General features: G+C 71.5%; 99 protein-coding genes, 1 tRNA gene and 3 pseudogenes (1 of these 103 only partly in view). 64 read left to right on the top strand and 39 right to left on the bottom strand.

What is annotated here, in order from left to right; all coding sequences use genetic code 11:
* Nucleotides 1-416 precede the first annotated feature (416 nt).
* The 3 genes and pseudogenes from AB0H52_RS12555 (at nt 417) to AB0H52_RS12545 (ending at nt 1,719) form a co-directional block, all read left to right on the top strand.
* Nucleotides 417-488: transfer RNA gene (locus AB0H52_RS12555), tRNA-Lys, on the top strand.
* A gap of 91 nt (nt 489-579) precedes the next feature.
* Nucleotides 580-812, top strand: a pseudogene (locus tag AB0H52_RS12550) (ABC transporter ATP-binding protein); the annotation flags it as partial.
* A 274-nt stretch (nt 813-1,086) separates the two neighbouring features.
* Nucleotides 1,087-1,719 carry a hypothetical protein gene (locus tag AB0H52_RS12545; protein WP_225854802.1) on the top strand — a complete coding sequence of 211 codons (633 nt, stop codon included), beginning with the start codon at nt 1,087-1,089 and terminating at the stop codon, nt 1,717-1,719.
* Here the strand turns inward: AB0H52_RS12545 and AB0H52_RS12540 are convergent.
* The 8 genes from AB0H52_RS12540 to AB0H52_RS12505 all read right to left on the bottom strand — a co-directional run bounded on the left by AB0H52_RS12540 (nt 1,713) and on the right by AB0H52_RS12505 (nt 8,136).
* Entirely contained in the window at nt 1,713-2,897 is a 1,185-nt protein-coding gene (locus AB0H52_RS12540; RefSeq protein ID WP_151492770.1) for a hypothetical protein, read from the bottom strand. The two genes, AB0H52_RS12545 and AB0H52_RS12540, sit on opposite strands and share 7 nt — an antisense overlap.
* A gap of 87 nt (nt 2,898-2,984) precedes the next feature.
* Nucleotides 2,985-3,545 carry a ZIP family zinc transporter gene (locus AB0H52_RS12535; protein WP_357946988.1) on the bottom strand — a complete coding sequence of 187 codons (561 nt, stop codon included), beginning with the start codon at nt 3,543-3,545 and terminating at the stop codon, nt 2,985-2,987.
* Nucleotides 3,460-4,737 (bottom strand): GNAT family N-acetyltransferase, encoded by a 1,278-nt coding sequence (locus AB0H52_RS12530; protein ID WP_225854801.1) that lies wholly within the window; start codon nt 4,735-4,737, stop codon nt 3,460-3,462. The genes AB0H52_RS12535 and AB0H52_RS12530 overlap by 86 nt, the downstream gene beginning before the upstream one ends.
* Nucleotides 4,738-4,786: 49 nt before the next feature.
* A complete protein-coding gene (locus AB0H52_RS12525) occupies nt 4,787-5,479 on the bottom strand; it encodes a hypothetical protein (protein WP_151492767.1) in 693 nt (230 codons plus the stop codon).
* Complete coding sequence (locus tag AB0H52_RS12520; RefSeq protein ID WP_151492766.1) at nt 5,476-6,318, bottom strand: ATP-binding cassette domain-containing protein; 843 nt, start codon at nt 6,316-6,318, stop codon at nt 5,476-5,478. The genes AB0H52_RS12525 and AB0H52_RS12520 overlap by 4 nt, the downstream gene beginning before the upstream one ends.
* Nucleotides 6,315-6,653: a PadR family transcriptional regulator gene (locus tag AB0H52_RS12515; protein WP_151492765.1), complete on the bottom strand. Its 339-nt coding sequence runs from the start codon at nt 6,651-6,653 to the stop codon at nt 6,315-6,317. The genes AB0H52_RS12520 and AB0H52_RS12515 overlap by 4 nt, the downstream gene beginning before the upstream one ends.
* Nucleotides 6,654-6,745: 92 nt before the next feature.
* The gene (locus AB0H52_RS12510) at nt 6,746-7,465 is read right to left on the bottom strand and encodes a PP2C family serine/threonine-protein phosphatase (RefSeq protein WP_151492764.1); all 720 of its coding nucleotides are present in this window, start codon (nt 7,463-7,465) and stop codon (nt 6,746-6,748) included.
* Nucleotides 7,466-7,575: 110 nt separating this feature from the next.
* Complete coding sequence (locus AB0H52_RS12505; protein ID WP_225854800.1) at nt 7,576-8,136, bottom strand: XRE family transcriptional regulator; 561 nt, start codon at nt 8,134-8,136, stop codon at nt 7,576-7,578.
* Between the two features lie 57 nt (nt 8,137-8,193).
* Here AB0H52_RS12505 and AB0H52_RS12500 point away from each other — a divergent pair, with 57 nt between their 5' ends.
* A complete protein-coding gene (locus AB0H52_RS12500; protein ID WP_225854799.1) occupies nt 8,194-9,462 on the top strand; it encodes a benzoate/H(+) symporter BenE family transporter in 1,269 nt (422 codons plus the stop codon).
* A gap of 42 nt (nt 9,463-9,504) precedes the next feature.
* Here the strand turns inward: AB0H52_RS12500 and AB0H52_RS12495 are convergent, their stop codons facing one another.
* The 4 genes from AB0H52_RS12495 to AB0H52_RS12480 all read right to left on the bottom strand — a co-directional run bounded on the left by AB0H52_RS12495 (nt 9,505) and on the right by AB0H52_RS12480 (nt 11,447).
* Nucleotides 9,505-9,876, bottom strand: coding sequence for a hypothetical protein (locus tag AB0H52_RS12495; RefSeq protein WP_278125205.1), 372 nt, complete (start codon nt 9,874-9,876; stop codon nt 9,505-9,507).
* A gap of 59 nt (nt 9,877-9,935) precedes the next feature.
* Nucleotides 9,936-10,187 (bottom strand): hypothetical protein, encoded by a 252-nt coding sequence (locus tag AB0H52_RS12490; protein ID WP_139587082.1) that lies wholly within the window; start codon nt 10,185-10,187, stop codon nt 9,936-9,938.
* Nucleotides 10,188-10,268: 81 nt separating this feature from the next.
* On the bottom strand, nt 10,269-10,727 hold the full coding sequence (mscL, locus tag AB0H52_RS12485; RefSeq protein WP_357946966.1) for a large conductance mechanosensitive channel protein MscL: 459 nt from the start codon (nt 10,725-10,727) through the stop codon (nt 10,269-10,271).
* 39 nt (nt 10,728-10,766) lie between these two features.
* A complete protein-coding gene (locus AB0H52_RS12480; protein ID WP_151492623.1) occupies nt 10,767-11,447 on the bottom strand; it encodes a FadR/GntR family transcriptional regulator in 681 nt (226 codons plus the stop codon).
* Between the two features lie 86 nt (nt 11,448-11,533).
* On the opposite strand from AB0H52_RS12480, the gene AB0H52_RS12475 reads away from it, so the two are divergent.
* Nucleotides 11,534-12,808: an MFS transporter gene (locus AB0H52_RS12475; protein ID WP_151492619.1), complete on the top strand. Its 1,275-nt coding sequence runs from the start codon at nt 11,534-11,536 to the stop codon at nt 12,806-12,808.
* Between the two features lie 12 nt (nt 12,809-12,820).
* On the opposite strand, the gene AB0H52_RS12470 is transcribed toward AB0H52_RS12475, so the two are convergent.
* On the bottom strand, nt 12,821-13,177 hold the full coding sequence (locus AB0H52_RS12470) for an STAS domain-containing protein (protein ID WP_210916436.1): 357 nt from the start codon (nt 13,175-13,177) through the stop codon (nt 12,821-12,823).
* A 165-nt stretch (nt 13,178-13,342) separates the two neighbouring features.
* On the opposite strand from AB0H52_RS12470, the gene AB0H52_RS12465 reads away from it, so the two are divergent.
* The 6 genes from AB0H52_RS12465 to AB0H52_RS12440 are packed head-to-tail and all read left to right on the top strand — an operon-like array spanning nt 13,343 to nt 18,938.
* The gene (locus tag AB0H52_RS12465; RefSeq protein ID WP_151492617.1) at nt 13,343-14,203 is read left to right on the top strand and encodes an STAS domain-containing protein; all 861 of its coding nucleotides are present in this window, start codon (nt 13,343-13,345) and stop codon (nt 14,201-14,203) included.
* Nucleotides 14,203-14,613 (top strand): STAS domain-containing protein, encoded by a 411-nt coding sequence (locus AB0H52_RS12460; RefSeq protein WP_151492616.1) that lies wholly within the window; start codon nt 14,203-14,205, stop codon nt 14,611-14,613. The genes AB0H52_RS12465 and AB0H52_RS12460 overlap by 1 nt, the downstream gene beginning before the upstream one ends.
* Nucleotides 14,610-15,029: an ATP-binding protein gene (locus AB0H52_RS12455; protein ID WP_151492614.1), complete on the top strand. Its 420-nt coding sequence runs from the start codon at nt 14,610-14,612 to the stop codon at nt 15,027-15,029. The genes AB0H52_RS12460 and AB0H52_RS12455 overlap by 4 nt, the downstream gene beginning before the upstream one ends.
* Entirely contained in the window at nt 15,017-16,039 is a 1,023-nt protein-coding gene (locus AB0H52_RS12450; RefSeq protein ID WP_225854780.1) for a SpoIIE family protein phosphatase, read from the top strand. Before AB0H52_RS12455 ends, AB0H52_RS12450 begins: the two co-directional genes overlap by 13 nt.
* Entirely contained in the window at nt 16,036-17,397 is a 1,362-nt protein-coding gene (locus AB0H52_RS12445) for an ATP-binding protein (protein WP_357946960.1), read from the top strand. Before AB0H52_RS12450 ends, AB0H52_RS12445 begins: the two co-directional genes overlap by 4 nt.
* 11 nt (nt 17,398-17,408) lie before the next feature.
* Entirely contained in the window at nt 17,409-18,938 is a 1,530-nt protein-coding gene (locus tag AB0H52_RS12440; RefSeq protein ID WP_192580468.1) for a SpoIIE family protein phosphatase, read from the top strand.
* Nucleotides 18,939-18,995: 57 nt separating this feature from the next.
* On the opposite strand, the gene AB0H52_RS12435 is transcribed toward AB0H52_RS12440, so the two are convergent.
* Nucleotides 18,996-19,793 (bottom strand): AraC family transcriptional regulator, encoded by a 798-nt coding sequence (locus AB0H52_RS12435; protein WP_151492608.1) that lies wholly within the window; start codon nt 19,791-19,793, stop codon nt 18,996-18,998.
* Nucleotides 19,794-19,824: 31 nt separating this feature from the next.
* Here AB0H52_RS12435 and AB0H52_RS12430 point away from each other — a divergent pair, with 31 nt between their 5' ends.
* The 4 genes from AB0H52_RS12430 (at nt 19,825) to AB0H52_RS12415 (ending at nt 23,349) form a co-directional block, all read left to right on the top strand.
* Nucleotides 19,825-20,403, top strand: coding sequence for a TIGR03086 family metal-binding protein (locus AB0H52_RS12430; RefSeq protein WP_278125190.1), 579 nt, complete (start codon nt 19,825-19,827; stop codon nt 20,401-20,403).
* A 191-nt stretch (nt 20,404-20,594) separates the two neighbouring features.
* Nucleotides 20,595-21,131, top strand: a complete 537-nt coding sequence (locus AB0H52_RS12425) for a PadR family transcriptional regulator (protein WP_357946956.1) — start codon at nt 20,595-20,597, stop codon at nt 21,129-21,131.
* On the top strand, nt 21,128-21,829 hold the full coding sequence (locus tag AB0H52_RS12420; RefSeq protein WP_357946953.1) for an ABC transporter ATP-binding protein: 702 nt from the start codon (nt 21,128-21,130) through the stop codon (nt 21,827-21,829). The genes AB0H52_RS12425 and AB0H52_RS12420 overlap by 4 nt, the downstream gene beginning before the upstream one ends.
* Nucleotides 21,826-23,349, top strand: coding sequence for an FtsX-like permease family protein (locus tag AB0H52_RS12415; protein WP_357946950.1), 1,524 nt, complete (start codon nt 21,826-21,828; stop codon nt 23,347-23,349). Before AB0H52_RS12420 ends, AB0H52_RS12415 begins: the two co-directional genes overlap by 4 nt.
* Nucleotides 23,350-23,372: 23 nt before the next feature.
* Here AB0H52_RS12415 and AB0H52_RS12410 read toward each other — a convergent pair whose 3' ends face one another.
* Both AB0H52_RS12410 and AB0H52_RS12405 read right to left on the bottom strand, forming a co-directional pair.
* Nucleotides 23,373-23,543 (bottom strand): hypothetical protein, encoded by a 171-nt coding sequence (locus AB0H52_RS12410; RefSeq protein ID WP_192580207.1) that lies wholly within the window; start codon nt 23,541-23,543, stop codon nt 23,373-23,375.
* 130 nt (nt 23,544-23,673) lie between these two features.
* A complete protein-coding gene (locus AB0H52_RS12405; RefSeq protein ID WP_151489276.1) occupies nt 23,674-25,770 on the bottom strand; it encodes a S9 family peptidase in 2,097 nt (698 codons plus the stop codon).
* 96 nt (nt 25,771-25,866) lie between these two features.
* Between AB0H52_RS12405 and AB0H52_RS12400 the strand changes: the two genes are divergently transcribed.
* Nucleotides 25,867-27,225, top strand: coding sequence for an FAD-binding oxidoreductase (locus tag AB0H52_RS12400; protein ID WP_151489277.1), 1,359 nt, complete (start codon nt 25,867-25,869; stop codon nt 27,223-27,225).
* 22 nt (nt 27,226-27,247) lie between these two features.
* Here the strand turns inward: AB0H52_RS12400 and AB0H52_RS12395 are convergent, their stop codons facing one another.
* On the bottom strand, nt 27,248-29,311 hold the full coding sequence (locus tag AB0H52_RS12395; RefSeq protein WP_357946946.1) for a SpoIIE family protein phosphatase: 2,064 nt from the start codon (nt 29,309-29,311) through the stop codon (nt 27,248-27,250).
* Between the two features lie 300 nt (nt 29,312-29,611).
* Here AB0H52_RS12395 and AB0H52_RS12390 point away from each other — a divergent pair, with 300 nt between their 5' ends.
* Both AB0H52_RS12390 and AB0H52_RS12385 read left to right on the top strand, forming a co-directional pair.
* Complete coding sequence (locus AB0H52_RS12390; RefSeq protein ID WP_151489279.1) at nt 29,612-33,979, top strand: HAMP domain-containing protein; 4,368 nt, start codon at nt 29,612-29,614, stop codon at nt 33,977-33,979.
* Nucleotides 33,976-34,530 (top strand): response regulator, encoded by a 555-nt coding sequence (locus tag AB0H52_RS12385; RefSeq protein ID WP_151489280.1) that lies wholly within the window; start codon nt 33,976-33,978, stop codon nt 34,528-34,530. The genes AB0H52_RS12390 and AB0H52_RS12385 overlap by 4 nt, the downstream gene beginning before the upstream one ends.
* Before the next feature lie 9 nt (nt 34,531-34,539).
* On the opposite strand, the gene AB0H52_RS12380 is transcribed toward AB0H52_RS12385, so the two are convergent.
* On the bottom strand, nt 34,540-35,037 hold the full coding sequence (locus tag AB0H52_RS12380) for a helix-turn-helix domain-containing protein (RefSeq protein WP_151489281.1): 498 nt from the start codon (nt 35,035-35,037) through the stop codon (nt 34,540-34,542).
* Between the two features lie 91 nt (nt 35,038-35,128).
* Between AB0H52_RS12380 and AB0H52_RS12375 the strand changes: the two genes are divergently transcribed.
* Together AB0H52_RS12375 and AB0H52_RS12370 are read left to right on the top strand one after the other, a co-directional pair.
* The gene (locus AB0H52_RS12375; RefSeq protein ID WP_151489282.1) at nt 35,129-36,025 is read left to right on the top strand and encodes an ABC transporter ATP-binding protein; all 897 of its coding nucleotides are present in this window, start codon (nt 35,129-35,131) and stop codon (nt 36,023-36,025) included.
* Nucleotides 36,022-37,635, top strand: a complete 1,614-nt coding sequence (locus AB0H52_RS12370; RefSeq protein WP_357946941.1) for an ABC transporter permease — start codon at nt 36,022-36,024, stop codon at nt 37,633-37,635. Before AB0H52_RS12375 ends, AB0H52_RS12370 begins: the two co-directional genes overlap by 4 nt.
* A gap of 100 nt (nt 37,636-37,735) precedes the next feature.
* On the opposite strand, the gene AB0H52_RS12365 is transcribed toward AB0H52_RS12370, so the two are convergent.
* Nucleotides 37,736-38,071 carry an STAS domain-containing protein gene (locus AB0H52_RS12365; protein ID WP_007454492.1) on the bottom strand — a complete coding sequence of 112 codons (336 nt, stop codon included), beginning with the start codon at nt 38,069-38,071 and terminating at the stop codon, nt 37,736-37,738.
* Nucleotides 38,072-38,237: 166 nt separating this feature from the next.
* On the opposite strand from AB0H52_RS12365, the gene hemL reads away from it, so the two are divergent.
* From hemL to AB0H52_RS12330, 7 genes are all read left to right on the top strand, one after another.
* On the top strand, nt 38,238-39,578 hold the full coding sequence (gene hemL, locus AB0H52_RS12360) for a glutamate-1-semialdehyde 2,1-aminomutase (protein WP_151489284.1): 1,341 nt from the start codon (nt 38,238-38,240) through the stop codon (nt 39,576-39,578).
* 6 nt (nt 39,579-39,584) lie between these two features.
* Complete coding sequence (locus AB0H52_RS12355; RefSeq protein ID WP_151489285.1) at nt 39,585-40,232, top strand: histidine phosphatase family protein; 648 nt, start codon at nt 39,585-39,587, stop codon at nt 40,230-40,232.
* The gene (locus AB0H52_RS12350; RefSeq protein ID WP_357946936.1) at nt 40,232-40,801 is read left to right on the top strand and encodes a TlpA disulfide reductase family protein; all 570 of its coding nucleotides are present in this window, start codon (nt 40,232-40,234) and stop codon (nt 40,799-40,801) included. Before AB0H52_RS12355 ends, AB0H52_RS12350 begins: the two co-directional genes overlap by 1 nt.
* A complete protein-coding gene (locus AB0H52_RS12345; RefSeq protein ID WP_357946933.1) occupies nt 40,801-41,622 on the top strand; it encodes a cytochrome c biogenesis protein CcdA in 822 nt (273 codons plus the stop codon). The genes AB0H52_RS12350 and AB0H52_RS12345 overlap by 1 nt, the downstream gene beginning before the upstream one ends.
* Complete coding sequence (locus AB0H52_RS12340; RefSeq protein WP_151489288.1) at nt 41,622-43,277, top strand: cytochrome c biogenesis protein ResB; 1,656 nt, start codon at nt 41,622-41,624, stop codon at nt 43,275-43,277. Before AB0H52_RS12345 ends, AB0H52_RS12340 begins: the two co-directional genes overlap by 1 nt.
* Nucleotides 43,277-44,254, top strand: coding sequence for a c-type cytochrome biogenesis protein CcsB (gene ccsB, locus AB0H52_RS12335; protein WP_151489289.1), 978 nt, complete (start codon nt 43,277-43,279; stop codon nt 44,252-44,254). The genes AB0H52_RS12340 and ccsB overlap by 1 nt, the downstream gene beginning before the upstream one ends.
* A 63-nt stretch (nt 44,255-44,317) precedes the next feature.
* Nucleotides 44,318-45,799 (top strand): ATP-binding protein, encoded by a 1,482-nt coding sequence (locus AB0H52_RS12330; protein ID WP_151489290.1) that lies wholly within the window; start codon nt 44,318-44,320, stop codon nt 45,797-45,799.
* Here AB0H52_RS12330 and AB0H52_RS12325 read toward each other — a convergent pair.
* Nucleotides 45,784-45,987 carry a hypothetical protein gene (locus AB0H52_RS12325; RefSeq protein WP_225854307.1) on the bottom strand — a complete coding sequence of 68 codons (204 nt, stop codon included), beginning with the start codon at nt 45,985-45,987 and terminating at the stop codon, nt 45,784-45,786. The genes AB0H52_RS12330 and AB0H52_RS12325 overlap by 16 nt on opposite strands.
* A gap of 120 nt (nt 45,988-46,107) precedes the next feature.
* Here AB0H52_RS12325 and AB0H52_RS12320 point away from each other — a divergent pair, with 120 nt between their 5' ends.
* Together AB0H52_RS12320 and mqnP are read left to right on the top strand one after the other, a co-directional pair.
* On the top strand, nt 46,108-47,568 hold the full coding sequence (locus tag AB0H52_RS12320) for a menaquinone biosynthesis decarboxylase (protein WP_151489292.1): 1,461 nt from the start codon (nt 46,108-46,110) through the stop codon (nt 47,566-47,568).
* The gene (gene mqnP / locus AB0H52_RS12315; RefSeq protein ID WP_151489293.1) at nt 47,568-48,542 is read left to right on the top strand and encodes a menaquinone biosynthesis prenyltransferase MqnP; all 975 of its coding nucleotides are present in this window, start codon (nt 47,568-47,570) and stop codon (nt 48,540-48,542) included. Before AB0H52_RS12320 ends, mqnP begins: the two co-directional genes overlap by 1 nt.
* Here mqnP and AB0H52_RS12310 read toward each other — a convergent pair.
* Nucleotides 48,531-49,514, bottom strand: a complete 984-nt coding sequence (locus AB0H52_RS12310) for a terpene synthase (RefSeq protein ID WP_151489294.1) — start codon at nt 49,512-49,514, stop codon at nt 48,531-48,533. The genes mqnP and AB0H52_RS12310 overlap by 12 nt on opposite strands.
* A 149-nt stretch (nt 49,515-49,663) precedes the next feature.
* Between AB0H52_RS12310 and AB0H52_RS12305 the strand changes: the two genes are divergently transcribed.
* Complete coding sequence (locus AB0H52_RS12305; RefSeq protein WP_151489295.1) at nt 49,664-50,293, top strand: UbiX family flavin prenyltransferase; 630 nt, start codon at nt 49,664-49,666, stop codon at nt 50,291-50,293.
* A 100-nt stretch (nt 50,294-50,393) separates the two neighbouring features.
* Here AB0H52_RS12305 and AB0H52_RS12300 read toward each other — a convergent pair whose 3' ends face one another.
* On the bottom strand, nt 50,394-50,660 hold the full coding sequence (locus tag AB0H52_RS12300; RefSeq protein ID WP_007454516.1) for a BldC family transcriptional regulator: 267 nt from the start codon (nt 50,658-50,660) through the stop codon (nt 50,394-50,396).
* Nucleotides 50,661-50,929: 269 nt separating this feature from the next.
* On the opposite strand from AB0H52_RS12300, the gene AB0H52_RS12295 reads away from it, so the two are divergent.
* The 3 genes from AB0H52_RS12295 to AB0H52_RS12285 are packed head-to-tail and all read left to right on the top strand — an operon-like array spanning nt 50,930 to nt 53,397.
* A complete protein-coding gene (locus AB0H52_RS12295; protein ID WP_151489296.1) occupies nt 50,930-51,388 on the top strand; it encodes an Lrp/AsnC family transcriptional regulator in 459 nt (152 codons plus the stop codon).
* Nucleotides 51,389-51,443: 55 nt separating this feature from the next.
* On the top strand, nt 51,444-52,274 hold the full coding sequence (locus AB0H52_RS12290) for an SDR family oxidoreductase (protein ID WP_151489297.1): 831 nt from the start codon (nt 51,444-51,446) through the stop codon (nt 52,272-52,274).
* Between the two features lie 31 nt (nt 52,275-52,305).
* Nucleotides 52,306-53,397, top strand: a complete 1,092-nt coding sequence (locus tag AB0H52_RS12285; RefSeq protein WP_151489298.1) for a PLP-dependent cysteine synthase family protein — start codon at nt 52,306-52,308, stop codon at nt 53,395-53,397.
* A 16-nt stretch (nt 53,398-53,413) separates the two neighbouring features.
* On the opposite strand, the gene AB0H52_RS12280 is transcribed toward AB0H52_RS12285, so the two are convergent.
* The 4 genes from AB0H52_RS12280 to AB0H52_RS12265 all read right to left on the bottom strand — a co-directional run bounded on the left by AB0H52_RS12280 (nt 53,414) and on the right by AB0H52_RS12265 (nt 59,264).
* Entirely contained in the window at nt 53,414-54,034 is a 621-nt protein-coding gene (locus tag AB0H52_RS12280; protein ID WP_151489299.1) for a putative glycolipid-binding domain-containing protein, read from the bottom strand.
* Between the two features lie 109 nt (nt 54,035-54,143).
* Nucleotides 54,144-55,979 (bottom strand): DEAD/DEAH box helicase, encoded by a 1,836-nt coding sequence (locus AB0H52_RS12275; RefSeq protein WP_357946984.1) that lies wholly within the window; start codon nt 55,977-55,979, stop codon nt 54,144-54,146.
* Nucleotides 55,980-56,243: 264 nt separating this feature from the next.
* On the bottom strand, nt 56,244-57,617 hold the full coding sequence (locus AB0H52_RS12270) for a hypothetical protein (protein ID WP_357946925.1): 1,374 nt from the start codon (nt 57,615-57,617) through the stop codon (nt 56,244-56,246).
* Between the two features lie 114 nt (nt 57,618-57,731).
* Nucleotides 57,732-59,264, bottom strand: coding sequence for a C40 family peptidase (locus AB0H52_RS12265; protein ID WP_357946922.1), 1,533 nt, complete (start codon nt 59,262-59,264; stop codon nt 57,732-57,734).
* Nucleotides 59,265-59,502: 238 nt separating this feature from the next.
* On the opposite strand from AB0H52_RS12265, the gene mqnE reads away from it, so the two are divergent.
* From mqnE to AB0H52_RS12250, 3 genes are read left to right on the top strand one after another with little or no spacing between them, the layout of a single operon-like run.
* Complete coding sequence (mqnE, locus tag AB0H52_RS12260) at nt 59,503-60,672, top strand: aminofutalosine synthase MqnE (protein WP_151492711.1); 1,170 nt, start codon at nt 59,503-59,505, stop codon at nt 60,670-60,672.
* Nucleotides 60,673-60,695: 23 nt separating this feature from the next.
* Nucleotides 60,696-61,133, top strand: a complete 438-nt coding sequence (locus AB0H52_RS12255; protein ID WP_151492710.1) for a hypothetical protein — start codon at nt 60,696-60,698, stop codon at nt 61,131-61,133.
* A gap of 60 nt (nt 61,134-61,193) precedes the next feature.
* Nucleotides 61,194-61,475: a DUF4229 domain-containing protein gene (locus tag AB0H52_RS12250; RefSeq protein ID WP_151492709.1), complete on the top strand. Its 282-nt coding sequence runs from the start codon at nt 61,194-61,196 to the stop codon at nt 61,473-61,475.
* 80 nt (nt 61,476-61,555) lie between these two features.
* On the opposite strand, the gene AB0H52_RS12245 is transcribed toward AB0H52_RS12250, so the two are convergent.
* Nucleotides 61,556-62,893, bottom strand: coding sequence for a C39 family peptidase (locus AB0H52_RS12245; protein WP_278125143.1), 1,338 nt, complete (start codon nt 62,891-62,893; stop codon nt 61,556-61,558).
* Between the two features lie 211 nt (nt 62,894-63,104).
* On the opposite strand from AB0H52_RS12245, the gene AB0H52_RS12240 reads away from it, so the two are divergent.
* From AB0H52_RS12240 to AB0H52_RS12225, 4 genes are all read left to right on the top strand, one after another.
* Nucleotides 63,105-64,982 (top strand): M14 family zinc carboxypeptidase, encoded by a 1,878-nt coding sequence (locus AB0H52_RS12240; protein WP_357946917.1) that lies wholly within the window; start codon nt 63,105-63,107, stop codon nt 64,980-64,982.
* Between the two features lie 351 nt (nt 64,983-65,333).
* Entirely contained in the window at nt 65,334-66,263 is a 930-nt protein-coding gene (locus AB0H52_RS12235) for an ABC transporter substrate-binding protein (protein ID WP_357946914.1), read from the top strand.
* Nucleotides 66,264-66,339: 76 nt separating this feature from the next.
* Nucleotides 66,340-67,428 carry an iron ABC transporter permease gene (locus tag AB0H52_RS12230; RefSeq protein WP_278127121.1) on the top strand — a complete coding sequence of 363 codons (1,089 nt, stop codon included), beginning with the start codon at nt 66,340-66,342 and terminating at the stop codon, nt 67,426-67,428.
* Nucleotides 67,429-67,463: 35 nt separating this feature from the next.
* The gene (locus AB0H52_RS12225; RefSeq protein WP_357946981.1) at nt 67,464-68,231 is read left to right on the top strand and encodes an ABC transporter ATP-binding protein; all 768 of its coding nucleotides are present in this window, start codon (nt 67,464-67,466) and stop codon (nt 68,229-68,231) included.
* A 310-nt stretch (nt 68,232-68,541) separates the two neighbouring features.
* Here AB0H52_RS12225 and AB0H52_RS12220 read toward each other — a convergent pair whose 3' ends face one another.
* From AB0H52_RS12220 to AB0H52_RS12200, 5 genes are all read right to left on the bottom strand, one after another.
* On the bottom strand, nt 68,542-69,306 hold the full coding sequence (locus AB0H52_RS12220) for a VOC family protein (protein ID WP_357946911.1): 765 nt from the start codon (nt 69,304-69,306) through the stop codon (nt 68,542-68,544).
* A gap of 95 nt (nt 69,307-69,401) precedes the next feature.
* On the bottom strand, nt 69,402-70,139 hold the full coding sequence (locus AB0H52_RS12215; RefSeq protein ID WP_151492860.1) for an ABC transporter permease: 738 nt from the start codon (nt 70,137-70,139) through the stop codon (nt 69,402-69,404).
* Between the two features lie 13 nt (nt 70,140-70,152).
* Nucleotides 70,153-71,079, bottom strand: a complete 927-nt coding sequence (locus AB0H52_RS12210; RefSeq protein WP_357946908.1) for an ABC transporter ATP-binding protein — start codon at nt 71,077-71,079, stop codon at nt 70,153-70,155.
* The gene (locus AB0H52_RS12205; protein ID WP_357946905.1) at nt 71,076-71,387 is read right to left on the bottom strand and encodes a transcriptional regulator; all 312 of its coding nucleotides are present in this window, start codon (nt 71,385-71,387) and stop codon (nt 71,076-71,078) included. The genes AB0H52_RS12210 and AB0H52_RS12205 overlap by 4 nt, the downstream gene beginning before the upstream one ends.
* Nucleotides 71,384-72,022: a transporter gene (locus AB0H52_RS12200; RefSeq protein WP_151492863.1), complete on the bottom strand. Its 639-nt coding sequence runs from the start codon at nt 72,020-72,022 to the stop codon at nt 71,384-71,386. Before AB0H52_RS12200 ends, AB0H52_RS12205 begins: the two co-directional genes overlap by 4 nt.
* 133 nt (nt 72,023-72,155) lie before the next feature.
* Here AB0H52_RS12200 and AB0H52_RS12195 point away from each other — a divergent pair, with 133 nt between their 5' ends.
* Genes AB0H52_RS12195 through AB0H52_RS12180 form a run of 4 tightly spaced genes read left to right on the top strand, consistent with a single transcriptional unit; the run spans nt 72,156 to nt 74,442 of the window.
* Nucleotides 72,156-72,551 carry a type VII secretion target gene (locus tag AB0H52_RS12195; RefSeq protein WP_151492864.1) on the top strand — a complete coding sequence of 132 codons (396 nt, stop codon included), beginning with the start codon at nt 72,156-72,158 and terminating at the stop codon, nt 72,549-72,551.
* On the top strand, nt 72,548-73,474 hold the full coding sequence (locus AB0H52_RS12190; protein WP_151492865.1) for a WXG100 family type VII secretion target: 927 nt from the start codon (nt 72,548-72,550) through the stop codon (nt 73,472-73,474). Before AB0H52_RS12195 ends, AB0H52_RS12190 begins: the two co-directional genes overlap by 4 nt.
* Before the next feature lie 10 nt (nt 73,475-73,484).
* Complete coding sequence (locus AB0H52_RS12185) at nt 73,485-73,823, top strand: YbaB/EbfC family nucleoid-associated protein (RefSeq protein WP_151492866.1); 339 nt, start codon at nt 73,485-73,487, stop codon at nt 73,821-73,823.
* 4 nt (nt 73,824-73,827) lie between these two features.
* Complete coding sequence (locus AB0H52_RS12180) at nt 73,828-74,442, top strand: hypothetical protein (RefSeq protein ID WP_151492867.1); 615 nt, start codon at nt 73,828-73,830, stop codon at nt 74,440-74,442.
* Nucleotides 74,443-74,448: 6 nt separating this feature from the next.
* On the opposite strand, the gene AB0H52_RS12175 is transcribed toward AB0H52_RS12180, so the two are convergent.
* Together AB0H52_RS12175 and AB0H52_RS12170 are read right to left on the bottom strand one after the other, a co-directional pair.
* Nucleotides 74,449-76,713 carry an AAA family ATPase gene (locus AB0H52_RS12175; RefSeq protein ID WP_357946900.1) on the bottom strand — a complete coding sequence of 755 codons (2,265 nt, stop codon included), beginning with the start codon at nt 76,711-76,713 and terminating at the stop codon, nt 74,449-74,451.
* Nucleotides 76,714-77,028: 315 nt separating this feature from the next.
* The gene (locus AB0H52_RS12170; protein ID WP_357946978.1) at nt 77,029-77,982 is read right to left on the bottom strand and encodes a transposase family protein; all 954 of its coding nucleotides are present in this window, start codon (nt 77,980-77,982) and stop codon (nt 77,029-77,031) included.
* 1,282 nt (nt 77,983-79,264) lie between these two features.
* Between AB0H52_RS12170 and AB0H52_RS12165 the strand changes: the two are divergent.
* Nucleotides 79,265-79,405: pseudogene (locus AB0H52_RS12165) on the top strand (MFS transporter); the annotation flags it as partial.
* 478 nt (nt 79,406-79,883) lie between these two features.
* Here the strand turns inward: AB0H52_RS12165 and AB0H52_RS12160 are convergent.
* Nucleotides 79,884-80,417: a hypothetical protein gene (locus AB0H52_RS12160; protein ID WP_357946898.1), complete on the bottom strand. Its 534-nt coding sequence runs from the start codon at nt 80,415-80,417 to the stop codon at nt 79,884-79,886.
* A gap of 301 nt (nt 80,418-80,718) precedes the next feature.
* Nucleotides 80,719-81,291: a transposase gene (locus AB0H52_RS12155; RefSeq protein ID WP_357946895.1), complete on the bottom strand. Its 573-nt coding sequence runs from the start codon at nt 81,289-81,291 to the stop codon at nt 80,719-80,721.
* Nucleotides 81,292-81,313: 22 nt separating this feature from the next.
* Here AB0H52_RS12155 and AB0H52_RS12150 point away from each other — a divergent pair, with 22 nt between their 5' ends.
* A complete protein-coding gene (locus tag AB0H52_RS12150; protein WP_192580198.1) occupies nt 81,314-81,532 on the top strand; it encodes a hypothetical protein in 219 nt (72 codons plus the stop codon).
* 56 nt (nt 81,533-81,588) lie between these two features.
* Complete coding sequence (locus AB0H52_RS12145) at nt 81,589-82,440, top strand: menaquinone biosynthesis protein (protein WP_151489171.1); 852 nt, start codon at nt 81,589-81,591, stop codon at nt 82,438-82,440.
* Between the two features lie 63 nt (nt 82,441-82,503).
* On the opposite strand, the gene AB0H52_RS12140 is transcribed toward AB0H52_RS12145, so the two are convergent.
* A complete protein-coding gene (locus tag AB0H52_RS12140) occupies nt 82,504-83,472 on the bottom strand; it encodes a serine hydrolase (RefSeq protein ID WP_151489172.1) in 969 nt (322 codons plus the stop codon).
* Nucleotides 83,472-84,449: a hypothetical protein gene (locus AB0H52_RS12135; protein WP_151489173.1), complete on the bottom strand. Its 978-nt coding sequence runs from the start codon at nt 84,447-84,449 to the stop codon at nt 83,472-83,474. Before AB0H52_RS12135 ends, AB0H52_RS12140 begins: the two co-directional genes overlap by 1 nt.
* Before the next feature lie 372 nt (nt 84,450-84,821).
* On the opposite strand from AB0H52_RS12135, the gene paaA reads away from it, so the two are divergent.
* The 5 genes from paaA to paaE are packed head-to-tail and all read left to right on the top strand — an operon-like array spanning nt 84,822 to nt 88,539.
* Nucleotides 84,822-85,901: a 1,2-phenylacetyl-CoA epoxidase subunit PaaA gene (paaA, locus tag AB0H52_RS12130; RefSeq protein WP_151489174.1), complete on the top strand. Its 1,080-nt coding sequence runs from the start codon at nt 84,822-84,824 to the stop codon at nt 85,899-85,901.
* On the top strand, nt 85,898-86,182 hold the full coding sequence (gene paaB, locus AB0H52_RS12125) for a 1,2-phenylacetyl-CoA epoxidase subunit PaaB (RefSeq protein WP_151489175.1): 285 nt from the start codon (nt 85,898-85,900) through the stop codon (nt 86,180-86,182). Before paaA ends, paaB begins: the two co-directional genes overlap by 4 nt.
* Nucleotides 86,183-86,237: 55 nt before the next feature.
* Nucleotides 86,238-86,963: a 1,2-phenylacetyl-CoA epoxidase subunit PaaC gene (gene paaC / locus AB0H52_RS12120; protein WP_357946889.1), complete on the top strand. Its 726-nt coding sequence runs from the start codon at nt 86,238-86,240 to the stop codon at nt 86,961-86,963.
* Nucleotides 86,957-87,433 (top strand): 1,2-phenylacetyl-CoA epoxidase subunit PaaD, encoded by a 477-nt coding sequence (paaD, locus tag AB0H52_RS12115; protein ID WP_151489177.1) that lies wholly within the window; start codon nt 86,957-86,959, stop codon nt 87,431-87,433. The genes paaC and paaD overlap by 7 nt, the downstream gene beginning before the upstream one ends.
* Nucleotides 87,430-88,539, top strand: a complete 1,110-nt coding sequence (paaE, locus tag AB0H52_RS12110; protein WP_357946886.1) for a 1,2-phenylacetyl-CoA epoxidase subunit PaaE — start codon at nt 87,430-87,432, stop codon at nt 88,537-88,539. The genes paaD and paaE overlap by 4 nt, the downstream gene beginning before the upstream one ends.
* Nucleotides 88,540-88,582: 43 nt before the next feature.
* Here the strand turns inward: paaE and AB0H52_RS12105 are convergent, their stop codons facing one another.
* Nucleotides 88,583-88,954 (bottom strand): hypothetical protein, encoded by a 372-nt coding sequence (locus AB0H52_RS12105; protein WP_151489179.1) that lies wholly within the window; start codon nt 88,952-88,954, stop codon nt 88,583-88,585.
* Between the two features lie 143 nt (nt 88,955-89,097).
* On the opposite strand from AB0H52_RS12105, the gene AB0H52_RS12100 reads away from it, so the two are divergent.
* The 12 genes and pseudogenes from AB0H52_RS12100 to nuoE all read left to right on the top strand — a co-directional run.
* Entirely contained in the window at nt 89,098-89,946 is an 849-nt protein-coding gene (locus tag AB0H52_RS12100; RefSeq protein WP_357946883.1) for a helix-turn-helix transcriptional regulator, read from the top strand.
* A gap of 7 nt (nt 89,947-89,953) precedes the next feature.
* Nucleotides 89,954-90,157, top strand: coding sequence for a DUF397 domain-containing protein (locus AB0H52_RS12095; protein WP_357946880.1), 204 nt, complete (start codon nt 89,954-89,956; stop codon nt 90,155-90,157).
* 200 nt (nt 90,158-90,357) lie between these two features.
* A complete protein-coding gene (mqnC, locus tag AB0H52_RS12090) occupies nt 90,358-91,548 on the top strand; it encodes a cyclic dehypoxanthinyl futalosine synthase (protein WP_151489182.1) in 1,191 nt (396 codons plus the stop codon).
* A gap of 412 nt (nt 91,549-91,960) precedes the next feature.
* Nucleotides 91,961-93,184, top strand: a complete 1,224-nt coding sequence (locus AB0H52_RS12085) for an LPXTG cell wall anchor domain-containing protein (RefSeq protein WP_357946877.1) — start codon at nt 91,961-91,963, stop codon at nt 93,182-93,184.
* A gap of 139 nt (nt 93,185-93,323) precedes the next feature.
* On the top strand, nt 93,324-94,034 hold the full coding sequence (locus tag AB0H52_RS12080; RefSeq protein WP_151489184.1) for a demethylmenaquinone methyltransferase: 711 nt from the start codon (nt 93,324-93,326) through the stop codon (nt 94,032-94,034).
* 71 nt (nt 94,035-94,105) lie between these two features.
* A complete protein-coding gene (locus AB0H52_RS12075) occupies nt 94,106-94,330 on the top strand; it encodes a hypothetical protein (RefSeq protein ID WP_151489185.1) in 225 nt (74 codons plus the stop codon).
* A 139-nt stretch (nt 94,331-94,469) separates the two neighbouring features.
* Nucleotides 94,470-95,747 (top strand): geranylgeranyl reductase family protein, encoded by a 1,278-nt coding sequence (locus tag AB0H52_RS12070; protein WP_151489186.1) that lies wholly within the window; start codon nt 94,470-94,472, stop codon nt 95,745-95,747.
* Between the two features lie 133 nt (nt 95,748-95,880).
* Nucleotides 95,881-96,246, top strand: coding sequence for an NADH-quinone oxidoreductase subunit A (locus AB0H52_RS12065; protein WP_007454588.1), 366 nt, complete (start codon nt 95,881-95,883; stop codon nt 96,244-96,246).
* Nucleotides 96,247-96,260: 14 nt separating this feature from the next.
* Complete coding sequence (locus tag AB0H52_RS12060) at nt 96,261-96,938, top strand: NADH-quinone oxidoreductase subunit B (protein ID WP_151489187.1); 678 nt, start codon at nt 96,261-96,263, stop codon at nt 96,936-96,938.
* Nucleotides 96,935-97,663 carry an NADH-quinone oxidoreductase subunit C gene (locus tag AB0H52_RS12055; protein WP_151489188.1) on the top strand — a complete coding sequence of 243 codons (729 nt, stop codon included), beginning with the start codon at nt 96,935-96,937 and terminating at the stop codon, nt 97,661-97,663. The genes AB0H52_RS12060 and AB0H52_RS12055 overlap by 4 nt, the downstream gene beginning before the upstream one ends.
* Nucleotides 97,660-98,985, top strand: a complete 1,326-nt coding sequence (locus tag AB0H52_RS12050) for an NADH-quinone oxidoreductase subunit D (protein ID WP_151489189.1) — start codon at nt 97,660-97,662, stop codon at nt 98,983-98,985. The genes AB0H52_RS12055 and AB0H52_RS12050 overlap by 4 nt, the downstream gene beginning before the upstream one ends.
* Nucleotides 98,982-99,680 (top strand): annotated as a pseudogene (nuoE, locus tag AB0H52_RS12045) (NADH-quinone oxidoreductase subunit NuoE) (its annotated part continues 66 nt past the right edge of the window); the annotation flags it as partial. The gene AB0H52_RS12050 and the pseudogene nuoE, both read left to right, overlap by 4 nt.

The following is a 99,680-nucleotide window of genomic DNA, read 5'->3' as shown; positions in this document are numbered from 1 at the left end:
TGATGTCATCGGCGGGTGGAGTTCCTCGGTGGTCGTGCAGCGTCAAGAACTCCATGATCACCTTGAGGGCTTCACCCGCTTCATCCGCCTCCACAGAGGCCACTCACCCCACGAAATCCCTGTTCAGCGCCCCGCGCCGCGAGAACGCAACAGCCCTGTGGCGTCGCGGTAGTTATCACCGCGACGCCCTCTCTCCACAGCCTGTGGAGAACCCTGTGGAACGTATGTTCGACCGACGTGGCGCGACACCGGATGGACAGGGGTTGGCATACAGCTTCACCTCCGGACGCGAAGGTCGCCTCAAGCGTCCACCTGCACGTGGGCGCCCACCAGTCACAACGGGCAATACCAGCACGACGGACGGGCAGGCGATCCGGTAGCCTCAAAACGCGCGTGCGCCTAACAAGGCGCACTCGGGGCTGCTAGCTCAATGGCAGAGCTGCGGACTTTTAATCCGTAGGTTCAGGGTTCGAGTCCCTGGCGGCCCACTCTGAGCAGGCAATATAGACGGACGTTGAATTATGTTCGCCTATATGTTCAGACCAGGGCGACCAGGGTTGCGGCCTCGCCACCCGCAGCTTCCTGCACGACGCTGACGTGCTCATCATGGATGTTCCCTCGTCCGCCCTCGACCCTCGCGCCGAGGACGCCCTTCCAAGGCCATCCGCGACCGGCGGGGACGCGGCATCACCATCCTGATCACCCACCGACTGGCCAATGTCCGCCACGCCGACCCCCGCATGTACATCCCGCACCACGGCCGCCTCATCGAAGCCGGCACCCACGACCAGCTCATGGCTATCGGCGGCCGGCCGGCAGCATGCTCACCGAGCTGCGCGACATGCACCGCGCGGACGCTGTTGGCTGGGCTCGGCGGGACGACCGCAGTGTGGAGTGCGGGGGCGAGGGTGAGCAGTCGGGCGGTGAGCAACGGACCGTGGAGCAGGACGGCAAGGGCGGCGACGGCAGCGATCTCGGCTCCGGGGCGGACGGCCGCGACGGCCTGGGCACCAGACTCGCGGTCCGTGCCGCCTGTTCCGGTGCTCGTGTTCGCTGGGGCTGGTCGGCTACGGTCACAAGGCCGAGGTGGAGGCGCTGCTCGACGGGCTGGAGGGGGAGCATCCCGCGGTGCGGGTGGTGCGGCTGCGGCCGGGGCTGATCTTCCAGCGGGCCGCCGGTGTGGAGATCACCCGCTATTTTCTGGGTCCTCTCGCGCCGGTACGGCTGCTGCGCTTCGGCCGGATTCCGCTGGTGCCGACGAACCGCCGGCTGCGGATGCAGGCGGTGCACGCCGACGATGTGGCTGACGCGTACGCCAGGGCGGTTTTGGGTGATGCGCGCGGTGCCTTCAATCTCGCCGCGGACCCGGTGCTGACCCCGGAGCTGGTGGCCCGGCAATTCCACGGTTGGACGGTGCCGGTCGCGGCGCCGGTGCTGCGGGTCGCGGCGGCCCTGACCTGGCGGGCGCGGCTGCAACCGGTCGACGCGGGCTGGGTGGAGCTGGGCCTGAACGCGCCGCTGATGTCCAGTGAGCGGGCGGAGAGCGAGCTGGGTTGGGTGCCCCGGATCGACGCGCTCACCGCGCTCAAGGAACTCATCGTCGGCATGGCCGGCGGCGACCACACCGCGAGCCCGCCCTTGTCCGGCGCGCCCACCCTGCCGGGTCGCCCGGAGGGCCTCCTCGAAGCACGCCCCCCGGGCCAGGGAAATCCCTACTGAGGCTTGGTGCCGATGACTGTGGGGTTCTGGGCGCCCAGGAAGAAGATGCCGGGGTAGCCGCGGGTCTCGAACTTTCCGCTCGGGTTGCGGCGCAGGGTCGAGTTCTCGATCCGCATCGTGCCGGTGCGGTTGTTGCTCACGAAGAAGATCGCGCCGCCACCCTCGTTGGCCTTGTTGTTCTCGATGACGGTGCCGGCGATCCGTACGGTGAACTCGTTGCCGTCGCAGTAGATCGCGCCGCCGCTGCCGCCGCCGGGCGTGCCCGACTTGGCCGGGTTGGCGCCGCTGCCGATCGCCTCGTTGTTCTTCAGCACGCTGTTCAGTACCACCCACGACACGCCGATGCTGCTCAGCGCCCCGCCGTTGGAGCAAGAGCCGCCGTCGAAGGTGCTGCTGACCACGTACACCGGCTTGTTGTCGTACTGGCTGAGCACCCGGACGGCCGCGCCGCCCAGGTCGGGGCCGGTGCGGTCGCAGCGGTTGCGGACGAAGCGCGAGTTGACCACCTTCAACCGCCCGCCGCGTACGAAGATCGCGCCACCGCCGCCACCCTCGGCCTTGTCGCCGGTGGAGTTGCCGTCGGCGAAGGTCAGGTTCTGCACGGTGAGCTGCGGGTGGTCCTGGTTCTGGCAGTGCGAGGTGGTCCAGCCCTGGGCCTCGTCGCAGGTGTTCATGTAGAGGATGCGGCGCTGCCCCTGACCGCTGAGCGTGACCGTGCCGCCGCCGTCGAGGACGACCTTCGGCCCGTTGGCGTTGCGGACCTTCGCGGTGGCCGCCATCGTGATCGTCACCGGTGCCGGTCCACAGTTGAACGTGATGATGCCGCCGGCCGCGACGGCCTTCACGACCGCCGCGGAGGTGCAGCTCGCCGGCGTGCCGGTGCCGACGGTCCGGGTCGGCTTCGAGGTGTCCACCGCGCGTGCCTCGGCGGGCACGGTGGCCTTGCCGTTCGGATTGCCGGCCGCGAGCGCCTTCGCGGCGAGCTTCGGGCTCGCGCTGGCCCCGGGGCCGCCGAGGCCGTCGCGGCCCGCCGGTACGACGCCCTGGTCGCCGGTCGCCAGGGCCTGCGGCGAGGCGGGCGAGCCGGCCTCGAAGGCGGGCGCCGGATCGTCGGACGCGCAGGCGGGCAGGGTCGCGGTAGCGACACCGAGGACGAGCAGAGCGGCAAGCGACGTCATGCGCACCCCGTGATGCTAGGAGCCGTGACGGCGTCGCGACGAATCCGCCGTGCCGGTTTAATGCCTCGCTAAGGCTGGTCGGGTCACTCAGGCGTGGGAGAGTGCGAAGGCGGTCAGGAAACCGGCGACCGTGATGAGACCGACCAGCAGGTGGGCGTCCTCGAACGCCTCTGGGACCATGGTGTCGGTGATCATGGCGAGGATCGCCCCGGCGGCCAACGCCGTGATGCTGGCCAGCACCTCCGGCGGTGCGCCACCCAGCAGGGTGTTGCCGACCAGCGCCGCGACGCCGCTGATCAGCGCGATCCCCGTCCAGAGCAGGAACACGTACCGTCGGGTCCGGCCGGCCTGGCGCATGCCGGCCGCGCTGGACAGCCCCTCCGGGATGTTGCTGAGGAACACCGCCACCACCGTGACCAGGCTGACCGCGCCGCCGCTGAGCAGGCTGGCGCCGATCACCACCGATTCCGGTACGCCGTCGAGCAGCGCACCCACCGCGATCGCCGTGCCGGAGCCGGGCTTCTCACCCTCGGAGGGCTGGCGGGCGCCGGAGCGTTTCCGGTTACGGGCGCCGCGCCGGGCCAGAGCCACGTTGGCGAGGGTGTACGCGCTCGCGCCGCCGGCCGCACCGAGCACGGTGGGCAGCATCCCGCCCTGGTCGTGCGCGACCTCGATCAGCTCGTACGGCACCGCGGAGAGCAGCACCCCCGCGCCGAACGCCATGACCGACGCGATGAGCGTCTGCGGCACGCGCGCGAACCAGCCGACCGCCGCCCCGACCAACAGGGCCGACCCGGCCAGCAATCCCCATCCGCCCGCCTGCAACCACTCCGGCATTCCGGGGACCGTACCCGGTGGGGCACGGGCGGCAAACCGTGCTCAGAAGTCGGCGAACAGGTACGGCACTTCGCGCGGGAAGATGCTGCGCAGTTCGGCGGCCGCGTCCGGCGTCCAGCGACAGCAGCCGGGCCATCGGGGCGGACGAGCCGGGCCGGCCCGCCCGCGCCTCGACGCGCACGTCCAGGTCGGTGAGCCACAGCTCGGGCAGCTCGTCGGGCGGGACCTGGAGGCTGACCCGCTCGACCTGGTCGACGTGCCGGGCGAGGAACTGCAACAGCAACGTCCGGGCGAGCGGATCGGTGGCGAGCAGTTCGTTGCCGAGCAGGGTGCCGCCGTAGTCGTCGATCCGGTACGTGATCGCGCCGGTGACCGCGCCATCCACCCGGGCGGTGAGCAGCCAGTGTTCGTCCCGGTCGCGTAACCCGACCGCCCGGTAGTCGGGGAAGACCGAGAAGCCGTGCCGTTGCTCGAGGCAGCGCTCGGTGAACGCGCGCCACGTCGGGTAGCCGGCGGCGATCCGCTCCCAGCCCACCTCGCCGGGCAGCTCGGCGCGCAGCAGCGACCCCAGATCCGCCGGGGTGAAGGTGACCGTGCGCGGCTTGGGCAGCCCGACGTAGCCGAACCGGGCGTAGAAGCTGGGCCGGAACGGATAGAGGGCGCTGAGCGGACGCCCCTCGTCGCGCATCTCGTCGAGCAGCCGGTGCAGCAGCGTCCGGACATGCCCCTGCCGGCGGGCCAGCGGATGGGTGGCCACCCCGGCGACGCCGGCCATCGGCAGCACCACCCCGCGGAGGTTCTGCCGCATTCCAATGGCCGACACGACGGCCAGCGTGGCCCCGTCCTCCTCGATGGCGAGCGTCGTGTTGCCCTGGTGGTAGGGCAGGTAGTCGCGGAACTGCTCGATCCGGGCGGCACCGAGCGGCGACGACTCGAACGCGTACGCGGCCAGCGGGAAACCGGTGGTGAGACGGTCGTCGGCGGTCACCCGGCGGATGGTCATCCGCCCATCTCAACCCGCCGCGCAGGTCCCAGCAACCGAATTGACCGGATCAGCCGACGGGCAGGTGGCGCAGGTGCCGGCGGCGGCGCAGCCGGACACTCGCCACGGCGGCCACGCTGAGCACCAGCAGGGCGGTGACGGCGAACCCGTGCAGCACGCCCCGGGTGAGGTAACCCTCGTCGGTGTGATCCACCGACCAGGTGGCGATCTCCCGGCTCGACCAGAACGGCGTCAGCTTCGCGCCCGACCCGGCCGGGTCGATCAGCATCTGCACGGTCACCACGGTCAGCAGCAGCAGCGTTCCCTCCAACTCGCGGGGCAGCAGCGTGCCGATCAGCATCCCGAAGGGCGCCGCCACACCGACCGAGCAGAGCATCGCCGCGGCCAGGCCGCCGTACCGCAGGTCCGCGCCGTCGACCAGGGGAAGCAGGAAGAAGGGTACGGAGATGACGAGCCCCACCGCCCACAGGCCGAGCATCCGACCCAGGTAGAGGTGGTGTGGGCGGTAGCCGGCGAACCGCAACCTCGGCTCCAGCTCCCGGGCCGCCGTGGTGGCGAAGAGCGCGGCGGTGCTCACCGCCCAGCCCACGCCGAGCAGCAGCGACCGTACCGACTGCCCGAGGTAGGCGTCCCGCCGGATCAGGTAGAAGGTCAACGGCATCAACAACAACAGCAGGAGTACGCCCCGACGACGCAACAACTCCCGCAGGGTCATCTCGGCGACGGTGACGAGCCGGTTCACGGACGGCCTCCTCGGACGCCGGGCGCGATCCGCCCGGACGGTTGTGCTGGGGTCAGGTCGAGCACGGTGTCCACCCGGTCGAGCTGGTTGAGCAGGTGGGTCACCACGACGATCGCCGCGCCCTCGTCGCGCAGTCGGCTGAGCTGGTCCCAGAAGTTGACGTAGGTGCCCTGGTCGAAGCCCTGGTACGGCTCGTCGAGCAGCAGTACGTCCGGCTCACTGAGCGTGGACATGGTCAGGTTGAGTTTCTGGCGCGTACCGCCGGAGAGGTGCCGGGCCTGCACGTTTCCGCCCGCCTCCCAGCCGAGCTGTCGGGCGGCCGCCCGTCCGGCGCGGCGGGCCGGCCCCCGGGCCACGCCCTGACCGGCGCCGACCAGCACGAAGTGCTCGTCGGCGAGCAGGAAGTCGGCGGTGCCGCCGGACTGTGGGCAGTAGCCGAGTCGCCCGGAGACGGTCACCTCACCGGCGTCGGGTGAGATCAGCCCGGCGCAGATCCGCAGGAAGGTGCTCTTGCCGCAGCCGTTGGCGCCGACCACGGCGGCGATCTGTCCGGCCCGGACGGTCAGCGTCGCGTCGCGCAGCACCGTCTTTCGGCCGTACCGCTTGGTGATGCCGCGGGCGTGCAGCCGGACCGGTCCGGGGCGTGGCCCGGGTGCCGTGCCGATGCTCTCCACGATCGCGCCCGCGTACTGCTGGGGTGGGCCGAAGACGACCCACGGGTCGCCGCCGGAGTCGCGCAGGTGTGTGGCGGCCTCGGCGACCACGTGCCGGGCGGCGTCCACCGCGACCCGGCGGTGGTGCAGCTCGGCCGCGAACGTGCGTAGCCAGTCGTCGTTCACCCGGCAACCCCCTTCGTGACGATGTCGCTCACCGGCCTGACGAACGTGAGCCAGGCGTTGCCTCCGTCGCGCAGCGCGGCCTGCCCGCCCTCGGTCAGCCGGTAGTACTTGCGGGCCGGCCCGGCGGTGCCCTCCCGCCACTGCGCGGTCACCAGACCGGTCTTCTGCAGGCGCAGCAGCACGGGATAGAGCGTGCCGCCCTGGATCGGCCCGACGCCCGCCGCGTCGAGTGCCTGGGCGAGCTGGTAGCCGTAGGACTCGCGTTCGGCCAGCAGGGCCAGGACGCAGATGTCGAGCACCCCCCGCAGCCACTGCCCGCGTCGGTCGGAATCCACCCGCCGGACACTAGCTGCGCAACCTAGATGGCACAACTACCTACTGAGGTCGCCGACCGCCCGCTCCGGCCTGTGTCACGAGAAGGTGGAGGTCAGCGGGCCGTGACGTCGGAGACGACGACGGTGACGTTGTCCGGTGCGCCGGCGTGGTGGGCGAGCTTCACCAACTGCTCGCCGCACTGCTGGCGGTCGGCGTACATGCCCAGCGCCGCGGCGATGGCGTCGTCCTCGACGTAGTCGGAGAGCCCGTCGCTGCACAGCAGCAGCCGGTCGCCGGGGACGACGGTGAGCACACCGACGGCCGGTGGGGTGTCAGCACCCTGCACGGCCCGGGTCACGAGGGAGCGCTGCGGGTGGTGCCGGGCCTGCTCGGGGGAGAGCGTGCCCTGGTCGACCAGCGCCTGCACGAACGTGTCGTCCCGGGTGAGCTGGGTCAACTCCCCGTCCCGCAGCAGGTAGCAGCGGGAGTCACCGACCTGCGCCAGCACCAGCGTCTCCCCGGCGAGCAGCGCCGCCGTCAGTGTCGTACCCATCCCCTCGCGGGTCGGGTCGACGGTGATGGCGGCGTGGATTCGCTGGTTGGCGGTGCTGACGACGGCGCGTAGGGCGTCGGCGGCCCCGTCGGGGTCGGTCGGCGGGGCCAGCTCGTCCAGGATCCGGATCACGATCTCGCTCGCCACCTCGCCCGCGGGCAGCCCGCCCATGCCGTCGGCGACCGCGATCAGGCGGTCACCGGCGAGGGCGGAGTCCTCGTTGTTGGTGCGCACCAAGCCGATGTCGTTGAGGATGACCGAGCGGAGGATCAGCGTCATGGGGTCAAGCTTGCCAAGAACACCCCGCCTTCGTCTCTCCGCCTCCTACGTCGGGTCGAGAAATGATTGCGATATCCGCCCGGAGGGGCGGTGCGCCGGCTCGGTCGGGCTCAGCGGCGGGGGTAGCGCAGCAGCAGGCTGGCGGCGACCTCCTCGTCGCCCGCCGCCGCGTAGGTGTGCGGCACGTCGGAGACCCAGCGCAGGTGACCGCCGGCCGGGGCGGTCAGCGGCGCGTCCGCCGGGCCGGCGCGCAGCACGCCGGCGAAGACGGTGATGTGTTCGGTGACTCCCGGTTGGTGGGCGGGAGAGAGTTGCGTGACGCCGGGCGCGACCCGCATCCGGTACAGCTCGTAGGTCGCGTCGGTGTCGGAGAACACCTCCAGCAGGGTGGCGGTGACCGCGGTGCCGTGCACGATCGGCTCGGCCGCCGGTTCCGCCAGCAGGGCGGTGAACGGTACGCCGAGTTGCGCGGTGACCGCCCAGAGCGTCTCCAGGGTCGGGTTGCGGGTGCCGTTCTCCAGGCCGGAGAGGGTGGCCTTACCGACGCCGGCGAGCCGGGCCAGTGTGGACAGCGAGATCCCCCGCTCCTCGCGCAGGGCTCGGACCCGGCGCCCGACGACGGCGGGGTCCACGTCGAGGCCCGGGCGGCGGGCTGGTGGTGGGTGCGGCACCCGGCTATCGTGCTACACGCAGTCGTTCCGTAAACGGAACAGTCGGGAGGGGTGGGGATGGCCGGGCGCACACAACCGGTACTGGCCGGTGTGGTGACCGCGCTGGTGGGCTTCGCCAGTTCGTTCACCGTCGTGCTGGCCGGGCTCCGGGCGGCCGGCGCGTCGGACGCGCAGGCGGCCTCCGGCCTGCTCGCCCTCTGCGTGGCGTGCGGGCTCGCCGCCGCCTGGCTGGGCTGGCGACACCGGATACCGATGAGCGTGGCCTGGTCCACGCCGGGCGCGGCGCTGCTGGTGGCGACCGGGTCACCGCCGGGCGGATGGCCGGTCGCGGTGGGTGCGTTCCTCGTCTCCGGCCTGCTGATCGTCGCGGCCGGGCTCTTCCCACCGCTCGGCCGGGCGGTGGCCGCCATTCCCAAGCCGGTCGCCGGCGCGATGCTCGCCGGGGTGCTGTTACCGCTGTGCACCGCCCCGGTCCGCGCGCTCGTCGAGCTGCCCACGGTGGCCGGACCGGTGGTGGCCGGCTGGCTGCTGCTGCACCGCTTCGCCCGCCGCTGGGCGGTGCCCGGCGCGCTGCTCGTGGCGGTGGCGGCGATCGCGCTGACCTCGCCGCCGACCGGTCTGAGCGGCGCCGCGCTGATCCCGTCGATCACGCTGACCGCGCCGGCCTGGAACGCGTCCGCGCTGATCGGGCTCGCCCTGCCGCTGTTCCTGGTCACCATGGCCGCGCAGAACGTGCCCGGCATGGCCGTGCTGGTCGGCTACGGCTACCGGCCGCCGTTCGGTGCCGCGCTGCGGGCCACCGGCCTGGCCAGCCTGCTCGCCGCCCCGGCCGGCGGGCACGCGGTGAACCTCGCGGCGATCACCGCCGCGCTGGCCGCCGGCCCGGACGCCCACCCGGACCCGGACCGCCGGTGGGCCGCCTCGGTCACCGCCGGCGTCGGACTGGCCCTGCTCGGGCTGGGCGCCGGCGTGGCCACCGCGCTGGTCGCGGTCGCCCCACCCATCCTTATCGAGGCGGTCGCCGGACTGGCCCTGCTCGGCGCCCTCGCCACCGCGCTCGCGTCGGCGGTCACCGACCCGGCGACCCGGGAGGCCGCCGTGGTCACCTTCGTGGTGACCGCCTCCGGCGTGACGCTGATCGGCGTGGGCGGCGCGTTCTGGGGCCTGGTCGCCGGGTGCCTGATGCTGCTGCTCTTCCGCCGCCGCTCAGCCGCGACGCCGGACCGGTCCGTCCCGGTCGTCGAGCCGTCCGTGGCCGACTCCGACCCGGTCGCCGACCGGGCTGCGGAGGGCGACAGCGATGGCGTCGGCGCACGCGTCGGGTGAGGCGGAGGGGCGGTGAACGCGAAGGCGGGGTTGGGCGGGGGGTTACTCCTGCGGGGGCAGCTCGGCCACGCCGACGGCGAGGCGTACCCGGCCGTCGGCCACCGAACCGATCCGGTCGGCCGGCACGTACACCGCGCCGGTGCGGGTCAGCTCGGTGGAGACCTTCAGGTAGCCGGTGTGCAGCAGCCGCGCCGCCAGATCGGCCGGCACATCCGGCTCCTCGACCGCCGTCGACTCGATCAGCTCGTCCAGGCTGCTGCCCGGGTCGGCGGTCGGTGCCTGCACGGTCACCGCGTTCGGGTCGCCGCGCTGGACGAGGTCCACGGTCCCGACCTCGGTGCCCGCGGAGTCGATCACCGGCATCCCGGTGGTGATCCGCGAGATGGTCGCCTGCTGCTCGTCCTGCTGGTCCATCCCAACGCGGTTCCCGGGGCGGTACGCCGCTAAACGCGCCGCCGACCCGCCCGCCCCACTCAGCTGTTCGGGAGGGTCCAGCTGCCCGGCGGGCGCGGGGACAACTCCCGCCAGGTGTCCGTGCCGTCAAGGAGAGCCCGGACCGTCTCCTCGGCCTCGTCCGCACTGCCGTACTCGTAGAAGCGGGAGATGCCCTCGGCACCGCCGGCCCGCTGCTCGACGTGCCACCGGTCGGCGTCCACCCGCAGGAAGACGTCCCGTCGGGCCAGCCGCCCCCACTTCCCGTTCCACCAGTGCTTTCGCTGCTCCATGGCGGGACTCTATCGAACACACGTACGAGAAGATGCGGCCCCTGCGGGATTCCCGCAGGGGCCGATGTGCATCCGTCCGGGTCAGCGCGGCGCCGGGGGTTCGGTGCGGCGGCCCAGCACGTCGTCCAGTGCCCCGCGCTGCTGGCCGGGGGTGGTGTGGCCGGCGGAGACCAGCGCGTCCCGAATCTCGGTGAGCAGCTTGACCTCCTCGCTCGGCGCGGCCGGAGGTGGCTCCTCGCCCCGCTGCCGCCGCTCGGCCAGCTTGTTCATCGGGAACACCACGAAGAAGTAGAGCACCGCCGCGGTGAGCAGGAAGGTGATCAGGGCGTTGATGAACGCCGCCCAGTCGAAGACCTGGTCGTTGAGAGTCCACGTCCCGGCCGAGAGGCTGGTGCCCCCGCCGATCGCCTTGATCAGTGGTTCGAGGAACGACTTGGTGAGCTGGGTGACCACGCCCGTGAACGCGGCGCCGATCACGATGCCGACCGCCAGGTCGACGACGTTGCCGCGCATGATGAAGTCTTTGAAGCCCTTGAGCATCCGTACTCCCGAGGTGTCCGGTTTTCCGTCCGGCACAACCTATGCCTCAGGGGCGGGCTCCAGAAACGCGCCGGCTTCGATCGCCGCCCGGTCGGGCTCGCCGGCCCGGATCGCCTCGACCAGTCGGGTGTGGTCGACGTAGCGCTCCGGAGTGAGCGCGTCGCCCATCGCGTGGGCGACGGTGCTGCGCAGGGCGGTGCCGACCGAGGCGTACAGCTCGGCGAGCATGGCGTTGTGCGCGGCGGCGACCACCGCCGTGTGCAGGGCCGCGTCGGCCTCGACGAACGCGTCGACCCGGCCGCCGCGCCAGGCGGCCTCGCGGTCGGCGAGCGCGCCGTCGAGCGCCGCCAGGTCGGCCGGGGTACGCCTCAGCGCGGCGAGCCGGGCGGCCTCCACCTCGAAGGCACGTCGTACCTCGATGACCTCGGTCATCCGGTCGCCGCCGAGCCGGCGGGCCACCACCGGCGCCAGTTCGTCGGTGGACACCACGTACGTGCCGGAGCCCTGCCGGCACTCCAGCACCCCGGCGTGCACCAGGGCGCGGACCGCCTCCCGGACCGTGTTGCGCCCCACGCCGAGCGCGGCGACGAGCTGTGGCTCGGTGGGGATCCGAGCGCCGACCGGCCACTCACCGCCCAGGATCCGGGCCCGGAGCTGCTCGATCGTCTGCCGGACACGGTGACCGCGCGGCGGCACGGCGGGCTGGCCGCGGGGCGGCACCGGCGGCGCGGAGGGGAAATCAACCGACGGTGGCACTGGTTACATCACCGGTCCCAAATTCATCCCATGATTGTAGGTTAGAGGCCATGACCCCGCCACCCACCGCCGCTCCGGCCCTGCCCGCACCCGCCGCCGTCGACGCCCGCCCGGCGCGCGACCCCGCGGGCCGTCGGACGCACCCGGCGACCGGTGGCGCACTCGTGCTGGCCGGGATGCTGCTGGTCGCGCTCAACCTGCGCGCCGTGGTGACGAGCCTCGGCGCCCTGCTCGACGAGGTCCGCGACGGGCTGGGCCTCTCCGGCGCCATGGCCGGTCTGGTCACCACCCTGCCGACCATCGCGTTCGCCGGCCTCGGCGCGCTCACCCCGTGGCTGGTCCGCCGGGTGGCGCCCGCCCGGGTGTTGGTGGTCGCCATGCTCGCCCTGGTCGCCGGTCAGGTGCTCCGGGCCGCCACCGACTCGGCCTGGATCTTCGTGCTGACCAGCGCGCTGGCGTTGGCCGGCATCGCGGTCTCCAACATCCTGCTGCCGATGCTCGTCAAGCAGCACTTCCCGCAGCGCACCGGCCTGGTCACCGGGGCGTACACGATGGCGTTGACCCTGGGGACGACGGTGGCCGCGGCCTCCGCGGTGCCGATCGCACACGCCTTCGGATCCTGGCGGGCCGGGCTGGGCGTCTGGGCCGCGATGGCCGCGGTGGCCGTACTCCCGTGGGTGCCGCTGGCGCTGCGGACCCGGGCGGGCGCGCGGCGGGCGACCCCGACGGGAGCCGCCGTGCCGACGCGGGTGCGGCCGGCGCGGACCCGCCTGGGGTGGGCGATGGCCGTGTACTTCGGGGCGCAGTCGCTCAGCGGATACGCGATCATGGGTTGGTTGGCTCAGCTGTTCCGCGACGCCGGCTACCAGCCGGAGTCGGCCGGTCTGCTGCTCGCCGGGGTGACCGCGCTCGGTGTGCCGATCGCGCTGCTGATGCCCACCGTGGCCGGCCGGTTGACCAGCCTGCGACCGCTGGTGCTCGGGCTTACCACCGCGTCGACCCTGGCCTACCTGGGGTTGGCCATCGCCCCGGACGGCCCCGCGCTGCTCTGGGTGACCCTGCTGGCGATCGGCCAGGGCGCGTTTCCGATGATCCTGACCGCCATCGGCCTGCGTGCCCGCACCGCCGAGGGGACCGTCGCGCTCTCCGCGTTCGCGCAGAGCACCGGGTACGTGATCGCCGCCCTCGGCCCGCTGTCGGTCGGCATCCTCTACGAGATCACCGGCGGCTGGACGGCGCCGATCGGGTTCCTGCTGGCCGCGCTCGCCGTGCAGACGGCGGCGGGCATGGCGATCGCCCGTCCCCGCTACGTCGAGGACGAGTGAGAGCGGCAGCGGTCAGGAGGAGGCCGGCGTCGGTTCGCCGGCGACGGCCTGATCCACCGTCGGGTAGGTGTGCAGCACCTCGACCAGCCCGCTGACCTCGAGGATGCGAAGCACACCGCGCTGTGGTGCGGCCAGCCGCACCACGCCGCCGGCCTCGTCGCAGCTGTTCTTGGCGCGGACGAAGACCGACAGACCGGTCGAGTCGCAGAACGAGACGTCCGCCAGGTCGAACACCAGCCGGTTACGGCCCTTGTCGAGCAGGTCGGTGATCTGGTCCTGCAACTGCGGTGCGGTTGCCATGTCCAGCTCGCCCGCGACCGACACGACGACCACGTCGCCGCGTTGTTCCGTGTGCACCGTCAAGGACATGTGGCAGACCTCCTGTTATCGGGGGAACGGTATCCCACGACCGGCGTCGTACGCAGAAGGGGAGCCGGCATCCGGTGGCCATCGTCATTCCGTTGCTACGGGGCAAGTAGTTCGACGGTCCCCGGTGATAGAGTCCGCCCGGTCCAGGTCGAGGGGGGTTTCGCAATGGCGTTGAACGCCGAGGAAAGTGGTCGGCTCGCCGCACTGCTCGGCGGACACGCCGAACAGGTCACGGCTCGGTGGACCGAGATCGTCACCGGTTCGTTGCGTGGACGCCTGAGTCAGGCCGAGTTGCGCCGGCAGGTCCAGGATCTGCACCGTGCCATCGTCGCCAGCGGCGAGCAGGGCGCCATCGACCTGTCCGCCGAGAACTCCGCCGAACTGCGCGCCGCGCTCTCCGAGCTGTCCCGTGGTCGGGCCCGGCAGGGCTTCTCCGCCACCGAGACCACGATCAGCGTCTTCGCGCTCAAGGACGTGCTGGCCGAGCTGCTCCAGGACGGCGGCGGGGCCAACGCCCTGCACGACTACATCGCCTTCTCCAAGCTCGTCGACGAGCTGGGCCTGTTCACCTTCGAGAGCTTCGTCCGCACCCGCGAGAGCCTCATCGCCGACCAGGCCGAGCAACTGCTCGAGCTGTCCACGCCGGTGGTCAAGCTCTGGGAGGGCGTGGTCGCCGTCCCGCTGGTCGGCACACTGGACTCGGCGCGCGCCCAGGTGGTCATGGAGCGTCTGCTGCAGACCCTGGTCGACACCGGCTCGCCGTACGCGATCATCGACATCACCGGCGTGCCGGCGGTGGACACCCAGGTCGCCCAGCACATCCTGAAGACCGTGGTGGCCGCCCGGCTGATGGGCGCCGACTGCATCATCTCCGGCATCCGGCCGCAGATCGCCCAGACCATCGTCGCGCTCGGCATCGAGTTCGGCGACATCGCCACCAAGGCGAGCCTCGCCGACGCGCTGCGTCACGTGCTGCGGCTCACCGGGGTGGAGACCGCCCGCCGCCAGCCACGCCGGGACATCTGATGGAACGCGTTCCGATCCTCAAGATCGGCGACATCCTGCTGGTCTCCATCCAGCTCGACATGTCCGACCAGACCGCGGTCCAGCTCCAGGACGACCTCGCCGAGCGGATCGTCGCCACCGGCTGCCACGGCGTCATCATCGACATCACCGCCCTGGACATCGTCGACTCCTTCGTCGGTCGGATGCTGTCCACCATCGCGTCGATCTCCAAGGTGCTCGACGCGGAGACGGTGGTCGTCGGGATGCGTCCCGCCGTCGCCATCACCCTTGTCGAACTGGGGCTGTCCCTGAACGGCATCCGTACCGCGCTGAACGTCGAACGCGGCATGGAGCTGATCGCGGCGGCCCGCGCCGACGAGCTCGAATACCAGCTCGACGACGATCCGGACGCCGAGACGGCCATCCCGTGACCGCGGGCGTCGACCTGGGCCACCCGCAGGCACAGGCGATCCAGAGCGACGAGGACGTGGTGCGCGTCCGGCAGCTGGTCCGTGCCGTGGCGGTGGCGGTCAAGCTGTCCCTCGTCGACCAGACCAAGGTGGTCACCGCGGCGAGCGAACTCGCCCGCAACACCCTGGTGTACGGCGGTGGCGGCTCGGTCGAGGTGACAACCGTGGACAACGGCCGACGCATGGGCGTACGGATCGTCTTCGCCGACTCCGGCCCGGGCATCGCCGACCTCGACCTGGCCTTCACCGACGGCTACACCACCGGCGGTGGGCTGGGCCTCGGCCTCAGCGGCGCCCGCCGGCTGGTCGACGAATTCGAGATCGAGACGTCCGCGGAGGCCGGCACCCGTATCACGGTGACCAAGTGGTCCCGGTGAACGGGGACGCGGTCACCGACAGCGGCATCTGGTTCAGGGTGGAGGCCGGCAGCGCCGCCAGCGCCGTCCGGCGCGCCGCCGAACGCCTCGGCGCGCAGGTCGAGATGGGTGAGGCACGCATCGCCGACCTCGCCATCGTCGCCGCCGAGCTGACCAGCAACCTGGTCAAGCACGCCGACGAGGGTGTCCTGCTGCTCCGGCCGGTACGCCGAGCTGGTGAGGCGGGCGTGGAGCTGGTGGCCATCGACTCCGGCCCCGGCATGGCCGACCTGACCGTCTCGTCCCAGGACGGGCACTCCACGACCGGCACCCTCGGCATCGGCCTCGGCGCGATCGTCCGCCAGGCCAGCTGGTTCGACGGATACTCGCTGCCCGGCCGGGGCACCGTCCTCGCCGTGCAGGTCTGGCCGGCCGCACCGGCCCGACCCTCCTGGGCCGGCGCCCTCACCCGGCCGATCACCGGCGAAACGGTCAGCGGCGACGGGTACGCCGTCCGGGTCGCCGACGGGCGGCACCAGGTGCTGGTCAGCGACGGCCTGGGGCACGGCCCACTGGCCGCCGGTGCCACCGACGCGGCGCTGGCCGCGTTCCGTAACGCCCCGGCCGGCCCGCCGGCGGCGGTGGTCGGTCACCTGCACCGGGGCATGTCGCACACCCGCGGCGCCGCGCTCGCGGTCGCCGAACTGGACCCGGAGGCCGGCGTGCTGCACTACGCCGGTCTGGGCAACATCGCCGGCGTGGTCGCCGACGGCGACGGCCAGCGCCGGGGGCTGGTGTCGCTGCCCGGCATCGCCGGGCACCAACGGCCGACGATCCGGGAGTACGACTACCCGTTCGGGCCGGGCGCCCGGCTGGTGATGCACAGCGACGGGGTGGTCGACCGCTGGCGGTTGACCGACTACCCGGGCCTCGCCGAGCGGTCACCACTGGTCATGGCGGCAACCCTCTTGCGGGACGCCGGGGTGCGACGCGACGACGCCTGCGTACTGGTCGCGAGGTCCTGGGCATGACCGCGGAGCCGGCCGCGCTGCCGCTGCTGCAGATGGCGCTGCGGGTCGAGCAGGACATCTTCGTGATCCGCCAGCGCGGCCGCGAGGTGGCCGCGGTGGTCGGCCTCGAACACCAGGACCAGGTCCGGATCGCCACCGCGCTCAGTGAGGTCGCCCGCGATCTGCTGCGGACGGCCGGTGGTGCGGACGTCTCGTTCCACATCGATCCGGGCGCCGACGGCCGGTTCCGCCTCCGCGCCGACCTGGCCCCGGTGACCCCGCTGCCCGACGGCCGGTACGAGCCGCAGTCCGGCGCGGTGTCCCGACTGGTCGACACACTGAGCGTGTCGACCGTCGAGGGGGTTACGGTCGTGAGGATGTCCCGACGAGTCCCGGCCAACACGCCGACGCCGACCCCGGAGCGGCTCGCCGAGTTCCGCACCGAACTCGGCCGTACCGCGCCGGCCACCGCGCTGGAGGAGTTGACCGTCCAGAACGGGCAGCTCATCGCGGCGCTCGACGAGGTGCGCAGCCAGCGCGACGAGCTGGCCGTGCTCAACGACGAGCTGGCCGAGACCAACCGCGGTGTGCTGGCGCTCTACAACCAGCTGACCGAGGAGTTGGAGGAAACCAACCGGGGCGTCGTCGCCCTCTACGCGGAGCTGGACGAGAAGTCGGCCCAGCTGCGCGCGGCGAGCGAATCGAAGAGCCGGTTCCTCGCCAACGTGAGCCACGAGCTGCGCGCCCCGGTCACCGCGATCATCGGGTTGGGTCGGCTGCTCTCCGACTCGTCGTCCGATCCGCTCACCGCCGAACAGGCCCGCCAGGTCGGCCTGATCCGCTCGTCGGCGGAGGACCTGCTCGGGCTGGTCAACGAACTACTGGACCTGGCCAAGGCCGAGTCCGGCCGGATCGAGCCGGACTGGGCGGACGTCGACCTGCGTCCGGTCTTCGGCCAACTGCGCGGCACGTTGCGCGCGCTGGCCACCCGCCCCGGTGTGGAACTCGTGGTGGAGGAGCTGGCCGCGCCGGCCGTGCTGCGCACCGACGAGGTGCTGCTCGGTCAGGTGCTGCGCAACCTGCTGCACAACGGGCTGAAGTTCACCGAGCGCGGCGAGGTGCGGCTGCGGGCCCGGCAGCGCGACGACCGCTGGAACTTCGAGGTCAGCGACACCGGTCCGGGCATCGCGCCGGACCTACAGGAACGGATCTTCGAGGAGTTCTACCAGGTGCCCGGCGCCACCCGCGTCGGCGGCACCGGTCTCGGTCTGCCGTACGCCCGGCGACTGGTGACGCTGCTCGGTGGGACACTGCACCTGGCCAGCGAACCGGGCCGGGGCAGTACGTTCACCGTCTCCCTGCCCACCGGAGGAGCGTGACGGTGGACGGCATGCCAACGACCGTCCTGGTGGTCGATGACAGTCGCACCAAGCGTTACCTGCTGGTCAGCTGGCTGTCCCGGGCCGGGTTCACCGTGCTCGAAGCGGAGAACGGCGCCGACGCGCTGGCCCGGGTCGAGGTGGACCGGATCGACCTGGTGGTGCTCGACGTCCGGCTGCCCGACCTCAGCGGGTACGAGGTCTGCGAACGGATCAAGGAGCGGCATCCGGCGATGCCGGTGATCCACGTGTCGGCGCACGCCGTCGACGTGGCCGACCGCGCCCAGGGCCTCACCCGGGGCGCGGACGCCTACCTGACCGAGCCCATCGAGCCGGAAGAGCTGATCGCCACCAGCCGGGCGGTGCTGCGCTACTACCAGGCCCGGCAGCGCGCCGAACTGCTCGCCGAGCGGCTGCTCGGACTGGCCGACACGACCGTGGCGGTGCACTCCGCGCCGACGTTCGCACGCCTGCTGGAGACGGCCGCCGAGGGTGCGGCACAGATCTTCAAGAGCCCGGCGGCGGTGATCGCCGAGACGTTCGACGGTGACTGTCTCGCGGGGATCTGCGCCGGCCCGGGCGCGGAGGCCGCCGTGGTGCCGTGGGTCGTCGACGACACCGGGGTGCCGACCGGCGCCACGGTCCGGGTGGAGACCCCGTCGGGTTGGACGCTGGTCGACTGGCCGGCGGACGACACGGTGACGGTGGCCGCCGCCCGACTGCGGGAGGACCGGGCCCCGCTGTACGTGGTGGTCCCCACCGCCACCCAGACCGCCCGGACCCCGGTGCTGGTGCAGCTCGCCCAGGCGGTCGCGGCGGCGGTGGAGGCGCAACGCTCCTTCGACGAGGAACACCGGATCGCCGTCACCCTCCAGCGCAGCCTGCTCCCGCGCGGGCTGCCCACGGTGGCCGGGCTCGACCTCGCGGTGCGCTACGAGCCGGCCAGCGCACAGACCGAGGTGGGCGGCGACTTCTACGAGCTGGTGATGCTCGACGGGCACCTGCTCCTGGCGATCGGCGACGTGGCCGGCCACTCACTGCACGCGGCGACGGTGATGGCCGAGCTGCGGCACGCGGTGCGGGCGTACGCGGTCGAGGGGCACCAGCCCGGCGAGATCCTGCACCGGGTCAACGAGCTGATGCGTACCCTCCTGCCGAACGAACTGGCCACCCTCTGCGTGCTGCTGCTGCACCCGCCGAGCGGGCGCGTCCGGCTGGCCAGCGCCGGCCATCTTCCGCCGGTGCTCAGCCTGGACGGCAAGGTCGAGTTCGTGCACCACTCGGCGCCGCTGCTCGGCGTCCGCGCACCCCGTCCCGCCGACCTGGAGTTCGTGCTGCCAGCCGGAGCGACGCTGGTGTTCTACACCGACGGGCTGATCGAGCGGCGGGACGCCACCATCGACGAGGGCCTGGCCGCACTCGCCGCGCTGACCGGCACCGTCGACGAGGATCTCGACCGGTTCTGCGAGCGGCTGCTGGTGGAACTGGCCCCACCGGAGATCCAGGACGACGTGGCCGTCGTCGTGCTGCGCCGCCGCTGAGCTGACGGTCCGCCACCTCCGCTGGACTGACGGTCCGCCACCTCCAATGGGCTGACGTCAGTGCACGGAGCGGGCGTACGCGGCGGGCGACACACCGGCGACGGCGGTGAAGTCGCGGACCAGATGGGCCTGGTCGCTGTAGCCGAGATCGGCGGCGAGATCCGCCCAGTTCAGCGGGCCGCCGGCGGCCTGCTCGACGGCCTCCTGGAGCCGGTAGCGGCGGATCACCCACTTCGGCCCGACGCCCACGTGCTCGGTGAACAGCCGTTGCAGCCGGCGGACCGGCACGTCGTGTCGCGCGGCGAAGTCGTCGACCCGCAGCACCGTCCGGTCCGTCCGGATCGCCTCCGCCAGTCGGACAACTTCCGCGGTCGCCGGGTCCGGGGTCGGTGCCCATGCGGCGAGCAGGGCGTCCAGCGCGTGGCAGCGATCGTCGTCGGTGCCCGCGCACACCGGGCCGACGGGGCGTGCCAGCGGGCCGGCGGGCAGTGGGACCCGGCGTCCGGTCAACTCGGCGACCGACCGCCGCCAGAACGGGTGGAAGCCGCCGGGGCGGAACTGGACACCGCAGACCCGGCCGGTGTCGGTCAGCGTGATCCGGAACAGGTCGCGGCCCACCCCGGCCACCTCGCCGGCCTCCGACCCGCCGACGTTGCTCTGGAAGACCACGTTCACGGCGGGGTGCGGTACGACCCGCTGCTCGAACGGTGCCCGCAACGCCCAGTCGATCAGCCAGTAGTGCTCGACCCACGGGCGCAGCGACTCCGCGGGCAGATACCGGCGGAAGTGAACCTCGCGCAGCATCCGCACCGGGTCCAGAATTCCCCGGCTGTCGTCACGCGGTCGCTGTCGCATTTGTTCAAGACCACCCTCATACGCTGGCCCTATGGCCACTCAGACTAGCGATCTGCTGGCGGCTGCCGCGCCGCGAACCGTCGATGTGGTGCGCGGCGTCGCCGACGACCAGCTCGACCTGCCCACGCCGTGCCGCGACTACGTCGTCCGCGACCTGCTCAACCACCTGTTCGAGGTGGTGGTGAACTTCCAGGAACTGGCTGTGAAGCGTCCGGTGGAGTGGGCCGAGAAGCCCGATCACCTGGGCGACGGCTGGCGGGACCGGTTCGCCGTGGAGACCGACCGCCTGGTCGCCGCCTGGTCGGACCCATCCACGATGGAGGGTGTCTCGCCCGGCATGGGCATGCCGCAACCCGTCGTCGGTGGAATGGCGCTGCTGGACTTGACCGTGCACGGCTGGGACCTCGCCGTCGCCACCGGTCAGCCGTACCAGCCGGCCCCGGAGGCGGTGGCCGAGCTGCACGGGCTGGTCGAACAGCTCGGCCCCACCGCCCGCAAGATGGGCGTCTTCGCCGACCCCACCTCGACCCCCACCGCCACCGGAACCCCCAACCTGGCCCACCTCCTGTCCCAAACCGGCCGAACCCCCACCTGGCCCCAAACCCCCTAACCCCACCCCACCCACCCGGCCTCACCCCCGCCCCCACCCCGGTGATCAAGAGGTTTGCGTCATCTGCGGGGCGAAATTTGACGCAAACCTCTTGATCACCGAGGCGGGGGCGGGGTGGGGTGGGGCCGGGTGGGGGTGGGAGTGGGGGTGGGTTGTTGACTTGGGTATTCGCTTGGTGAATAGTTTGACTTGTGTCTACGTCGCACGTCCTGCTGGGGTTGCTCGCTGGTGGGAGCCGGCATGGTTATGACCTCAAGCGTGCGCATGACGAGCGGCTGCCCCGGGCGCGGCCGCTGGCGTTCGGGCAGGTCTACGCGACGCTCGGGCGCCTGCAACGCGACGGTCTGGTGGCGGCCGCCGGTCAGGACCGGGCGGCCGGACCGGACCGGACGACGTACGCGCTGACCGGTGAGGGTCGGGCCACGCTCGACCGGTGGCTGTCCACGGTGGAGCCTCCGATGCCGTACGTGGCCAGCACGCTCTTCACCAAGGTCGTCGTGGCGCTGCTGGCCGCCGACGTGGACCGGGCCCGCTCCTATCTGATCGCCCAGCGCGGCGCGCACACCGCGCGGCTGCGCGAGTTGACCGCGGTCAAGGCCGACCCGGCCGCCACCCTCAGCGATGTGGTCGCGGCCGACTTCGCGATCGCCCACCTCGACGCCGACCTGCGGTGGCTGCGCGCCACCCTGGACCGGGTCGCCGACTGGCACCGGGAGGTGCATCCGTGACGCAACTCCAGGCTCGCGGCGTGGTTCGGGCGTACGGCCCGACGCCCGCCCTGCGTGGCGTGACGCTCGACGTGGCCGAGGGTGAGATCGTCGCCGTCACCGGTCCGAGCGGCTGCGGCAAGTCGACCCTGCTGCACTGCCTGGCGGGGATCCTCCGCCCGGACGTCGGCGAGGTCACCTGGCGTCGCCATCGGATCGACACCTGGTCGGAGGCGGCCCGGTCCCGGCTGCGGCGCACCGAGTTCGGGGTGCTGTTCCAGTTCGGCCAGTTGGTCGCCGAGCTGACCGCGGCGGAGAACGTCGCCCTGCCCCTGCTTCTCGCCGGCACGGGGCGGCGAGAGGCAGGGACGGCGGCGCTCACCTGGCTGGAGCGGTTCGGGGTGGCCGACCTGGCCGACGTCCGGCCGGGTGAGATGTCCGGCGGTCAGCAGCAGCGCTGCGCGACGGCGCGGGCGTTGGTGACCGAGCCGCGGGTGCTCTTCGCCGACGAACCGACCGGTGCGCTGGACACGCTCACCGGTGAGCAGGTCCTCACCCAGCTGGTCCGGCTCGCCCGCGAGCAGCACACCGCCGTCGTGCTGGTCACTCATGAGCCGCGGATCGCCGCGTACGCCGATCGGGAGATCGTGCTGCGCGACGGCCTGGTGGACCACACCGGCCTGGGGCTCGACGTGCCGCTGGCCGGCGGCGCCCGGTGAGGCCGGGGACGCTGGTCCGGCTCGCGCTCGCCGGCACCCGCACCGACACCGCCCGGGTGGTGCTCACCGCGCTCAGCGCCCTGCTGGCGACCCTGGCCGGGCTGGCGGCGCTCGCCGTGCTGGCGATCGACAAACCGCCGGGCGACGCGTGGGCGAAGTCGGAGCAGTACGGCAACGCGCTGCTGCGCGAGCCCGGGTTGCGCGGCGGGACGACGTTCGCGTTGCTGATGCTGACCATCCTGGTGCTGGCGTTGGCCGGTCAGTGCGCCCGGCTCGGCGCGCCGGCCCGGGACCGTCGGCTGGCAGGGCTCCGGCTGGCCGGCGCCACCCCCGGTCAGGTCACCCGGCTGGCGGTGCTGGAGACCGGCGTGGCCGCCCTGCTCGGCACGCTCGCCGGGCTGGGTGTCTACCTGGGTGGCCGCGAGTTGCTGCACCGCCCGGACGGGCAGGGCCAGCTCGCGCTGCCCACCGACGTGCTGCCGTCGGCCGGCGCGATGGCCGCGGTGGTGCTCGGTCTGCCGGTGGTCGCGGCGCTGGCCACCGCCCTGATGCTGCGTACGGTCACCACGAGCCCGCTCGGGGTGAGCCGTAAGGCCCCCCGCGAGCGTGGTCCGCGGCCGTGGGCCGGGTTGTTGATCGCGGTGGGCCTGGCCGCGTTCATCGCGGTCCGCCCGGTGCTGTTCCAGTTCGAGGGCAACGACGAGGTGTTGGCCTGGCTGGTGCCGCTGCTGTTCGTGGCGGGTGGGCTCACGGCGATGATCGGTGTGGTCATCGGTACCGGCTGGATCTCGTACACCTGCGGGCGGTTGTTGCGTCGGCATGGCCGCCGCCCGGCCGCCCTGCTCGCGGCGGGCCGGCTGATGGCCGACCCGTGGGCGGGCAGCCGTACGTTCGCCGCGCTGCTCGCCGCCCTGATCTTCGGCGGGGGCGCCGCCGCGCTGCGCGCCTTCTTCGCGGCACAGGACCAGCTTGACCGGGAGCAGAGCCGACTCGGCGGGGTGGACCAGGCCGCCGACTCGTTCTACCTGTCGACCATGGATCTGGTCGACGCCGCGGTCGCGGTGGCGGTGCTGATCGCGGCGGGCGGGCTGATGGTCGCGCTGGTCGAGGGGATCGTCGCCCGTCGACGCGCGTACGCCGCGCTGGTCGCGACGGGGGTGCCCCGCGCCACGCTGAGCCGTTCCGTGGCCTGGCAGGCGTTGGCCCCGGCGGTGCCGGCAATCCTGCTCGCGCTCACCGTGGGCACGCTGCTCGGCCGAGGGCTCTTCCCGAAAGCCACGACCGGCGGGTCGTCGACGGAGGTCTGCAACGCCACCGCTGCGCTCTGTGCCGACCCGGCCACCCGCGCCCAGTACACGCGGGTCGTGGAGACGCCGCCGGTCGAGCAGGTTCCGGACGTACCCCTGGAGCACCTGGCGTGGCTCGGTGCCGGCGCGCTGGCCGCGGTGCTGGTGACCGTCGGCGTCGGCCTGCTCTTCCTTCGCGTCAGCACGGCACTGGACGAGTTACGCGCGGCCTGACCTGATCCGCACCACGTCGCCGGTCAGGTCGGAGCGTGGAAGAGGCCCGCCGACCAGGAGATCAAGAGACCGGCGGCCGCGGAGCAGCAGCAGACGACCAGGGCGGCGGCCACCACCCCCAGGATCATCCACGCCGACATACGCCGGGCCGCACCCGGCGGCGTGTCGGTGCCTGATTCGACCTCGTCGCTCACCCTGGGAAGTCTAGGTGCGCATGATCGTGCAGCTTCCTGGAAGTAGTGGCCTCGCCGGCCGGCCGAGGCCACTACTTCCACGATCGAGCGCGATCATGCCCGTCACGGTGATCACGCCCGCTGGGCGTCGTCAGGCGCGGCCGAGGCGATCCAGGATCCAGGCGTTGATGAACGCCTCCTCGCGCCAGGCGTCGTAGCGGCCGCTCGGCCCGCCGTGCCCGGCACCCATCTCGGTCTTGAGCAGGTAGTCGCCCTGCGGGGCGGTCGCCCGCAGCCGGGCGATCCACTTCGCCGGCTCCGAGTAGAGCACACGGGTGTCGTTGAGGCTGGTCACCGCGAGGATCGCCGGGTAGTCCACCGCCGTCACGTTCTCGTACGGCGTGTACGACTTCATGTACGCGTACACCTCGGGGTCGTCGAGGGGGTTGCCCCACTCCTCCCACTCGGTGACGGTCAACGGCAGCGACGGGTCGAGGATCGAGGTGAGCGCGTCCACGAACGGCACCTGCGCGACAATCCCGCTGAACGCGTCCGGCGCGAGATTGGCGACCGCGCCCATCAGCAGGCCACCGGCCGAGGCGCCCCGGGCGACCAGCCGGTCGCTGGCCGTCCAGCCGGCCTTGACCAGGTGCCGGGCGCAGGCGACGAAGTCGGTGAAGGTGTTCTTCTTGGCCAGCATCTTGCCCTGGTCGTACCAGCGCCGGCCCAGCTCACCGCCGCCCCGGATGTGCGCCACCGCGAAGACGACGCCCCGGTCCAGCAGGGACAGTCGGGCGACCGAGAACCACGGGTCCATGCTGGCCTCGTACGAGCCGTAGCCGTACAGCTCGCACGGTGCCGAGCCGTCCCGCGGGGTGCCGACCCGGCAGACCAGCGAGATCGGCACGCGGGTGCCGTCGTCGGCGAGCGCCCAGTCGCGGTGCTGCTCGTACTCGGCCGGGTCGTACGGCCGTCCGTCCGGCCCGGGCAGCACCGGCTTCTGCTTGCGCAGCACCATCTGCCGGGTGACCAGGTCGTAGTCGTACACCGAGTCGGGGGTGATCAGCGACGAGTAGCGCAGGCGGATCTGCCCGGTGCGGTACTCCGGGTTGGCGTCCAGGCCGACGCTGTACAGCGGTTCGGGGAAGTCGATGTCGTACCCGTCGTCGCTGCCGACCGGCAGCACCCGCAGGCCGGTGAGCCCGTCGGTGCGCAGCGACACCACCAGGTGGTTCGCGAACGCGTCCACCGCCTCCAGCCGGGTGCCGGGGGTGTGCTCGATCAGCGGCACCCAGTCGCCCGGAACGTCGGCCGAGGTGAACGCCAGCGCGAAGTCCTCCGCGCCGTCGTTGTGCAGGATGAGGAAGCGGTGCCCGTGGTGCTCCACCGCGTACTCGATGCCCTGCCGGCGTGGCGCGATCACGGCCGGCGCCCCGGCCGGGTTGCCGGCCGGGATCACCAGCACCTCGCTGGTGACCTTGCTGTGGATGTCGATGAGGATGAACTTCTCCGAGCGGGTCAGCTCCACCCCGACCCAGAACCGCTCGTCGTCCTCCTGGTGGACGACCACGTCGTCGGCGGCGGCCGAGCCGATGGTGTGCCGCCAGACCTTGTTGGGTCGCCAGGCGTCGTCGACGGTCACGTAGAACAGCACCGACGCGTCGGCCGACCAGGCGGTGCCGTAGAACGTGTCCGGTACCTCGTCGGGCAGCAGCTCGCCGGTGGTGAGGTCCTTCACGCGCAGGGTGAACCGCTCGTCGCCGGAGAAGTCGGTCGAGTACGCCAGCCAGCGCCCGTCGGGGCTGACGTCGAAGGCGCCCAGTGCGAAGAAGTCGTGCCCCTCGGCCAGCAGGTTGCCGTCGAGCAGCACCTCCTCGCCGTCGAGCGGGGCGCCGTCCGCGCTGACCGGCGGCTCGGTCTCGCCGTCGCGGACCGCGCGGCGGCAGTGCACCCCGTACTGCTGACCTTCGATCGTCCGGGTGTAGTACCAGTGCCCGCCCTTGCGGGTGGGCACGGACAGGTCGGTCTCCCGGGTGCGCTGGCGGGTCTCCTCGAACAGGTCGGCGCGCAGCTCGGCCAGGTGCGCCGTGCGCGCGTCGGTGTACGCGTTCTCCGCGGTCAGGTAGGCGATCGTCTCCGGGTCGTCCTTGGCGGCGAGCCAGGCGTACTCGTCGACGACCGTGTCGCCGTGGTGGGTGCGCTCGGTGGGCACCCGCTTCGCCGCGGGCGGGGCAGTCTCGGTGGTCACGGCGGCCACGTTACCGGCCGGGCCGCTCGGCGCGCCGGACCAGCGGCATCCCGATATCCACCACCACGGCTTTCGAACACATGTACGATGGCCGGCATGGCGGCAGCAGCGAGTTCCCTCGGCCGGTCCGGAGCCCTCGAGATCACCCGGCGGTTGGCGGCGATCTGCGGTCCACCGTTCTCCCGGCTCGGCGGGGCGGCCGACGAGGTGGCGGGGCGGCGGGCGCGCTGGGTGGCGGTCCCCGGCGGTCCGCACGCCGCCGCCGAGGTGCTGCGGCTGGCCGCCGCGCACGACCTGACGGTGGTGCCCCGGGGCGCCGGCACGAAGATCGACTGGGGTGCCGCGCCGGTGCAGGTCGACATCATGCTCGACACCGGCCGGTTGGCCGGCATCGGTCACGAGCCGGTCGGCGCACCGGTCGCCGAGGTGGGTGCCGGCACGCCGCTGCGGGCGGTGCAGGCGACGCTGGAGCGCACCGGGCAACGGCTGGCGTTGGACGCTCCGTCGCCCGGGGCGACCCTGGGCGGGGTGCTCGCCTCCGGTGAGTCCGGCCCGCTGCGGCACCGCCACGGCAGCCCCTGTGACCAGCTCCTCGGCGTCCGCTATCTCGGCGCCGACGGCGAGCTGGTCAGCGCCGGTGGCGGCGCACCCGGTCTCGACCTGGCCCGGCTGCTCTGCGGCTCGCAGGGCGCGCTCGGCGTGCTGGTCTCGGCGAGCCTGCGCGTGCAGCCGGTGCCGGCCAGCCGGCTGTGGGTGTCCCGTCCGGTGTGGACCCCGTTGGAGGTGCACGACCTGGTCCGGATGATCCTCGCCGCCCGCCTGGATCCGGCGGCCATCGAGCTCGACCTTCCCGGCGGTACGCCCCGGCCGCGCACGCCGTACCCGCCCGGTCACCCGTCCGCCACCGCCCGGGAGCGCCACCCGTCGATGTCCGGCCGGTCCGGCGCCCCGTCCCGCGCAGGCAGCCTGGTGGTGCTGTTGGAGGGCGGCCCGGCCGACGTCACCGAACGCGCCGAACGCCTGGTCGGCCTGCTGCACGGCGAGGCCACGGTCGCGCACTCCGCCCCGACGTGGTGGCGTCGCTACCCGTTCGCCCCCGGCGACACGGCGCTGCGCCTGGAGGTGCCGATCAGCGACCTGCACGCCGCCGTGTACGCGCTGCGCGACGCGGCCGGGAGCCCGGTGCCGGTCCGGGGCTCCGCCGGGCTGGGCGTGGTGCACGCGGCGCTGCCCGGCACGCTGGCCCCCGACCGGGTGGCGTCCATCCTGGCCGCCGTGCGCGGGGTGCTGCTGGCCCGGCAGGGTCGCTGCGTGGTGGTTTCCGCCCCCGCACCGGTCCGGCGGGCGGTCGACCTGTGGGGCGAGATCGCCGGCCTGGCCCAGCTCCGGGTCGCGAAGGAGCATCTCGACCCGGAGCACCGGCTCGCCCCCGGTCGCCTGCCCGGCGGCCTGTGACGGACCCGGCCCGGGCACCTGGTCAGACCATGTCGTTGCGCAGCACCAGGATGGCGATGTCGTCGCGGGGCGGCTCGACCGAGAAGTTGATCGCGGCGGCGCGCAGTCGGGCGGCCACCACGTCGGCCGAGTAGCCGGCCAGTGGCGCGGCCGCGTCACGCAACCGGTCGGTGCCGAACAACTCCCGGCCGCGCCGCCGCTCGGTGACGCCGTCGGTGTAGAAGATGAGGGAGTCGCCCGGGGCGAGTGCGATCTGCGCCGTCGGCGAGGTGATCGTGTCGAGCAGGCCGAGCGCCGTGCCGCCGGTGCCGACGAACGCGGCGCCGCCCTTGCCGGCCAGCAGCACCGGTCGGTCGTGCCCGGCCAGGTGCAGCGCGACGTCCAGCTGGTTGCCGTCGCCCGGCCCGACCGCCGCCAGGGCCAACGTGCAGTACCGGCCGCTGCCCCGCTCGACCAGCGTCTCGTTGAGCCGGGCCAGCGCCTCCGGCAACGGCTTGCCGTCGCCGACCAGCACCCGGATCACGTCGCGGACCAGCCCGGTGACCGCGGCGGCCTGCACACCCTTGCCGGAGACGTCGCCGATCACCACCAGCCAGCGCCCGTCGGGCAGCGGCACCACGTCGTAGAAGTCGCCGCCCACCTCGGCGTCGTCGCCGGTCGGGACGTACTCGGCGGCGAAGCCGATCCCGTCCACCAGCGGCAGCGCCGGGGGCAGCAGGGACTGCTGGAGGGTCTGCGCCACCCGCCGGCGCTCGGCGTGGATGCGGGCGTTCTCGATGGCCAGCGCGGCCCGCCGGGCCACGTCCTCCAGGACGGCCACCTCGTCCGGGTCGTGCCGGTGCCGCTGGTGCCGCCCCACGGCCAGGGTGCCGAGCCGCTGCCCGCGCGCGATCAGCGGGACCGCGAACCCCTCCATCGGCCCGCCGAGCGGGATCTGCGCCGCACTGCGGGACGCTTCGCGCAGGCGCGCCTGGATCGAATCGGGGCCGGTCTCGGCCAGCACCTTGTGCAGTTGCGGCAGCACCGACTCGTCGGCGTGGGTCGCCGCGGCCATCCGCAGCCGGCCCCACTCGTCGGTGGTGTGCACCGCGCACCACTGGCCGAGTCGGGGCACCACCAGCTGCGGGATCAGCGCCATGGTCAGCTCGACGTCCAGGGACTGGGCCAGCAGTTCGCTCGCCTCGGCGAGGAAGGTCAGCCACGCCTGCCGGCGGACGTCGGCCCGGCGCAGCCGGTCGTTCTCGAGGTGCAGCGACAGCCGCTCGGCGGTGAGGACCGCGAGGGGCCGGGCGTACGCGGAGGGCGCGGCGTCCAACTCCAGCTCCCCGCCGTACGGGCGGTGCACGGTCAGCGGCACCCGGAGCAGTTCGCTGTCGTCGCGGGGCTGCCGGCCGAAACGGGCCAGCACCTGGCGGCCCTGCCCGTCGCCCCGGTCCAGGCGGATCGCGCCGCCGGCCGCTCCCACCATCTCGGCGAGGCGGCTGAGCAGGCCGGTGGCGAAGTCGGGCAGCGGATCGTCCGCGTACATGTCGGGAGCGGTCTGCATGAGTTCGCTCATGGCGTTGGCGCTCGGCGCGGAGCGGTCGTCGGCCACCCCGTTCGGGGTCGCCCGTCCCTCGGCGCCGGCAGCGCCGGGCGGGTCGGCGCCGGGGCGGTCCAGCCGGAACCAGACGCCCTTGCCGGTGGGCAGGTACGTGGTGCCCCAACGGCTGGCGAAGTGGTCGACCAGCAGCAGCCCCCGACCCCGCTCGGACACCTCGTTGATCTCGGTGGCGTCGTTGCGGGTGCCGACGGTCAGCTCGTCGCCCGAGCCGGCCGCGAAGTCGGAGACGGTCACGGTGAGCCCCACCTCGTCCGCGACGACGTCGATGTCCAGTTCGGTACGGGCGTGTTCGACGGCGTTGGTGGTCAGCTCCGTGGTGAGCAGCAGAGCCTCGTTGGCCAGCTCGTCCAGGTGCGCCTCGGTCAACACCGAGCGGACCACCGCGCGGGCGGCGGCGGGGGTACGCCGGTCGGCGGGCAGACGGACGTGCCGGACCGCCCCGTTCCGGGCCCCGGCCGTCGCGGGCCCCGCCTCGGCTGACACCCTCGTATCCTCCATCGTTCCCCCGCCGGGTGCCAAGCCGATCACCGTCGCCCCGCGCGGGGGAGGTGCTGGCACCGAGATCGCCCGCCCGGGTGCGCCGAATCGGGCCCGCGTGGCGGGTTCGGGCACCGGAGCGAGGTCTGCGACGCACCGTACCGGATCGGTCCTCCCCGGGCGGATCGATGCGGTGTCCGGGACGGTCCGGCGGGTCGCGCACCCTGGCACTGCGGCGCGCGCGGGCACAATATGGGGTGTCGGTGTGTCCGCACGGACCGGCGCCCCCGAGTTGAGCGAGGAATGATGACCACGGCGAAGCAGTCGGTGGCGGATCCGTCCGCGTCCGACCACGAGGCGCTCCTCGGTGAGTTGACCGAGGCGCTGCGACGGGTCCGTCGCGGCGACCTGAAGGTCCGGCTACCCCGCCGCGCCGGTACGGCCGGTGAGGTGGCGGACGCCTTCAACGAGGTGGTCTCGCTCCAGGAACGGCAGTACCTGGACCTGCGGCGGATCAGCCGGATCGTCGGCCGGGACGGCCGGCTCACCGAGCGCCTGGACGACGAAGGGCTGGACGGTTCCTGGGCGGAGGGGCAGCGGGCGATCAACTCGTTGATCGACGACCTGGGCCGGCCGACCACGGAGATCGCCCGGGTGATCGTGGCGGTCGCGGACGGCGACCTGTCCCAGCACATGGCACTGGAGATCGACGGTCGGCCGCTGCGCGGTGAGTACCTGCGCATCGGGCGCACCGTGAACACGATGGTCGACCAGTTGTCGTCGTTCTCGAACGAGGTGACCCGGGTGGCCCGCGAGGTGGGCACCGAGGGCAAGTTGGGTGGCCAGGCCGACGTCCGGGGCGTCGCCGGCACCTGGAAGGACCTCACCGACTCGGTGAACACCATGGCGTCGAACCTGACCGGCCAGGTGCGGTCGATCTCACAGGTGGCGACGGCGGTGGCCAAGGGCGACCTGTCGCAGAAGATCACGGTCGGCGCGCGCGGTGAGGTCGCCGAGTTGGCCGCGACGATGAACTACCTCACGGACACGCTGCGGCTGTTCGCCGAGCAGGTGACCCGGGTGGCCCGCGAGGTGGGCACCGAGGGCAAGCTGGGCGGCCAGGCCGAGGTGCCGAACGTGGCCGGCACCTGGAAGGACCTGACCGACAGCGTCAACTCGATGGCGTCGAACCTGACCGCCCAGGTGCGGAACATCGCGCAGGTCTCCACGGCGGTGGCGCGCGGTGACCTGTCGCAGAAGATCACGGTGGCGGCGCAGGGCGAGATCCTGGAGCTGAAGGACACCGTCAACACGATGGTGGACCAACTCTCGTCGTTCGCCGACGAGGTGACCCGGGTGGCGCGTGAGGTGGGCATCGAGGGCAAGCTCGGCGGCCAGGCCCAGGTGCGGGGCGTTTCCGGCACCTGGCGCGACCTCACCGAGAACGTCAACCAGTTGGCCGGCAACCTGACCAGCCAGGTCCGCAACATCTCCCAGGTCTCCACGGCGGTGGCCAAGGGCGACCTGTCGCAGAAGATCACAGTGGACGCACAGGGCGAGATCCTGGAGCTGAAGAACACCGTCAACACCATGGTGGACCAACTCTCGTCGTTCGCCGACGAGGTGACCCGGGTCGCGCGTGAGGTGGGCACCGAGGGCAACCTGGGCGGTCAGGCGCAGGTCAAGGGCGTTTCCGGTACGTGGCGGGACCTGACCGACAACGTGAACTCGATGGCGTCGAACCTGACCAGCCAGGTCCGCAACATCGCGTCGGTGACGACGGCGGTGGCGAAGGGTGACCTCAGCCAGAAGATCACGGTGGACGCGCGGGGCGAGATCCTGGAGCTGAAGTCGACGGTCAACACGATGGTGGACCAGTTGTCGTCGTTCGCCGACGAGGTGACCCGGGTGGCCCGTGAGGTGGGCACCGAGGGCAAGCTCGGCGGTCAGGCCCAGGTGCGCGGCGTCGCCGGCACCTGGCGGGATCTGACCGACAACGTGAACTCGATGGCGTCGAACCTGACCGCCCAGGTCCGCAACATCGCGCAGGTCTCCACGGCGGTGGCGAAGGGTGACCTCAGCCAGAAGATCACGGTGGACGCGCGGGGCGAGATCCTGGAGCTCAAGTCGACGGTCAACACGATGGTCGATCAGCTGTCGTCGTTCGCCGACGAGGTGACCCGGGTGGCCCGCGAGGTGGGCACCGAGGGCAAGCTCGGCGGTCAGGCGCAGGTCAAGGGCGTCTCCGGTACGTGGCGAGACCTGACCGACAACGTGAACTCGATGGCGTCCAACCTGACCAGCCAGGTCCGCAACATCGCCTCGGTGACGACGGCGGTGGCGAAGGGTGACCTCAGCCAGAAGATCACCGTGGACGCGCAGGGCGAGATCCTGGAGCTCAAGTCGACGGTCAACACGATGGTCGACCAGTTGTCGTCGTTCGCCGACGAGGTGACCCGGGTGGCCCGCGAGGTCGGCATCGAGGGCAAGCTCGGCGGTCAGGCGCAGGTCAAGGGTGTGTCCGGCACCTGGCGTGACCTCACCGAGAACGTCAACCAGCTCGCCTCGACGCTGACCACCCAGCTGCGGGCCATCGCCCAGGTGTCCACGTCGGTGACCCGCGGCGACCTGACCCAGCGGATCGCGGTCAAGGCGCAGGGCGAGGTCGCCGAGCTGAAGGACAACATCAACCAGATGATCGTCACCCTCCGGGAGACGACCAAGAAGAACGCCGAGCAGGGCTGGCTGGACTCCAACCTGGCCCGTATCGGTGGCCTGTTGCAGGGCCAACGGGACCTGGGCGAGGTCTGCCGCATGATCATGACGGAGGTGACCCCGCTGGTCGACGCCCAGCTCGGCGCCTTCTTCCTCGCCGACGACACCGACGGCAGCATGCGGCTGCGGCTGACCTCCTCGTACGGGTACGTGGCGCGGGGGCACGACGTCACCTTCGGGCCGGGTGAGGGGCTGGTCGGGCAGACCGCCCTCTCGCGCCGGACGATCCGGGTCAGCGCCTCACCGAACAGCCGGCTCACCCTGCGGTCCGGTCTGGCCGAGACACCCCCGTCCGACCTGGTGGTGCTCCCCGTGCTGTTCGAGGGTGAGCTGCTCGGGGTGATCGAGTTCGCAAGCGTGTCGGCCTTCTCCGAGCTGCACCTGTCGTTCCTGGAGCGGCTGGTGCTCACCATCGGCATCGCGGTCAACACCATCCAGGCCAACCGGCGTACGGAGCAACTGCTGGCCCAGTCGCAGCGGCTGGCACACGAGATGCAGGAGCAGTCGGCGGAGTTGCAGCGCACCAACGCCGAGCTGGAGGAGAAGGCCACTCTGCTGTCCGAGCAGAAGGGCAACATCGAGACGAAGAACCGGGAGATCGAGCTGGCGCGGCTGGGCCTGGAGGAGAAGGCTCAGCAGTTGACCCGGGCGTCGGCCTACAAGTCGGAGTTCCTGGCCAACATGAGCCACGAGCTGCGTACCCCGCTGAACTCGTTGCTGTTGCTGGCCCGTCTGCTGGCCGAGAACTCGGAGCAGAACCTCAGCCCGAAGCAGATCGAGTTCGCGCGGACCATCCACGGGTCCGGCTCCGACCTGCTGCGTCTGATCGACGACATCCTCGACCTGTCCAAGATCGAGGCGGGTCGGATGGACGTCGAGCCGACCGAGATCCGCTTCTCCGAGCTGCGCGGCTTCGTCGAGCAGGCGTTCGCGCCGCAGGCCGAGGAGAAGAACCTGGACTTCCAGGTACGGGTGAGCAAGGATCTGCCGCCGGCGTTGGTGACCGACGCGCAGCGGTTGCAGCAGATCCTGCGCAACCTGCTCTCCAACGCGGTGAAGTTCACCGACAACGGTGCGGTGACACTGCGGATCGCCCCGGCGGCGGAGAACGTGGTCTTCGACGTCCCGGCGCTGACGAACGCTCAGCAGGTGATCGCGTTCACCGTGATCGACACCGGGATCGGCATCTCCGACGACAAGTTGTCGATCATTTTCGAGGCGTTCCAGCAGGCCGACGGCACGACCAGTCGCCGCTATGGCGGCACCGGCCTGGGGCTGTCGATCAGCCGCGATCTGGCCCGACTGATCGGCGGCACCATCACCGTCTCGTCGGTGCCCGGTCAGGGCTCGACCTTCACCCTCTTCGTGCCGCAGGTGTTGGCCCCGGACGCCGTGGTCGCGCCTCAGTCACCGTCTCCGCAGCGCGCCGGCCTGCCGTCGTCGCTGCTGATGCCGCCGCTGGAGTTGTTGCCGGAGCGACCCGAGGCGCCGGCCACCCGCCAGTTGGACGGGGCGACCGTGCTGATCGTGGACGACGACGTGCGTAACGTCTTCGCCCTGACCAGCGCATTGGAGCTGCACGGGATGACCGTGCTGTACTCGGACAACGGGGCGGACGGTGTCCGCCTGCTGGCCGAGCATCCGGAGGTGGACATCGTGCTGATGGACGCCATGATGCCGGACCAGGACGGGTACGAGACCACCCGCCAGATCCGCCGTAACCACCGCTTCGCGGACCTGCCGGTCGTCTTCCTGACCGCGAAGGCGATGCCGGGTGACCGCGAGTCGGCGCTCGCGGCCGGGGGCAGCGACTACATCACCAAGCCGGTCGACCTGGACGACCTGATCGAGTTGATGTCGTCGTGGATCAGCGGCAGCCGGACCGAGGAGACTTCGTGACCCAGATGGCCAAGGCGCTGCTCGTGGACGACCGCCGGGAGAACCTGATGGCCCTGGAGGCGATCCTCCAGGGCCTGCCGGTCCAGTCGGTGGCGGTGGAGAGCGGCGAGGCGGCCCTCAAGCAGCTGCTGGTGGACGACTTCGCGGTGATCCTGTTGGACGCGCAGATGCCGGACATGGACGGGTTCGAGACGGCGAGCCACATCAAGCGTCGGGAGCGGACCCGGCACGTGCCGATCATCTTCCTCACCGCCGCCGACCGGGACGCCCAGCTCGCCCTGCGGGGCTACCAGGTGGGCGCGGTGGACTACCTGACGAAGCCGTTCGACCCGTGGGTGCTGCGGGCCAAGGTGTCGGTCTTCGTCGAGCTGTGGGTGAAGACCCGGCAGTTGGCCGCCCAGTCGGACCTGGTGCGGGAGCGGGAGGCGCAGTGGCGGCGGCTCACCGACGCGGTGGACGAGGCCACCACCCTGCTCCGCTCCGACGACCGGGAGGCGCGGGACCGTGCGGTGGAGCTGTTGGAGCAGGCCCGTTGGGGCAACAGCGCCTGACCGGGCTGCTCAGACCTCGCTGGGGCGCAGGTGTCCAGTCTCGGCCCGGCGGATCCGCCAGCGCTCAGCCAGCGAGTCGATCTCTTCCTGAACGAAGATGAAGAAGTCGCGCATCTCGGCGACCCGTTCACCGGCCGGTGTCTGCGGGCCGTTGAGGGCATCCACCCCGGCGCTGGCCGCGTCGATGAACGTCTTGTAGATCGCGGTCTTGGTGATGGTCCCCTCGTACCAGGGGTTCTCCGGCATTCGGTAACGGTCGCGGCGGGAGCGGGGGACTGGCTCGCGGATCAGCATGCCGAACTGGGTGAGGTAGCGCACCGCGCCGCTGACCGCCGCCGCGCTCACCCCGAGTCGTTCGCCGATCTCGGCGGCGGTGAGCGGGTCGTCGGCGCTCATCACGGTGAACAGCACCCGGGCGGCCATCCGGGGGAAGCCGACCTCGGCGAACGTCAACGCCATCCGTTCGACGAAGAGGTGCACCGGGTCGTGGCCGTCGACGGCTGCCATGGTGGTCCCTTCTACGCGTGTCGTGGGCACCGATGGTGCCCCGACTCTCACAGTCTTCACAACTTTGTGAAACGAGTGTAGCTTCCGAAGTATGGAAACTCCGATTTCGGTGTCCGGCCTGGTCAAGACCTTCGGCCGGACCCGGGCGCTCGACGGCCTGGATCTGACCGTCCACGCCGGTGAGGTGCACGGCTTCCTCGGCCCGAACGGGGCCGGCAAGTCGACGACCATCCGGGCGCTGCTCGGCCTGCTGCGGGCGGACGCGGGAACGGTCCGCCTGCTCGGCGGTGACCCGTGGCGCGACGCGGTGGCCCTGCACCGCCGGCTGGCGTACGTGCCGGGTGACGTGACGCTCTGGCCCAACCTGTCCGGCGGCGAGGTCATCGACCTGCTCGGGCGGATGCGCGGCGGCCTCGACCCGACCCGCCGCGCGGAGCTGCTCGACTCCTTCGAGCTGGATCCCCGCAAGAAGGGCCGGGCGTACTCCAAGGGCAACCGGCAGAAGGTCGGCCTGGTGGCGGCCCTCGCCTCCGACGCCGAACTGCTCATCCTGGACGAGCCGACCTCCGGCCTGGACCCGCTCATGGAGGAGGTCTTCCAGCACTGGGTCCGCCGGGCCAGGACCGACGGCCGTACCGTGCTGCTCTCCAGTCACATCCTGGCCGAGGTGGAGGCGCTCTGCGACCGGGTGACGATCATCCGCAACGGGCGGGACGTGGAGACCGGCACCCTGTCCGAGCTGCGCCACCTGCGCCGCACCTCGATCGAGGCGGAGCTGATCGGCCCGGTGGACGGGCTGGGTCAGCTCGCCGGCGTACACGACCTGCGGGTGGACGGGCACCGGGTGCGCTTCGACGTGGAGAACGCCGCGCTGGACGCCGCGCTGCGTCAGCTCACCGAGATCGGCGTACGGAGTCTGGTCAGTCAGCCTCCGACCTTGGAGGAGCTGTTCCTGCGGCACTACCAGGCCGAGCAGGTGCGGTCATGACCTCCTTCACCGGCACCCGGCACCTGGTGCGGTTGATCATGCGCCGGGACCGGGTCGTGCTGCCGATCTGGATCCTGCTGCTCGCGGTGCTGCCGGCCAGCTACGCCAGCGCGTACACCGGCCTCTACCCGACCGCCGCCGAGCGGGCCGCCTACCTGGCCGGGACGGCGAGCAACCCGTCGATCGTCGCCCTGCTCGGCCCGGTGTACGGCGACAGCATCGGCGCGCTCACCGTCCAGCGGGCCGGCCTGCTCGCGGTGATAGCCGCGCTGGTCAGCGTGCTGATGGTGGTGCGGCACACCCGTACCGAGGAGGAGGCCGGCCGGCGGGAGCTGCTCGGCGCGACCGTGCTGGGCCGGTACGCCGGTCTGACCGCGGCGCTGCTCGTCACGTACGCCGCGAACGTGCTGCTCGGCCTGCTCACCGCCGGCGGCCTCGTCGCCGCGGGCCTGCCCGGCACCGGCTCGCTGCTCTTCGGCGCCGGGATGGCGCTGACCGGCATCGTGTTCGCCACGGTCGGCGGGCTGGCCGCGCAGCTCACCGAGAGTGCCGGCGGGGCGCGCGGGATCGGCCTGGGCGTGCTCGGGTTGGCGTTCGCGCTGCGGCTGGGCGGTGACGCCGGGGGTTCCGGTGGCACCGGCGGGAGCGCGGAGTGGCTGAGCTGGCTGTCACCGCTGGGCTGGGCGGCCCGGGGTCGGGCCTTCGCCGGCGAACGCTGGTGGGTGCTGCTGCTTCCGGTGCTGTTCAGCGCGGTGCTCGCGCTCGTCGCGTACCCCGTCTCGGTGCGCCGTGACCTCGGCGCCGGGGTGTTCCCGCCCCGGCTCGGCCCGGCCTCCGCGGGCGCGCTGTTGACCGGCCCGTTCGGACTGGCGTGGCGGCTGCACCGGGGTCAGTTGCTCGGCTGGACCGTCGGCTTCGGGCTGCTCGGCCTGGTGCTGGGCGGCGCGGCCGACGCGGCCGGCGACGCGGTGGAGGGCAACGAGCAGGTTGCCGAGATCCTGGCCCGCCTGGGCGGCTCATCGACCCTGGCCGAGGCGTACCTCGGGAGCACGTTGAGCCTGACCGCGCTGGCCGCCGCCGGGTACGGCATCCAGGCCGCGCTGCGCGCGCGGGCCGAGGAGACCGCCGGGCGGGCCGAACCGCTGCTCGCCACGGCGGTGAGCCGGACCCGCTGGTTGGCGGCGCACCTGGTCTTCGCGCTGCTCGGTCCCGTGCTGGTGCTGGCCGTAACGGGGCTCGCGACCGGGCTGGCGTACGGCCTCAGCGTCGGCGACGTCGGCGGCGAGGTGCCCCGGCTGCTCGGCGTGGGTTTGGCGCAGGTGCCGGCGGCCTGGGTGCTCGCCGGGCTCGCGGCGCTGCTGGTGGGCTGGCTGCCCCGGTTGTCGTCGGTGGCCTGGGCGGTCCTCGCCGGCTGCCTGCTGCTCGGTCAGCTCGGCGCGGTGCTGAAGCTGAGCCAGTGGGCGCTTGACGTCTCCCCGTTCACCCACACCCCGCAGGTCCTGGGCGACAACTGGACGGCCACGCCCCTGGCAGCCCTGACGGTGATCGCGGCAGCCCTGCTAACCCTGGCCCTGAGAACCTTCCAGTCCCGAGACGTTCCCACCCCCTGACCCGCGTTGATCATGAGGTTGGCGGGCGATCCGCTGCCCCGACGACCCGTCAACCTCATGATCAATCAAGGAAGGCGAGGGGGCGGTGGCCCGGGTGGGGTCAGCCGGTGGGCTGGTCGTTGCGGATCATCAGGGCGCTGCGCAGGCCGGTGATGTCCAGGACACGGATCAGGAAATCGCCCACGTGGGTGAGCATCAGCAGGCTCTGCGCGTGGCTGGCCTTGCGGCTGAGGACGACCAGCGTGCCCAGGCCCTGCGAGTCGCAGAAGGTGACGCCACCGAGGTCGAGCACGATGCGCGGCGGCGGGTCGGCCAGCACCTCGTTGACGACCGTGGAGAGCTGGGCGGCCGTGAGCATGTCGATCTCACCGGCCAGGCGCAGCACTGCTTCGTCGCCCGTCCGGTGTAGCGTGATGGACAGTTCGGCACGATCCACCCGGTCAGCCTAGCGCGATCCAGCCGGCCCGGCCTGTCGAGGCCGCGAGCCACTCCCGACCCCGGTGTCGGCAGCCTCCGACGAGCGCCGATGGTGGGTGAGCCCGGTAACCCCGGCCCGGGGTGGCTGCTGGTTGGCCGTCCGGCGCTGACACAATGGCCCCATCGTGACCGACATCGTTTCCGCCGGATCTGGCCGTTACCCGGCCGACGCGCCGGCCTCCGAGGCCCTGTTCGACCGCGCCCGCGCCATCGTGCCGGGCGGGGTGAACTCCCCCGTGCGCGCCTTCCAGGCGGTCGGCGGCACCCCACGTTTCATGGTCCGTGGCGAGGGTCCGTGGCTGTTCGACGCCGACGGCCGCCGCTACGTCGACCTGGTCTGCTCGTGGGGTCCGCTGATCCTCGGGCACGCCCACCCCGAGGTGGTGGACGCCGTGCAGGCCGCCGCCGCCCGGGGTACCAGCTTCGGCACCCCCACCCCCGGTGAGGTGGAGCTGGCCGCCGAGATCGTCGACCGGACCCCGGTGGAGCAGGTCCGCCTGGTCAACTCCGGCACCGAGGCGACCATGTCGGCGATCCGGCTGGCCCGCGGCTTCACCGGCCGCTCCAAGATCGTCAAGTTCGCCGGTTGCTACCACGGTCACGTCGACGCGCTGCTCGCCTCCGCCGGGTCCGGCGTGGCCACCCTGGGCCTGCCCGACTCGCCCGGTGTGACCGGCGCGGCGGCCAGCGAGACGATCGTTCTCCCCTACAACGACATCCGGGCCGTCGAGGAGGCATTCGCCGCCGAGGGCCCGCACATCGCCGCGGTGATCACCGAGGCCGCCGCCGGCAACATGGGAGTGGTCGCCCCCCGCGACGGCTTCAACCAGCAGCTCGCCCGGATCGCGCACGCGCACGGCGCACTGCTCGTGGTGGACGAGGTGATGACCGGGTTCCGGGTCTCCCGCGCCGGATGGCACGGCCTCGACGCCTCCGACGCCGACCTGTGGACGTACGGCAAGGTCATGGGTGGTGGCCTGCCCGCCGCGGCGTTCGGCGGGCGCGCGGAGATCATGGCGCGGCTCGCCCCGGCCGGCCCGGTCTACCAGGCCGGCACGCTCTCCGGTAACCCGCTCGCCTGCGCTGCCGGCCTGACCACGCTGCGGCTCGCCGACGACGCGCTGTACCGCCGCCTCGACGAGACGGCCGCCGTCGTGGGCAAGCTGGCGTCGGACGCGCTGGCCACCGCCGGGGTGCCGCACCGCCTGTCGTACGCGGGCAGCATGTTCTCGATCTTCTTCACTGACGCCGACGTCGTGGACTACGACAGTGCCCGCACCCAGCAGGTGCCGGCGTTCAAGGCGTTCTTCCACGCGATGCTCGCCGCCGGCGTCTACCTGCCGCCGAGCGCGTTCGAGTCGTGGTTCGTGTCGGCGGCGATCGACGACGCCGCTCTGGAGCACATCGCCGCCGCGCTGCCGACAGCGGCGAACGCGGCGGCGGCAGCGGCTGGTCACGGGGGGTAGCGAGCGGTGAGCAAGACGGTGGTCCACGTGCTCCGGCACGGCGAGGTGTACAACCCCAACCAGATCCTCTACGGCCGGCTGCCCGGTTTCCGCCTGTCCGAGCTGGGCGTGCAGATGGCCAAGGCCGCCGCGCAGGGCCTCGCCGAGCGGGAGGTCGTGCACGTGGTGGCGAGCCCGCTGGAACGCGCCCAGCAGACCGCCGAGCCGATCGCCGCCCAGTTCGGGCTGCCGGTCGGTGTCGACGAGCGGCTGATCGAGAGCGCCAACTGGTTCGAGGGCAAGAAGGTCTCCCCGGGTGACGGGTCGTTCCGTGACCCGCGCAACTGGTGGGTGCTGCGCGACCCGGTGACGCCGTCCTGGGGTGAGGCGTACCGGGTCATCGCCGAGCGGATGTTCGCCGCCGTGCACGCCGCCCGGGTCGCCGCCGAGGGCCGCGAGGCGGTGCTCGTGTCGCACCAGCTGCCGATCTGGACGCTGCGCCGCTACGTCGAGCGCAAGCGGCTCTGGCACGACCCGCGCAAGCGGCAGTGCGGCCTGGCGAGCCTCACCTCCTTCCACTTCGACGGCGCGAAGGTGGTGGGCATCGGCTACAGCGAGCCGGCCGCCCACCTGATCGCCCTCTCCGCGACAGCCCGGACGGCCAAGGGGGCCTGATGAACGCCCGCAGGTGGACCGCCGGTCTGCTCGCCACCGTCGCCGCGGTGGCACTGGTCGGCTGTACGTCGTCGAAGGGTCAGGAGAAGACCTGCACGACCACCACCGACGGGGTCATCGAGTGTGCGCCGGACCAGCGTTCGGCACCCCCGAAGCTCACCGGTGAGCTGCTCACCGGCGGCAGCTACGACGTCGACCAGGCCCGCGGCCAGGTGGTGGTGGTCAACTTCTGGGGCTCCTGGTGTGCGCCGTGCCGTGCCGAGGCGGACGACCTGGAGGCCACCTACCAGGCCACCAAGGCCACCGGGGTGACGTTCCTCGGCATCAACGTGCAGGATTCGCGGGACAAGGCCAAGGCGTTCGAGGAGGGCCGGGTCACCTACCCGAGCCTCTTCGACCCGTCCAGCCGGCTCGCGCTCGACCTGGACATCCCGCCGAACACCGTGCCGGCGACCGTGGTGCTCGACCGGGATGGTCGGGTCGCCGCGGTCATCCGCGCGGCGGTCAAGCAGGAGGGTCTGCAACCGATCGTCGAGCGGGTCGCCGCCGAGAAGCCGGCGTCGAACTGATGGGCGAGACCTTCCGGGAGCTGGCCCTGAGCGGGCCACTGCTGCTCGCCATCGGCGCCGCGGCGCTCGCCGGCCTGCTCAGCTTCCTCTCCCCGTGCGTACTGCCGCTGGTGCCCGGCTACCTCTCGTACGTCACCGGTCTGGCCGGCGCCGACCTGGAGGGCCGTCGGCCGGCGGCCGATCCCGCGCCCGCCGAGGGCGGCGGGGGAGTCGCCGTCCGCGAGCGGGCCGCGACGGCGGCCGTCAAGGGCCGGGTGCTGGCCGGGACGCTGCTCTTCATCGCCGGCTTCACCGTCGTCTTCGTCGCCACCGCGATCCTGTTCGCCGGCATCGGCCGGGTCTTCTTCGAGTACGAGCGGCAGCTGGAGATCGTCGTCGGCGCCCTGATCATCGTGCTCGGTCTGGGCTACCTCGGGATGATCCCGGCGCTGCAACGCGAGTTCCGGATCTCCCGGCTGCCGTCGGCGGGGCTGCTCGGCGCACCGATCTTCGGTGCGGTCTTCGCACTCAGCTGGGTGCCCTGCACCGGCCCCACGCTCGGCGCGGTGATGGGCATGGCGGCCACCAGCGGCCAGAGTGACCGTGCCGTGGTGCTCGCCGTGGCGTACTGCCTCGGGCTGGGGATACCGTTCATCGTCTTCGGGCTGGGCTTCCAGCGCCTGCTCGGGGTCTTCCGCGCCATCCGGCGCAACAGCCGCTGGGTCACCCGGGTCGGCGGCGCCCTGCTCATCGTGATCGGCCTGGCGCTGATCACCGGCGGATGGCAGAACTTCGTGATCTGGTTGCAGACCACCGTCGGGGTGGGCGAGGTGAGCATCTGATGACGGTCGTCGACGACCGGCCGGAGACCGTTGCACCGGCGCCCGGGCGCCGTCCCAACCGGCTGCTGGCCCTGCTGCGCAACTCGTGGCGGCAGCTGACCAGCATGCGTACGGCGCTGATCCTGCTCTTCCTGCTCGCGATCGCCGCCATCCCCGGCTCGGTGCTGCCGCAGCGCGGGATCAGCCCGGAGAAGGTCAACCAGTACTTCGTCGACCACCCGGACTGGGCACCCCGACTGGACCGGATCGGCGCGTTCGAGGTCTTCGGCTCGGTCTGGTTCTCCGCGATCTACCTGCTGCTGTTCACGTCCCTGATCGGCTGCATCCTGCCCCGGCTGCGCGACCACGTCCGAGCGCTGCGGTCCCGGCCGCCGGCCGCACCGAAGCGGATGGCGCGGTTGCCGCAGCACACCGTGCTGCCCGCTCCGGCCGGTGGCACGGCGGCCATCGCCCAGGTGCTGCGCAAGCGGCGCTGGCGCGTCGAGGTACGCGGCGACGAGGTCTCCGCCGAGAAGGGCTACCTCAAGGAGACCGGCAACCTGCTGTTCCACACCTCGCTGATCGCGGTGCTGCTCGGCGTGGCGCTCGGCTCCTGGTACGGCTGGAGCGGCAACCGCCTGCTCGTGGCGGGCGCGGACAACGCGTTCTGCAACACCCGCCAGCAGTACGCCGAGGCGAAGCTCGGCCCTCGGGTGGACAGCGCCGAGCTGCCCCGTTTCTGCCTGCGGCTGGACGACTTCCAGGCCCGGTTCCTGCCGTCCGGTCAGCCGGAGTTCTTCAACGCCACGGTGACCGTCGACGGCCCCGACGAGCCGACCCGCAGGGCGGACTTCTCGGTGAACTCGCCGCTGCGTCTCGCCGACGCGAGCGTCTACCTGCTCGGCCAGGGGTACGCCCCGGTGATCCGCTACACCGACCGGTTCGGTCGCAGTCAGACCAGCACCACACCGTTCCTGACGACCGGCGACATGGGCCTGACCAGCGAGGGTCTGGCCGCCTTCCCGGACGCGAACGTCGACCCGGCGACCGGTCAGCGCGCACCGGATCAGCAGGTGGCCTTCACCGGCATCTACCTGCCGACCGCGCCGCAGAAGGCCCCGTTCGTCCGCTCGGAGTACCCGACCGAGCGCAACCCGACGCTGAACCTCGTCGCGTACCGGGGCAACCTCGGCCTGGACGCCGGCATCCCCGGCTCGGTCTACCAGCTCGACCAGCGGCAGGTGCGCGCCGGCAAGGTCAAGGAGGTCGGCACCAAGCTGCTCCGCAAGGGCGAGACCTGGACGCTGGACGATGGCACGACCGTCGAGTTCCTGGGCACCGAGCGGTACGTCACGCTCTCCGTCCGGCACGATCCCGGCTCGACGATGCTGCTGGTGAGCTGCGGTGTCCTGCTGGTCGGGCTGATGGGCTCGCTGTTCGGCAAGCGCCGCCGGGTGTGGTTCCGGGTGACATCGGCCGACCCGACGCACGAATCTCCGACAAGCGGTAGTAGCTTGATGGAGGTCGGTGGGTTGCCGCGTACCGACTATCCAGGGTTCGCCGACGAGTTCGCCCAGCTCGTCACCGCTGTGAGCGGTGCCGACGGGGCTGCCGAGCGGGCCGACACCGACGCTGACTCCAGCGACCGGGCCGGTGTGCGAGAAGGGACCGAGTGATGTCCGCGCTCTCCGACAATCTGGTGACCTTCGCGATCCTGACGTACCTGATCGCGATGATCAGTCACGCCGTCGAGTACGCGCTGGGCAACGCGCGTACCCGGGTCGCCGTGGCGTCGCCCGCCCGCGAGCTGGTGGGGGCGGGGGTTGGCGGTGGCGGCGGCGTCATCCCGGAGCCGCCCGCGCCGGTCCCGCCGACGGCCGACGGCGCGGCACGTCGTGCCCGGATCGCCGGCCTGGTCGCGGTGGGGGCCACCGCGCTGGCCGCCGTGCTGCACCTCGCGGCGCTGGTCACGCGGGGTCTGGCCGCCGACCGGATGCCGTGGGGCAACATGTACGAGTTCGTGCTCACGGTGACGTTCATCGGGGTCGCCGCCTGGCTGGTGGTGCTCTGGAAGCGGCCGTTGCTGCGCAAGCTCGGGCTGTTCCTCACCCTGGTGATGGTGCTGCTGGTCGCCACCGCCGAGCTGGTGCTGTACGTGCCGATCGTGCCGCTGGTGCCGGCGCTGAACTCGTACTGGTTCGTCATCCACGTCTCGACCATCGTCTTCGCGTCCGGCATCTTCCTGCTCGGCGTGGTGCCGGCGGTCGGCTTCCTGATGCGCAACGGGTACGAGCAGGGCAAGCGGAGCTTCCCGTACACCCTGGCCAAGCGGCTGCCCGGCGCGGTCGGCCTGGAGCGGCTCACCTTCGCGCTGCACGCCTTCGCGTTCCCGATCTTCACGTTCGCGGTGATCGCCGGTGCGATCTGGGCCGAGGCGGCCTGGGGTCGGCCGTGGGGCTGGGACCCGAAGGAGACCTGGGCGTTCATCTCCTGGGTGGTGTACGCCGGCTACCTGCACGCTCGCGCCACGCCCAGCGTCAAGCGCAACGTGGCCACCTGGATCGCGGTGCTCGGCTTCCTCACCATGCTGATGAACCTGTTCGGCGTGAACATCTTCTTCACCGGCCTGCACTCGTACGGCGGGTTGGACTAATCCCCACAGAATGTAGAACTACACTTCTAAGAATCGTAGTTCTACATTCTGTGGGATGTGGCAGTGAAGCTCTCCAAGCCAGCGGAAATCTTTGACCGTGACGTCGAATGGGCGGAGCTGGTCCGGTTTGCCACGGACGACCGGCCCGGTGCGACGCTGGGCGTGGTCAGCGGCCGTCGCCGGCAGGGCAAGACTCTGCTGTTGTACGAGCTGACCCGTGCCACCGACGGTTTCTACTTCGGGGCTACCGAGGCGACGCCGGCAGAGTCGCTGCGTCGACTCGGAGAGGCTCTCGGCCGGTACACCGACGCCCCTGGTCCGCTTCGCCTGGAAGACTGGTCGGGTGCGGTCGACGCGCTGCTCGCACTGGGCCAGCGCCGGCCAGTCACCGTGGTGATCGACGAGTTCCCCTACCTTGCCCGATCCAGCCGGGACCTCCCGTCGATCATTCAGCACGCCCTCACGCCGGGCCGGGTCGAGCGCACCGAATCTCGTACGCGCCTGCTGTTGTGCGGTTCGGCACTGTCGTTCATGGGCGGCCTGCTTGCCGGTTCGGCCCCGCTGCGCGGACGGGCTGGGCTGGAACTGCCTGTGCCGCCGCTGGACTATCGGGCCGCCGCGACGTTCTGGGGGATCGATGATCCTTCACTCGCTGCCCGCGTGTTCGCCATCGTCGGGGGCACGCCGGCCTACCGGCGAGAATACGTCCAGGACGATGTACCCGACGGGCCAGACGACTTCGACGACTGGGTCGTGCGCGCGGTGCTGAATCCGGCCCGTCCGTTGTTCCGCGAGGCCCGCTACCTGCTCGCCGAGGATCCCGACCTGCGGGACACCGCGCTTTACCACTCCGTGCTGTCCGCGGTCGCCGAAGGCAACGGCACCCGAGGGGGTATCGCCGGGTACATCGGGCGAAAGGCCACCGACCTCCAGCACCCGCTCACCGTCCTTGAGGACGCCGGTCTCCTCATCCGCGAGCCCGATCCGCTTCGCAGCGGGCGTAGCCGTTACCGCATCGCCGAACCCCTGATCACCTTCTACCAGGCGATCATGCGTCCCTCCTGGACGGCTTTGGAGCAGCGGCGTGGTCCGGACGTCTGGAGGCGTTCCAACCGCCGGTACTCAAGCGGGGTGCTGGGGCCGGCGTTCGAGGAGATCGTCCGACAGTGGGCCCTGCGCTTCGCCGCGCCGGAGACATTCGGCGGTGGCGTCGCGGAGGCCAGCGCGGCCGTCCTCACCGATCCCTCCACCCGTACCAGTCTGGAACTCGACCTGGTGGCGTTCGGCGAGCCGCCGTTCGGCGACGGCCCTCGGCCGCTGCTCGCCATCGGCGAGGTCAAGTGGGGTCGCACGCTGGGGCAGCCCGAGTTGGATCGACTGGGACGGGCACGAGACCTGCTCGCCGCGCGTCCCGGTCTGGACGTGCGGGACGCCCGGTTGCTGCTCGCGAGCGGGGCGGGGTTCACCGACGAGCTTCGGCGGGCGGCCGGTCAGCGTCCCGATGTCGTCCTCGTCGACCCGTCGCGGCTCTATTCCGGCGATTGACGGCGTCCGGGCCGCACGGGAGGATGTCGACGGCTGCGGTTGCCGCGCAGGGTCTCGTCCACGCGCAGCGTGATCTGGTACGACACCTCCGGCAGGTCGGCCAGCTCGACCCGCTCGCCGCGTAACGCCAGTTGGGCGTGCAGCTCGCGGGCGATGGCGTCGCGAAGCTCGACCTGTAGGGGCGACAACCCGTCCGGGTCGCCGTCGATCGGCCCGCACCCACCGACCCGCCGTTGGCCTTCGGGCCATCGCGGGCGTCACACCACCCGGCTTGGGTCGGGCGGCACCCGGTGCGGGAGACTGGCGGCATGGCGGCTCGTGGCTTCCCGTACACCGATCTCAAGGACTTCCTCGCGGCGCTGGAGCGTGCGGGGGAGCTGCGGCGGGTCGACGTCCCGGTCGACCCCACCCTGGAGATCAGCGAGGTGGTCACCCGGACGGTGCGAGCCGGCGGGCCGGCGCTGCTCTTCGAGCACCCCACGCGGGGTGAGATGCCGGTGGCGATCAACCTGTTCGGCACCGAGAAGCGGATGGCGATGGCGCTCGGCGTGGAGTCGCTGGACGAGATCGGTGCCCGGATCGGCGCGCTGGTCAAGCCCGAGCTGCCGGTCGGCTGGTCCGGCATCCGGGAGGGCCTCGGCAAGGTCATGCAGCTCAAGTCGGTGCCGCCGCGCAAGGTCAAGACCGCGCCCTGCCAGGAGGTGGTCTACCGGGGCGACGACGTCGACCTGAACCGGCTGCCGGGGTTGCAGGTGTGGCCCGGCGACGGCGGGATCTTCCACAACTACGGGCTGACCCACACCAAGCACCCGGAGACCGGCAAGCGCAATCTGGGCCTGTACCGGCTCCAGCAGCACGGCCGCAACACCCTCGGCATGCACTGGCAGATCCACAAGGACTCGACGGCACACCACGCGGTCGCCGAGCGGCTCGGGCAGCGCCTGCCGGTCGCGGTCGCGATCGGCTGCGACCCGGTCGTCTCGTACGCGGCCAGCGCGCCACTGCCCGGCGACATCGACGAGTACCTGTTCGCCGGGTTCCTGCGCGGCGAACGGGTGGAGATGGTCGACTGCCTCACCGTGCCGTTGCAGGTGCCGGCGCACGCGCAGATCGTGCTGGAGGGCTACCTGGAGCCCGGCGAGCGGCTGCCCGAGGGGCCGTTCGGTGACCACACCGGCTTCTACACGCCGGTCGAGCCGTTCCCGGTGCTGCACATCGAGGCGATGACCATGCAGCGCAAGCCGGTCTACCACTCGATCGTCACCTCGAAGCCGCCGCAGGAGGACCACGGCCTCGGCAAGGCCACCGAGCGGATCTTCCAGCCGCTGCTCAAGCTGCTGATCCCGGACATCGTCGACTACGACCTGCCGGCCGCCGGCGTCTTCCACAACTGCGCGATCGTGTCGATCCGCAAGCGCTACCCGAAGCACGCGCAGAAGGTGATGAACGCGATCTGGGGCGCGCACCTCATGTCGCTGACCAAGCTGATCGTGATCGTCGACGAGGACTGCGACGTGCACGACTACAACGAGGTCGCCTTCCGCGCCTTCGGCAACGTCGACTACGCCCGCGACCTGCTGCTCACCGAGGGGCCGGTGGACCACCTCGACCACTCGTCGTACCAGCAGTTCTGGGGCGGCAAGGTGGGCGTCGACGCGACCCGCAAACTGCCCACCGAGGGATACACCCGCGGCTGGCCCGAGGAGATGACCATGAGTCCGGAAGTGGCTGCCCTCGTCGACAAGCGCTGGAAGGAGTACGGAATCTGATGGCCACCACCGACAACCCTCGCGATCTTGCACCTCCGGTTGCTGATTCGTCCCCTTCCTCCCCTTCTGGCGCGACCGAAACTGCACGATCGCGGGGGAGGGTGCGGGCCTTCCTGGACCTCGTCACCATCGAGCACTCCGTCTTCGCGTTGCCGTTCGCGTACCTGTCGGCGCTGACCGCCATGCGGGTCTCCGGCGGGCACGTACGGTGGCTCGACCTGCTGCTGATCACCGTGGCTATGGTCGGTGCGCGGACGTTCGCGATGGCCGCCAACCGGATCCTCGACCGGCGGATCGACGCGCGGAACCCGCGTACCGCCGGCCGGGAACTGGTCACCGGGGCGGTGAGCGTGCGGACGGCCTGGACCGGCGCGGCCGTCGCGCTTGTCGTGTTCCTCGTCGCCGCCGCCCTGCTCAACCCGCTCTGCCTGGTGTTGGCGCCGCTCGCCGTGGTGCCGCTGGTGGTCTACCCGTACGGCAAGCGGTTCACCAACTGGCCGCACGCCATCCTCGCGATCGCCCAGGCGGTCGGCCCGGTCGGCGCCTGGCTGGCCGTCACCGGCACCCTGGACGGCTCCTGGCCGGCCTGGCTGCTCGGCGCGGCGGTCGGCCTGTGGATCGGCGGCTTCGACCTGATCTACGCCTGCCAGGACTCCGAGATCGACCGGGAGATCGGCGTGCACAGCGTGCCCGCCCGCTACGGCCGGCGCTTCGCGCTGCACGCCTCCACCGTCGCGCACGTGGTGACGTTCGCGCTGTTCATCTGGTTCGGCGCGCTGGTCGGCTTCGGCTGGCTCTGGTGGATCGGGCTGGCGCTGACCGCCGTCGCGTTCGCCTACCAGCACCTGGTGGTCACGCCGACCGACCTGAGCAAGGTCAACCGGGCGTTCTTCACCGCCAACGGCTTCGTCGGCATCGTGCTGTTCGTGTTCGCCCTGCTGGACCTGGTGATCCGCCTCGACCTACGCCCCTGAGACCGGCTGCCCCGCGCTGGTCGGGTAGCGGGCGCTCTCCAACGTCCAGTCGATGGTGCCGCGGACCGCGTACGCCACCCCGTCGAGATGGTCGGTGACCGCCTCGTCCAACGCCGGGCCGAACGACGGCACCGCGTCCCGCAGCGCGACGAAGTGGTGCATCGACTCCCGCCAGCGTTCGGCCGCCCGGTCGACCGCCGCCGCCGTGGGCACACCCCACTCGCCCTGCATGGCGAGGACCAGGTTGTGCCCGCCGGCGGTGACCCGGTCCCGATCCAGTGAGGCCAGGTCGTTGTACCAGGAGAGCAGGTCGTTGCCGGTGCGGGCGATCTCGCGCAGCAGCGGATGGTGGTAGACCGGGTCGGGCAGTGGCCGTCCGGTCACGAACTCCACAAGCGGGTACGACACCTCCGCCGCCGAGGTCGCCCGACGCAGCTCGACGTACTCGGTAACCCCCGGGCGGCGGCCGACCTCCTTGTTGACCGCCTCCTGCCAGGTGCCGTCGAGATGCCGCGCCACCGCGTCGGCGAAGCGCAGCCGCCAGCGGGCCGGCATCCGGCGGCGTGGCTCCCGCCAGGCCAGCACCAGCAGCCGCCGCAGCGGACCGCTCAGACCGGCCTGCCGCAGCCGGGGACCGTCGTGCAGCAGCGCCAACGTGCCGTTGCGCAACGCCCGGATCTGCTCCGGCGCGAGCCGGCCCGGCCCGTCGCAGGCGTCGTCGACCAGGAAGAACCAGGTGAACAGTGCGGTGAGCGTCCGCAGGTCGGCCTCGGTCGCATCCGGGTAGAGCCGTCCGGCGTACCGGGCGAAGGCCCCCCGCGCCAGCCGGTGCAGCGCGGCGTCGTCCAGTGCCAGACCCAACCCGGGCAGCAGGTCGAGCAGCCACTCCTGGACCTGGTCGGCGTACGGCGACAGCCGGGCCGGAACAGGGCACTCGGCGCGCAACGTCCAGAGGACTTCGCCGGTCGTCACCGATGCCTCCTGTACGAACTGCTCCCGGTGCGAATCGCCACCGGCAGCATGTCAGGTCGACGGGACGCCCACACGCCCGCCGGACATGTCGGACCGGCCGGCCCGGGGGTGCCCACCAGCGCGCCGGCACGACCAGGCAGGCTGGAGGCATGCGGGAACCATGGGTGGTCGGTGTCTCCGGGGCCTCCGGCACGCCGTACGCGGCGGCCGTCATCGGCGGACTGCTCGACGCCGGCGAGTCGGTGGACCTCATCGTGTCCCGGGCGGCGCGGCTCACCGTGCTCGACGAGACGGGTCGGCCGTTCCGTGACGCCCACTGGGCCGAGGACCTCGCCGCCTGGCTCGGTCGGGACCTGACGGGCGCGGACGTGCGGCACTGGCCGGCCGGCGACCTGGCGGCCGGGCCGAGCAGCGGCTCCTACCGGGTACGCGGAATGGCCGTGGTGCCGGCGAGCACGGCCGCCTGCGCGGGCATCGCGATCGGGCTCTCCAAGGATCTGTTGCAGCGTGCCGCCGAGGTCAACCTCAAGGAACGCCGCCCGGTGGTCATGGTCCCCCGGGAGACCCCGGTGACCCGCAGCCACCTGGAGCACCTGATCGGCCTGCACGACGCGGGTGCGATCGTGCTGCCCGCCAGCCCCGGCTTCTACGGAGCCGGCGCGGCGGCCAGCGCCCAGCAGTTGGTCGACTTCGTCGCCGGCAAGGTGCTGGACGCGCTCGGCGTCCCGCACACCCTGTTCCGACGGTGGTCCGGCCAGCTCGGCGCGGCCCGCAGCTGAGCCGTCGGCTCAGCCCGCTCGGCCGGGCTGCCCGCCGGATCGGCCCAGCGGGACGCGGACCGGACTGGTGTCCGGTCCGCCTGACGTTGTCCGCACCAGTTCAGTACATGCCGGCGTTGGCCGGACCCGGCCCGGTGGAGGCGGCCGGTCCCACATTGCGTGGTTTTCCGACCTCGTCCACCTCGTCCAGCATGCCCTCCCCCTCAAGCAGGGCTCGCACCTCGGATTCCCGAAACCGGCGATGCCCGCCTGGAGTCCGGATGCTTCCTATCCGGCCGGCCGCCGCCCATCTCGTCACAGTCTTCGGGTCCACCCGAAACAGCGCGGCGACCTCACCCGGTGTCAGCAGGCGATCTCCAGTGTCCACAGCCCCCTCCTCGCGTCGACGAAGCCCCTGGCTGAACACACTGCCCCCGGCTGGTGCGAGCCCAGAGCCGTCATGAGGGACGTATGGCAATTACAGCACCAGGGACCTGGCCTGTCCGCCAAACGCGAAAAACGCACTGAGTGGGAAGTTAGTAAATGGTACTGGCGCAACCCCTACCTGGACCGTCAGTTTGTGAACAGTTACTCACTGCTGTGTGCAACGGATACCGAAGGGATCGCGTTACGCCCAACCGGTTAAGGTCACTCTCCGTGGACGCCATCGACCTGAGCCTCGTCGACCTGCTGCGCGGCAACGCCCGCCTCTCGTACGCCGAACTGGCCCGGCAGGTTGGTCTCTCCGCCCCCGCGGTCCACGAGCGGGTCGGCAAGCTGGAGAGCAGCGGCGTGGTCCGTGGCTACCACGCGGAGGTGGAGCCGGAGGCGATCGGGCTGGGCGTCACCGCGTTGATCGGCATCGTCGAGGACTCCGGGGCGGACTCCGACGACATGCTCGAATCGCTGCGGGTGCTGCCCGAGATCGAATCCTGCTACTTCATGGCCGGCGTGGAGTCGTTCCTGCTCAAGGCCCGGGTCGGCACGATCGCCGAGCTGGAGCAGCTGATCGTGCGGCTCAACCGGACACCCGGGGTGGCCTCCACCCGCACCGCCATCGCGCTCAGCACCAAGTGGGAGAACCGCCCCCAGTCGGTCGGCCCGCCGGTTTCCTGACCGCCGCGCCGCGTACCCCTGGTGCCGCCCGTCGACCCGGCGGTAGCGTGCGCCGATGACCCCGCCGCGACGTGGCACGGCCGTGGTGACCGGCGCCGCCGGCGGCCTGGGCCGCGCCATCGCCACCGCGCTGCACACCGACGGCTGGTCGGTGCTGCTCACCGACCTCGACCCGGTGGCGGTGGCCGCCGCCGCGGCGCCGCTGGGCGGTTGGTCCGCCGCGCTGGACGTGCGGGACGAGGTCGCCTGCGCCGAGGTCGCGGCGACGGCGGCGAGCCGGGGTGGCCTCGACCTGTGGGTCAACAACGCCGGCATCCTGGTCACCGGCCCCGCCTGGGACCACGACGGGCGGACCCGCCGCAGGGTGCTCGACGTCAACACGTTCGGCGCGATGAACGGCACCCTGGCCGCGCTCGCGCTGATGCGCGAGCAGGGCCACGGCCACGTGCTCAACGTCGTGTCACTGGCCGGGCTGATCGCCGCGCCCGGTGAGACGGTGTACGCGGCCAGCAAGCACGCCCTGCTGGCGTTCAGCCTCGGCACCCTGTCCGACCTGCGGATGGCCGGGTACCGGCGGGTGCACGTCTCCTGCCTCTGCCCGGACGGCATCTGGACCCCGATGCTGCACGACCGGCTGGACGACCCGGGGGCGCTGGCGTCGTTCACCGGCTCGATGCTCACCCCGCAGCGCGTCGCCGCCCGCGCGGTCCGGCTGGCCCGCCGGCCTCGCCCGGTGGTCAGCCTGCCCCGCTGGCGGGGGGCGCAGGTCCGGCTGCTGGACGCGCTGCCCCGACTCGCCGTCGCACTGACCCCGCTCGTCCGGGCCGCCGGCCGGGCCGGGCAGCGCCGCCAACTGCGCCGGAGCACCCCACCGGACCGGAGCTGACCACCCCCGACCTGCTTGCTAGGTTTCCGGCGTGACTCATCTCGACCGGTGCGACGAGGCCAGCCGGACCTGGGTGACCGACGCGATCGCCGCCGTCGAGGCGGACGCGAACCGGTCGGCCGACACCCACCTGCTGCCGTTCCCGCTGCCCCGGGCATGGGGGATCGACCTCTACCTCAAGGACGAGTCGTCCCACCCGACCGGCTCGCTGAAGCACCGGCTGGCCCGTTCACTGTTCCTCTACGGGCTCTGCAACGGCTGGATCGGGCCGCGGACCACGATCGTCGAGGCATCGTCGGGTTCCACCGCCGTCTCCGAGGCGTACTTCGCCCGGATGCTCGGTCTGCCGTTCATCGCCGTCATGCCCGCCTCCACCTCCCCGGAGAAGATCTCGCAGATCGAGTTCCAGGGCGGCCGGTGCCACCTCGTCGACGACCCGGCGACCGTTGTCGTCGAGGCCCGCTGGCTGGCCGAGGACTCCGGCGGGCACTTCATGGACCAGTTCACCTACGCCGAACGGGCCACCGACTGGCGGGGCAACAACAACATCGCCGAGTCGATCTACGCGCAGTTGGAGCTGGAACGGCACCCCATCCCGGCCTGGATCGTGGTCGGCGCCGGCACCGGCGGCACCAGCGCGACCATCGGCCGGTACGCCCGCTACCGCCGGCTGCCCACCAAACTCTGCGTGGTGGACCCGGAGAACTCGGCGTTCTACCCGGCGTGGCTCGCCGCCGACTGGTCGGTCCGCACCGGCAAGGGCTCCCGGATCGAGGGCATCGGCCGTCCCACCGTGGAGGCGTCGTTCCTGCCCTCGGTGGTGGACCGGATGGTCCAGGTGCCGGACGCGGCGTCGCTCGCCGCCATGCGGGCCGGCTCGGCGGTGCTCGGCCGTCGGGTCGGCGGCTCCACCGGCACCAACCTGTGGGGCGCGTTCGGCCTGATCGCCGGGATGCTCGCCGAGGGCCGGACCGGCTCGGTGGTCACCCTGATCTGTGACCCCGGCGACCGGTACGCCGACACCTACTACGCCGACGACTGGCTGGCCGCACAGGGCCTCGACCTGGCACCCCACCTGGCCACCGTCGAGCGGTTCCTGGCCAGCGGCGAGTGGCCCACCTGAACCCCCGCGGGCGCCCTCAGCGCGGGTCGATCCGCTCGGCCAGCCCCGGGTAGCGCACCACGTACCCGTCGGCGTCCACGTCGATGTCGGCGGTGAAGGTGCCGCTGGCGAACCGCACCCGGCCCGGCCCGAGCCCGGTGTAGATCTGCTCGGCCGCCACCACCTCCAGGCCGGGCAGCAGCACCCACGCGACGGTGATCCGGCGGGGCATGTCGGCGGCCTGGGCGGCCATCCCGAGCCGGTGGAACGGCAGGGCGTTGAACAGCGGCGACCCGCTCAGGTCCACGTCGAGGGCGTCGGCCAGCCGGTCCGGGTCGTCGGTGCCCGGCAGGCCGGCCCGAGGGTGGCCGGCCGCGATGAGAGCCGCGTCCAGATCGCCCTGCTCGGCGGTGGTCACCCGCCACCGGCCCGTGGCCCGTTCCAGCGTCACCCGGCGCAGCCAGCCCGACCCCTCGGCCTCGACCTCCACCCGCGTGGTGCTCCAGTCCGGTGCGGTGGTCAGCTGGTAGCGGGCCGTCCACGGGATCGGGTCGACGGCGAGCAGCGTGCCCCGGGCCGCCAATCCGTTGCCGTCGTCGAGCAGAGCCTGCTCGCTGCCCGCGGTGTCCGTCCGGGACCAGAAGAGTGACTTCGGCATGGTCGGCATGAGGCGGACGTTACGCGACCGGGTCGACCTCGGCAGGGCCATGCGCGAACGCCGCCGCGGAGCGTGGGCTCCGCGACGGCGTTCGGGGTCGATCAGAGGATCAGTGGGTACGCGCCGGCGGACGCCCGCCGAAACCACGCCGGTCGTCGCGCGGCCGGTCGTCGCGCGGCCGGTCGTCCCGGCCACGGCCCTCGGAGCGGAAGCCACCCCGGGTGTCCCGGTCGCCCTGCCGCCGCTCACCCTGCGGCCGGTCGCCGAAGCGCCGCTCGCCGGTCGGCCGGTCGCCGTAACGCCGCTCGCCCTGCGGACGGTCACCGTAGGTCCGGTCCCCGGTCGGGCGGTCGCCGTAGCGGCGCTCGCCGGTCGGTCGGCCGTCCCGGTCGCCGAACTGCGGCCGGTCGCCGTAGCGGCGTTCGCCCTGCGGTCGGTCGCCGAAGCGCCGCTCGCCGCTGGGCCGGTCACCATACTGCCGGTCCCCGGTCGGGCGGTCGCCGAAGCGCCGCTCGCCCTGCGGACGGTCGCCGAAGCGCCGCTCACCGGTCGGGCGGTCGCCGTAGCGGCGCTCGCCGGTCGGTCGGCCGTCCCGGTCACCGAACTGCGGCCGGTCGCCGAAGCGGCGCTCGCCCTGCGGCCGGTCCCGGTCACCGAAGCGGCGCGGGCCGCCGGACCGGTCGTCGAAACGACGCGAGCCGCCGGAGCGGTCGCCGTACCCGCGCGGCTCCGCCTCGACCCGAACCGGAACGCCGCTCGGCTCGCGGGCGCCGATCAGCTCGGCCAACGCGGGGTCGCCGAGCCGTACCCGGGTCTCGGCGGGCGCGACGCCCGCCTTCTCCATCATCGCCAGGGTGGTCCGCCGCTGCTTGGGCAGCACCAGCGTGGCCACCGCGCCCGACTCGCCCGCCCGGGCGGTGCGCCCGGCGCGGTGCAGGTAGTCCTTGGGGTCCTTCGGCGGGTCGACGTGCAGCACCAGGGTGACGCCGTCGACGTGGATGCCCCGGGCGGCCACGTCCGTGGCGACCAGGACGTTCATCCGGCCCTCACGGAACTCGGCCAGGGTCTTGGTACGCATCCGCTGGGTCTTGCCGCCGTGCAGGCCACCGGCCCGTACGCCGACCGCCGCGAGCTGCTCGACCAGCCGGTCCACACCCAGCTGGGTGCGGGCGAAGACCATGGTCCGGCCGTCCCGGGCGGCGATCGAGGCGGCCACCGGGAACTTCTCGTGCGGCGGGATCAACAGCATGTGGTGATCCATGGTGGACACCGAGGCGGTGGACGGCGCGGTGGAGTGGGTCACCGGGTCGTTCATGAACCGCTTGACCAGCGCGTCGACGTCACCGTCCAGGGTGGCCGAGAAGAGCAGCCGCTGACCGTTCGCGGGCGTCTTCGCCAGCAGCTCGGTCACTTCGGGCAGGAAGCCCATGTCGGCCATCTGGTCGGCCTCGTCGAGCACCGTCACCTCGACGTCGTCGAGCTGGCAGATGCCCCGCTCGATGAGGTCGCCGAGCCGGCCCGGGGTCGCCACGATGATCTCCACGCCGCGGCGCAGCGCGTCGATCTGACGGTCGTACGGAACACCGCCGACGGCGGTCTTCAGGAACACGTTGAGCGACTTGCCCAGCGGCAGCAGCGCGTCGTTGACCTGCATGGCCAACTCGCGGGTCGGGACCAGGACCAGGGCGCGCGGCCGCATCGGTCGGGCCGGCTTACCGGCGGCGACCCGGGCCAGCAACGGCAGGCCGAAGGCGAGGGTCTTGCCCGACCCGGTCTGCCCGCGGCCCAGCACGTCGCGGCCGGCGAGCGCGTCGGGCACGGTGGCCCGCTGGATCTCGAAGGGGGTGGTGATGCCCTGCCGCGCCAACGCGCGCACCAGGGGCTCGGGCAGACCGAGCGCGGCGAAGTCGATCTCCGCCGGCGCGGCGTCGGCCTGCGCCGGAATGGCGTCGGAGGTCTCGACAGTGGTGTCGTAAACGGACGGAACGATGCTGGAGTCAGCAGAGGTGGTCAACAAATGCCTTTCGAGCGGGGCGCATCTTCGCGATGGCCTGCCGCGGCTGTTGTCGCCGGATCGCCCGCAAGATCGCCCATGGGCGCGCACCACGCGCGCCGGGTCAGTGATCTCGACAAGTGTACGGCGGTTCGGCGAAGTCGCCAGCCGCTTGCCCGGCGGTAGTGGGCGGACTCACCATCGTCCCCTCGCGGCTCAGCTGTTGAGCATGTCGCCCATCAGGCCGTCCAGGGCGTTGTTGGCCAGCAGGACGACCAGGACGCTGACCGCGACCAACAGCCCCAGCGCGGCGGCGAGGACGAGCAGAACCCGGGTGGTGCGGGGCCGGTCGGCCGGCGTGTCCGCCCAGCCCTGGGCCAGGATGTGCCCGGTCAGGGAGCCCGAAGTCTCCACCGCGTTGGCGGGCAGGGCGATCGTGGCGAAGCCCGGCCCCTCCCCGCTGCCGTAGACGGTGCCGGCCAGGTCGGGGCCGGTAGCCGGCCGCCCGCCGGTGACACCGGCCGTGGACCGTCCCGCCGGGCTGGCGGTGGTGGGCGTGGTCGGTCGGGCGTCGTTGGCCGTGGACGGGGCAGCGCCGGTGGTGGACGGCGGCCACACGGGCAGTGCGGGTGCGGGCACCACCGGCGGAGCGGAGACGGGCGCCCCCGCCCAGCCGCCGCCGGAGGTCGGCAGCCCCGGCACAGCGCCGGGCGCCCGGTCCGCCGGCGGGGCGGAGACCGACGCGGTCGCCCGTACCCCGGGCAGGTGGGGCATCGCCGGCGGAGGGGGGAACGGAGGCGCGGGCATCGGGCCGGGCGGCGCCGGTGGGCCGGGCACCGGCGGGCCGGGCGGCGGAGCCGGCGGCCCGGGGACCGGCGGCGACGGCGGACTCGGCATGGGTGGCACCGGCGCGGGCGGCGGCACGGGTGGGCCCGGAACGGGCGGGACCGGGCTGGGCGGTGGCGTGGGGCGAGGCCCCGGCGTCGGCACCGGCCCGGGCGGGTACGGCCCCGGGCTGGGCGCGGGCACGGGCTCGGGTGGCGACGGCTCGGTCGGCCCCGGGCCGGGCGGCGTGGGGGCCGGCTCCGGTTCCGGGGTCGGCGGCGTGGGCGGCTGGGCCGGCTCCGGGGGCTGTGCCGGCTCGGGCGGCTCGGGGTTCACCGGGCCGGACCGGTAGACGGCGGGCGTGCTCGCCCGGGAGGCCGGGGTGACCACGGCACCGGCCGTGACCCGACTGCTGCCCGGCACGGTGGCGCTGGCCCGGGCGGACGAGCCCTCCCGCTGACCCGGTAGCGGTACGCCGGCCGGGCTGGCGGACCCGGTCGCCCGGTAGGTCGTGGCGGTGGCCGGCGAGGTGGCCGGAAGATCGCCGGGCAGGGCGCCGGCGGTGGCGACGGTGGCCCGTGCCCGCACCGGTGCCGGCGATTCGGGGCGGGTGTCCGCGGGAGTCGACTGCCCGGCGTCGGCGGCCGGAGCCTCGTCCGCGCTCTCGTCGACGCTGGACGCCGATTCGTCGACGCCTGTCTCCGGCGGGTCAGCCCGATCGACGACGGGGTCGACAGTCTCCGCCGGATCCTTCTGCTCGGCCATCTCCGCCCTCCGTGCCACGATCGCACCCGGACCCGTGACGTCGGACCGGATGTGCCTGGATGTCACGGTGCCACAGATCGTCGCGAGCGGACAGCCGGAGTGGGTTGTGGCGCCTCAGCTCCCGGTGCTCGGGCTGCCCGACGGGCTGTCACTGGCCGAACCGCTGCGGCTGGCCTCCGGTGTGCCGGGCGGGGTCGTGGTGGCCGGTGCGGTGGTCGGCGCCGACGGCGGGGTCGTCGGTGTCTCGCTGGCGGTCGACGAGGGGGTCGGATCGGCCGACTTGGTCGGTGTGGGCGTCGCGCTGCCGGTGGGCGTGGGGGTCGGCGTGGCCGATCCGTTCGGCGTCGGCGTCGGCTTGGTGGTCGGCGTCGTGCTCGGCGTCGGCTTCGGCGTGGACGTCGGCGGCTTCGGACCGGTCGTGGGCGGGGCGGGCGGTGCCGGCACCGCGCCGATCACCCGGGTAGCGGCGTAGAGCCTGGACCAGCTGACCACCGAGATCTTCACGACGTCGCCGGTGGTGGGCGCCTGCACCATCTTGCCGTTGCCGATGTACATGCCGACGTGGTGGATCGTCTCCCAGGAGCTGCCGGACGCGAAGAAGAGCAGGTCGCCCGCGAGCAGGCCGCTCTGCGGCACGGTCCGTTCGCGGGTGGCCCTGTACTGGTCGCGCGCGACCCGGGGCAGGTCGAAGTAGTCGGCCCCGGGGGACCGGTACGCCGCCCACATCAGGCCGGAGCAGTCGAACTGGTCCGGACCCTCTTCCGACCACTTGTACGGGTCGCCGAGCTGGGCGAGCGCGTACCGGACGGCGGCCAGCGCCCGGGGGTGTGCCGCCATGCCGCTGCTGCTCTGGCCGGCGACGTAGCCCGCGCCGAGCTGCTGCTCGGTGGCCTCCTGCTGGCGCTCGATCGCGATCAGCTGCGCGGCGTTGTCCCGGCGCAGCTTGAGCAGGCTGGCCTCGGCGGTGCGCAACGCCGTCTCGCCGGCGGTGAACTCGACCTGGGCGGCGTCGACCTGGGCCTTGGCCGCCGAGTGCGCCTGGTAGGCGGTCTGCTCGGCGGCGCGGGCGCGGGACAGCTCCCCGGCCACGCCGGTGGTGCCGCCCTCCACCTTCTCGCCACGGGTGATCTGCTGGAGCCGGCTCAGTCCCCGGATGTCGCGTGCGAGGTCACCGGGCGGCAGTGCGGCGGCGGCCTTCACCGCGTCCGCGGCGGCCGCGTCCGCCGCCTGCTGGGCCCGCAGGAGGGCGTCCTGCGCGCTCTCCAGCGCCTTACCGGCGGCGTCGAGCTGGGCCTGCGCGCCGGTGCGTTTCTGCTGACTCAGCAGCAACGCCTCGCCGAGCGCGCCGACCTGGATCTCGCCTGCGGAGATCTGGGCGGCCAGCGGGCCGGTGTCGATGTTGGCGAGCGGCGGGGCCGGGACCCCGGCGACCGGTGCGCCGCCGGGCAGTTGGAATGAGCCGGTCACCGCCGGGCGCGCGCCGGAGTCCGGCACGGTGGTCGGCACGCCGGGCTCGGCGTACGCGGGGGTGGCCAGCACGGCCGCGGCGATCGCGCCGAGCAGGGCGGCCCAGAGCTTCGGACGTAGCACCGGCGAGATCACCGGGCTCCGTCGTCGCTGCCGTCGCCCGCGCCCGCTGTAGATCATTCCGCTCCCCGTCCACCTGCTCGTCGCCGCGCTCGGTGGGCGCGGCCGTCGGGACGGTACCAGTGTGTGTGTTCCGCCCCACCTTGTTACTACCGCACCTCGCCACTCATGTCGATGCGTGGCCGGGTTACGGGAGGCTGAGAGTCTGGTGAAGTGGGTCGCTGCCGCCGACCGTGCCGCAGGCCCGTCCGGCGTCCCGACGTACGCTCGATCCGACCGCAGGTGGAAGGGACGTGCCATGGACGCCGGACTCAAGCGTGAGCTCGAAGCGAAGGTGTACGCCGGTGAGCGGCTGACCCGGGAGGACGGGGTCGCCCTCTACGAGAGCGACGACCTGACCTGGTTGGGGCGCCTGGCGCACCACAAGCGCACCGAGCTGAACGGCGACCGGGTGATGTTCAACGTCAACCGGCACCTCAACCTGACCAACGTCTGCTCGGCGTCCTGTGCGTACTGCTCGTTCCAGCGCAAGCCGGGCGAGAAGGACGCGTACACGATGCGCATCGACGAGGCGGTCCGCAAGGCGAAGGAGATGGAGGGTGAGCAGCTCACCGAGCTGCACATCGTCAACGGCCTGCACCCGACGCTGCCCTGGCGGTATTACCCGAAGGTGCTGCGCGAGCTGAAGGCGGCACTGCCGAACGTCAAGCTCAAGTGCTTCACGGCGACCGAGGTGCAGTGGTTCGAGAAGATCAGTGGGCTGAGCGCCGACGAGATCCTCGACGAGCTGATGGACGCCGGCCTGGAGTCGCTGACCGGAGGTGGCGCGGAGATCTTCGACTGGGAGGTCCGGCAGCACATCGTCGACCACGCCTGCCACTGGGAGGACTGGTCGCGGATCCACGCCCTCGCGCACCGCAAGGGCATGAAGACCCCGGCGACCATGCTGTACGGCCACATCGAGGAGCCCCGGCACCGCGTCGACCATGTGCTGCGGTTGCGTGAGCTGCAGGACGAGACCGGTGGTTTCGCGGTCTTCATCCCGCTGCGCTACCAGCACGACTTCGTGGACTCGGCGGACGGCAAGATCCGCAACCGGATCCAGGCGCGTACCACGATGGCCTCGCCGGCCGAGTCGCTGAAGACCTTCGCGGTCTCCCGGCTGCTCTTCGACAACGTGCCGCACGTGAAGAACTTCTGGGTGATGCACGGGCTGTCGGTGGCCCAGCTCTCGCTGAACTTCGGCGTGGACGACCTGGACGGCTCCGTCGTCGAATACAAGATCACCCACGACGCCGACTCGTACGGCACCCCGAACACCATGCACCGCGACGACCTGCTGCACCTGATCTGGGATGCCGGCTTCCAGCCCGTCGAGCGAGACACCCGCTACAACGTGGTCCGGGAGTACGACAAGGCCCCGTCGCTGGCGCAGCGCCGCGCCGAGCCGCAGCAGGTCTGGGCCTGAGCCACCACGTACCCTCGCAGTCGATGACCGAGCAGAGCGGATCCGAGCAGCAGGGCGGCTTTCCCCGGCGGGACGCCGAGGGGCGCGTCCGTACCCTGGGTGACCTGCTCGGGGTGTGCCTGGCCGGCGTCGTCATCGGCGTGCTGGCGCTGGTGTTGTTCGACTGGGCGTTCGCGTCGATCGGCGCCGGCGACTTCGGGCACACCAACGGTTGGCTCGCGGTGATCCTTCCGGCCTGGCTGTTCTGGGACGACTTCCGGGCCTGGGAGTTCGGCGCGGCCCGGGTGGTGGCGGCGCTGGTCGCCGCGGCCGTCGGGGTGTTCGTCGGGCTGGTGGTCGCCGGGCTGGGCGCCGGGTTGCCGCCGCTGCTGTCCGGGTCGTTGGCGGCTGCGGCGTTCACCGTGGCGTACGCGACGGTCTGGTTTCCGGGCGTCCGCTGGCTGGCCCGTCGGACCGGCTGATCGCGGCCGGGTCGACCCTTCCGCCGTACGGCGGCTGACGCAGAGAACGGAGTGGTGCGGGTGAGCGCGGCGGTCAAGTACACGCTGGGTCGGATCGGGCTGTTCGTCGCCGTGCTGGCGGCCCTCTGGCTGATCGACATGAACGTGTTCCTGAAGCTGATGCTGGCGCTGGTGTTCTCCGCCGCGCTCTCCTTTTTTCTGCTGCGCGGTTGGCGGGACGAGATGGCCGGGGAGATGGCCGACGCGGCCAACCGCCGCCGCACCGATAAGGAACGCCTCCGCTCGGCCCTGGCCGGCGAAGACCAGGACCCCACCACGGAAGGCCCCGACCCGCAGCGGTGATCAAGAGGTTTGCGTCACCAGGAGGGCTTCCGGTGACGCAAACCTCTTGATCAACAGCGTTCAGGCGCCGGGCGCCGGGCTCACCAGTTGGTGGAGCCTTGGACCTTGGGCCAGGGCTTGGACGTTGGCTTGATCAGGTACGCGATGCCGCCGGAGCCGCCGGAGGTGCCGCCGCTGGCGTTGGTGCGCTTGGTCCGCAGCCAGATCTGCTCGAACTGCGCACGCTTGTAGACGTTGCGGACCACGTCGTTGCTGGACGAGGCGGGGTCGTTGACGATCACGTCACCGTCGGCGGTGAAGCCGACCACCACGAACAGGTGCCCGGACGTGCCGTAGTTCGCCCCGTCCAGTTCGCTGGCCAGGAAGGATTGGCTGGTCACCACGGGGATCCCGGCGGCGATGAACCGCTCCAACTCGTCCAGCGAGTGCAGCCGGGTCACCCGTCCCTCCAGGCCGGGGAAGCTGGCCGCGTACGCGGTGTTGAACGGCCAGTTGCCGGCGCCGTCGTACGCGTAGTCGTAGGTCATCCGGGCGGCGTGGTTGACCGTCGGGTCGGGGTAGGTCGGGTCCACCCAGGAGGTGTCGGCCTCCGACGGCTTGCGCCCCCAGTACTCGACGACCATCTCCGTGGAGGTGGGTGAGCACCAGGCCTCGCCGCCGCCGTCGTACTCGGGGTAGTGCCCGGCGTGCACGTTCTGTGAGTAGCGCGGCACCGGGAGTTCGACGCCCCAGGCGATGTGCCCGGCGCTGGGCGGCACGGTGAAGCGGTCCGGCACGGTGGAACTCATCGCGCCGAGCATCCGGACCACCGGCGCGGCGGCCTGCCCGGGTGCCCGGTAGAGGGTCAGCTTCAGCTGGTACGACCGCAGCAGCACCCCGGCGTCGGCGTCGTCGATGCTGAAGGTGTCGGTCCAGATCGTCGACCAGGGGTCGCCCTGCTTGTTGACGCTGGTCCGCTTGATGTCGGTGTCGCCGGAGGCCCAGCGACCCAGGACGTACCACGGGGTCTGGTCGCCACTGGTGTAGCTGCCCTGCATCTCCACCTGGATCCAGGTGCCGGCGGGGGTTTCCGCGTTCCACGAGGCGATCAACTCGGTGGCGTCGAACCCGATCCGGGTCACCGGTGACGTCCAGGTGCCGTACTCCCAGGTGCGGGTGGTGCCGGTGTGCGGATCGGCGTACTCGATGGTGCCGGCCGGACGGGCCAGGGTGACGCCCGCTCGGGCACCGGGCACGACGCGGGTGCCGTCCCGGCTTCCCCGGTGCCAGTCGGCGGGGCCGGACCAGTCCTGGAAGGTGATCTGCTCGTCGTGGACGGTGGCGGGCGGGCGGCCCGCGGTGGCGGGCGCGGCGGTGGCGAGCAGGGTGAACGCGGTGACGCCGGCGAGGGCGGCCGCGTGCAGGCGGGATCTGGCCATGGGTGCTCCGCGGTGTCGAGAGGGACATCGTCGCTGGTCAGTGTTCCGCCTGGAAGGAAGTTTCGCCAGATGTTCGCGGGTGGAAAATCATTGCCGCCACGATGATCCACCTGGGATGCATTGGGCAATCAAGCATATTGATATGACCATGTGACAGATGGTGAAGTGTCCTCCACCGAGCGGGATCTCCCGCCGATCGAGGAGGTAGTCCATGGCCCTCCGCACGCCCATCACTCTCCGCCGCGTCCTGGTGCTCGCCGTCGTCACCGGGCTGGGAATCGTCACCGTCGCCACCGGACCGGTCGCCGCCCAGCCGGCGCCGGACCGCACCGCCGAGCCGGCCGCCGCCGGCTACCGGGTGCTCGGACCGCGAACCTCCGCCGACCGCAGCGCGGTGGCCCGCACCGGAGCCGCCATCGACTACTCCGAACACGGCGTTCTGCACGTCTCGGCCACCGCCGGGGAGGCCGCCGCGATCGGCAAGCTCGGCTTCCGGCTGGAACCGCTCGCCCCGCCGCCCAGCGCCGAGCGCGGGGCCGGCGACGTCGGCACGCTGGCGTTCCCGCCCGCCGACTCCAACTACCACGACTACGCGGAGCTGACCGCCGTCGTGAACCAGGCCGTCGCCGACCATCCGGCCATCGCCCGCAAGATCAGCATTGGTACGTCGTACGAGGGTCGGGACCTGATGGCGGTGAAGATCTCCGACAACGTGGGCACCGACGAGAGTGAACCGGAGATCCTGTTCAACGCCCAACAGCACGCCCGCGAGCACCTGACCGTCGAGATGGCGATCTACCTGCTCAACCTCTTCACCGACAGCTACGGCGGCGACTCCCGGATCACCAACATCGTCAACAGCCGGGAAATCTGGATCGTGCCGACGGTCAACCCGGACGGCAGCGAGTACGACATCGCCACCGGGTCGTACCGGTCCTGGCGCAAGAACCGGCAACCCAACAGCGGTTCGTCCAACGTCGGCACCGACCTGAACCGCAACTGGTCCTACCAGTGGGGCTGCTGCGGCGGCTCGTCCGGCACCACCTCGTCGGAAACCTACCGCGGCCCGTCGGCGTTTTCCGCGCCCGAGACGCAGGCACTGCGTAACTTCGTCAACAGCCGGGTCGTCGGCGGCGCCCAGCAGATCAAGGCGAACATCGACTTCCACACGTACTCGCAGCTGGTGCTCTGGCCCTTCGGCTACACGACCGCCAACAACCCGTCCGGGATGAGCGCGGACCAGTACACCACCTTCGCCACCATCGGCCAGCAGATGGCGGCCACCAACAGCTACACCCCGGAGCAGTCCAGCGACCTCTACATCGCCGACGGCACCAGCATCGACTGGATGTGGGCCACCCACGGCATCTGGGCGTACACCTTCGAGATGTACCCCGGCTCGTCCAGCGGCGGCGGCTTCTACCCGCCCGACGAGGTCATCCCCGCGCAGACCACCCGCAACCGCGAGGCCGTGCTGATGCTCAGCGAGTACGCCGACTGCCCCTACCGGGCCATCGGCAAGCAGGCGCAGTACTGCGGCGGCGGTGGCGGCACCACGGTCTGGTCGGACACCTTCGAGACCGCCACCGGCTGGACCATCAACCCGGCCGGCACCGACACCGCGACCCTCGGGGCGTTCGAGCGGGGTGCCGCCCAGGCGACCACGTCCTCCGGCGCCAAGCAGCTCACCCCGTACGCCGGCGCCAACGACCTGGTCACCGGCCGGCTCGCCGGCTCGGCCGCCGGTGACTACGACGTCGACGGCGGAGTGACGAGCGCCCGTTCCCCGGCGGTGACCCTGCCGTCGTCCGGCACGCTGACCCTCTCGCTGGCCTGGTACCTGGCGCACGGCTCGAACGCCTCGTCGGCGGACTACCTGCGGGTGAGCGTGGTGCACAACGGCGGCACCACCGCACTGCTCACCCAGGCCGGAGCGGCCACCAACCGCAACGGCAGCTGGGCGGTGGCGAACCTCAACCTCACCCCGTACGCCGGCCAGTCCGTCCGCATCCTCGTCGAGGCGGCGGACGCCTCCGGCGCCAGCCTGGTCGAGGCGGCTGTGGACAACGTCACCATCACCTCATCCTGATCGGGTGGGGCCCCGTTCCGCCCCGGCGGGGCCCCACCCCCCGATCCCGAGCCTCCGGATCCGGGACATATCCGTCGTGTATGGCGGTCCGATCGATCGACCAGAGCTGATCCGCTCTTGATCGATCCGGCACGTCCCGGCGGTGCGCTACCGTCTTACCGACCAGTCCGCAGCGAAGCCGGTGCGAAACCCGGCGCTGTCCCGCAACTGTGATGCCCCGCCCGACGGTGGGGACGAGCCAGGTCGCCTGCGGACCGATCGCGACACGCGCTCTCGAGGAAGGGCGCCTCGTGGGCGGGCGTACGAAAGTCCCTGTCGGCGAAGCACACTCCTCGACCGACAGGAGGACCCATGTCCAGACGTACCCCTCGGCTCTTCGCCACGACCCTCGCGGTCGCCGCACTCGCGCTGGGCGCCTGCGCCGAGAAGGCCGACGACACGCCGAGCGCCGGCACCGCGGCCGCCAGCTACCCCGTGACGGTCGGTTCGCTCACCCTCGACAAGCGTCCCGAGAAGATCGTGTCGCTGTCGCCCAGCGCCACCGAGATGCTGTTCGCGATCGGCGCCGGCCCGCAGGTGAGCGCGGTCGACGACCAGTCCAACTACCCGGCCGACGCCCCCAAGAGCGACCTGTCCGGCTTCCAGCCCAACGCCGAGGCGATCGCCGGCAAGAACCCCGACCTGGTCGTGCTCTCCAACGACACCAACAAGATCGTCGACCAGCTCAGCAAGCTGAAGATCCCGGTGTACCTGACCCCGGCGGCCACCACGCTCGACGACTCGTACCGGCAGATCACCGAGCTGGGCACGCTGACCGGGCACGCCGACCAGGCCGCCGACGTCACCGGTCGGATGAAGGACGACATCGCCAAGCTGGTCAAGGACCTGCCGCAGCGCACCACGAAGCTCACCTACTACCACGAGCTGGGCCCGGAGCTGTACAGCGCCACCAGCAAGACCTTCATCGGCTCGCTCTACAGCCAGGTCGGCCTCACCAACATCGCCGACCCCGTCGACGCGGACGGCAAGAACGGCGGCTACCCGCAGCTGTCCCAGGAGTTCATCGTCAACGCCAACCCGGACTTCGTCTTCCTGGCCGACTCCAAGTGCTGCCAGCAGAACGCCGACACGGTCAAGGCGCGCAGCGGCTGGGCCGGCCTCACCGCGGTGAAGAACAGCCAGGTGGTCGCACTGGACGACGACATCGCCTCCCGTTGGGGCCCACGGGTCGTCGACCTTCTCCGGGTGATCATCGACGCGGTCGTCAAGGTGCCCGCGTGACCGCGAACCGTCGGTGACCGCGACACCGCCTCCGTCCCGGCGGGCCGGGCTGCGATCCGGCACCCAGCCCGCCGGGCTGCCCGCCGAGGCCCGGCCTGCGGGGTTGCTGGCCGGGTCGCGGCCTGCCGGGTTGCGTAAGCGCTGGCTGGTCGCGGGCGTGGTCGCGGTGTTCGTGGCGTTGATCGCCGGGGTGTCGCTCGGTCCGGTCAGCCTGCCACCGGGCAGCGTCGCCGCCGAACTGCTCAACCTGATCCCCGGCGTGCACCTCGACAGCGGGCTCTCCGAGCGGGAGATCGCCATCGTCACCGAGCTGCGGCTGCCCCGGGTGGTGCTCGGCCTGCTCGTCGGTGGCCTGCTCGCCCTGGCCGGAGGCTGCTACCAGGGCGTGTTCCGCAACCCGCTGGCCGACCCGTACCTGCTCGGCGTCGCCGCCGGCGCCGGCCTCGCCGTCACCGCGGTGATCGCCCTCGGCGGCGTGGGTCGGCAGGGCGCACTCACCGGCCTGCCGGTGAGCATCCCGCTAGCCGCGTTCGCCGGCTCACTGCTCGCCGTGACGATGACGTACGCGCTCGGGGCGGCCGGCGGGCGAAGCCGATCCCCGGCGATGCTGATCCTGGCCGGGGTCGCGGTCTCCGCCTTCCTCTCCGCCGGGCAGACGTACCTGCTGCAACGCAACGCCGACAGCATCCAGCCGGTCTACTCCTGGCTGCTCGGCCGGCTCGCCACCGCCGGCTGGCACGACGTGCTGCTGGTGCTGCCGTACGCCGCGCTGACCACCGTGGTGGTCCTGCTGCACCGCCGGGAACTGGACGTCCTCGCGGTCGGCGACGACGAGGCGAAGAGCCTCGGCCTGCACCCCCAACGCTCCCGCTACCTGCTGATCGCCGCCGCCTCGCTGGGCACCGCCGCAGCGGTCTCCGCGACCGGGCTGATCGGTTTCGTCGGCATCATCGTGCCGCACACCGTCCGGCTGCTCGCCGGATCGAGCTACCGGGTGATCCTGCCGCTGTCGCTGCTGTTCGGCGCCGCGTTCCTGGCCCTGACCGACGTGGTGGCCCGCACCGTGGTCGCACCGGCCGAACTGCCGATCGGGGTGGTCACCGCACTGCTCGGCGGCCCGTTCTTCGTACTCGTGCTGCGCACGGCACGGCGGGTCCTCACGTGAGCGCCGAACCCGTCGTCGACGCCAGCGCCCCGGCCATCGAGGTGCGGGGGCTGCACGTCAGCCTGGACGGCACGCCGATCCTCGCCGGGATCGACCTCACCGTCGCGGCCGGCGAATGGGTCACCGTGATCGGTCCGAACGGCGCCGGCAAATCGACCCTGCTGCGCGCCGTCGGCGGCCTACTGCCCGCGCCGGGCGCCATCACCCTCTTCGGTACGCCGAGCGCCGCCCTGCGTCGACGGGACCGCGCCCGGGTGGTGGCCACGGTGGCGCAGTCCCCGGTCGTACCGCCCGGCATGTCGGTGCTCGACTACGTGCTGCTCGGCCGCACCCCGTACATCCCGCCGCTGGGCCGGGAGTCGGCCGCCGACGTGGCCGCCGCACACGAGGTGCTCGACCGGTTGGATCTGATCGGCTTCCACCGCCGGGAACTGGCCACCCTCTCCGGAGGTGAACGGCAACGGGTCTTCCTCGCCCGCGCGCTGGCCCAGGGTGCGACGCTGCTGCTCCTCGACGAGCCGACCAGCGCACTCGACATCGGCCACCAGCAGGAGGTGCTGGAACTGGTCGACCAGCTGCGTCGCGAGCACGGCCTCACTGTGCTCGCCACCATGCACGACCTCTCCCTGGCCGGCGAGTACGCCGACCGGATGGTGCTGATCGCCGAAGGCCGGGTCGTGGCGTCGGGAACACCGCACGAGGTGCTGACCGAGCACCTGCTGGCCACCCACTACCGGGCCAGCGTCCGGGTGGTCCCCGGAGCCCACGGCCCCCTGGTGGTCCCCGTCCGCCCCCGCCCCTAACCCCCACCGCGCCCTCGACCCGCCGCCTTGGCCCCCCGCCCCCGTCCTCGACCCGCCGTCTTGGCCCCCCGGCCCCACATCCAGACCCCCGACCTCGCACCCGCCACTCGGAGTTGATCATGGGGTTAGCGTGCGGCAATCGGGCGAATCCTCCGGTCAACCTCATGATCACCGAGGCTGGCGCAGCAAGATCGCGCTCAATCGTGGAAACAGTGGGGTCCTGGCGTGGGGAGGCCACTCCATCAAGGATCGAGCGCGATCTTGGCGCAGGGGCGCAGGGGCGCAGGGGCGCGCGGGTCGTCGGGCGGGGTTAGGGGCCTAGGTCGATCACCGAGAAGAGGGCGCCCTGGGGGTCGCGTAGGGCGGCGAAGCGGCCGGACGGGATGTCGCGGGGCGGGACCAGGATCGTGCCGCCCAGTTCGGCGGCACGGGCTGCGGCGGCGTCCGCGTCGGCCACGGCGAAGTACACCGTCCAGTACGCCGGCAGGTCGGCCGGGAAGTCCTCGGCCAGTGGACGCATCATTCCGGCGACGATCCGCGCCCCGAGCCGCCACCCGGTGTACGTCGTTCCGGCGACCGACTGGTCGTCCGGCTGCCAGCCGAACACCAGCTCGTAGAAGACCTTCGCACCCTCGGGGTCGGGGGTGACCAGTTCGTTCCAGCTCATCGCGCCCGGTACGCCGATCGCTTCGGCGCCGGCCATGGTCAGTGGCTGCCAGACGCTGAAGGTGGCGCCGGCGGGGTCGGCGAAGACCGCCATCCAGCCTCGGTCGAACACCTCGAACGGCGGCACCACCACCTGTCCGCCGGCCCGTTCGACCCGGCCGGCGACCAGTTCGGCGTCGTCGGTGGCGATGTACGTCGACCAGATCGGCACCTGGTCCGGGATCGCCGGTGGTCCCGCCCCGGCGACCGCCCTGCCGTCGAGCTGGAAGACCGTGTAGCCGCCCGCCTGGGGTTCCGGCATCACCCGGCCGGTCCAGCCGAACAGTTCGGGGTAGAAGCGCCGCGCGGCGGTCAGGTCCGGGGTGGCCAGGTCGGCCCAGCAGGGCGTGCCCGGCGGGACGGTGCTCACGGTCAAGACCCCTCTCGGCGGGCGGCCACGGCGGCCCCCCTGCCCGGAATCCTGGCACCGTCCCGCGTCCGTACGGGGCGGAAACGGACGAATCGTCAGCTGAACCGGCGACCCTCGTCCCGCCGGTACGCCCAGCCGGCGAGCGACGCGAGCAGCACCACCCAGACGCCGAGCATGATCAGGGCCAGCGGCTCGACGCGGTAGTCGCCGACCGCCGACCACATCAGTTCGGCCGCGCCCCGGGTGGGCAGGAACGGTGCGATCGTCTCGATGAACCCGGGTGCCTCACCGGGTGCGGAGAGCAGCCCGCCGCCGAACGCGAGCGGCAGGAAGACGACCTGCGCCACGACGATCGCGGCCTTGCTCGGCAGCGAGTAGCCGATGGCGAGCCCCATCAGCGTGAACGGCACCGAGATGACGGCCACCGTGACGGCGGTCAGCAGGAATGCCGCCGGGGTGATCCGGGCCGCGGTGAGCGTCGCGCCGATGACCACGACCGGGATCAGCGAGAGGTACGTCAGCGCCAGTCCGGCCAGCACCCGGCCCGCGAAGCGGGGTGCCGGGCCGGCCGGCAGGGTCCGGGTGTACGGGTTCCACGGCTGGTCGCGGTCCTCGGCGACGCCGACGCCGTACTGGAAGATGTTGGCGCTCATCACCGAGAAGGTGACCATCGACGCGGTGGCGAAGGTCGCGCCGACCGGATCCTCACCGGCGAACGGCACCACAAAGAAGATCATGGCGGCGGCCGGGAAGAAGGCGCTGCCGAACACGGCCACCGGGATCCGGATGATCTCCAGGAGCTGGTAGCGGGCGTGGACCAGGGCGAGCTGCACGGGGGTCGCCTCCTCAGACGGCGGTGGGTCGGCCGCCGGCGGCGGCGGTGGCGGGTTGACCGTCGGTGGCGGGCTGGCCCTCGCCGGTGATCGCGAGGAACGCCTCCTCCAGCGATGTCGGGCGGACCTCCAGGTCGGTGAACGTGGTCCCGGTGGTGACCAGCGCCCGGACCAGCTCGTCGGCGTCGGTGGTGAGCAGGTGCAGCCGACCGTCGATCCGCTCGGTGCGGACCACGCCGGGCAGGTCGGGCAGCTCGTCCGCGACGAGACTCACCCGGCGTACGCCGACGATGCCGCGTACCGCGTCGACGGTGTCGTCGGCGAGCACCCGGCCCTGCCCGATCACCACCACCCGGTGGGCCAGCGCCTCCACCTCCTCCAGGTAGTGGCTGCTGAGCAGGACGGTGCCGCCGTCGTCGTGGAACGCGCGGATCGCGTCCCACAGGGTGTGCCGGGCGGCCACGTCCAGGCCGGTGGTCGGTTCGTCGAGCAGCACCAGCCGGGGTCGGCCGACGAACGCCAGGGCCACGGCCAGCCGGCGGCGCTGCCCACCGGAGAGCCCACCGGTCTGCCGCCGGGCCAGGTCGCCGAGGCCGAAACGGTCGAGGAGTTCGCCCCGGGGCACCGGGTCGGGGTAGTGCGCGGAGACGAAGTCGACGACCTCGCCGACGCGCAGCGTGCCCGGCAGGCCGGTCTCCTGCGGGGTGACGCCGATCTGTCGCCGCGACGCCGGGTCCCGGGGGTCGCCCCCGAACAGCTCGACCCGGCCTGAGCTGGGGCGGCGCAGCCCGACCAGCAGGTTCATCAGGGTGCTCTTGCCGGCGCCGTTCGGGCCGAGCAGGCCGACCAGCTCACCGGCCCGGACTTCCAGGTCGACGCGGTCCAGGGCGAGGACGTCGCCGTACCGGCGGCTGGCCTGGTCGGCTCGGGCGAGGGTCATGACTGCTCCTTCGACGGGGTGGGGTCGAGCAGAGTGCGGATGGCTTCGGTGTACTCCTCGAACGCCAGCCGGCCCCGCCGGCTGAGCCGGATCAGCGTGGTCGGGGTACGTCCACGGTGGGTCTTGCTGACCTCCACGTACCCGGCGTTCTCGAGCTTGCGCAGGTGCACGGAAAGGTTGCCGGCGGTCATCCCCAGCAGCTCCTGTAGGCGGGGGAAGGTGATCCGGTCCCCGTCGCCGAGTGCGGAGAGGCTGGCCACGACGCGCAGCCGGGCCTGGGCGTGGATGACCGGGTCGAGGTCGGTCATCGGGCCCGCCGTCGACGCAGGTGGGCGAGCGTGCCGGCGACGAGGATGCCGCCGCCGCCGGCCACCGCGATCACCAGCGAGTGCCAGCCCGGCCCGGCGAACGTGCCGACCACGTTGATCACGCTGATCCACACGCCCAGCCGGAAGAGGTCTCGGTCCAGCCAGATCGCACCGCCGGCCATGTGCAGCGCGCCGGTCAGCCCGACGGCGGTCGCCGACCAGAGCAGTGCCGCCTGGTCGTGGGGCAGGTGCTCGCTGATCCGGCCGAGCCCCGCGTACACGCTCACCGAGCCCAGGGCCCAGGCGCAGCCGTACCAGCGCCCGCGCCGGGCCGAGTCGCCGGTCACCTGGCCGTACGCCCGCGCGCCGGCCACCGCCTGGATCGCCGCGGCGCACAGCAGCAGGACGAAGAGGACGGTCAGCGGCAGCCAGTCGGGCAGCCGGACGAGCACCCGACCGTCGGGGGAGAAGCGCAGGAAGAACAGCCCGAAGCCGATCAGCCACGCGACGCCCCACGGCCAGTAGAGCACCCGGGAGTCCGGCTCGAGCCGGCGTACCGTCTCTGATCGCTGGTCTTCGATCAACCGGAGCGCGGCCGCGGCGTCGGCCGGCGGCAGGTCGTCGTCGGGGCTCATGCAAACTACTTTAAAACACAAAGTCAACGTCGTGTGCCCCGTGTTCCGCAGGGGGTCACCGACGGCGGCACGCAGTGCCTATGGTGGGTGGCTGTAGCGGCTGACCCGTCGCACAGGACACAGGGGAGGGTCCGTGTCGAGCCCGAACAGAGAACTGGACGTCCAGCCAGAGGCCCTGATGGCGTTCGCCGCGGCGTCCACCGACCGGGCGGCCCGTTTTCGCGAGCTGCACCGCTCGTTCGGCGACGGTCACGTGCCCCGGCACGCCTTCGGGGTGATGCCCGCGTCCTTCAGCCTCGCCGCGACGTACGCCGAGCAGTTCGAGGCGTGCCTGCAGGGGCTGGCCGACGGCGCCGAGGTGATGGCGGACATCGCCGAGGGGCTCCGTGACACCGCCGGGGCGTACACGGGCACCGACGTGGCCAACACCGACATGTTCGTACCGGGCCGCCCGGCCGCCCCCGATGTCATCGCGCCGGGCCCCTGGTCGCCCGGCACCGCTGGCACGACCGGGCCGGTGCCGGCATGAGCACCGAGGCGTTGCAGCGCAACAAGACCTATTTCGAGCAGATCGTCTCGGGCACCCCCGATCCGTTCAAGCCGCTGTCCAACGCGGTGCTCTGGCCCTTCGAGCAGCTCCTTGAACTGGTCGCGGGCGAGCCGGATGACCTGATGCGCGCGGCGCAACTCTGCCTGGACACCGGCGCGGCGGTCCGCGAGATCGCCGGCGAGCAGATCCAGGACCGGGCCCGGCTGCGCGGCTACTGGACGGGCGACGCCGCCGAGAGCTTCCACGCCTCGATGGCCTCGGTGGAGGAGGCCATCGAGGAGCTGGCCAAGGGATTGGATGGCACCAAGGAGGTGCTGGTCGATGCGGCCAACGCGGCCGTCGACGCGTTCAACCTGCTGGTCGAGCTGATCCTCGAGTTCCTGCTCTGGTTCCTCACCGAGGTGATCATCGCGGCGGTGGCGGCGGCGCTCAGCGCCGGCATCTCGCTCGCGGCGACGGTCGTCCGGGTGCTGGCCAAGCTTGCCACCACCGTTGGCCGGATGGTCAAGATCGTGGCGCGCTTCGCGGAGATCCTGACCAAGCTGGCCACCAAGATGCAGAAGGTCGCCGAGTTGCTGATGAGGTACCGCCGGGCGGTGCTGGAGATCCGCAAGGCGAAGAAGGCGTACCGGGCGTGGAACAAGTCCGGCTGGACCGCCGAGGCGAGGGCCTTCCAGATCGAGAAGTTCAAGACCCTCTTCCCGGGCAAGTTCCTGATCAACCAGGCGTCCCCGGTGAACATCCCCGGCCTCGGAGGTTCCCTCCTGGACACCGGGGTGGGGCTGCACGACGTCTCCGACGGCACCAAGGACCGCAACTATCTGGTGGACGGCACCTACCGCGAGGATCTGGGCCCCTACACCAAGGGCGTGCAGAATGTCTTCGACTCAATCCTGACCTGAGGGGACCGACATGACCTTTCCCGGTCTGGACCGCATCGAGGCGCTGGCCCGCAACCTGGACGGTTGGCAGCGTGAGCTGGCCGGCAAGATGGCCGAGCTGGAGGACAGCAGCGCCGAGGGTGTGAGCGACTCCGGCCTGGTCCGGGTCACCGCGTCGGCGGACGGCACGATCGTCTCGACCGACGTCAACGCCCGGGCCATGCGGTTCGACTCGTACACGCTGGCCGAGGAGTTCACCTCCGCCGCCAAGCGCGCCCAGGAGGCGGCCGCCGCCCGCGTACGCGAACTGGTGGGCGAGGTCATGGCCGACGCGCCTGGCGCGAGTCAGCCCCACCAGGATCGGTACTGAGCCGATGGCGGACCTCAGCTACCCGGAACGGCTCACCCACCTCGTCGAGCCGGATGAGCAGGTGCTCGCCGTAGCGAAGACGGGGATCGCCCAGGGCGTCCTGCCGCCCGACCCGCCCCAACCAGCGGACCCGCAGCGGCCGGACGCACCCGGCGCTGGCGGCGTCGTGGCCGGGGTGCTGCTCAACCTGATCTCGCCGCTGGTCTCCTTCGCGGCGGGAGACCGGCTCGTCGACCGCATCACCTACGGGGTGGCCGGTCGCGGCGCACCCGGCTCGGCGGCGTCCACACTGCAGCACTCCCGCCGGCCGGTGCCGCCTGCGACCACGATCGAGGACACCATCCTCGCCGTCACCGACCAGCGGTTCCTCGTCTGCGCGTCCGGGCCGGTCAAGCTCTGGTCGAGCTGGGCCGACGACGAGCGCGCAGCGGCCGAGACGAGGATCGTCTGGTCGGCTCCCCGCACGGCGGTCGCCGACGCCCGGGTGGGTTGGCACCGGCTCAACCCGAAGCGGCTCCGGGTCGAGTTCACCGACGGGTCGTGGCTGGCCTTCACTGTGCCGATCGCCGAGTCCGGCAAGCCGCTGCGCGAGATCGCCGCCGCCCTGACCAGCCGCTGAGCCGCGTCACTCGGCGGCTTCGGCCAGGAGCGGCGGGGGCAGCGGTTCGCTGTGCAGCACCGACAGCCGCGACACGGCTCGGGTGAGCACCACGTACAGCCGGTGCAGCCCGCGCGGTTCGGCCGCGACGATCGCGGCCGGCTCGACCACCACCACGTGGTCGTACTCCAGGCCCTTGACCAGCGTCGCGGGCACCAGGGTGACGCGCTCCGCGGCCGTCACGTCGTCGGCGGTCGCGGTTGCGACACCGGCGGCGGCCAGTGCCGCGCGCAGCCCGTCGACCGCGTCGTCCGCGGCGATCACACCGACCGAGCCGTCGTGCGCGAGCGCCGCGTGCACCTCGGCCACCGTCGCCGAGGTCAGGTCGGTCACCGTACGCACGTCCAGGCCGCCGTCACGGCGCAGCGACTCGGCCGGGGGTACGTCCACAGCGAGCGCCGGCAGCAGCAGGTTCGCGAACGCGACCACCGCCGCGGGCACCCGGAAGCCGACCGTCAACGGGACCACCACGGCGTCCGGCTTGCCCAGGTGGGCCAGGGACTCCCGCCAGTCCGTCGCCGCCCACGGCGCGGTGCCCTGCGCCAGGTCACCGAGCAGGGTGACCGAACCGTGCTCGCTGCGCCGGCCGATGGCGCGGCACTGCATCGGGGAGAGGTCCTGCGCCTCGTCCACCACCACGTGCCCGAACCCGGAGGGCCGTTCCAGCAGCCCGGCCGCCTCGTCGACCAGCACGGCGTCGGCGGCGGTCCAACGGGTCGCCTTCGCGGTGCGGGCCGGTTTCGCCCAGACCAGCAGCGCCTGCTCGGTGTCGCGGAGCAGGCCGTCCGCCGCCGCGGCGAGACGGGCCGGGTCGGACAGCAGGCCGTACACCAGCCCTTCGGGGGTGAGCGCCGGCCAGACCGCGTCCAGGAAGTCGACCACCGGTCGGCACCGGCCCATCCGGCGCAGCCAGGCGTCGCTCGGCGACTCGGCACGCCGCGCCTCGGCCTGCCGTTGCAGCAGGCTCACCACGCGCGCCCGGACCCGCTCCCGGCCGGTACCGTACGGCAGTCCCTCCCGTCGGGTCTCCTCCACGATCCGGTGCAGCGGCTCCAACCCGATCCGCCACCGGAACGACCCGTCGGACACCGTGATCGACTCGGTCGGCGTGCCGATCTGCGCCTGCACCGCGCGGTGCAGCACGCGCGCCATCCGCGCGTCGTGCTTCAGGGCGGCCACCGCCGGCGCCTCGACCGCCCGGACCGGCACCCGGGAGATCAACTCCTCCACTGTGGCCTGCTCGACCTCGACCTCGCCCAAGGCCGGCAGCACCGCCGCGATGTACGACAGGAACGCTCGGTTCGGCCCCACGATCAGCACGCCGGCCCGCCGTAGCCGCTCGCGGTGCAGGTAGAGCAGGTATGCGGCCCGGTGCAGACCGACCGCCGTCTTCCCGGTGCCCGGGGCGCCCTGCACGCAGATCGAGTCGGCCAGGTCTGCCCGGACCAGCTCGTCCTGCTCCGGCTGGATCGTGGCGACGATGTCGCGCATCGGCCCGACACGTGGCCGCTCGATCTCGGCGGTGAGGATCCGGCTGGTCGTGCCCAACTCCTCGCCACGATCCAGCCGCTCATCCTCGAAGCTGGTCAGCACCCCGTTGCTGAACCCGAACCGCCGCCGGACCGTCACCCCCTGCGGATCCCGCGCACTGGCCCGGTAGAACGACCGGGAGACCGGCGCCCGCCAGTCCAGCACCAACGGCTCACCATGCTCATCGGTGACGTGCCGCCGTCCCACGTGATAGCGGTGCCCGTCATGATCGCTGGTGCTGGTGCTGGTGCTGGTGCTGGTGCTGGTGCTGGTGCTGGTGCTGGTGGCTTCGTGGGTCGTGGTCGCGCTGGCCGCGTCCCGGCCGGCTGCTTCCGTGCGGCTTGCCTCCGCGGAGGCTGCTTTCGTGCGGCCTGCCTCCGCGAGGGCTGCTTCCTCGGGGTGCGGGGTTCCGGCGAAGTCGAGGCGGCCGAAGAACAGGGGCGTGGTCGGGTCATCGGCGAGTTCGGCCACCCGGCGGGCCAGCGTGCGGCCGAGGGTCTCCGCGGCGTACGCGTCGCCGGCGACCTGATCACCGGTCGAGAAGAGCGCTTCGGCCCGTTCCCGCATCCGCCGCAGCGCCGCCCGCGACGTGTCCAGGTGTGCGCGCTCGGCGGTCAGATCCGCGTCGAGGCGGGTGCCGTCGGCTGTGGTGCCGTCGGGCTTGGTGTCGTCTGGGTGGGTGTCGAGGTCAAGTGTGGGCATGCTGACGTCCCATCGTTCACACCTGCTGCGCGCTCGCGTGTCCGGGGGCGGATTGGCCGGCCGCCCGGCGCGGGGACGTCCGTTCCGGTGCAGCTCACCTCGGCCGTCAAGCGGGCTGCAACACTACGCCCTCCCCGCCACCCCTTCCACCGAGTTATCACCGCAACCACCCGCGCGTGAGGGCGTGGCGCACCCGGAACACTGTCCCGCCCCAACCGCAACCCACCCCACTCACCTCCCTCGCCCGGCGAGGGCGGCGGGTCCGGTGCCGGTGCGGGCTCACGGCCCGGCGTTGTTTGGGGGTGTCCGGTTTGATCATGGCTTGTTTGATGCCGTCGACGGCGAAGGTGTCGGTGCGGTCGTGCAGGTCGCGGCGGGCGTGGGCGATGTTCGCGCGTCCGGCGAGGCGGAAGCTGGCCAGGGTTCGTGGGGCGGTACCGGTCCTGAGCTGGGAATCGTCTTCTCGAAAAGGTCACGTCCCGGGTCCAGTGCAGACGGTTTTCGATGGACCAATGCTCCCGGGCGTAGGCGTTGGGGTGGTGTGGGCCGGTCAGGTCGGTGGTCAGGCTGACGATGCGGTGGATGATGTCTTTGCTCGTGCGGATGCCGTCGAGTCCGCCGGTGTCGCGGCATAGGCGGAGGACTTGCCGGGCGCCGGGGATCAGGCTGTCGTCGTAGGGTGCGACCTGCAGGGTTCGGCGTGCGGTACGCCTGTGTCCCCGGTCCTCGTCGACGTCGGTGTGATCGATGAACTCGGTGTCGGTACCGGACAGCAAGGCCTGGGCGGCTTGGAGTGCGAGGGCCTGGTTCCCCTTCAGGATCAGCGTGTAGTGGGCGTTCAGTGCTCCGGTGATCAGGCTGGCGGTCTTCTTGCTCGTGGTGCGGGTGCCGCGCAGCAGTTTCCCATCGACCGCGACGGCGGGCAGCAGCCCGGTCGGGACGGGCCGGGTCACCGCCCGCAGCGCGGCGCTGCTCACGTTCCACGGGCTCGTCTTCGGTGGCGGCGATGACCGGGATCGGGGCGTCGCCATGGACGACGTCGGCGGCGTATCCGCAGGTCGCTGCGTCGATGGCGTCACCGTCCAGACCGGCCAGGACCCGCCGGAACGTCCGTTCGCTGGGCAGCGTGTACCGGCCGAGCAGCGGGTTGAACCGGGCCCCGAGGCGGTGCAGGACATCCTGCGGGGTCCGCGCCGCCCACTGCCGGATCGCAGTCACCGAGTCGTTTCCCGCTACCAGCGTGGCGCAGGCGGTCAGCACCAGGATCACCAGCAGCGGATGCCGAAGTCCTCGTAACCGCTGCGGGTCGGGCACCTGCCGGAGCCGGTCGAGCAGCGACGACGCCACCGACAACGGGCGAACCCCACCCGGGTCTACCGCGAGTTCGGCTTCCCACAAGGCCAGCTCGGCGAGGCGGTCGACAACAGGGCTGATCGGGGAAGATGACGACACGAGCGCGACTCCTGAAACGATCTTCTGGCGTAAGCACCCGAAAGATCATCAGAAGTCGCGCTCGTCCACAACTACCGCTCTGCTCGATCCCAACCTGGACAGAATACCTCAAGCCCGAACAACGCCGGGGCCATGGCGGAACCCCTACCGACCACTACAAATACTCGGCATGCCGCGAAACGAGCAAATGGTCAACGTGCCTGAGTCCTGCCATGAGGATTAGGATAGTGGGGAGCCCAGGCAGCAACCTCTCCCGGGCGCACCATGGCAGACGCCCCGGAGCTTCCCCTCACCACCGATAATGGGCGACTGAAAGAACGCGTTGAAGCGGCGACGGTACGGAAGGTGACGCCGAAAGGGGCGGCATCTATTCCGGCCATTGCCTCAGCTTTGGTCAGCGGCGATACAAGTTTCGCCACTTTCGAATCCAGGGCAGCCTCCCTTGACCCGCAATCTTGGATAAGGGTGCCGAAGGCATGAGCTCTTGAAGCCACCGTAGACAACAACTCCTTCTCGCGCGCATGATCGTTATACCGCGCAGTCCCTCCCCATATTCGTTTCGACGCTTCAACGTCGGCGCTACCGTCAATTAGCGTCAGAAGTTGTTCCCACCGCGAACCCGTATTCTCGCAGGCCGCCCTTTCCCAATCGTTCCAAAACTTCTGCAAGCCGGTATCACTCCCCCGCAGACTTGCCGGTAGGTCGTCACCGGCATAGATTCGGCAGGACAGCTCCTCCAAAGCCATCCTATGGAGCGTTTCGGCAGTCGGCATTCCCATAGCTACTCCCATCGCTGGCGCAGGTTCCGTGGCCCCATAGGAAACCACTGGATACAACGGACATCGCGAGCTTGAGGTTCAACCACTCCACCTGGGGCAGGCACATTCCGGACCAGGGCCATTGCGTAGTCCGTTTGCGCAGATCAGCCCCAGCTGCAGCCCCGTCGTGGCGATCCCGGTCCGTTGGGCCTGCAGGGCCGCCCAAGCTCCCCGCCTGCACGGCGCACTGCTGGCCCGCGAAGGCTGCCGGCTACGACTACCCCCTGCTCGACGGCACCCTCATCGAAACCGACCGGATCACCACGCCAGGATCCACCCCCGGCGGCGTCAACGTGATCGAGGTCTTCTTCATTCGGGAGACGCTGGGTGGCTCGGCCACCACGTTCGGACTGGTCAGCGCGGCGTGGTCGGCCGGCATGCTGCCCGGCGCCTGGTTCGCGGCCCGACTCGCCCGTCGGCTTCGACGTCGTGTGCGGGGACGAGGTGTACGGCGCCTGCACGTAGCTGCGGGAGTTCTTCGAACACCAGCAGCGAGCGTACGTGCTGCGGGTGGCCTCCACGTTCCTGCTGGACCTCGGTGCCGGTGTGCGGTTGACCTGCTGGTCCGCCGCCACCGACGCACCGGCGAGCTGGCGTTTCACTACTGCTACCAACCCGACGGGCAGCCGAAGAGCCATGACCCGGCTGATCCGCGCCGCCGGACTACGCTGGTCAGTCGAGGAGGACTTCGAGTTCGGCAAGGACGAGTTCAGCCTCGACCAGTGCCAGGCCCGCCTCTACGGCGCGATCACCCCCCGACCAGGCCCCGCCAGTAGGCCCCGGCCAGATCCCCCTGACCGTCCCCGAAACCCGACGACTGACCAGACTCACCCACCAGCCGAAACCACCCCACCACGCAGAACACCGGACCGGCTGGCATGCCGCGAAACGAGCAAATGGTTACCTTGGATGTAACCCGCGAGCAGGATCACCAAAAGCGAAAGCCCAGGCAGCTGTTCCCGGGCGCACGATGCCAGGCACCCCGGAGCTTCCCCTCGCCGCCGATAACGGCAGGCCGTTGAAAGAATTAGTTGCAGCGGCGACGGCACGCTGGGCGGCGTCGGAACGGGGGAGGAAAATTTGGGATCTTGCCTCGGCCCGGGTCTGCGAGCTTACAAAATCCTCCAATTTCGATTTCAGGGCAGCCTTCCTCGACCCGAAGTGTAGGATACGGGCGCCGAAGTGATGAGCTTTTATAGCCACCGAAACCAACAATGACTTCTCTTGCTCATGATCGCCATAGCGCGCAGTCCCTGCCTTTATTCGTTCCGACGCTTCATGGTCGGCCTTATCGGCAATTATCGCCGTACGCTCTACCCACGCCACATGCGGATAATCGCGGGCCTGATCTTCCCACTCGTTCCAAAACTTCTGCAACCCGGTATCACTCCCCCGCAGACTTTTTGGCAGGTCGTCATCGGCATAGAGTGGCATGTTTAGCTCCTCCAAAGCCATCCTATGGAGCGTTTCGACAGTCGGCTTTCCCATAGCTACTCCCATCGCTGGCGCAGGTTCCGCGGCCCCACAGGGAGCCACTGGATACAACGGACACCGCGAGCTTAAGGTTCAACCCTGATTCTTCGTGGGTCTGGCGTCGATCGATGACCAGCGAGCTTGCATCGTTGATGGTGGATGTATCGGCTCTGTTGGGTGTGGTTGTGGGCCGGCTGTCGCGCCGGTGGCGTGGTCTCCTGGGGTTCCTCCTGGTCGTTGGGGCGGTGGTGTGGGTGCTCGCTCAGGTGGCGGGCATGGGCATTCGGCGGATGATCTCGATCGCGGTGGCCAGGTCGGTGGCCCAGGGCCAGGTTCGGGGTAGGCGTAGCCCCCGGTAGCGGCGGGCTTGGACCAAGCGTGCGGGGGTCTGGAAGATCTGGTAACGCAGTGTTTTGGGCTCGGCCTTGGCCAGGGCGCTGGTCAGCGCGTAGAGGCGCATCCACGCGGTGAGGTCCACGGCGATGGTGACGGCGGCGCAGCAGGCCTTGTTGACCTGCCATTGTTTGGACGGCAGATGCCCGAGGCCGGTGTCCTTGGTGGTGCGTACGTCGTCGTCGACGCGGGCGTGTACGCGGTGACGGGTGTCGGCGCGCTGCACGGACAGGCCGTCCGGGCCGTGGGCGCCGGTGTTGGTGACGAACGCCGAGTACCGGTAGCCGCAGGTGTCGAACAGGGTGGCTTGTTCGTGGTCGAACAGCTTGCGCCGGCGCACGATGACCCGCATCGCTTTCGGCCGTTTCAGGCCGGTCAGCCGCTCGCGGAGCAGGTCGGTGATCTCGGTGACCTGAAGGCCCGTCTTCGCGAACCTGCTCACCGCCCGTCGGGTGCCGGAGGCGATGCGCGCCCGTGCGTACGCCAGTTACGGGGCCGCCGTGCAGGGTGGCTCGATGGCCGGGTTCCTGGTCGGTGGGGCGCTGCTCGCGGCCGTGTCGCCCCGGCCGCTGATCGCCGGAACCGGTGCGGCCGGGCTTCTGGTGGTGCTGGCGTTCGTGCCGATGGTCACCCGGGCCGTGCGGCGGCCGTCGCTGGACCCCGCTGGTGCGGATGCGGGATGAGCCACTTCGCGTCGGCCCGCCGAGCCCGAGCCGGACGCCGGGGATACGGTCGGGGCATGGCTGAGCGCATCGCACGCCCGCGGGTCGGGCACATCCAGTTCCTGAACTGCCTGCCGATCTACTGGGGTCTGATGCGCTCGGGTGCCCTGCTCGACGTGGATCTGCACAAGGACTCGCCGGACCGGTTGAGTGCCGCGCTCGTCGCCGGTGATCTGGACATCGGCCCGATCACCTTCGTGGAGTATCTGAAGCACGCCGACGAGTTGCTGCTCCTGCCGGACCTGGCGGTGGGCAGCGACGGGCCGGTGCTCTCGGTCAACATCGTGTCCACGAAGCCGCTGGGCGAGCTGGACGGCGCCCGGGTGGCGCTCGGTTCGACCTCGCGTACCGGGGTGCTGCTGGCCCAGCTGCTACTCGCCGACCAGTACGGTGTGCGGCCCGACTACTTCCGCTGCCCGCCGGACCTGACCCAGATGATGCTGGAGGCCGACGCCGGCGTGCTGATCGGGGACGTCGCGTTGCGGGCGCTGTACGAGGCACCGCAGCTGGGCCTGACCGTCACCGACCTCGGGCAGGCCTGGCGGGAGTGGACCGGGCTGCCGATGGTCTTCGCCGTCTGGGCGGTACGCCGAGACTTCGCCACCGCCCACCCGGGCCTGGTCAAGGAGGTGCACGAGGCGTTCCTGCGCTCGCGTGACCTCTGCCTGGCCGAGCTGGATCAGGTCGCCGAGGCGGCGGCCCGGTGGGAGACGTTCGACGCCGCGACGCTGGCCACGTACTTCCGGACGCTGGACTTCTCCCTCGGTGACCGGCAGGTCGCCGGGCTGCGGGAGTTCGCCCGCCGCGCCGCCGTGATCGGCGAGACGCCGGCGTTGCCCGACGGCGGCCCCGAGTTCTTCGCCGGCTGAGCCGCCGGCCTGCGGCCCGCTCGTGCGGCGGGCCGCGCTGCGCCGGGCGTCAGACGCCGGGCGTCAGACGCCGGGCCGGAGCAGCGCCTCGGTGATCTTCTCGCAGTTCTGCATGCCGTAGTCGTAGCCCATGCCGATCGGGTACCTGACCATCACGCCCATCGTCCAGGTGTCGCCGATGGCCAGGCAGTTGACGTGCGTCTCCTGCTCCTTGGTCCGGTCGATCCACCCGTTCTTGATGGCGATCTGCTTCTGTTCGGCGGCCGGGAACGCCTTGCGGATGCCGAAGTCACCGGCGCCACGGACCAGTTTCATCTCGTTGAGCAGCCACGTGGTCCACTTCGGCCCGGCGGCGGTGCCGGTGGCGATGCAGTTGCCCAGGCGGGCGGTGTCCCGTGGGGAGAGCGCCGTGCGGCTCCAACCGCCGTCGGGTGCGACGCTGCTGTCGGTGAGCTTGCACATGGAGATCAGCCGCTTGATCGAGGCTGCCCGGCCCACCGTGTCGTAGAACTGCTCGGCCCGGGTGTTGTCGCTGTCCCGGATGATCCGGGTGGCGTCGGCGAGCTTCGCGTCGCTCGGGGTCTGGCCGGCGTCGGCCGCGCGGCGCAGGTAGTCGGCGACGATCCAAGACTTGATCATCGAGGCGGTGGTGTTGGTCTCGCCCATGTTCTTGGAACCGATGATCTTCCCGGTGCGTCGGTCCAGCACGCTCCAGGAGTACCAGCCCTTGATGTTGAGGTTGAGGTCCTTGGCCACGAACGGCAGCGGTTCCAGTGACGGGCTGGGGCTGGGGCTCGGCGGCGGCGAGGCCGGCTTGCGGGCGCTGCGGTCGGTGGCCGTACCGGTGGATCGGTCGCTGACCGTGCCGGAGTGACCCCACTTGGCCGCGGCGGACGACTCGAAGGGCGACCCGGGCAGCAGCCGCAGCGACACCAGCGCGAGCCCGATCAGGATGACCGCGATGGCCACCAGCCGTAGGGGGGACGACGTCTCGCCGTCGCCGCGTCGGTCCGCCCGACGGCTGCCCGCCATCAAAGCTTCCCGACCGGCTGCTGCGGGACCTTGAGCGCGGCGCCCGGCTGCGGGGTGACCAACTGGGTGGCCACGCTGGAACAGACCTGGGCACCGTAGTTCAGTCCGCTCCGGAGCGGGTAGCGCACCATCACCGCGAGGCTCCACTTTCCGTTGACGGCCAGGCAGTTGACGTGCCAGTTGCTGTCGTACGCGATCGGGGTCCACCCGTTCTTGATGCTGACCGGCCCCTGAGCGGTGATCGACTTGGGCAGGCCGTCGATGATCCCCCAGCGGCCACCACCGGACGTCTTCTTCTGCTCCTTGACGCTGCCGCGTACCTCGCTCATCTGGTCGAGCACCCACTTCGTCCACTTCGGGCCGGCGGCCTTGCCGTCGGCGATGCAGTCGCCGAGCCGGACCGCGTCGCGCGGTGACATCCGGGTGAAGCTCCAGTACCCGGTGTACGGAGCGACGTTGCCACGCTTGGTGTCGGTCAGCCCGCAGATCGTGATCGCCCGCTGGATCACCGCGTCGGGCGTGCTGCTCGTCGAGGGTTTGTACGAGCCGCCCGCGGCGGCGTGGATCTTGTTGGCCGCGACGTCGTCGCTGTCGATGATGGCGAGCCGCGCCGCCTCCTTGAGCGCTGCGGGAGGCTCCCTGTCTCCGAGCTGCCGCAGGTAGTCGGAGACGATCCACGCCTTGATCATCGACTCGGTGGAGCTGGTCGAGGTCATGTTCGACGACCCGGAGATCTTGCCGGTCTTCCGGTCCATCAGCGCCCACGAGAAGAATTCGCCCTGGAAGCTCACCGACACCGGGCCCGCCGACAGGGTTGGCGGTGGCCGGGTGGGCGCGGGGACGGTCGAGGCGGCACCGCCGCCTCCGCCTCCGCTGCTGGTGTCGTCGGCCAGTCGGGCGTACGCGGCGGGAACCAGCAGGACGCCACCGAGCAGGGTCGCCGCGACGGCGAGCACCGTGGTCACGCGGGATCGCATGATGTGGGTGAGCTCCAGATGTCAGGGCCGGGGGACCGGCTTTGTTGTCCGGGGCGACCGGTGCGATCGCCGAGGCCGGGGGAGGTGGCCTCTGTGGAGACGGCGATTCTGGGCAGCCGATCGTGTGACCAGCAGAAGTCTACGTCCGGACTGGCGACTCGCCAGAACTCGACACCTGGCAACTTGCGATGAAGACGGAATATCGAGATGGTATGCGGCTTCTGGGCGGGTTCATCTTTGTATCGTGAGCTACCTCACAGCCGACGCGGTCGCGCAACGTGAGGAACAACCGCCTAAAGGTGGCCGAAGGTGACACGGGTTTTCTGTTACACCCCCTGGTGCATCAGGGCGCAAGCTGTAACACTTGTCCTCATGTATGGCAACGACTTCTCCGCACCGACGGACGCCTCGGACGACATTCCCGGCGGCGGTCTGCTGGGTGAGGTCGAGGCGGCCGAGGCGGAGCTGCGCGCGGCCGCCGCACGCGAGCGACGCGGCGGACCCGCGCCGGACGAGGACCTGGCGGCATACTTCGCCGACGTCGTCGGCTCCGAGCAGAAGATCGAGCCGCGCGACTGGATGCCCGACGCGTACCGCCGGACGCTGATCCGCCAGATCGCCCAGCACGCCCACTCCGAGATCATCGGCATGCAGCCGGAGGGCAACTGGATCAGCCGGGCGCCGTCGCTCAAGCGCAAGGCGATCCTGCTGGCCAAGGTGCAGGACGAGGCCGGCCACGGGCTCTACCTCTACGCCGCCGCCGAGACTCTCGGGATCAGCCGCGACGAGCTGGTCCAGTTACTTCTCGACGGGCGGCAGAAGTACAGCTCGATCTTCAACTACCCCACCCTGAGCTGGGCCGACGTGGGCGCGATCGGGTGGCTGGTGGACGGCGCGGCGATCGTCAACCAGGTGCCGCTGTGCCGCTGCTCCTACGGCCCGTACGCGCGAGCGATGATCCGGGTCTGCAAGGAGGAGTCGTTCCACCAGCGCCAGGGCTACGAGATCCTGCACACCCTGGCCCACGGCACGCCGGCGCAGCGGGCCATGGCCCAGGACGCGGTGGACCGCTGGTGGTACCCGTCGCTGGCCATGTTCGGCCCGCCCGACGGCGACTCCACGCACTCCGCCCAGTCGATGGCCTGGAAGATCAAGCGTTTCTCGAACGACGACCTGCGCCAGCGTTTCGTCGACATGTGCGTCGGGCAGGCCGAGGTCCTCGGGCTACGCATCCCCGACGACGACCTGCGCTGGAACGAGGAACGGCAGGCGTACGACTACAGCCAGCCGGACTACGACGAACTCATGCGGGTGATCTCCGGCAACGGGCCGTGTAACCGGGAGCGGATGGCTCACCGGCGGGCCGCCCACGCCGACGGCGCCTGGGTGCGTGAGGCCGCCGCGGCGTACGCCGCCAAGCGGGCGGAGAACAGGGAGAAGGTGGCGGCATGACGGAACAGACCCCGCTGTGGGAGGTGTTCGTGCGGGCCCGGCGTGGGCTGTCGCACACCCACGTCGGCAGCCTGCACGCCCCGGACGCCGAGTTGGCGCTGCACAACGCCCGGGACCTCTACACCCGCCGGCAGGAGGGCGTGTCGATCTGGGTGGTGCCGGCCGCCGCGATCACCGCAACCAGCCCCGACGAGAAGGACGCCTTCTTCGACCCGGCGGCCGACAAGGTCTACCGCCACCCCACCTTCTACGAGGTGCCGGACGGGGTGGCACACCTGTGAGCGAGCGAACCAGTCAGCTCAGCCGCGCGGCCGCCGAGCGCGGCGAGGTGGCGGCGTGAACGGGCCCTTCGACTTCACCCTCGGCCTCGGTGACGACGCGCTGATCGCGGCGCAGCGACTGGCCGAGTGGACGACCCGCGCGCCGGAGATGGAAGAGGACATCGCGCTCGCCAACATCGCCCTCGACCAGCTCGGCGCGGCCCGGCTGCTGCTGTCGTACGCGGGGGAGCTGGAGGCCGCCGGCCGTGACGAGGACGCGCTGGCGTACCTGCGTGACGACCGCGAGTTCCGCAACGCCCTCCTGGTCGAGCTGCCCAACGGCGACTTCGCGGTGACGGTGGCGAAGCTGTTCTTCCTGGCGGCGTACCAGGTGCCGCTCTACACGGCGCTGGCCGGCTGTGCCGACGAGCGGCTGGCCGCGATCGGCGCGAAGGCCCGCAAGGAGTCTGCGTACCACCTGGACCACGGCGCGTTGTGGGTGAAGCGGCTCGGTGACGGCACCGAGGAGTCGCACCGCCGGATGCAGTCGGCCGTCGACGAGGTGTGGCCGTACACGCACGAGCTGTTCGGCGCGGACCCGGCGGCGCCGGTCGACCCGTCCACCCTGCGGCCGGCGTTCGACGAGACGGTCGGCGCGGTGCTGGCCGAGGCGACGCTCACCCGCCCCGAGGGTGCCTGGGTGCCGGCCGGCGGGCGCGACGGCGTGCACACCGAGCACCTGTCCTACCTGCTCGCCGAGATGCAGGTGCTGCACCGCGCGCACCCCGGGGCGCGGTGGTGAACCCCAGGGACGCGGCCGCGTCGGTGGTGGACCCGGAGATCCGGGTGATCACCATCGACGAGCTGGGCATCCTGCGCGCGGTCGAGGAGGATCCGGCCAGTGGCCGGGTCACCGTCACCATCACCCCGACCTACACCGGCTGCCCGGCGATGGACGTGATCCGGGCGGACATCCGCCGCGCGCTCGCGGTGGCCGGGCACCCGGACGCGGAGGTCCGGACCGTCTACAGCCCACCGTGGAGCACCGACTGGATCTCCGCGGGCGGCCGGGCCAAGCTCGCCGCCGCCGGGATCGCCCCGCCGGCCCCGGTGCCCACCGCCGGCGTGGTGTCGTTGACCCTCGCGGTCCGCTGCCCGCAGTGCGGCTCACCGGAGACCGAGCAGGTCAGCCGCTTCGGCTCGACCGCCTGCAAGGCGTTGTGGCGCTGCCGCTCCTGCGCCGAACCCTTCGACCACCTGAAGGCGCTGTGACTGTCACCATCACCCGTCCGGTCCGCCGTCGGCCGGTCTTCCACCCGCTGCCGGTCTCCGCCGTCGACCGCCTCACCGACGACTCGGTGGCTGTCACCTTCGCCGTACCCGAGGATCTGCGGGAGACTTTCGCGTTCCGCGCGGGTCAGCACCTCACCGTGCGGCGAGTCGCCGAGGACGGCACGGACGTGCGCCGGTCGTACTCGATCTGCTCCGCCCCCGACGACCTGGCCCGGCACGGCCGGTTGCGGATCGGGGTGCGGGAGATTCCCGGTGGCGCCTTCTCGGCGTTCGCGTGCGGTGCGCTGCGCGGCGGCGACACGGTCGAGGTGCTGCCGCCGCTGGGCACCTTCACCACGGCGTTCGCGCCGGACCGGGTGCGGCACTACGGCGCGGTCGTCGCCGGCTCCGGCATCACCCCGGTGCTCGCGCTGGTCGCGACCGCCCTGGCCGTCGAGCCGGCCAGCACGTTCACCCTGGTGTACGGCAACCGCACGGCGAACACGGTGATGTTCGCCGAGGAGTTGGCCGACCTGAAGGACCGCCATCCGACCCGGCTGCACCTGGTGCACGTGCTGTCCCGCGAGCAGGGCGAGTCGCCGCTGCTCTCCGGTCGGATCGACGCGCAGCGGCTGGGCCGTCTGCTGGAGACCATCGTGCCGGGCGACGCCATCGAGGAGTGGTTCCTCTGCGGCCCGTACGCCATGGTGGTCGACGTCCGGGACGTGCTGACCGCGCGTGGGCTGCCCGAGTCGGCGGTACGCACCGAGCTGTTCCACGTCGACGCGCCGCCGGAGCCGGTGCGCCGCCCCGCCGACCAGGCCGGCGCCGGCACCGAGGTCACCATCCTGTTGGACGGCCGGTCGTCGAGCTTCGCGATGGGCCGCGAGGAGCGGGTGCTGGACGCCGCGCTGAAGGTGCGGGGCGAGCTGCCGTACGCCTGCAAGGGCGGCGTCTGCTCGACCTGCAAGGCGAAGGTCGTCGACGGCGCGGTCACCATGGCCCGCAACTACGCGCTGGAGCCCGACGAGCTGGCCGCCGGCTACGTGCTGACCTGCCAGTCCAGCCCGACCACCGACAAGCTCACGGTCGACTACGACGCCTGACTCACCGGCGACGAGTTCTGCTGTTCCGAACCGGCAGGCCACCTCAGTTCTCGGGACGGACGTGTGCGGTCCAGTAGGTGAGGTCGGAGCGGTGCTCGACCAGGGTGACCCGCTCCCCGCACGCCTCCTCGATCAGCGTGACCGCCTCGTCGAGGTGAGCCGGGTAGTGGTCCCAGTCGGTGTCGCGGAACAGTTGGAGGCCGACCTCGCCGCGGTTGTCGCCCAGCGCTACCGCGGCCTCGGGTGGCACCAGCACCACTGTGTAGCGGCTCGCCTCTCGCTGCGCCTCGGTCGGTGTCGGCTCATCCTCCCGTCCGTGTCGCCGGAAGTGGGCGATCACCGACGGGATCGGCCCGGGTGAATCGGCCGGATCGTACGGTCGCAGCCAGGCGGGCTGTTGAGTCCAGATCGGCATCGTAACCTCCGGCGGGTGGGGAACGAGATTCAGCAACGTTGCTTGCGATGGTTGCGGGTTGCTGAGATCAAGTCAATACTCAACGCCATGAGTCCATGCCGTCAGCGTGACGGTGCGACAGGAGCCGACGCGGAGGACCAGGGATGCCCAAGGCCAGTCAACCCACCGTCGTTGGTCGTGGGCTCGGCGGCGAGTTGCGTGAGCTGCGGGAGGCGCGCAAGTTGCCGCTGCGTCGGGTGGCCACCCGGCTGGGCTGGCAGCCGTCGAAATTGTCCCGGATGGAGACCGGCATCCAGGGCATCCAGGCAGCGGATGTCGCGTCGCTGCTGGTGATCTATGGCGTGACCGGGGACGAGCGCAAACGACTGCTCGGCATGGCCGAGCGGTCGGCCGAGTCCGGTTGGTGGGAGGCGATCGGTGGGCTGTCCGACGAGTCCCGGACGCTGATCCGGTTGGAGTCGGAGGCGACCGACATCGTGAACTGGCAGCCGCTGCTGGTGCCGGGCCTGTTGCAGATTCCGGACTACACCCAGGCGTTGATGCGCAGTGGGGGCATCCCGGATGACGAAGCGCAGGGGCGGGTGGCGGCCCGGTTGGGCCGGCAAGCGATTCTGAGCCGGGCCACGCCGCCGACGCTGCACGCGCTGCTCGACGAGATGGTGTTGCGCCGGGTGCTCGGCGGCCCCCGGGTGATGGCCCGTCAGCTTCGGCACCTGATCGAGGCCGCGGCACGGCCGAACGTGGCCTTGCAGGTGGTGCCGCTGGCGGTCGGTGGGCACACCGGGCTGGACGGGGCGTTCGCGCTCTTCGACTTTCCCCGCAACCGATCGGTGGTCTGTCTGGACCACAAGTTGACCGGGCTGTTCCTGGAGGAGCCGCCGCAGGTGGCGCACTTCCGGCGGGAGGCCGATAGGCTGGCCGAGGTGGCGCTGAGCCCCGTCGATTCGGTGGAGTTCGTTGCGCGGGTCGCAACGGAGCACGAGCGAGAGTGAGCCCCTGATGATCACTCCGGAGCTGTCCGGCGCGACCTGGCGCAAGTCCAGCCGCAGTGGCACCAACGCCGACTGCGTCGAGGTCGCCGAGCTGACTCATGCGATCGCCGTACGCGACTCGAAGGACCCGGCCGGCCCGGTCCTGGCCTTCGAGCGTGCAGCGTGGGCCCGTTTCGTCGCAGGCACGGGGCATCCGAGCCAGGCGGAGTGACGGCATGCGGTGGCGTACGGGTTGGCGCGAACGGGAGGGAAATCCGCGCAGATCTTGGACACTTTCCGTTCCGCGCTGACGGAAACTGTCCAAGGTCTCGCCGCTGGACAGATCGCCGCCGCTGAGCGCCGCTTGGGGTTGCCGTCACGGGAGGCAGAGCGGAGTGCTGGCCGCTGAGCGGGCGACGTAGGCTCGGGGTTGTGACGGTGAGCCGGGAGATCGACGACATCCTGCAGCGCGGCGCGGACGGTGGGCGGATAACGCCCGAGGAGGCCCTGCTGCTCTACACCGAGGCGCCCTTCCACGCGCTGGGCGAGGCGGCGGACGCGGTGCGCCGCCGGCGCTACCCGGACAACGTCGTCACGTACCTGATCGACCGCAACATCAACTACACGAACGTCTGCGTGACGGCGTGCAAGTTCTGCGCCTTCTACCGTGCGCCCAAGCACAAGGAAGGGTGGACCCACCCGACCGAGGAGATCCTGCGCCGCTGCGGCGAGGCGGTCGAGCTGGGCGCGACCCAGGTGATGCTCCAGGGCGGCCACCACCCGGACTACGGCGTCGAGTACTACGAGGAGTTGTTCTCCTCGGTCAAGCAGGCGTACCCGCAGCTGGTCATCCACTCGATCGGCCCGAGCGAGATCCTGCACATGGCCAAGGTGTCCGGGGTGAGCCTGGACGAGGCCATCGCCCGGATCAAGACCGCCGGCCTGGACTCGATCGCGGGCGCCGGCGCGGAGATGCTGCCGGAGCGGCCCCGCAAGGCCATCGCGCCGCTCAAGGAGTCGGGTGAGCGCTGGCTGGAGGTCATGGAGCTGGCCCACCGGCAGGGCATCGAGTCGACCGCCACGATGATGATGGGCACCGGCGAGACGCACGCCGAGCGGATCGAGCACCTGCGCATGATCCGTGACGTGCAGGACCGTACCCGTGGCTTCCGGTCGTTCATCCCGTGGACGTACCAGCCGGAGAACAACCACCTCAAGGGCCGCACCCAGGCGACCACCCTGGAATACCTGCGCCTCGTCGCGGTGGCCCGGCTCTTCTTCGAGACCGTGCCGCACCTCCAGGCGTCCTGGCTGACCACCGGCAAGGACGTCGGGCAGCTCTCCCTGCACATGGGTGTGGACGACCTGGGCTCGATCATGCTGGAGGAGAACGTCATCTCCTCGGCCGGCGCGCGGCACCGCTCCAACCTGCACGAGCTGATCGGCATGATCCGCTCGGCGGACCGGATCCCCGCGCAGCGGGACACCCTCTACAACCGGCTCGCCGTGCACCACACGCCGGCCGACGATCCGACCGACGAGCGGGTGGTCTCGCACTTCTCCTCGATCGCCCTGCCCGGCGGCGGGGCGGGCCGGTCGCTGCCACTGGTCGAGGTCAACTGACCCGGCCGTTCGGCTGACCGGGGCTCGTGCTCCCGCCCGACGGTGGTGGGCGGTACGGGTGGTCCGCGCCGTCGCAGCGGCAGGCTGTCCGGTCCGGGGCTGGTGGAGATGATCGTCGGCGGCTAGCGTCCCGGCTCGGATCCGTCGCCACCCGATCGGCGAAATCAGCGCGACCGTGCTGGTGGCGGATGGTCTGATGGTCCTGGTCGAGGGCTGTCCTCCATCGGCCCGTGAGGGTCGTTCATATAACGCACGGCGGTACGGGCGGGATGGGTGACCATCCCGCCCGTTCCGTCTCATCGGTCCAGGCCGGACGGATGAAAGCGGCCCTGCGCGCTGGCGTGGGAGATCGACCTCCGATAACGTCCGCTCGTTCCGCAACCACTCTTTCTTCCCTACCCCCGGGGGACTGATGACAGCGTTCCACCGCTCGGCCCTGGCCCGCGCCGGTGTCGTGGCCCTGTTGGCGACCGGTGGCCTGGCCGCCGTGGCCGCCCCGGCGCACGCCGCCGACCAGGCCGATCTGGCCCTGGTGCCGATCAGCACCGAGCTCGCCAAGGGCGTCAAGGCGGCCAAGGCCAAGCCGTTCAAGTTCCGGGTCGACAACAGCCGGAGCACGGTTGCCGCCACGGGTGTCAGCTACACCGTGGACACCAGCAGGCTGAAGAAGAACAAGGTTGGCGTCGTGGTGCCCCTCGGCTGCCAGATGAAGGGCACGACGTTCACCTGCCCGCTCGGCGACCTGCCGGCCGGCACCGGCGAGGAGTTCGGCATCCCGCTGTTCTCCACCGGTGGTCGCGGAGACGCCGGCACGCTGGTGGTCTCCATCAGCTCGGCCACCTCCGGCTCCACGCCGGTCGACACGGTCGAGCACGACATCACCGTGGCCAAGGCCGGCTACGACCTGACCAGCTGGGTGCAGGACGTCCAGGCAAACGTTCTGGTCAACGGCGTCCAGGGCGACGACCCCGACCTGCGCCCGGTACGCCGGGGCGAGACGGTGCCGCTGGACTGGGCGGTCTACAACGACGGCAGCCGCAAGGCGACGGGCATCTTCTACGGCCTGACCCTGCCGGTGGGCGTGACGTTCGCGCAGAAGCCGCAGGGCTGCCTGGAGCAGGTGTTCCTGGGCAAGCAGCAGCTGTTCTGCGAGGACGCCGGCGCGGTCGTCAAGCCCGGGCAGTACTACACCGCGGACGTCACGGTGAAGGTCGGCAACAACGTCACCGAGCCGGTGCTGCACGAGGGTGACCTCTTCGCATTCGGGCTGGACGGTGCCGAGGGGCAGCCCGAGGAGGAGCCCGAGGTGGCCAGCTCGGCGCAGCGCAAGGCCTTCACCGAGGTCGACGAGGTGGACAACCACACCACCTTCGAGGCGTTCGTCGACCTGACCGCGGCCACGCCGAGCCCGACGCCCACGGCGACGGCGACTCCGACCGGCACGCCCACGCCGGGTGTCACCACCTCGCCGGGCACCGGCGGTGGTGGCGGCGGTCTGCCGGTGACCGGTGTGCAGGCCGGCCTGATCGGCGGCATCGGCGGTCTGATCCTGCTCGCGGGCGGGGCGCTGCTGGTGCTCTCCCGCCGGCGCAAGGTCGTCCTGGTCGCACCGGGCGACGAGAAGTCGACCGACTGACGGTCGTCGCGACACGAGGGCGGGGTGGGCGACCACCCCGCCCTTTCGCGTCTCCGACCGGGCCGCGCCGGTCGCGCACCCGCCCGGGGTACGCGGACCCGACGGCCGGCGGTCCGCGCGTGGCTGGCAGAGTGGAGGGGTGAGCCGTACCCCGCAGGGCCAGCGAGCCAGCCTGGACAAGCAGCCGCACGAGGTCGCCGCGATGTTCGACGGCGTGGCCGAGCGGTACGACCTGACCAACACGGTGCTCTCCTTCGGCCAGGACCGATCCTGGCGTCGGTCCACCCGGGCGGCGCTCGGGCTGCGACCGGGCGAGCGGGTGCTCGACGTGGGTGCGGGCACCGGTGTGTCGACCCAGGAGCTGGCCCAGTCCGGGGCGTACGCGGTGGGCGCCGACCTGTCGCTGGGCATGCTGTACGCGGGCAAGCGCGTCCGGCCCCAGGTGCCGCTGCTGGCCGGGGACGCGCTGCGGCTGCCGTTCGCCGACGCCAGCTTCGACGCGGTGACCATCTCGTTCGCGCTGCGCAACGTCAACGACACCGACGCGGCCCTGCGTGAGCTGGCCCGGGTCACCCGGCCGGGCGGGCGGCTGGTGGTGTGCGAGTTCAGCACCCCGGTCAACCCGGCCTTCCGGACGGTGTACCTGTCGTACCTGATGCGCTCCCTGCCGGTGGTCGCCCGGGCGGTGTCCAGCAACCCCGAGGCGTACGTCTATCTCGCCGAGTCGGTCCGGGCCTGGCCGGACCAGGCGGCGCTCGCGGGGCGGGTCGCCGCGGCCGGCTGGAGTCGGGTGGCGTGGCGCAACCTGACCGGTGGTGTGGTCGCCCTGCACCGGGGGATCCGCCAGTAACGCGGAGCTGACCGCAGGAGCGTTTCGTGAATATCCGTCTTTAGTCCACTTTGCCCCGTACGCTCGTCGGCATGACCGGAGCAGAGCCGGCGGACCCGGTGGCCGCCACCGACGACGACGCGGCCGAACTCGTCGCGCAGCTGCGCGCGCTGGCCGGAGCGGACCCGGCGGAGGTCCGGCAGGTGGTCGCCGAGGTGCTGGCCGCGCTGGACCGGGCCGCTGGTGGCGCGTTGCGCGAGCACCTGCCGGAGACCATCCGCGTCGACGCCGGCCTGGACGCGCCCAGCCCGGCCTGACACCCGACTGCTGTGGACGGTCGCCGACTGTCACATCGGCGAGTTAGGCACCCCTGACCCTGCGCAGGTATGACGTCGGTCATACACTCGTCCCGTCTGGCTTGTGAAGCATTTCACGAGCGTGCGGGAGGAGGCCCGAATGACCGCGGTGGAACACGACGCCGACGTCATCGTCGTGGGCGCCGGTCCCGGTGGATCGGCGACGGCGTACCACCTGGCCCGGCACGGCGTACGGGTGTTGCTGTTGGAGAAGACCGAGTTCCCCCGGGAGAAGGTCTGCGGCGACGGGTTGACCCCGCGCGCCGTGCGCCAGCTCATCCGGATGGGTGTGGACACCTCACCCGAGGCCGGCTGGCTGCACAATCGGGGTCTGCGGGTCATCGGCGGCGGCGTACGCCTGGAACTGGACTGGCCGGAGCTGGCGAGCTTCCCCAACTACGGGCTGGTGCGCACCCGACTGGACTTCGACGACCTGCTCGCCCAGCGGGCGGTGGCCGCCGGCGCCACACTGCGCACCAACGTCAACGTGCTCGGCCCGGTGCTCGACGGCGACGGCCGCGTGACCGGTGTCGAGGCGGAGGTGGGGCCCGGCAAGGAGCCGACCACCTTCCACGCCCCGCTGGTCGTGGCGGCCGACGGGGTCTCCGGTCGGTTCCCGCTCGCGCTCGGGCTGGCCAAGCGGGAGGACCGGCCGATCGGCGTGGCCGTCCGCCGCTACTACCACTCCCCGGTCAAGCACGACGACGACTACCTGGAGTCGTGGCTGGAGCTGCGCAGCAAGGACAGCGGCGACAACCTGCTGCCCGGGTACGGCTGGATCTTCGGGCTCGGCGACGGGCGGGTCAACGTCGGTCTCGGCGTCCTCAACTCGTCCTCCGCGTTCGGTAAGACCAACTACCGCCGGCTGCTCACCGACTGGCTGGCGAACACGCCCGCCGACTGGGGGATGACCGACGAGACCAACGCCGACGGCCCGATCCTCGGCGCCGCCCTCCCGATGGGCTTCAACCGGGTGCCGCACTACACCCGCGGCGTTCTGCTGGTCGGCGACTCCGGCGGCATGGTCAACCCGTTCAACGGCGAGGGCATCGCGTACGCGATGGAGTCCGGCGAGTTGGCGGCGGAGGTGGCGGTGCAGGCCCTCGCGCGCCCCGCCGGCCCGGAGCGTGAGCGGGCGCTACTGGCGTACCCGAACGAGCTGAAGGCCCGCCTCGGTGGCTACTACCGCCTCGGCGGGATCTTCGTGAAGCTGATCGGCCGTCCGGAGATCATGCGGATCGCCACCAAGCACGGCATGCCACACCCGACGCTGATGCGTTTTGTGCTCAAGCTGCTGGCAAACCTGACCGACCCGCGCGGCGGGGATGCGATGGACCGGGTCATCAACGCGATGACGAAGGCCGCGCCAGCCGTATAGATGAACGGTGTCGGTGCTGGTCGCAGCACCGACATGACAAAGATCGACCCCCGCCGACAGTCACTGCGAGGGACGTGAATAGTGTGATTTTCGTCAAGCACCGAGGGCAGGGAAGGACGAGCAGGAGAAAACGATGTCGCTCTCGCCTTACGCACCGATCATCGGGCTGTTCGCCCTCGCCGCGGCGTTCTCGCTGTTCTCCGTTGGCGCCGCCCGCTTCGCCGGTCCCCGTCGATACAACAAGGCCAAACTCGAGGCTTACGAGTGCGGCATCGAGCCCAGCCCCCAGCCGGTCGGCGGCGGGCGGTTCCCGATCAAGTTCTACCTGACGGCGATGCTCTTCATCGTCTTCGACATCGAGATCATCTTCCTCTACCCCTGGGCGGTCTCGTTCGACGCCCTGCCGATCTTCGGCTTCGTGGAGATGGTCCTGTTCATCGTCGCGGTCTTCGTCGCGTACGCCTACGTGTGGCGGCGCGGCGGCCTGGACTGGGACTGAGGAAGGAACGTCAGATGGGCATCGAGGAGAAGCTTCCCGCCGGCGTCCTGCTCACCTCGGTGGAGAAGCTGGTCAACTGGTCCCGGAAGTCGTCCGTCTGGGGCGCCACCTTCGGCCTGGCCTGCTGCGCCATCGAGATGATGGCCGCCGGTGGTCCGCACTACGACATGGGCCGCTGGGGCATGGAGGTCTTCCGGGCCTCGCCCCGGCAGGCCGACCTGATGATCGTCGCCGGCCGGGTGAGTCAGAAGATGGCCCCGGTGCTGCGGCAGATCTACGACCAGATGGCCGAGCCCCGCTGGGTGCTCTCGATGGGCGTCTGCGCCAGCAGCGGCGGCATGTTCAACAACTACGCGATCGTGCAGGGCGTCGACCACGTGGTGCCGGTCGACATGTACCTGCCCGGGTGCCCGCCTCGGCCGGAGATGCTCATCGACGCGATCCTCAAGCTCCGCGAGAAGATCATGTACGAGCCGCTGGGCCCGAACGGCCGCAAGATGCTGGCCGCCCGTCAGGAGCGCGGCGACGTCCCGGTCGTGCCCTACGGCTCCATGCCGTCGTCGTACCGCAGTGACAAGACCCGCCGTGCCGAGTGGACCCGCGCGGTCCGCGAGGGCCGCGAGGAGCAGCTGCGCATCGAGAACTGGATGAACGCCCAGAACCACCTCCACCCGCAGGCAGGCCCCAAATGAGCGACAAGCCCAACGACGGCGGCGTACCGCTGCCGGTGGTGCCGGCCGGTGCCACCGGTGGTGCCCCGGCCGAGTTCCCGCCGGCCAGCCCGGCCGGTCGCGGGATGTTCGGCAACCACGGCAGCGGTGACGTGTCCGGCTACGGCGGCCTGGTCCGCCAGCGCCAGCCGATCGAGGAAACCCCCCGTCCGTACGGCGGTTACTTCGACGAGGTGCGCGACGCGCTGGAGGAGGCGTATCCGCACTTCGGTGACGCGATCGAGAAGGTCGTGGTGGACCGGGGCGAGCTGACCCTGCACGTACGCCCGGAGCGGATCGCCGAGGTCTGCCAGGTGATGCGTGACGACCTGGCGCTGCGCTTCGAGCTGTGCTCCTCGGTGTCCGGGGTGGACTACCTGGGCGCCGACGAACGTCGGCTGCACGTGATCTACCAGCTCACCTCGATGACCTACCGGCGTCGGGTCCGGCTGGAGGCCGCGGTCTCCGCCGAGGCCCCGCACCTGCCCAGCGTGACCGCGGTCTATCCGACGGCGGACTGGCAGGAGCGGGAGGCGTACGACATGTTCGGCATCGTCTTCGACGGCCACCCCAACCTGACCCGGATCCTCATGCCGGACGACTGGGAGGGCCACCCGCAGCGCAAGGACTACCCGCTCGGTGGCGTGGCGGTCGAGTACAAGGGCGCTGAGATTCCGCCGCCGGACCGGAGGAGGTCCTACCAGTGACCACGTCGAACTATGCGACCGAGCGGGAGACCACCGAGGGCCGGGTCTTCACCGTCACCGGTGGCGACTGGGACACCATCGTCTCGGGCACCGACCCGATCAACGACGAGCGGATCGTCGTCAACATGGGTCCGCAGCACCCGTCCACGCACGGCGTACTGCGGCTGATCCTGGAGCTGGAGGGCGAGACGGTCCGCGAGGCCCGTTCCGTCGTCGGCTACCTGCACACCGGCATCGAGAAGAACCTCGAATACCGCAACTGGGTGCAGGGTTCGACGTTCGTGACCCGGATGGACTACCTCGCCCCGATCTTCAACGAGACGGCGTACGCCCTCGCCGTGGAGAAGCTGCTCGGCATCACCGACGACATCACCGAGCGGGCCACCACCATCCGCGTGCTGATGATGGAGCTCAACCGGATCTCGTCGCACCTGGTCTGGCTGGCCACCACCGGCATGGAGCTGGGCGCGATCTCGATCATGCTGTACGGCTTCCGGGAGCGGGAGTACATCCTCGACATCTTCGAGACCATCACGGGTCTGCGGATGAACCACGCGTACGTCCGGCCGGGCGGTGTGGCGCAGGACGTGCCGGACGCGGCGATCGTCAAGATCCGCGAGTTCCTGAAGATGATGCCGAAGAAGCTCAAGGAGTACGAGGACCTGCTCTCCGGCCAGCCGATCTGGACCGAGCGTACGAAGAACGTGGCGGTGCTGGACGTGACCGGCTGCCTGGCGCTCGGTGTCACCGGCCCGGTGCTGCGCTCCGCCGGCCTCGCCTGGGACCTGCGCAAGACCATGCCGTACTGCGGCTACGAGACGTACGAGTTCGACGTGCCGACCCACCCCGACGGTGACGTGTGGGGCCGCTACCTGGTCCGGCTCGCCGAGATCCGCGAGTCGATGAAGCTGGTCGAGCAGGCGCTGGACCGGCTGAAGCCGGGTCCGGTGATGGTCGCCGACCGCAAGATCGCGTGGCCGGCGCAGCTGGCCATCGGCGTCGACGGCATGGGCAACTCGCTGGAGCACGTCGCGAAGATCATGGGTCAGTCGATGGAGTCGCTGATCCACCACTTCAAGCTGGTCACCGAGGGCTTCCGGGTTCCGCCCGGCCAGGTGTACGTCGGCATCGAGTCGCCGCGCGGCGAGCTGGGCGTGCACGCGGTCTCCGACGGCGGCACGCGGCCGTACCGGGTGCACTACCGGGAGCCGAGCTTCGTCAACCTCCAGGCCCTGCCGGCGATGGCCGAGGGCGGCCTGATCGCCGACGTGATCGCCGGCGGCGCCTCGCTGGACCCCGTGATGGGTGGGTGTGACCGATGAGTGTTGTCTTCACCGACGAGACGCGGGAGCGGGCGCGCGAGATCATCGCCCGTTACCCGGCGGACCGGTCCCGCTCGGCGCTGCTGCCGCTGCTGCACCTGGTACAGGCCGAGGAGGGGTACGTCTCCCCGGCCGGTGTGGCGTTCTGCGCCGAGGTGCTCGGGTTGAACAAGGCCCAGGTGGGCGCGGTGGCCACCTTCTACACCATGTACAAGCGCAAGCCGACCGGTGACTTCCTGGTCAGCGTCTGCACCAACACCATGTGCAACGTGCTCGGTGGCCAGGAGGTCTACGACACGCTCTCCGAGCACCTGGGTGTCGGGCACGACGAGACGACCGCCGACGGCACGATCACGCTGGAGCACGCCGAGTGCCTGGCGGCCTGCGACTACGGCCCGGTGATGACCGTCAACTACGACTTCTTCGACGGCGTCGACCCGTCGACGGCCCGCGGCGTCGTCGACGAGCTGCGCGCGGGCGGGCGGCCGATGCCGACCCGGGGCGCCCGGCTCTGCACGCTCAAGGAGATGGCGGTGCAGCTCGCCGGTTTCGCCGACGAGCGCGACGGCGCGGTCGCCGACGGCGGGCCGGGCGAGCCCACCCTGCGCGGGCTGCGGCTGGCGCAGCAGCACGGCGTCTCGGTGCCGGGCTTCGACCCGAACACCCCGATCCGCAGCAAGGCGGAGGCGGACAAG

Source organism: Micromonospora sp. NPDC050695 (genome assembly GCF_040654415.1).
Taxonomy (GTDB): Bacteria; Actinomycetota; Actinomycetes; order Mycobacteriales; family Micromonosporaceae; genus Micromonospora.
Note: the sequence above shows the minus strand (reverse complement) of the source record. Positions and strands in the feature narration are given on the sequence as shown.

Bases quoted from the DNA above. Each gene is read 5' to 3' on its own strand.
- mqnP (WP_151489293.1), top strand. From the start codon at position 47,568: ATGGCCACCACCGACAACCCTCGCGATCTTGCACCTCCGGTTGCTGAT.
- AB0H52_RS12075 (WP_151489185.1), top strand. From the start codon at position 94,106: ATGACCGGAGCAGAGCCGGCGGACCCGGTGGCCGCCACCGACGACGAC.
- AB0H52_RS12095 (WP_357946880.1), top strand. From the start codon at position 89,954: ATGATCACTCCGGAGCTGTCCGGCGCGACCTGGCGCAAGTCCAGCCGC.
- AB0H52_RS12510 (WP_151492764.1), bottom strand. From the start codon at position 7,465: ATGACGCTGATCCTCCGCTCGGTCATCCTCAACGACATCGGCTTGGTG.
- AB0H52_RS12540 (WP_151492770.1), bottom strand. From the start codon at position 2,897: ATGACGTCGCTTGCCGCTCTGCTCGTCCTCGGTGTCGCTACCGCGACC.
- AB0H52_RS12055 (WP_151489188.1), top strand. From the start codon at position 96,935: ATGAGCGACAAGCCCAACGACGGCGGCGTACCGCTGCCGGTGGTGCCG.
- AB0H52_RS12180 (WP_151492867.1), top strand. From the start codon at position 73,828: ATGGCGGACCTCAGCTACCCGGAACGGCTCACCCACCTCGTCGAGCCG.
- AB0H52_RS12320 (WP_151489292.1), top strand. From the start codon at position 46,108: ATGGCGGCTCGTGGCTTCCCGTACACCGATCTCAAGGACTTCCTCGCG.
- AB0H52_RS12470 (WP_210916436.1), bottom strand. From the start codon at position 13,177: ATGTCCTTGACGGTGCACACGGAACAACGCGGCGACGTGGTCGTCGTG.
- AB0H52_RS12200 (WP_151492863.1), bottom strand. From the start codon at position 72,022: ATGAGCCCCGACGACGACCTGCCGCCGGCCGACGCCGCGGCCGCGCTC.
- AB0H52_RS12210 (WP_357946908.1), bottom strand. From the start codon at position 71,079: ATGACCCTCGCCCGAGCCGACCAGGCCAGCCGCCGGTACGGCGACGTC.
- AB0H52_RS12145 (WP_151489171.1), top strand. From the start codon at position 81,589: ATGGCTGAGCGCATCGCACGCCCGCGGGTCGGGCACATCCAGTTCCTG.
- AB0H52_RS12060 (WP_151489187.1), top strand. From the start codon at position 96,261: ATGGGCATCGAGGAGAAGCTTCCCGCCGGCGTCCTGCTCACCTCGGTG.
- AB0H52_RS12265 (WP_357946922.1), bottom strand. From the start codon at position 59,264: ATGATCTACAGCGGGCGCGGGCGACGGCAGCGACGACGGAGCCCGGTG.
- AB0H52_RS12340 (WP_151489288.1), top strand. From the start codon at position 41,622: ATGACGGTCGTCGACGACCGGCCGGAGACCGTTGCACCGGCGCCCGGG.
- AB0H52_RS12350 (WP_357946936.1), top strand. From the start codon at position 40,232: ATGAACGCCCGCAGGTGGACCGCCGGTCTGCTCGCCACCGTCGCCGCG.
- AB0H52_RS12100 (WP_357946883.1), top strand. From the start codon at position 89,098: ATGCCCAAGGCCAGTCAACCCACCGTCGTTGGTCGTGGGCTCGGCGGC.
- AB0H52_RS12140 (WP_151489172.1), bottom strand. From the start codon at position 83,472: ATGGCGGGCAGCCGTCGGGCGGACCGACGCGGCGACGGCGAGACGTCG.
- AB0H52_RS12530 (WP_225854801.1), bottom strand. From the start codon at position 4,737: ATGACCATCCGCCGGGTGACCGCCGACGACCGTCTCACCACCGGTTTC.
- AB0H52_RS12085 (WP_357946877.1), top strand. From the start codon at position 91,961: ATGACAGCGTTCCACCGCTCGGCCCTGGCCCGCGCCGGTGTCGTGGCC.
- mscL (WP_357946966.1), bottom strand. From the start codon at position 10,727: ATGCTCAAGGGCTTCAAAGACTTCATCATGCGCGGCAACGTCGTCGAC.
- AB0H52_RS12235 (WP_357946914.1), top strand. From the start codon at position 65,334: ATGTCCAGACGTACCCCTCGGCTCTTCGCCACGACCCTCGCGGTCGCC.
- mqnE (WP_151492711.1), top strand. From the start codon at position 59,503: ATGGACGCCGGACTCAAGCGTGAGCTCGAAGCGAAGGTGTACGCCGGT.
- AB0H52_RS12190 (WP_151492865.1), top strand. From the start codon at position 72,548: ATGAGCACCGAGGCGTTGCAGCGCAACAAGACCTATTTCGAGCAGATC.
- AB0H52_RS12435 (WP_151492608.1), bottom strand. From the start codon at position 19,793: ATGCGACAGCGACCGCGTGACGACAGCCGGGGAATTCTGGACCCGGTG.
- AB0H52_RS12440 (WP_192580468.1), top strand. From the start codon at position 17,409: ATGCCAACGACCGTCCTGGTGGTCGATGACAGTCGCACCAAGCGTTAC.
- AB0H52_RS12150 (WP_192580198.1), top strand. From the start codon at position 81,314: ATGCGCGCCCGTGCGTACGCCAGTTACGGGGCCGCCGTGCAGGGTGGC.
- AB0H52_RS12270 (WP_357946925.1), bottom strand. From the start codon at position 57,617: ATGGCCGAGCAGAAGGATCCGGCGGAGACTGTCGACCCCGTCGTCGAT.
- AB0H52_RS12475 (WP_151492619.1), top strand. From the start codon at position 11,534: ATGACCCCGCCACCCACCGCCGCTCCGGCCCTGCCCGCACCCGCCGCC.
- paaA (WP_151489174.1), top strand. From the start codon at position 84,822: ATGTATGGCAACGACTTCTCCGCACCGACGGACGCCTCGGACGACATT.
- AB0H52_RS12290 (WP_151489297.1), top strand. From the start codon at position 51,444: ATGACCCCGCCGCGACGTGGCACGGCCGTGGTGACCGGCGCCGCCGGC.
- AB0H52_RS12535 (WP_357946988.1), bottom strand. From the start codon at position 3,545: ATGCTGCCCACCGTGCTCGGTGCGGCCGGCGGCGCGAGCGCGTACACC.
- AB0H52_RS12135 (WP_151489173.1), bottom strand. From the start codon at position 84,449: ATGCGATCCCGCGTGACCACGGTGCTCGCCGTCGCGGCGACCCTGCTC.
- ccsB (WP_151489289.1), top strand. From the start codon at position 43,277: ATGTCCGCGCTCTCCGACAATCTGGTGACCTTCGCGATCCTGACGTAC.
- AB0H52_RS12160 (WP_357946898.1), bottom strand. From the start codon at position 80,417: ATGCCACTCTATGCCGATGACGACCTGCCAAAAAGTCTGCGGGGGAGT.
- AB0H52_RS12175 (WP_357946900.1), bottom strand. From the start codon at position 76,713: ATGCCCACACTTGACCTCGACACCCACCCAGACGACACCAAGCCCGAC.
- AB0H52_RS12490 (WP_139587082.1), bottom strand. From the start codon at position 10,187: ATGGAGCAGCGAAAGCACTGGTGGAACGGGAAGTGGGGGCGGCTGGCC.
- AB0H52_RS12070 (WP_151489186.1), top strand. From the start codon at position 94,470: ATGACCGCGGTGGAACACGACGCCGACGTCATCGTCGTGGGCGCCGGT.
- AB0H52_RS12495 (WP_278125205.1), bottom strand. From the start codon at position 9,876: ATGGACCAGCAGGACGAGCAGCAGGCGACCATCTCGCGGATCACCACC.
- AB0H52_RS12205 (WP_357946905.1), bottom strand. From the start codon at position 71,387: ATGACCGACCTCGACCCGGTCATCCACGCCCAGGCCCGGCTGCGCGTC.
- AB0H52_RS12465 (WP_151492617.1), top strand. From the start codon at position 13,343: ATGGCGTTGAACGCCGAGGAAAGTGGTCGGCTCGCCGCACTGCTCGGC.
- AB0H52_RS12240 (WP_357946917.1), top strand. From the start codon at position 63,105: ATGGCCCTCCGCACGCCCATCACTCTCCGCCGCGTCCTGGTGCTCGCC.
- AB0H52_RS12185 (WP_151492866.1), top strand. From the start codon at position 73,485: ATGACCTTTCCCGGTCTGGACCGCATCGAGGCGCTGGCCCGCAACCTG.
- AB0H52_RS12430 (WP_278125190.1), top strand. From the start codon at position 19,825: ATGGCCACTCAGACTAGCGATCTGCTGGCGGCTGCCGCGCCGCGAACC.
- AB0H52_RS12370 (WP_357946941.1), top strand. From the start codon at position 36,022: ATGACCTCCTTCACCGGCACCCGGCACCTGGTGCGGTTGATCATGCGC.
- AB0H52_RS12380 (WP_151489281.1), bottom strand. From the start codon at position 35,037: ATGGCAGCCGTCGACGGCCACGACCCGGTGCACCTCTTCGTCGAACGG.
- AB0H52_RS12400 (WP_151489277.1), top strand. From the start codon at position 25,867: ATGGCGGCAGCAGCGAGTTCCCTCGGCCGGTCCGGAGCCCTCGAGATC.
- AB0H52_RS12280 (WP_151489299.1), bottom strand. From the start codon at position 54,034: ATGCCGAAGTCACTCTTCTGGTCCCGGACGGACACCGCGGGCAGCGAG.
- AB0H52_RS12245 (WP_278125143.1), bottom strand. From the start codon at position 62,893: ATGGCCAGATCCCGCCTGCACGCGGCCGCCCTCGCCGGCGTCACCGCG.
- AB0H52_RS12500 (WP_225854799.1), top strand. From the start codon at position 8,194: ATGGCCGGGCGCACACAACCGGTACTGGCCGGTGTGGTGACCGCGCTG.
- AB0H52_RS12065 (WP_007454588.1), top strand. From the start codon at position 95,881: ATGTCGCTCTCGCCTTACGCACCGATCATCGGGCTGTTCGCCCTCGCC.
- paaB (WP_151489175.1), top strand. From the start codon at position 85,898: ATGACGGAACAGACCCCGCTGTGGGAGGTGTTCGTGCGGGCCCGGCGT.
- AB0H52_RS12105 (WP_151489179.1), bottom strand. From the start codon at position 88,954: ATGCCGATCTGGACTCAACAGCCCGCCTGGCTGCGACCGTACGATCCG.
- AB0H52_RS12390 (WP_151489279.1), top strand. From the start codon at position 29,612: ATGACCACGGCGAAGCAGTCGGTGGCGGATCCGTCCGCGTCCGACCAC.
- AB0H52_RS12255 (WP_151492710.1), top strand. From the start codon at position 60,696: ATGACCGAGCAGAGCGGATCCGAGCAGCAGGGCGGCTTTCCCCGGCGG.
- AB0H52_RS12460 (WP_151492616.1), top strand. From the start codon at position 14,203: ATGGAACGCGTTCCGATCCTCAAGATCGGCGACATCCTGCTGGTCTCC.
- AB0H52_RS12345 (WP_357946933.1), top strand. From the start codon at position 40,801: ATGGGCGAGACCTTCCGGGAGCTGGCCCTGAGCGGGCCACTGCTGCTC.
- AB0H52_RS12445 (WP_357946960.1), top strand. From the start codon at position 16,036: ATGACCGCGGAGCCGGCCGCGCTGCCGCTGCTGCAGATGGCGCTGCGG.
- AB0H52_RS12375 (WP_151489282.1), top strand. From the start codon at position 35,129: ATGGAAACTCCGATTTCGGTGTCCGGCCTGGTCAAGACCTTCGGCCGG.
- AB0H52_RS12305 (WP_151489295.1), top strand. From the start codon at position 49,664: ATGCGGGAACCATGGGTGGTCGGTGTCTCCGGGGCCTCCGGCACGCCG.